Below are 112,132 nucleotides of genomic sequence, written 5' to 3' on the forward strand. Positions count from 1 at the left end.
TTCTGGATTCCGGGGCGGGGAAACCCGCTCAGCAGGCACTTCCAACCCTTTCACCGGCCACCTCCGTTGTATGGGCACGGGTATCGCGCCCGCTCCCGGCCTCACCGCCGGGATCCCCTTCACCGCAGAGGAAAACGCGTGAACCGAACCGACATCCGGCGGGGCCTTCTCCTGCTCGCCGCCACCGCGGCCGCCACCGGGCTGGCCGCCCTCAGCGGCACCGGCGCCTACGCCGCCGGCCCCCTGAACTGGACCCAGACCAAGACCCCCGACCCCGGGAACTGGTACGCCTTCGAAGACCTGGAGGTCCTGGCCGCCGACGACGTCTGGAGCGCCGGCAGCGGCCCCGACATGCCGATGATCGCCCACTGGGACGGCGCGGACTGGACCCAGCACGACCTCCCCGGTGGCGTCCTCAGCGTCCAGGACCTCGCCGTCGCCGGCGGCGACGACGTCTGGGGCGTCGGAGCCGGCGGAACCACCTGGTACGAAGGCCGGGTCGTGCACTACGACGGTGAGAAGTGGTCGGTCGTCGAGGTGCCCTACCCCGAAGTCGGCTCGGCCGGACAGATCACCATGAACAACGTCGTCACCACCGGCGACGACGTGTGGGCCACCGGGATCGCCAACCGCTCGATCGACGGCGAGCGCGTGCGCTCCGGCTTCACCCTCCACTTCGACGGCGCCGAGTGGACCCTGGCGGAGATCCCGATCCCCGACAAGGCCACCGACGTCGACTACGTCGGACTCGACGTGCTGGCCAACGGCGACATCGTCGCCAGTGGCGTCCAGTTCGTGCCGATCCCGGAGGACCCGGCCTTCTCCCGCGCCATGCCCTGGGTGACCGAGTTCGACGGAGCGCAGTGGACCGACATCGGCTACGCCGACTTCGGTGAGATCAGCAAGCACGGCGCCATCGCCGACACCGCCGTCGACAAGAAGGGCAAGGGAATCTGGTTCACCGGAACCCTGTGGCAGGAGGACCCGGAGACCGGCGCCAAGACACCCGAGCCCTACCTGGTCCACTACAACGGCAAGACCGGCGAGTGGTCGCGACCCAAGCTGCCGACCGCCGTCGGCGTCGCCGACGGTGCGCTCGCCGTCGACAAGCGCGGTGGCGTGGTCCTGGCCGTCTCCAACGGGTCCGGCGGGGGTGAAGGCGGCGGCTACCTGCTGCACTACGACGGCGAGACCGTCGAGCGCTGGGAGCAGCCGCAGCACGAAGGTTCGTGGAGCTACACCCAGGCGGCGTACGTGCCGGGCACGAACGTGCTGTGGCTGGCCGGCTGCACGCGCGAGGAGAGCGGCCGCCCCATCACCGGCGTCGCCGCCTACGGGAAGGTCTCGCTGAGGCACTGATCCGCTGAGGTTAGGCCCGACAAGGCGGGGCGGCGCCGCGCACGCAGGCGCCGCCCCGCCGGTCACGAGCCGACCGTTCGATCAGGGCGGCGCCGAGCAGCAGCTCCACGGTCGGATCGGCGGTGGAGGTCAAGGGAGGTGCGGAATCTGTGGGCATGGTCGGAGTCGGTGACCGTGAAGCGGGCCCGCGACTCACCCCCGCTCGCGACACCCGTCACCCCCTCCCCGTCGTAGGCAGCCCGTAGCGTCGGAGGCATGACGACCTCGGAGCCGCAAGGTTTGCTCGACGTCCTGACCGCGGCGGCGCGGACGGCGGCGGAAGCGCTGGACGGCCGCAACCTGCGCATCGGCCCGGGCGGGCGGGTGCACGCCGTCGGCACGGTGCGGTGGCTGGGCGGGGTGGAGGCGCCGGGGCCGCGCTGTCACATCGGGACGACGGCGGGGCCGGTCGCGGGAGTCATCCCGACCCGGGAGCCGGTCGACTGCGCACGCTGTTTGAAGGCGCTCGACGACGGTGCGGGCGGACCGGGGCTCGACGGGGCACCGACACTGCCGGGGCTCTAGCGGTCCGTTCCGTGGGGCGGCCGCCGGTCCGCACGCCTGAATCGGCCGACGTCGAGGGGCCTCGAACGGATGTTTCACGTGAAACATCGCCGACTGCCCGACTGCCCGCGTCGGCTTCCCGTCCATCCCGGTCGAGGGGCGCGTGGCGTGCTAAACCGTCACCATGACCGACGAGCAGCACATCCGGGCGCTGATCGAGTGCTGGGCGCACGCCGTCCACAGTGGTGACCTCGACGCCGTCGTCGCCGATCACGCCGAGGACATCGTCATGTTCGACGTTCCGCCGCCTCAGCAAGGTGTTCGCGGGCTCGACGCCTACCGCTCGGTGTGGCCGCCGTTCTTCGAGTGGCAGGCGCGGGGCGCGTCCTTCACGATCGAGTCGCTCGACGTCACGGTCGGCGGCGAGGTCGCCTACGCCTTCGCGCTCCTGCTCTGCGGCACGCCCGAGGAGTTCGCGGTCGCCCCGGACAGTCGGCTGCGACTGACGCTCGGCCTGCGCAAAGAGGGCGACCGGTGGGTCGTGGCGCACGAGCACCACTCGTTCACGCACTGAGGCCGCCCGACCGGACTCCCCGGCAGGGCGGCGCGTCACCGTGCCCACTGCCAGCTCTGCCGGCTCGGGTCCACCACCACCAGGTACCAGCCTGGGCCTACTCGGCGGCGAAGACCTCGACCGAGGTGCCCTCCAGCGCCAGCGCCGTCATGCCCGTCTCGCTGCCGGAGGCGTGCTCCTCACCCTGCTCCCACTGGACGCCCGTGCCGGCCGCGATCGGGACCCGTTCCCCGTCGGCTCCGGCGACCCAGCCCTCACCGGCGACGACGAGGAAGATCTGCCGCGCGGTGGCGGGATGCTCGCCGATGGTCCCGCCGGGGGCGACCGTGAGGCAGGTGAGCTGGATGCTTCCATCGCCTCTGGCGACGCGGGTGGCGGTGGCGTCGACGCTGTCGAAGCGGTCGATGACCTTTTCGGCGCGGTCGAACCGGAACAGCTGCATGGGTGCTCCCGTCGTGAAGGGCGTCCGATTCTACGGGCGACAAGGTCCCCGGGCCGTGGCCCACGAGCAACCGGCCGGGGCCCGGGCCGTGCTCCTCTCCCCATCTGCGGCCCAGGCGGACCCGGTCCTCGCCCTGCCCGAACCCTCGGGGCCCCTCCCCGTGGGCGTGTCGACGCTGCACCTCGTCGACGGCGACCGCGCCGACCCGTGGGTGCCCTCCGCGCGGCGGGAACTGATGGTGCCCCTCTGGTATCCGACGCTCAAGCCCTCGGCGGTCACCGCCGCGTACATGACGGCCGAGGAGTCTCGCGTCCACCTGGAGGCCTCCGGCGTGCCGGCGCCGCCCGACCTGATGGCGAACGTCGGCACACACGCGACGGTCGACCCTCGCCCCCTCCGGACGCACCGGGGCCTGCCGCTGGTGGTGCTCTCGCCCGGCTTCGGGATGCCCCGCGCGACCCTCACGGGCCTGGCCGAGGAGCTGGCGAGCCGCGGCTACGCCGTGGCCGCGATCGGCCACAACTACGAGGCCGACGGCATCTCCTTCCCCGACGGCCGCACCACCACCTGCATCGCCTGCGAGGGCGCCGAGGACGAGACGATCGGCGCGACCCGTGCCGCCGACGTGTCCTTCGTCCTCGACGAACTGGAGGATTCCCGCTTCGGGCGGCTCGTCGACAGCGGCGAGGTCGCCATGGTCGGCCACTCGGCGGGCGGGTTCAGCGTGATCCCCGCGATGCTCGGCGACCCGCGCGTCAAGGGTGGCCTGAACATGGACGGCAACTTCCGCTACCCCAACGACGTACCCGTCGACCGGCCCGTGCTCATGCTCGGCCAGCCGAGCCACTCGGCCGGCGGCCAGGACCCGAGCTGGGACGAGACCTGGAGCGAACTCACCGGCTGGAAGCGCTGGCTGACCGTCGACGACACCGCCCACGTCTCCTTCAGCGACCTCGCCGTCCTCGGCGACCAGGCCGGACTCCCGCAGCAGGAACTCGACGGCGCCACCGTCGACGGGATCCTCCGCGACTACGTGACGGCCTTCGTCGACGTGGTGCTGCGCGACTGCGAACCCGCGCTGCTCGACGGACCCTCGCCGGAGCACCCGCAGGTCCGCTTCCACTAGCGGCGGTGGCGGTGCCGACACCGGAGGCACCGCGGCCTGACGACCCAGTCCCCCTTCCACCCGGGAGGGGGACGCCGCGCCCATCACGGATCCCGTCGCACGACGACGAGCGCGAGGCCCGCCGCCACCACGACCCACACGGCGTACACGGCCCAAGCACCACCGAGGCTCAGCGCCGGCGGTTCGTGCCCGCCCGCCAACTCCGTCAGCCGCTGCCACGCCGTCAGGGGGAAGACGTTGTCGATCCGGATCACCCACTCCCGCGGCGAGTTCAGCAGGGCCGGGAGCAGCAACAGCAGCCCGACCACGCTCACGATCGCCGCCGCCGTGTGCCGCAGCAGCGCCGCCAGCCCTGTCGCCACGAGCGCCGCGACCGGCGCCAGCAAGGCGGAGGCGACCACGACCCGCAGCGCTCCCGGATGCCCGATCGGCACGCCCACATCCCGCAGCGACAGGATCGCCTGGCTCCCGAAGAAGGAGACGGCCCCGACCACCGCACCCCACCCCGCGAACAGCCCGAAGGCCACCGCGAGCTTGGCCGCCATCACCGCCCGCCTGGCCGGCACGGCCGCGAAGGTCGTGCGGATCATCCCCGTCTGGTACTCCGAGGACACCAGCACGGCCGCGATACTCCCCACGACCAGCAGTGTCACCATCGCCGCCGCTTGCGTGAACGCGGCCGTGATCGACCAGTCCGGGAAGAAGTCCGCCCGCACCGGCTCGCCGTAGTCCGCCCAGTTCAGGTGATCCGACAGCGCCGAACCGACGTTCATCGCGATCACGAGCAGCCCGCCGAGCACCACCGACCACGACACCGAACGCAGCGAGCGCAACTTGATCCACTCGGCGGCCAGGAGGTCACCGAAACGGGCACGGGGTTCTGGGCCACGACGGGCGGCGGACGGCTCGGCGGCGGACGGCTCGGCGGCGGACGGCTCGGCGGCACGGGAACGACGGGCGAGATCCTCGGTCCCAAGATCTTCGGTCTCAAGGCGTTCGGTGACAAGGTCTCGGCCGACAAGGTCTCGGATGACAAGGTCTTGGCCGACAAGGCGTTCGGTCATCGCGAGGCTCCAGCCTGGTATTCGACACTCTCGGCGGTCAGTTCCATGAAGGCCGCCTCAAGCGAGGCGCCGTGCCCGGTCAGCTCCCGCAGCAGGACCCGGTGCTCGAAGGCCAGCTCCCCGACACGCTCGACGCTCATGCCGGTGACGGTGAGGCCCTCGCCCGCGCGCTGGACTCCGGCGCCTTCGCCGCCGAGGACGGCGGCGAGGCGCTCGGCCTCGGGGGTGCGGACGGTGACTCCCCGGCCCCCGGCGCGCGCGGCGAACGCGGTGAGGCTCTCCTCGGCGATGAGGCGGCCCCGGCCGATGACGACGAGGTGTTCGGCGGTGTTGGCCATCTCGCTCATGAGGTGGCTGGACACGAAGACCGTGCGGCCTTCGGCGGCGAGGCGCTGGAAGAGGCCGCGCACCCAGGCGACGCCTTCGGGGTCGAGGCCGTTGAAGGGTTCGTCGAACAGGAGCACCGGTGGGTCGCCGAGCAGGGCGGTGGCGATGCCGAGCCGCTGTTTCATGCCCAGGGAGTAGCCGCCGATGCGCCGCCGGGCGGCCGAGGCCAGTCCGACTTCGGCGAGCACCGCCTCGACGCGTGCGCGGGGTATCCGGTTGCTCCGGGCGAGTGCTCGCAGGTGCCCGAGGGCGCTGCGGCCGCCGTGGACCTCGGCGGCGTCGAGGAGGGCGCCGACGTGCCGGAGCCCTCGCGAGAGGCCCGCGAAGGGTTTCCCGGCGACGGTGACGGTGCCCGCGGTGGGCGCGTTGAGGCCGAGGACCATGCGCAGTGTCGTCGACTTCCCGGCGCCGTTGGGGCCGAGGAAGCCGGTCACGCGGCCGGGTTCGACGGTGAAGGTGAGGCGGTCGACGGCGGTCTTGGGTCCGTAGCGTTTGGTCAGTGCGTCCAGTTCGATCACCGTTCCAACGGTCCGCAGCAGCGCGGGCCGCCGCATCGGTCTGGGGTCGAGAAAGATCTGCGGGAAACTGGTCTGGGGGCTTAAGCCCGCAGGCCGATGGCGGTGCCCGGATCAGCGCCTAGCCTGGCCGCATGACCGCCGTCCCCCGTTCTCCGCAGCGCAGCCGCCTCTCGCCCGCCGTGCGAGGGGTGCTGGTGTGGTGCGCCTCGGTGCTCGCGGTCTTCGCGCTCGTGCTGCTGCTGACGCTCGCGTGGCCGAGCGACATGATCGCGACGATGGCGCTGAAGGTCTTCGCGGTCGTCCTGCCGGCCGGGCTGCTGCGGCACTGGCCGCTGCCGGGGCTGGCGCTGGTGCTGGCGGGTTTCCTGCTCAGCGGGCCGAACGGCGACTGGGATCCGCTGACGCTCCAGCTCGTGGTGCTGCACGTGGTGGTCGGCTACATCGCGGCGACACGGCGGCCGGTCCTCTCGCTGCCGGCGGCGGCGCTGGTCTTCGCCGTGGAGATGACGGTCGGGCACCTTGGCCTCGCGCCGAACCGCTCGGTCGTGGACAGCGTGATCACGCCGGTGTTCCTGCTGTTGACGTGCGCCTCGGTGTGGGTCGTGGGCAACTCGGTCCGGCTGCGGCGCAAGTACGGGGAGGCGCTGCGGGAGCGCGCGGTGGCCGACGAGCGGCTGCGCATCGCCCGGGAGCTGCACGACATGATCTCGCACAGCATCGGTGTGATCGCGATTCAGGCGGGGGTCGGCGGCCGGGTCATCGAGACGCAGCCCGCCGAGGCCCGCAACGCCCTCGCCACGATCGAGGCGACCAGCCGGGAAACCCTCGCCCAGCTGCGGCGCACCCTCGGGTCGCTGCGCCGTTCGGGGGCGGTGCCGGCCGAGTTCGATCCCGCGCCGGGCCTGGCCGACCTCGGCGCCCTCGTCGACTCGACCCGCGCGGCGGGCGTGGACGTCGAGCTGCGGCTTGTCGGGAAACCCGCGCCGGTCCCGGCCGACATCGACCTGTCGGCGTACCGCATCATCCAGGAGGCGCTGACCAACGTGGTGCGCCACGCGGGCACCGGCCGCTGCCGGGTGACCGTCGAGCACGGGAACCGGGAGCTTCGCATCGAGATCACCGACGACGGCCGGGGCACGTCGACCGCGAGCGCGGGGGCCGGTTTCGGCATCGCGGGCATGCGCGAGCGGGTCGCGATGCTGCACGGCGAGTTCAGCGCGGGCCCGCGCCCCGAAGGCGGGTTCGGCGTGTCCGCGCGGCTGCTGCTGCCGTCATGACTCCCGTCCGGGTTCTGCTCGTCGACGACCAGCCGCTCATCCGCGCGGGCCTGCGGGTCTTGGCGGCCGACAGCCCCGACCTCCTCGTCGTCGGTGAGGCCGGCACCGGGGAGGAGGCGCTCGACCTCGTGCCGCGGGTGTCGCCGGACGTCGTCGTCATGGACATCCGCATGCCGGGCATGGACGGCATCCAGGCGACGGCCGCGTTGACCGCCGGCGCAAGCGGGGCACGCGTGCTGATCCTGACGACCTTCGACGACGATGACTACGTGTACGCGGCTCTGCGGGCGGGGGCGAGCGGTTTCCTCGTCAAGGACATGGCCCTTGAGGAGATCCTGGGCGCGATCCGGGTCGTCGCCTCCGGCGACGCGCTCATCGCCCCGGCGGTGACGCGCCGCCTGATCGCGGAGTTCGCGCGGCGCCCGGAGCCGCCGACGAAGAGGCGGGCCGTCGGCGGCCTCACCGAGCGCGAACGCGAGGTGCTGACCCTGGTCGGGCAGGGGCTGACCAACGCCGAGCTGGCCGCGCGGCTGCACATCAGCATGGGGACGGCGAAGGCGCATGTGGCGCGGCTGCTGGCGAAGCTGGAGGCCCGCGACCGGGTGCAGCTGGTGATCGTCGCCTACGAGGCCGGGCTGGTCGGCCGGACGGGCTGAGCACGCCTGCCGCCGTACTTGCGCATGATGTACCACTCGGCGACGAGCAGGTTGACCACGAGCGCGAGCCAGGCGCCGGCGCTGGCCATGTCGTGGATCATCGCGACCTCGTTTCCCTGGTAGACGCGGGAGTTCTCCTGCGAGAAGACGACGAAGTAGAGCGGGCCGGCCCACAGCCGCGAGAACAGGATGGACAGGGTGATCGCGTAGTTGCGGATCATCCACTTGCGATGGTCGCCGTAGCGGCGGCCGAGCGTCGCGCGCAGGCCGGCGACGCCCGTGACGACCCACAGGATCGTCGTCATCAGCAGCGCCGACTGGTTTCCCACGCCCTGTTCGGCCCACAGCGTGACCGGGACGGCGAGGAGTGCGGCCGGGAAGATGCCCAGGTAGAAGTAGGCGCGGCCGGTCCATCGGTGGAAGCGCGGGTGGCGGCTGCGCAGGACGGGCCAGAACTGGAGCAGCCCGGCGACCGTGGCGACCGTCCCGAACGCGATGTGGGCGACGAGGAACCCGTAGCGGACCTGGTCGCCGTGCATGTCGGCGCGGCTGGTCTCGATATCAGGGGGAACGTAGGCCCAGACCGAGAAGATCAGGAGCGCGAGGGTGACGAAGGCCAGGGTGAACAGCCCCCACGGGCGGCGTCTGCGCTTGCGGGCCGGGGGAGGCGCGGGACGGGCGGTTTGGACGTCGGCGGTCATGGCCGCTCCTTCGATCGGGGTAGGCATTAACGTACCATGGATACTATCCATAGGATATTAAGCGGCGGCGCTAGGATGCGACGGCAGCGTCGAACAATGAGGAGCCGCACCACATGACCGGTCCGAACGTGCCGCCCGAGCTGCGGCGGCTCTGGCGCATGCAGCCGTCTTCCCCGCTGGGCAGGCCGGCCGAACTCGACGTCGAACGCGTCCTGGGCGCCGCCCTCGACCTCGCCGACCGCCACGGCCTCCCCGGCGTGACCCTGCCCAAGGTCGCCGACGCGCTGGGCGTCACGAAGATGGCGCTCTACCGCTACGTCGGGTCGAAGGACGAGCTGTTCTCGCTCCTGGCCGACATGGCCCTCACGCCACCGCCGACGGCCGAGCCCGGCGAGGACTGGCGCACGGCCCTGCGCCGCTGGGCGCTGGCCAACCGCGAGGTCTACCGCACCCACCCGTGGCTCGCGCAGCTGCCGGTGACGGGACCCCCGAGCGGCCCCAACGCCATCGCGTGGATGGATGCGATGCTGCACATCCTGCGCGAGACCGCGCTGACCTGGCCGGAGAAGACCGGCGTCCTGCTGCTGGTCGGCGGCTGGGTACGGCAGACCGGGCTGATCAGCGAGGAGTTCGGCTCCGGCGGCCGCGACCAGCGCGAAGTCGAGCGCGACTACGGCCGCGCCCTCATCGAACTCGTCGAGCCCGAACGCTTCCCCGACGCGGCGAGGCTCTTCCAGTCGCAGATGTTCGAGGCGCCCGACCCCTACGACGGCGACCCCGACTTCGACTTCGGCCTGGAGACCATTCTCGACGGGGTGTCGGCCCGCATCGCCGCGGCGGCGAAACGCTGAGCCGAGTGGACAGCGGGGGCGTTGACCAGGCAGGCTTCATCCCGTGACCGATCCGCGCCTGCGCGAACTCGTCTCGCTGCGGCGTGTCCGCGACCGCATCGACCGCGAGTACGCCAAGCCCCTCGACGTCCCCGCGCTGGCGCGTGGCGTGCACATGTCGGCCGGCCACCTCAGCCGCGAGTTCCGCGCCGCCTTCGGCGAATCCCCCTACAGCTACCTGATGACCCGGCGCATCGAGCGCGCCATGACGCTGCTGCGCAGGGGAGACCTGACGGTGACGGAGGTGTGCTTCGAGGTCGGGTGCTCCTCGCTGGGGACCTTCAGCACGCGGTTCTCGGAGCTGGTCGGGATGTCGCCGAGCTCGTACCGGCGGCTGTCGGCCGAGGAGGCGGCGGGGATTCCCCTCTGCGTGGCCAAGCAGGTCATGCGGCCGATCAGGAATAAAGAAGCACCCGCCGCCCGCGCCGACTTATCGTGACGGCATGGACTTCACCATCCACCAGAGCTACCTGCCGACCGACGACCCGGACAAGGCGCTGGAGTTCTACCGCGACGCCCTCGGCTTCGAGGTCCGCGAGGACGTCTCCGACGAAGCCGGCCGCTGGGTCACCGTCGGGCCCGCCGGGCAGCCCGACACGTCGATCGTGCTGGAGCCGCCCGCGACCGACCCCGACATCACCGCCGAGGAGCGACGGACGATCGTCGAACTGATGGCGAAGGGCAGCCTCGGCTGCATCGTGCTGACGACGCCCGACGTGGACGCGACCTTCGAACGCGTCCGGGCGGCCGGGGCCGACGTCGTGCAGGAGCCGGCGGACCAGCCCTACGGGCTGCGGGACTGCGCGTTTCGGGACCCGGCGGGAAACCTGGTGAGGATCAACCAGGGGTAGGCCCCCGATCCCGGCCGAGGCGGGCGCAGCGGCCCACGCCCTCGACATCACCGATCAGGCCATCACCCTGGCGCCAGCACGCAGAGCTCGGCGCCCTCCGGGTCGGCGAGCACCGTCCAGGACACGTCTTCTCCCTGCCCGACGTCGGCGGGGGTGGCGCCGGCATCCCTCAAGCGCGCGATCAACTCCGCCTGGTGCGCGCGGGAGCTCGTCGCCAGGTCGAGGTGGACGCGGTTCCTCGCGCTCGTCGCGGGCTCCGTCGACGCACACGGGGGCGTCGGTCGCCGTCCAGTCGAAGCCTTCGGGGAACACGCCGGTGACCCCGTCCCCCGACCGCGCCTCCCGGCCGAGCGCCGTACCCGCCGCGAACGATCGCGCCGGGGGACGCGAGCCTCTTCCGCACCCCGCCCCGCGACGGGTACCTTCCCCACAACCCCGTCAGCCAGAGGGGCGCGGCGGAAGCGGAGTTCATTCCCGACGTCGGCGAGGCGACCAGTCCACACGGTGAACGTGCGGCCGGACGAGCCGGCAACTCCTACTCCGCCGTTAGGTCCGAAGAGGCGGCCGGAAAGGGGTCCCCTTTCCTTAAAACGCGCGTCATGCTGAACAGCGACGATCATGATTGTCCACATATGCGTGCTCCCGAGTACGCACCGGTAACCGAGAGCAGTGATGGCTGGAGCAAGCCGCCTGCGCGGCAGCGCCCGCTCACGTGCCGCCTGGACGCGCCCTGACGCGCGCGCCGGCATCGGCGCGGCCGTCGTGCTGCTCGCACTCGTCGCGGCGGTCGAACTCGCCGACGGCCCCGCCCCCCGCGTCGTGGGCCTCCTGGCCACCCCGCCGTTCGTGGCGGCGGCCTTCGCCGGCTGGCGCTCGGTGGGCCTGCTCGGCCTGGCGTGCACGATGTTCGGCCTCGGCGTCACCTCCTACGGCTCCAACAGCGTCGCCCTCGGCGAGGCGACCGACCTGGCCGCGATCGTCGTCGCGACGGGCATCGCCATGGCCACGGCGGTCGCCCGCCAGCGCCAGCTGGACCGGATGAACACGCTCACGCGCCTGGCCTCGGTCGCGCAGGAAGCCGTCCTGAGACCTCTCGGCCCGCAGATCGGGCACCTCAACCTCGCCGCGCGCTACGTCTCGGCCAGCGTCGCCGCCGACATCGGCGGTGACCTCTACGAGGTCGTCGACACCCCCTACGGCACGCGGATGATCATCGGCGACGTGCGCGGTAACGGTCTCGACGCCGTCCGCCTCGCCAGCACCGTCCTCGGCTCCTACCGCCACGTGGCCTTCGAGCGCGCCGACCTGCGCGCCATCGTCGCCGACCTCGACCGCGCCGTGGCGCGCTCCGTCGGCGACGAGGACTTCGTGACCGCCGCCCTCCTCGAAGAACGCGGCGGCTCCCTCACCATCGTCAACTGCGGCCACCCGCCGCCCATGCTCCTGCGCGACGGCCGCGTCCAGCTGCTCGAACCGCCCTCGGCGGCGCCGCCGCTGGGCTTCATGCCCGTGGTCTCCCTGCGCTCGCACCGCCTCGAACCGGGCGACCGCCTCCTGCTCTACACCGACGGCCTGACCGAGGCGCGCCGCGCCGGCGAGTTCTTCCCCATCTCCGAGCGCGCCTGGGGCCTGCTCGGGCACGGCTCCGTCGGCGACGGCCTGGCCTCGCTGGAGAGCGCGCTGCGCGAATGGGTCGGCGGGCCGCTGGACGACGACATCGCGCTCGTCCTGGTCGAGTACACCGGTCCGCGACCGGGCGTCGAGGAGGCCGCGCCGAGCTGGGCGGTCGCCGAGCGCGGCGGCAACGGCAACGGCGGGAACGCGATCGCGGGCCCGGCCGACGTCCCCACGTCGTCCGGGCCCGCATCCCCCGCTGGTGATCCCGCCCCGTCGGCCCTTCCCCCGGCCGACTCTCCCCGCGCTACCGCGCGCTGAGGTGCCTCAGCGCTCGGAGGTGAGAAGTTCCTCGACGGACACGTACGGGCTGTCGGTGAGCTCGAAGTACTGACGAGCCAGCGACGGGCGTGCCCGATGGCGTCCGGTGTATCCCATTCGGGACACGAGCCGTGCGATTAAGGTCCGTCCGACGGGTACGTCACTACCCGTGCCCGAGGTCGCGTCAGTGCTGAACATTCGGCACCTCCCACCTTGATGTCCGGTTCACTGTTTCAACGAAGAAGGACACGAACGGTGACGAACGTCGATGCGTCGGTAACCCGACAGGCGTGTGGCCGTTACCTGACCGGACGTATCTGGCCGACCCACTTGCCGTTGGTTACCCGTGAGTAATAAACTGGGGGCTACTGACGAGTAGGAGGCCGAGGATGTCCCACTACAAGAGCAACCTTCGCGACATCGAGTTCAACCTGTTCGAGGTTTTCGGTGCCGCCGAAATGATGGGCCGAGACCTTTACGCCGACGTCGACGCGGAGACCGCCCGGGACATCCTGCGCGAGATGGACCGCATGGCCCGCGAGGACCTCGCCGAGTCCTTCGCCGACGCCGACCGCAACCCCCCGGTGTTCGACACCAAGAACAACACCGTCGCCGTCTCGGACTCCTTCCGCAAGTCCTACGAGACCTTCATGGACGCCGAATACTGGCGCCTCGGCCTGCCCCCCGAGCTGGGCGGCACCTGGGCGCCCCGTTCGGTGATCTGGTCGCTCGCCGAACTCGTCCTGGGCTCCAACCCGGCCGTCTGGATCTACGCCAGCGGACCGAGCATGGCCCACACCCTCCACCACGAGGGCACCGACGAGCAGAAGCAGTGGGCGAAGATCTTCGCCGAGAAGCGCTGGGGCGCCACCATGGTCCTCACCGAACCCGACGCGGGCTCCGACGTCGGCGCCGGCCGCACCAAGGCCTACCTCCAGCCCGACGGCTCCTGGCACCTCGAAGGCGTCAAGCGCTTCATCACGTCCGGAGAGCACGACCTCTCCGACAACATCATCCACTACGTCCTCGCCCGCCCCGTCGGCGTCGAAGGACACGGCGGACCCGGCACCAAGGGCCTCAGCCTCTTCGTGGTCCCCAAGTACCACTTCGACGCCGAGACCGGCGAACTCGGCGAGCGCAACGGCGTCTACGCCACCAACATCGAGCACAAGATGGGCCTCAAGGTCTCGACCACCGCCGAACTCACCTTCGGCGAGAACGCCCCCGCCAAGGGCTGGCTCATGGGCGAGAAGCACGAGGGCATCCGCCAGATGTTCCTCATCATCGAGTACGCCCGCATGATGGTCGGCACCAAGGCCATCGCGACCCTCTCGACGGGCTACCTCAACGCCCTCGAATACGCCAAGCAGCGCGTACAGGGCGCCGACCTGCTCACCCCCTCGAAGGACGCCCCCCGCGTGACCATCACGCACCACCCGGACGTCCGCCGCTCCCTGCTCCTCCAGAAGGCGTACGCCGAAGGCCTCCGCGCCCTCGTCACCTACACCGCCACCTGGCAGGACCGGCAGCTCATGGCCGTCGACGCGGGCGACGAGAAGGCCGCCGACGAGGCCCAGCGCATCAACGACCTCCTGCTCCCCCTCGTCAAGGGCGTCGGATCCGAACGCGCCTACGAACTCATCGGCTCCGAATCGCTCCAGACCTTCGGCGGCTCCGGCTTCCTCCAGGACTACCCCCTGGAGCAGTACGTCCGCGACTCGAAGATCGACACGCTCTACGAAGGCACCACCGCCATCCAGAGCCTCGACTTCCTCTTCCGCAAGATCGTCAAGGACCAGGGCTTCGCGCTCATGAAGGTCGCCGGCGAGATCCAGGCCTTCACCGCCGCCGACGGACCGGAAGAACTCAAGCCCGTCCGCGAGGCACTCGGCAAGGCCCTGGAGAACGCGCAGGCCATGCTCGGAGCCCTCGGCGCCCACCTCGGCGCCTCCCAGGGCGAAGAACCCCGCGCCCTGTACAAGGTCGGCCTCCACTCCCGCCGACTCCTCCTCGCCATGGGCGACGTCATCGTCGGCTGGCTCCTCGCCCGCCAGGCACAGGTGGCCCTCGCCGCCATCGCCGAAGGCCGCGGAGACAACTTCTACCAGGGCAAGGTCGCCTCCGCGCGCTTCTTCGCCTCCGAAGTCCTCCCCCGACTGATCTCCGACCGCGCGATCGTCGAGAACGCGACCTACGACGCCATGGACCTCGACGAAGACGCCTTCTAACAGACACACGCACCAAGGGTGAAAGACCAGCACCCGCCTCGGATGGTGGACACCGAGGCGGGTGCTGCCGTGTTTCCGGCGGCTTCGCCGCGGTCCGCGACTTCGTCGCGCTTGCCGCTGGGCGGGGTGGGCGGTTCCGCCTGGGACCTTCGCATGGTCGGACTTCTTTGTCCGGCTTTGCGGGGGTCCGTTTGCCTCCCCCGGGTTTTGAGGGCGAGACGGGTGGGTAGTCAGGGGCAACCCCCGACACTGGAGGCTCGACAATGGACGCCGTGACCGCGATCACCGCCGATCACCGCCTGCTCGAAGATCTTGTTCGACAGGTCCGCAGCGCCAACGGCGACGAAACCGTGCTGCTCGCCGAAATCGAGGCGCGCCTCGCCGCGCACAGCCGAGCCGAGGAAGACCACGTCTACCCCGCCCTGATGCCCGGCGAACCCGTCTACCACGGCTCCCACGAACACGACGAGGTCGCCGTCAAACTCGCCGAAGCACAACGGCTCCTGGGCACCGAACGCTTCGCCGTCGCCTTCGAAGGCTTCGTCGAAGCCGTCCGCGACCACGTCGAGGAAGGACAGGAGATCCTGCCCGTCCTCGCCGACGCCGTATCGCCCGCGCGACTCGAAGACCTCGGCAACGCCTTCGAGGAGCGCCGCGTCGCCGAACTGCGCGGGGCGGGAATCGACGAACCGACACCCTGAGCCGCCCCGGCGCCCTTGCGTACCGTGAAGGCGTGAACTATCGGATGATCATCCTCAACGGCGGCTCCAGCTCCGGCAAGTCCTCGCTGGCCCGCGCGTTGCAGAACACGCTCCACGACCCCTGGCTCACCTTCGGCGTCGACGACCTCATCGAAGGAGTCCCGCCCCGCCTGCTCACCGGCGAGGCGGGACTCGCCTTCGGTGAGGACGGAAGCGTCAGCCCGGGAGCCGACTTCACCGCACTCAACCGCGCCTGGGACGCCGGGCTCGTCGCGATGGCCCGGGCAGGCGCCAGGGTCATCGTCGACGAGGTGTTCCTGCGCGGCGGCGAGTCGCAGCGCGAATGGCTGAAACTCCTCGCCGGGCTGCCCGTCCTGTGGGTCGGCGTGCACTGCGCACCCGAGGTCGCCGAACAGCGCGAAGCCGGTCGCGGCGACCGCACCCCCGGCATGGCCGCGATGCAGGCCACCGCCGTCCACAAGGGAATGACCTACGACGTCGTGGTCGACACCTCCACGACCTCCGTCGAGGAGGCCGCGAAGGCCGTCGCCGACGCGCTCACGTGACCGTCACGTCGCGAAACCGCGCGGTGAAGCCCTTCCCGTCGGGGGAGGCGCACATGACACCGGCGAGAACCGGGACGGCCGGCGGGAAGTAGGCCAGGCGCAGCATCTTCTCCGGGGCGGCCCCGTCGAGTCCATACCGGATGGTGACGGTGTCGCCTTCCCGCCGCACGTCGACCGTCACCGATTCGGGCGCCGACGGCAGCGCGACGACCGACCAGTCGGAGACCTCGCGGGTGACCACCGCGCTGAGCTGGTGGACACCGTCGACGAGCTCGATGCCCGTCTTGATCCAGTTGTCGGCGTCGGCGCGCACCATGGCGCCGGCCTGGTCGTACTGGTCGGTGTAGTCGCCGTCGAAGGTCGCCCGGAGCGTGAAGTCGCCCGCGGCCTCGCGGGCGAGCACGTGGCCGTTGTCGCGGACGAAGCCGTAGTGCGTCCGGCGCCAGAAGTCGGTGCCGGGCGAGGTGGTGGCCTCGACGGTCGCGTCCTGCGCCGACCACGCGGCCGGCTCGTGCAGCCAGCGCCAGCCGGGCGTGCCGAAAGCGGTGATGCTCATGAGGGGATCGTGCCACGCATCCCCAGCCGCTGCTCCTCGCGGACGCTCGGGTTGTGCATGAGGTGCAGGCCGAAGCGGTCCGACAGCATCCGCACCGCCGCGACTCCCCGCACCGACGCGCCGGTCGGGTCGAGCCTCGGTGAGAAGGCCGCGACACCGCAGCGCCCGGGGCTGGTGGCGATCACGCCGCCCGACACACCGCTCTTGGCGGGCAGCCCGACCCGCAGCAGCCAGTCGCCGGCCGCGTCGTACATCCCGCACGAGGCCATCACCGCCTGCACCAGCACCGCTACCGGTTCGGCGACCACCTCGGCGCCCGTGACCGGATTGCGGCCGCCGTTGGCCAGCGTCGCCGCCATGACCGCCAGATCGGTCGCCGTCACGCGGATCGAGCACTGCCGGAAATAGGAGTCGAGGAGCGGGCCCGGCTCGCCGGGGAGTGCGCCGGCCGAGCGCATGAGGTAGGCCAGGGCCCGGTTGCGGTCGCCGGTGGCGGCCTCCGACGCGTAGGCCGCCTCGTCGACGTCGAGCGCGCGCCCGGCGAAGGCCGACAGGAACGGCAGGATCTCGTCCGCCTCGACCAGGCCGCTGACCACGATCGCGCCCGCGTTGATCATCGGGTTGGCCGGGCGGCCGGTGCCCGCCTCAAGGCTGATGGCGTTGAACGCCTCGCCGCTGGGTTCGGCGCCGACCCAGCGCGAGACCGCGTCCAGACCGTGGTCGGCCAGGGCGAGCGCGTACACGAAGGGTTTGGAGATCGACTGGATCGTGAAGGGCGCGCGGGGATCGCCGGCGCCGCCGACCTCGCCGTCCATGCTCGCCATGGCGAGTCCGAAAACGGCCGGGTCGGCGAGGGCGAGCTGGGGGATGTAGTCGGCGACGTGTCCGTCCTCATGGGACTCGACCTCGCCGGCGATCTGGCGGAGGATCTCGGCGACGGCTTCGGCTGCGGTCATGTGATCCCCCAGATCAGTGGGACGAGGCCGACGCCGACGACGCCGAACCAGGCGAGACAGACCGCGCCGAGCGGCCAGTAGTCGCCGAAGCGGTAGCCGCCGGGTTCCTTGACCATGAGGTTGGCGGCGGTGGCGATGGGGGTGAGGAACGCGGCGGCGGAGGCGATCGCGACGCACATCAGGACCGGTGGGAGGGGCACGCCGACGTCGGCGGCGGCCGCGACGGCGATGGGGATGACGATCAGGGCGGTGGCCATGTTGCTGATGACCTGCCCGAGGAGCGCGGTGAGCAGGAAGAGGCCGAGGAGCAGCAGGATCGCGTTGCCGCCGAAGGGGCCGACGACGATGTCGGCGAGCCGGTCGGCGGCTCCGGATCGCTGCATGGCCAGGGACATGGGGAACATTCCGGCGACGATGACCAGGGTGGTCCAGGAGATTCCGGCGTAGGCCTGGCGCATGGTGATGACGCGGGTGACGACCATGGCGCCGGCGGCCAGGAGCGCGGCGACCGAGGGCGGGACGACGCCGGTGGCGAGGAGGACGACCATCGCGGCGAGGATCGTCACGGCGGTGCGGCTGCCCGGCCCGAGGGGGACGGCCTGCCGCCGCACGGACGCGGGCGCGTCGACGACGAGGAGGTCGCCGTCGCCGGCGGCGCGGTCGAGGGCGTTCCAGGAGCCGCGCAGGAGGAGCACGTCGCCGCTTTCGAGGACGGCCGCCTCGGTGTGCGGGAGGGTCTGGCCGCCGCGGGCGACGGCGAGGACGACGAGTTCGCCGCTGTCGGTGGCCATGCCGGGGTAGACGGTGTCGCCGGCCAAGGGTGAGCGCGGGCCGAGGACGAGTTCGGCGACGCCGTGGTCGCGGGTGAGGAGGGTCGCGGCGAGCCGGTCGGCTCCGGCGTCGGGGGTGGGGCGCAGGCCGTAGGCCTCGGCGAGTTCGGTGAGGGCGGCGGGGTCGCCCGAGGCGATGAGGATGTCGCCGGCTTTGAGGGGGGTTCCGGGGCGCAGTGCGGTGCGGTCGGGGCCGACGGCGCCGAGGATCGGCGGGGGGAGGCTTTCGGCGGGGCCGCCGACGGCGGGTGAGCCGGGCGGGACGGTCAGGGCGGTGGTGTGCGCGTCGAGGCGGTAGTGGGTGATGAGGGTGCGGGAGTGGCCCGACAGGTCCGGCGGCAGCGAGCGCGGGGTGCGGGCGGGCAGGAGCCGGTCGCCGAGCAGGACGCACACCGCGATGGTCCCGGCGACCAGGGGGATTCCGGCCAAGGCGAACTCGAAGAAGCCGAAGGGCCGGCCGCCGGCCTCGGCGGCGGCCTCGGAGACGAGGACGTTGATGGGCGAGGCGGTCAGCACCAGCAGCGACCCGGCGTGCCCGGCGAAGGCGAGCGGGATCGCCAGCCGGGAGGGGGCCATGCCCAGGCGCACGGCGAGCAGGACGACGACCGGCAGCAGCGCGGCCGTGGTCCCGTTGACGCTGATCAGGGCGGTGAGGGCGGCGGCGAGGACCATCATCACGACGACGAGGCGGACCTTCCCGCCGCCGGAGCGCGCGGCGAGCAGGCCGCCGATCCAGGCGGTCACCCCGGCCGCGCCGAGTCCTTCGCTGACGACGAACAGTGCCGCGACGAAGGGGATGACGGGGTCGCCGAAGCCGCTGAACAGGTCGGCGAAGGGCAGCACGCCGGTCAGGTAGAGCGCGAGGGCCGAGCCGAGGGCGACGATCTCGACGGGAAGCCTGTTCCACACGAACAGCGCGATCGTGACCGCGAGGATCAGCAGGCAGGTGTTCGCGTCGCCCATCGGGGGCTCACGGCAGCTCGACCGGGGCGCCCGGCCCCAGCGGGATGCCCAGCAGGTACCAGGCGACGAAGAACAGCGTCCAGGCGGCCGCGACGATCAGCGTGTACGGGATCATCAGCGACACGACCGTCCCGACGCCGGCCTCCTTCTTGTACTTCTGCGTGAGCAGCACGATGAACGGCAGGTACACCATCAGCGGCGTGATGACGTTGACCGGCGAGTCGCCGACGCGGTAGGCGGCCAGCACCGTCTGCGGTGCCACGCCCAGGCGCAGGAAGAGCGGCACGAAGATGGGCGCGAAGATCGCCCACTTCGGGATGACGCCGGGGATGATGATGTCGAGGATCAGGGTGACCAGGATGAAGCCGATCAGCAGCCACAGCGCGCCGACGTTGGCGCTCTCCAGCCAGTCGGCCATCTTCACCGCGGCGACGGTGGCCATGTTGGTGTAGTTGAAGTACGCGATGAACTGCGCGATGACCAGCAGCATGAAGATCAGCCCGCCGAGTCCGGCGAAGGTCTTGGTGATCGCGTCCATGGCCGCGGCGCTGCCCCGCATGGTCTTCGCGCCGGCGCCGTAGCAGAGGCCGGCGACCAGGAAGATCAGCATGATGATGAAGATCAGGCCGTCCATCAGCGGCGAGTTCTCGATCAGGCTGCCGGTCTCGGGGTTGCGCAGGATGCCGTTGGGCGGGGCGCTGAGCAGGACGATCAGGGCCAGGACGGCCAGGAAACCCCACAGCGCGAAGCGCAGGCCGCGCCCCTCGGCGGCGGCGTCCTCGTCGGCGGTCGCCGGGTCCTCCTCCTCGACGTGCCCGCCGGTGTACTTGCCGAGGCGCGGTTCGATGATGCGCTCGGTGACGAAGGTGATCACCAGCGCCAGGAAGAGCGTCGAGCCGATCCCGAAGAACAGGTTCGCGGTCAGGCTGATCTCGCGCGTCGGGTCGACCAGGGCCGCCGATTCGTTGGTGACCTCGGTGATGATCCCGTCGACCGGCGTGATGATCAGGTTGACGCCGAAGGTCGCGCCGACGGCCGCGAAGGCCGCCGCGATGCCCGCCAGCGGATGCCGCCCGACGGCTATGAACGCCACCGCGCCCAGCGGGATCAGCACCAGGTACCCGGCGTCGGAGGCGACCGAGGAGACGATGCCCAGCAGCACGATGATGAAGGTCAGCGACCACTTCGGGGCGACCTTGACGAGCTTGCGGATCAGCGCGCCGATCAGTCCGGCCCGCTCGGCGAGGCCGACGCCGATCATGGCCACCAGGATCACGCCGACGACGCCGAAGTTGGTGAAGTTGTCCACCGCCGAGGTGAAGATGAAGCGGATGCCGTCGGCGGTCAGCAGGCTCTCGATCTGCGTGGTCTCGGTGTGCGTCTCGACCGGGTGGTCGTAGAGGCTGTCGGGCGGGAAGACCTTCGAGGGCTCCTCGGTGCCGCCGGGGTAGGTCTCCATGCCGACGACCGGCGCGGGCTCGGAGACCTCGTAGGTGACGCTCACGTCGAGCGCGGACAGCACCGCCGAGAGCAGGATGATGATCAGGATCAGCCCGAGGAAGATCATCACCGGGTGCGGGACCTTGTTGCCGAGCTTCTCGACGCCGTCGAGCATGCGCTGGCTCAAGGTCCGCTTCGCCACGACCGCTTCGGCGCTCATCGCCACACCCCTTCTAGTCCTTCGGCTGCCGGAACCCGCAGGCCAGCTCGGCCAGCATCCGCGCGCCGAAACCGGTGCAGCCGGGCGTCCGCCAAGAGCCGGCGGTGTCGGTCTGCGCGGTGCCGGCGATGTCGACGTGCGCCCACGGGCGCCCGCCGGTGAACTCGTCGAGGAACAGGGCCGCGTGGATCGCCGCGGCGTTCGGGCCGCCCATGTTCTTGATGTCGGCGACGTCGGAGTCGAGCTCGTGGCGGTAGCGGCGGGCCAGCGGCAGCTGCCACGCCGGCTCGCCCGAGGACTCGGCGCAGGCCAGGACCTGGTCGACGAGGCCCTGGTGGTTGCCGAAGACGCCGGCGATCTGCGCGCCGAGCGCCCGCAGGCACGCGCCGGTGAGCGTTGCCATGTCGACGATCGCGTCGACGGCCTCCTCGCCGGCCAGGACGAGCGCGTCGGCCATCACCAGGCGGCCCTCGGCGTCGGTGTTGATGACCTCGACGGTCTTGCCGCCGCGCATGACGAGCACGTCGCCGAGCTTGGTCGCCGAACCCGAGGGCATGTTGTCGGTGCACATCAGGTAGGCCGTGACCGTGGTCGGGCAGTCGAGGGACTTCAGCACGGCCATCGCCGCCAGGATCGAACCCGCGCCCGACATGTCGTTCTTCATCGTCGCGTGGACGGCGTCGGCGGGCTTGAGGGCGATGCCGCCGGAGTCGTACATGATGCCCTTGCCGACCAGCGCCAGCTTGGGCGCGTCGGCCGGGCCCTCGTAGCGGATCTTGATCATGCGCGGTTCGTCGACGCTGCCGGCGTTGACGCCGAGCAGGCCACCGCAGCCGAGTTCGGCCAGCGCGGCCTTGTCGAAGGTCTCCACCGACCAGCCGCACTCGGCGGCCAGCCCCTCGGCGACCTCCGCGAGGCGCTCGGCGGTGAGCATCGACGGCGGGGAGTTCGCCAGGTCGCGCGACAGGGCCGTGGCGCGTGCGAGGATCGCGCCGCGCTGGGCGGCGGCCGCCCGGGCGTGGCCGGTCAGGATCGTGAGCTCGTCGAGCGGCGTGCCCGACGGCGTGGTCTGGAGCAGGCCCGGACGGTAGCGGGCCAGCAGGACGCCCTCGACGGCGGCGGTGACCGCCGCGTCGGTGTCGGCGCCCTCGGGAAATCCGAACGCGAGCCCGCGCGCCTCGGCGACCTTCGCGAAGTCGCCCGCCGCCTGGCGGATCGCGGCGGCGTCGAGCGATTCGGGGTCCCCGATGCCGTAGGCGATGACGGGCTTGCCGTCGCGGTCCCGAAGGGGAAGATGCTGTCCGCGCTCACCGTCGAAACCCAGCGCGGCCAAGGCGTCGCGGTCGACGCCCAGACGCTCGGGGACGGCCCCGGCGGACGCGACGGGTACGCCTGTCAGCGCGTCGGAGGCGTCCCCGACGCGCACGACCGCGGGTTCGTGCCAGGACGCGATCGGATCGAACTGCGGGCCCATGACTCGCCTCCCGTGGCTGGGTGTACCGCGGCACGGCCCGTGGGGGCCGTGCGGCTCAGTATCGCTCCAGGGACGGGAGAGATTTCGGCGAATCGGGATTTTACGGAGCAATGATCAGATAATGGTCGATGATCGTAGAGTCAGTGACACCCGACCACGGAGGTCCCCATGCGCGCGTTCTCGTGGCTGGTCGCGTTGAGCGGCGTCGTCGTCGGAGCGATCTTCATGTCGGCGATCTTCTGGGGCTGGGAGGAGAAGCGCAATCCCGCCGAGCCCCCCGCCGTCAGCACCCCCGCCAACCTCGACAAGCCCGAGACGCGCCTGTGCCTCGGGCTTGTGACCATGCTCGACGGCGCCGCCCGCACCCGCAGCGCCATCATCGTCAAGGACACCGCCGCCCTGCGCGTGGCCGTCTACTCCGTGGAACAGGGGTACGCCGACGCCCGCGAGGCGGCCGTCGAGCTGGGCCGTCCCTCGCTCGACCAGCTGTCGGGCGCCGTGCAGAACCTGTCCACCGCCTCGGCCGACCCCACCGTCATGAGGCAGGCCGCCGCACTCAACCCCGACCTCACCACGATCACCACCGAGGCGACCGGCCTCTCCCAGGGCGAGAGTTGCATCGACCGCCTCGCGGGGTGATGCACCCGGGCCCGTACATCTCCGGTTCATCCACCTGGCCGATACCGCCCAGCGTGCGGCCGTGATGGAATCGTCGGGCCCATTGCGCTCCGATCCCAAGGACGCGCCCTTTCACTTCTGAGGTGCCCTTTGCCTGGAACCCCCAGCGCCAAACGCATGCCCTTTTTCGCCGCCGCCGTCATCGCGGCGTCGGCGGGGCTCGTCGCCGTCGCACAACCCGCCGCCGCCGAGCCGGTCAACGTCGTCCCGGACGCGAAGGTCGTCATCGGCGACATCTTCCGCGACTTGGTCGCCGATCCGCTCCACCAGCAGGTCTTCGTCGCGACCTACTCCCCGCCGACGGTCGTCGCCATCGACGCCGGCGGCGTGGTCAAGCAGACCGTCGCGAACCTCGGCTACATCATGGACCTGACCATCAGCGGCGACGGCTCGACCGTCTACGCCCTCCAGGGCGGCGACACGCGCAGCATCGTCGCCATCGACACCCAGACCTACGCGACGACCACCGTCGCGCTCCCGGCCGTCGACTGCGCCCGCACGATCGCCTTCACCGGCGGGAAACTCTGGTACTCCTACGACTCCTGCGCGGACACCACCGTCGGAGGCGTGGGCGTCTTCGACCCGGCCACCGGTATCGCCACCACCGGCGTCTTCACCGCCAAGCCCGGCCGGCTCACCGCCCTGCCCGACCGTCCCGACCGGCTGTTCCTCGCCGAGAGCGGCGCCGGAGGCGTGTTCCGCGTCTACGACGTCTCCGGTGAAACGCCCGCCGAGGTCGCCACGGGCGGCCGCTCGTACTGCGACGACGCCGTCCTGACGCCCGACGGCGAGCGCGTCCTCGTCACCTGCGGCGACCTGGAGATCTACCGGACCTCCGACCTGTCGCGTGAGAAGACGATCACCACGCCCGGCCGGTCCGAGTCGGTCGCGTTGAGCGCCGACGGGCGCTTCGCCGCCGTGTCCGATAACGGCAGCCCCAGCGCCGATTCCTACCTGGTCCACGACCTGGCGTCCAGCGACACCAAAGTCGTGCGCAAGTTCGCGCTCGACTACTACTCGCCCGTGACCCCCCGCAGCGTCGCGTTCCTCGGCGACACTCTCGTGGGCGTGATCCGCGAGAACAGCCGCGAGTCGGTGTACTTCAAGCGCTACGCCACCAAGGCCGCCACGGCCCTGACGGTCAAGGCGCCCAAGGGCGTCCGCTTCAGCGACCGGATCCGGATCACCGGCACCCTGGCCAACGGTCCGGCCAACGCCACCGTCGCCGTGTCCCGCACCGATGCCACCGGCACGCACGACCTCGGCACGATCCCCGTGCCCGCCTCGGGCGCGTTCACCTTCACCGAGGCCCCCTCGGTCACCGGCGTCAACGAGTACACCTTCAGTTCGGCCGAGGGCGAAGGCCACCAGCCGGCCGTCGCGACCGCCTCGCTGATCGTCAGGCCTCGCGCCTTCGACTTCAACAACGACGGTTTCGCCGAGACCGTCGCCGGAGCCCCCGGCGAGAACCTCGGTGACGACACCGACACCGGCCAGCTCTACATCCTCCCGGGTACCCGCACGGGTGCGACCGGAGCGGGCAGCCGCGCCATCCACCAGGACGTCGCGGGCGTTCCCGGCAGCAACGAGGACGGCGACCTGCTCGGCGAGATCACCGCCAGCGGCGACTTCAACGGCGACGGATACGCCGACCTCGCGGCGTCCCTGACCGGTGAGGACCTCGGCTCGGCCAAGAACGCCGGCAGCGTGCTGGTCTTCTACGGCTCGGCGACGGGCCTGACGACGACCGGCGTCGACACCCTCTCCGTCAGCGGCGAGTACGGCGGCTTCGGCATCTCGATGGCCGCCGGCGACTTCAACGGTGACGGCGTCGACGACCTCGCCGTCGGCGAACCCGGTTCCTACAACGGTTCCGCCTACGTCTACCGGGGCATGGCCGGGGCCGGACTGTCGTCGAACGACCGCCTGCCCATCTACGACCCGCCGGGTGAGTACAACGAGAACGAACTCTTCGGCTACGCCATGTCGGCCGGCGACATCAACGGCGACGGCTTCGACGACCTCGCGGTCGGCTCCATGTACGACTGGGAGGTCAAGCAGTGGTCGACCGGCTCGGTGAGCGTCTTCTACGGAACGGCCTACGGCTTCACCTCGACCTCGCAGTTCTTCACCAAGGACACCTCCGGCGTCCCCGGCGGCTCGGGCTCCTTCAACCCTGACAAGGGCGACTCCTCCGACATGTTCGGCGCCCAGGTCGTGCTCGCCGACTTCAACGGCGACGGCAAGGCCGACCTCGCGGTCGGCGCGCCGGGCTCGCCGGTCACCGGCACCGACGGCAAACGCAAGGCCGACGCCGGAACGGTGACGGTCCTGTACTCCAGCGGGACGAAGATCGGCACGACCGGCGCGGTCCAGTTCACGCAGGACACCAGCGGACTGCCGGGCGGCGCGGGGTCGAACGACTTCTACGGTTCGACGCTGGCGGCCGGCGACAACAACCGCGACGGCTTCGCCGAGCTGGCGATCTACTCGTCCGGCGACGCGTTCGTGACGGTCATCCCGGGCGGCGCCTCGGGTCTGACGACGAGCAAGGCGAAGGCGTGGACGCAGGACTCCTCCGGCATCCCCGGCGGCAGCGAGACCGGTGACCACTGGGGCTCCAGCCTGCGCTTCCTCGACGTCAAGGGCAACGGCCACCTGGCGCTGGTCGTCGGAGCGAGCGGTGAGGACCAGGGCCGCGGCGCCCTGACCGTCATCTACTCGAATGCGGCCGGGCTGACCGGTACCGCCGCGAAGTTCCTCTCGCAGGACTCCGACGGTGTTCCCGGCAGCGGCGAGACCGGCGACGGTTTCGGCGTCTTCTGGTAGACGGAACGGCCCGCGACCCACGGTCGCGGGCCGTTTTCGCTAGGTGCGGCGGCGCCAGTTCTCCAGGACCGTCTCGATCTTCAGCGGCATCACCGTCACCGGCGGCCCCTCGACCGGCCCGCGCAGCCCCTTCATGATCCGGGTGTTGAGCTCCTCGACGGCCTCGCGCACCTCCGCCTCGGTCGGCAGGGCGGCGAGCTTGCCGGGAAGGTCCTGGATCTCGCGCTTGAGCGCCAGCGCCGGTGGCAGCACGCCGGTGATGTTCTCGCGGGCGACCAGGTCGCGCACCCACCAGTCCTCGGTGAGATGCTGACCGGCTCCCGGCAGGGGCTTGCCCATGCCGGGCAGGTTGTCGAACTCGCCGCGCTCCTGCGCCTGGCGGATGGCCTGGTCGGCCGCGGACTCGTATCGGTCCCTCATGGGGTCACCGCCTCACCGTCGTCGCTGGTCTCGATCCTAGGGATCGCGTCGATCCCGAAGGATTCACTGTGCTGTAAATCATTTGCCGCTCGGCCCGGGCGGTGCTTACCTGGCGCCATGCCCCTGATCGAGACCGCAGGCCTCGTCAAAGAGTTCAAGCGCGTCCGCCGCAAGCAGGGCGCCTTCGCGACCGTCCGGACCCTCTTCAGCCGCGACTACGAGGTCACCCGCGCCGTCGACGACATCTCCTTCACCGTCGAGGCGGGCGAACTCGTCGGCTACCTCGGCCCCAACGGTGCGGGGAAGTCCACGACGATCAAGATGCTCACCGGCATCCTCACCCCGACCTCCGGCCACCTCGAAGTCGCCGGGGTGGTGCCGTGGAAGCACCGGGAGCGCAACGCCCGCAACATCGGCGTCGTCTTCGGCCAGCGCAGCCAGCTGTGGTGGGACCTCCCGCTCATCGACTCCTTCCGCATGATCGGCCGCCTCTACGAGGTCCCGAAGACGCGCTACCGCGAGAACCTCGACCGCTTCGTCGAGATCCTGGGCATGTCGTCCTTTCTGGACACTCCGGTGCGGCAGCTCTCGCTGGGGCAGCGGATGCGCGGCGACCTGGCGGCGGCAATGATCTACGAGCCGTCGATCCTCTACCTCGACGAGCCGACCGTCGGCCTGGACGTGATCGCCAAGGAGCGCATCCGCGAGTTCGTCGCCGAACTCAACCGCGACACCGGGACGACGGTCCTGCTCACCACGCACGACATGGACGACGTCGAGCGCCTGTGCCGCCGCCTGGTCCTCATCGACCACGGCAAGGTCCTCTACGACGGCCCGGTGGGGCCGCTGAAGGAGACCTACGCGCCGCACCGGGAACTCGTCGTCCAGCTCGCCTCGCCCGCCGACGTCGCGGTGGCCGCCGCGGACGTGGTGCGCGCCGAGGAGGGGCGCGTGTGGCTGTCCTTCGATCCCCGCGTGACCCCGGCGGCGGCGCTGATCGCGGAGGTGTCGGCGAAGTACGAGGTCACCGACCTCTCGCTGAGCGAACCGGACCTGGAGGGCGTGATCCGCCGCATGTACCTGGAACGGGAGTCGCGGTGAGCCTCGCCGGCGGGCTCGGCGCGCGCTGGGCCTTCACCGAGAACCGCATCCGCTCGGTGTACGTCTACCGCACCGACATCCTCATCTGGCTGATCGCGCCCGCCATGCAGCTCGTCCTGATGGCCGCGCTGTGGCGCGCGATCTACAACGGACGGTCCACTCTGGACGGTGTCTCGCTGTCGGTGATGACGACCTACGTCTCCCTGGCGGCCATCCAGAACCTGATCAACTGGGACGACACCATCGACTGGCTCACCGCCCGCGTGCGCGACGGCAAGATCGGCGCCGACATGGCCCGCCCGGTCGGGATCGTCACGCAGCAGGTGTGCGGTCAGGTCGCCCAGCTCATCGTCAAGACGCCGATGATCGTGCTGATGCTGCCGGTCATCTTCCTGTTCAGCGACCTCTCCGCACCCGCCGAGGGAGCGCTGGGCTGGTACCTGCTGTCCACACTGGTCGGCTGGCTGCTGAACTGCTGCATCGGCCTGCTGGTCGCCTCGGTCGTGTTCTGGACCCTGGAGATGGGCGGCATGGAGTTCCTGTACTCGGTGCTCAGCGGCTTCCTCTCCGGCGTCCTGGTCCCGCTGTGGGTCATGCCCGACTGGCTGCGCACCATCCTGGAATGGCTCCCCTGGCAGGCGGTGGTCTACACGCCGCTGGCGATCTACGTCGGGCGCTTCGAGGGAACCCGCGTGTGGCAGGCGATCGGGGTGCAGTTCCTCTGGCTCGCCGTGATCGGCGGGCTGACCTGGCTGGTCTGGCGCCGCGCCGTGAACCGAGTGGTGGTGCAGGGCGGATGACGGTGCGCGCTTCGGTCGCCTGGCAGCTCAAGGCCGGCGGGATCCTCCTCGGCGGCGCCATCCGCGGCATGGCCCAGTACCGCGCCGACCTGTTCATGACCATGGCAGCCGGCGCGGTCTTCCAGTCGGTCGGCTTCTTCGCGCTGTGGGTCATGCTCGCGCGCTTCGGGGAGATCGGCGGCTGGAGCATCTCCGACGTCGCGCTGCTCTACGGGATCCGCCTGGTCGCGCACGCGGTCTGGGCGCTGCCCTTCAACCAGCTGCGCTTCGTCGAGGACTTCGTGCAGGAGGGCACCTTCGACCGCTTCCTCATCCGCCCGGTCAATCCCCTGGTGCAGCTCATGACCAGCCGCTTTCGGCTGCACCCTCTCGGCGACCTCCTCGCCGGCCTCGTCCTGCTGATCCCGGCGATGTCGCTCGTCGACGTCGACTGGAACGCCTGGCGCCTGGGTTTCCTCGCCCTGGCGATCCTCGGCGGCGGCATGGTCGAGGGCGCCTTCCAGCTGGGGATGTCGGCGATCGCCTTTCGCACCCTCGGCACGCGGCAGGCCCGCTTCACCGTCGACAGTGTCTTCAACCTCTACGGCAACTACCCCGGCAAGGTCTTCGGCCGCGCCGGGCAGCTGGCGCTGACGATCCTGCCCGTGGCCTTCGTCGCCTACCTGCCCACGACCGTCCTGTTGGGACGGACCGACGAGCTGGGCCTGCCGGCGTGGCTGGCGTACCTGTCGCCGGTAGTGGGCGCGCTGCTCTTCGCGGGGTCCTACGCCTTCTGGCACCGGCAGATCCGGCACTACCAGGGGGCGGGCAGCTAGCGGTCTCGTCGTGGAGGAACCGGCATACGGCGATGGGGCCGGCCCTCCTCTGTACCCGCAGGGGTAACGGCTGGGCCAACCCCGCTCCGTCGGTGGTCGGCGCGCCGCCTCGCCGGGGTCGGATGCCTTCTGGCGCAAACAGATCCGGCACCACAAGGCGGCGGGCGGCCGGAAGTGCGCAGCGACACTGTGGCGCTCGACCCATCTTCCTCACGAGACCACGTTCAGGCGGTGACCCGGCGTTACGCTCGACTCGTATCGCCCGGAACGGGAGCAAGATCGCCCAATTCGGGTTCTCGGCCATCCCCCGGCTTAACGAGGAGCTCGCAATGACCGACAACCGCATGGCGCTCGAACGGGCGACGTGGCGTGCCAGCACGCGCGGTGTCGCCGGCAGTGCTCGCTGCGTGCAGGTCGCCACGACCTCGGTCGCGCACGTCGCCATCCGCGACTCCAAGCTCGCCGGCCTCGACTGCCCGGTCCTCACCCTCGACCGCGGCAACTGGTCGGCCTTCCTCGCCGACATCGCCACCGGCGAGTTCGACGAGGCCTGAGGCTCAGCCGCCGAAGATCAGCCGCCGACCAGCAGCGCGACCGCCTCGTCGGTGTCGTCGGTCACGTGCACCAGCCCGGACTCGTCGCCCGTCCTGCTGCCGCGCAGCAGGGTCCGCAGCAGCTCCGGAGCGGGCAGCGCGGTCCAGTAGTCGACGCCCAGGAAGACCATCGGCCCGGTCGGCCCGTCGGAGTTGTAGAAGATCTTCGTGGCGGCCTGGAAGACCTCCTGGACGGTCCCGGCCCGGCCGGGCGCGAACACGATGCCGCCGCGCGCCAGCCGCAGGATCGTGTCCTCGCGGATGGCGTTGGAGAAGTACTTGGCGATCCGCGACGCGAACAGGTTCGCCGGCTCGTGCCCGTAGAGCCACGTCGGGATCGACAGCCCGCCCTGGCGTGACCAGGTCGTGTCGGCGATGCCGTCGTGGTCGTGGTCGCCGAGCTCCTTGCGCACGCGCAGGGCCACGGCGGTGAAGGGATCGTGGTCGTGGAAGTCGGGGTGGTCGGCCAGCAGGTCGACGGCCCGCGACAGCTCCGCCTCCGTCGTGTCGGCGGCATAGGCGCCGAGGTTGGCGGCCTCCATCGCCCCCGGTCCGCCGCCGGTGACGACCAGCGCCCCGGCGCGCGCGAGCTTGCGTCCCAGGCGGGCGACCTTGCGAAACTCCGGCGTGCCGCGCAGCTCGGCGTGGCCGCCCATGACGCCGACGACCGGCCCGCCCTGGTAGTGGGCCCAGCCGCGCATCAGGTCGAGCAGCGCGTTGTCGATCCCCGAGTCGTGCAGGCGCTGCGCGAGCGCCTCGCGCGTCTCGGGCATGGCCTCTCCGCGCTCGACGTAGTGCCGGTACACGCGGGTGTCGAACATGCCCTCGAAGCCGCCCTCGTCGAAGCCCGCGGCCAGTTCGCTCGCCGTGTAGAGGTGGCCGGGCTGGGTCGAGTAGGGCGTCTCGCCGAAGGTCGGGATCACGTGCGCGCCACGGGTGATCAGCTCGGCGGCGTTCTCCCCGGCCGGGAAGCGGCAGCCGATGAACATCGCGTCGGCGACGTCGACGGCGGCCAGGTCGGGGTAGTCCTGGCGCAGATCCAGGCCCTGGACGGTCAGGCCGGACAGGGTTCCCTCGGCGATGCGGAAGTCGAGTTCCTCGCGGGATTCGACGTCGGTCGCGGAATGGTCGAAACGCAGGGTCACCCGGCAATAGTGCACCGTGCGGGCAAGTCTCCCCGCTCGCCGACGGGCGTGTGGACGCCGAACGGCCCGGATCGCGGCGGATCCGGGCCGTTCGTACGAAGGGGTGTCAGGCGGCGAGGGCGCGGGCCGAAACGACCGTGAGGCGCTGGAGGTGGACGGCGCGGACGGCCAGGATGATGAGCATCCCGAGCATCGCGGCGGCCATGACGCGCTCGCTGAGGCCGATGAGCATCCGGTCGCCGAAGTAGGTCGCCCAGGTGACCGCGGCGGCCGAGAGGACCGCGACCGCGCTGAGCCCGGCGACGACGCCGCTCAGGTCGCGCCAGGCCGCACTGCGGCGAAGCCCGGCGGCAAGGGCGATCCCGGCGGCGACGAGCGCGGCGAAGGCCAGCGTCGAGGCGTAGCGGTGGACGTACCCGGCGGTGCTCACGGTGAGGTGGTCCAAGGGGTCGGTCGGCACGATCGCGGTGACGAGCAGGCCGCCGCTCCACAGTCCGAACAGGACGGTCACGGTCCGCGAGATCGGTGCCCCGACGGCCTTCATGACCCCGAGCAGCGGCAGCGCGGCCAGTCCGGCGAGGAAGATGCCGGTCTCGACGGCACCGGCGCGGTCGGCGGCGGCGTAGTCGGAGATCGTGTGCCCGAAGGGGCTCAGCACCGCGTCGGCCTCGAAGTGACCGAGGAGCGTCGCGATGACGGCGGTGACGAGGCCGAGCAGGGCGGAGTATCCGAGCCAGGTGAGGTGTCGGGGGTCCATGATGCGAGTCCTTCGAGGTGGGGCGGTTGATCGACTTCGTAAGACTGCGGTCGCGGGCCCCCTGCTCACATCGGTGCGCGGACGGGTCTTGCGGCTAGTCCCGGCGACCCACGGCGGCTAGGGGGCGTCTCGGGGTTCAGCCCTGGGGCCGCGAGGGTCTCCCCTGGTCGCGGGCCTCGGAGTCAGTCGTGAGAGTGAGTGCGGACGGGCTCGGTCACCCGCGCGGACCACGGCCGGAACCGCTCGGCACGGCGATGGCGGAGGGCGGTCGCGGCGACAGGCTTGGGCCCATACCCACGACGCATGGATCCGGAGCGCCCGACATGAAGAAGACAAGCCGCGCGGTACTGACCGCCGCCATCGCCGCGACCCTCCTGAGTGGATTCGCGAGCACCGCCACCGCCACCGCCGCAGCGCCGGCCTCGGCCGCCGGCGAACTGGGCCCGGTGAACAAGCAGGGCCTCGCCGCGGCCATCGCCGCACTGCCGAACGACGGCGCCACCGCCGCGCTGGTCCGCGTCGACGACGTCGACGACTCGCAGGACTGGGCGGGCGCCTCGGGTGTGCGCGACCGCCGGACCGGGGCGCCGGCCGACTCCGGCGCCCGGGTGCGGATCGGCAGTGTCAGCAAGGTCTTCAACACCGCGATCGTGCTCCAGCTGGTCGCCGAGGGCCGCGTCGATCTCGGGACCTCGGTCCAGTACTACCTGCCCGGTCTCCTCCCGGCCGACTACCCGCCGATCACCGTCGGGCGGCTGCTGAACTTCACCTCCGGCCTGCCGTCGATGGCCGTTCCCGGCTCCGACGAGTTCGCCTGGCAGTACGAGCACCGCTTCGACCGGTGGACGCCCGAGGAGTACGTGCGCGCCTCCCTCACCGGCAAGGAGCTCCTCTTCACGCCGGGCACGAAGCAGCAGTACGCGAACATCAACACCGTCCTGAGTGGACTGGTCATCGAGAAGGTCACCGGTTCGACCTGGGAGAAGCAGCTGCGCGAGCGGATCACCAGGCCGCTGGGCCTGCACGACACCTACGCCCCAGGCGACGCCGTCGGCGTCAAAGGTCTGCACCAGAGGGGATACCAGCTGGTGACCGAGCCCGGCGGCCGCGAGCGCTTCGTCGACGTGACCCGCTGGAACGTCTCCGACCGCTTCGCCTCCGGCGACATGATCTCCACGACGGGCGACCTGGAGCGCTTCACCGCCGCGCTGTTCGCCGGCGAGGTCGTGCCGGGTCCGCAGCTGGAGAACATGTTCACCCTCCCGCAGGTGCCCGTCTTCGACGGCGACACCGACCCGTCCGACGACGAGGCCGCCACCCGCAGCATGGGGCTCCAGCTGAGCCTCCTGCCCGACGGCACCGAGGTGTGGGGCAAGACCGGCGCCCGGCCCGGGTACGTCAACGGTGTCGGCGGGCTGCGCGACGGGTCGCGGATCCTGGTCTACTCGATCGGCTCGACCGACGCCAAGAGCGACGATCAGCATCCGCTGGTGATGCCGATCATCATCGCCGCCATGGGGTTGTGAGCAGGCGATGCTTCGACCGCGCGGGACATCCGTCCCGCGCGGTCTCGCCGTGTGCTCACGCTGGTACGCCCGAACGCTGAAGTCCGGCGTCACAATGCTTGACACTGTGACGTCTCATTGACATCATTGCCGGATGGAACTGGCCATCCGCGCCCGGGACGCCGACCTGCCCGCCACTCTCACCCTGCCCGAGGGCCCCATCCTCGGCGGACTCGTTCCCCTGCACGGATCCAACTGCGGGCAGCGCGACTTCCGCCTGTACCGCCATCTCGCCGAAACCCTGCCGCCGCAGGGAATCGCGGTCCTGCGCTACGACCGCCGGCCCAACGGCGGACACGACGTCCCGTTCCATGTCCAGGCCGACGACGCGCGCGAGGCCGCCTCGCTGCTGCGTCGCCACATCGGCGAAGCCCCGATCGGTTCGTGGGGTTTCAGCCAAGGCGGCGGCTGGGTCGCTCCCCTGGCCGCCGCCACTTGGCCCGACGAGTTCGCCTTCGTCGTCAACGTCTCCGGAAGCAGTGTCAGCCCCGGCGAGCAGATGCGCTACGGGCTCGCCGAACAGCTGCGCAAGCACGGCTTCGGCGACCGCGTCGGCGAACTGGCCGCCTTGCAGGACCTGTTCTACGGTTACCTGCGCGGCAAGGCCGACCTGGCGGCGCTGCACGCCCGCGTCGACGAGGTGAAGGACGAACCGTGGTGGCCGCTGCTCGGTTACCCCGAGCGCGTCCCCGCCGCCCTGCCCGGTGAACTGTGGCCCGACCTCGACTTCGACATCGCGCCCGCCTACGAGCGGCTCGCCGCGCCGGTCTTGTGCTTCTACGGTGAAACCGACGAGTGGACGCCCATCGACGACTCGGTGCGGGTGTGGGCCGAGACCCGGGCACGCGGAGGACACGAGCCGGCGACGGTGGTGCGGTTGCCGGGATGCGACCACGAGCCCTGGGTGGGCGACGGCGTGCACCCGGAGTACGAGCGGGTCCTGGGCGACTGGCTCGCCGAGCGGGTCCGGGGCTGAACCATCGGCTTCATCGCCGCCGCAGCCCGCTGACGCTCACGACCGCGCCCACCGCCGCGACGGCTCCCGCCACCGCGAAGGCCGTGCCCAGTCCCGCTCCCGCGGCGATCGCCGCCAGTGCCGCGACGCCGATGGCGCCGACGTTCTGCGGCATCTGGGCGAGGCTGCCGAGGACGCCCTGCTCATGGTCGCGGGCACCGGCGGTCATGGTGGTGATGAAGGCGACGACCGCCAGGACGTGGCCGAATCCCATGGCGCCGGAGGTGACCAGCAGCATGCCGAGGTCGCCGCCGTCGGGAAGCAGCGCCATGGCACCGGTTCCGGCCGCCTGGACCGCGAGTCCGGCGCCGATCACCGCGACGGCCCCGAAGCGGCCGATGAGGCGCCCGGCGAGCAGGCCGCCGGCGAGCGCGGCGAGTCCTTCGGCGAGGAAGCCGAGGCCGGTCTGGAGCGCGGTGTAGCCGAGCGCGTCTTGCATGTAGAGGCTCAGGAGCAGCGTCGCGCCGCCGCACATGCCGAAGGTGACCAGTCCCGCGACGCCCGACCAGGCGACGTCGCGGCGGCGCAGGAGGCCCAGCGGTACCAGCGGTGTGCGGTGCCGGGACTCGGCGCGGACGAATGCGCCCAGCAGCACCGCGGCCGCGAGCAGGCCGGCCACAGTGGACGGTGCGGTCCAGCCCGCTTCGCCGCCGGTGGCGATGGTGTAGACCAGTGCGAACAGTCCCGCGCTCGACAACAGCGCGCCCGGCACGTCGAGGACGGCGGTGCCGCGCGCGCCGTCGCGGGGGACCAGCGTCAGGGCCCCGGCGAGGATCAGCGCGCCCATACCCGCGAGCAGGGCCATCGTCCACCGCCAGTCGAGTCCGCTGGTGATGACGCCGCCGCCGATGGTGCCGACGACGAATCCGAGCGACAGCAGGGCGCCGTTGACGCCCAGGGCGCGGGCGCGGCGCGGCCCTTCCGGGAACACCGAGGTGAGCAGCGCCAGGGCGGTCGGGCCGATCATGGCCGCCGCGACTCCCTGCCCGACGCGCGCGCCGATCAGCATTCCCGGCGAGACCGCCAGGCCCGCCACGACCGACATCAGCGTGAACAGCGCGACCCCGGCGGCGAACAGGCGGCGGCGCCCGGCGATGTCGGACACCCGGCCGAACAGCGGGATCAGGCTCGCCGTCGGCAGCAGGCAGGCCGTCGCGACCCACTGGAGGCTCCCGGCACCGGTGAAGCCGAGGCTCTCGCCGATCGCGGGAAGCGCGACGGTGACGATCGAGTAGTCGAGGCCGACCATGAAGGTCGCCCCGCACAAGGTGAGCAGGGTCAGCCAGCCCACAGTGCCGAGCCGGCCGGCCTGTTTCGCGTCAATGGCGGTGGTTGTCATGGTTACTTGCCTTTCGAGGGGGATTCCTTGGTTCGCCACCACTCTGCGTCCGCCGCGACCGCCCAGCCAGAGCTCTGTCGTGGGTACATCCCGCAGGTGCAGGCAGACTGGGGATCATGAGCGAGATCGGCGAGTTCCTGCGCTCCCGCCGCGCCCGGATCAAGCCCGGTGAGGTCGGCCTCCCCGAAGGCGTCCGGCACAGGCGGGTCGCCGGCCTGCGGCGGGAGGAGCTGGCGCAGCTGGCGGGCGTGAGCATGGGCTACTACACGCGGCTCGAACAGGGGGCCGCCGAGGGCGCCTCCGACTCCGTCCTCGACGCGATCGCGCGGGTGCTGCGCCTCGACCACACGGAGACCGCGCACCTGTACCGGCTCGTGCGTCCGGCCCCGAAGCGCGAGGAGGGCCCCGAGCGACTGCGGCCGAGTCTGGCCTCGATGGTCGCGGCCGTCCACGACGTCCCGGTCATGGCCCTCGGCCGTCGTTTCGACGTGCTGGCCTGGAACCGGCTCGCGCAGCGGGTCGTGGCCCCGCACCTCGACTTCGGCGCGCCGCCGTTCAACGTGATCCGCATGCTCTTCCGCGACCCGTACGCGCGCGGCCTCTACGCCGACTGGGCCGGGAAGGCCCGCGACAACGTCGCGTTCCTGCGGGTGGCCGCCGCCCGCTATCCCGGCGACGCCGAGCTCACCGCCCTGGTCGAGGAACTGCTCGGCGCGTCGCCGGAGTTCGCCGGCATCTGGGCCGAGCAGCCGGTCGACATGTGCGCCACCTCGACCCGGACCTACCTGCTGGCCGGCGGCGGCGAGCTGGAGCTGACCTCGGAACTGCTGCGGCTGCCCGACGACGAGGGCCAGAGCGTGGCGATCTACCACGCCGCGCCGGGCTCGGCGGCCGAGGAGACACTGCGGCGACTGGCCGGCGCGGTCGTTCACCGGTGAGCGGCGTAACACCGCCACACTGGTGCCCGGCGCGGCCGGGCAGGTCAGCACGATCGACCCTCCCGCCGCCGACCGCGTCACCTTCGCAGGGCGATGGCAAGACCCTTGTGAGCCGCGAGCGGGCGCACGCATAATGAGCCTCCCACCCCATGGAGGAGGCGCATGCCCGGCGCTGAAGCACCAGATCCCAGGCGCGCCAGGACATCGGGCGAACTCGTCGAGATGCTCCGGGCGCTGAAGACCTCGGCCGGACTGAGCTACCGCGAGATCGAGCAGCGCGCCCGCGACGCCGGGGACTGGCTGCCCGCCTCGACCCTCGCGACGGTCCTCGGCCGCACCACCGCGCCGCGCGCCGAGGTCGTCGAGGCCCTCGTTCAGGCGTGCGGCGGCGACCCCGAGACGGTGAGCGTGTGGGTCGACGCCACGCGTCGCCTGTCCGGCGAGCCGGGCACCGACGGCGGCTTCGCCGACCACCGCGGCGATCCACCGCCCCCGGCGGTCGTCGTCCCGCGCCAGCTGCCCGGCGATCTCGGCACCTTCGTCGGCCGCACCAAGACCATCGAGACCCTCGACGGGCTTCTCGACCGGGCCGTCGCCGAGGCCGAACCGACCGCGCCACCGCCCATCATCGCGCTCGTCGGCCCCGGCGGCATCGGCAAGACGGCCCTGGCCGTGCGCTGGGCCCACGCGATCAGCGGACGCTTCCCCGACGGACAGCTCTTCGCCGACCTCAAGGGCTTCTCCGACACCGCGCCCGTCACGCCTTCCCTTGTGCTCCACCGCTTCCTGCGTGCGCTGGGCACCACCGCCGACGACATCCCCACCGACCTCGACGAGCGTGTGTCGCTCTACCGCTCACTGCTCGCCGGCCGCAAGGTCGCCATCGTCCTCGACAACGTCCGCGACGCCGCACAGGTCCGCCCCCTCCTGCCCGGCGCGGCGACCTGCCTCGTCGTGGTCACCAGCCGCGTCGAACTGCGCGGCCTCGCCGTCTCCCACGACTTGCACCCCGTCATGGTCGACGGACTCAGCCTCGACGAGGGCGTCCAGCTGCTCGTCCGACTCCTCGGCGCCCAGCGCGTCCGCGCGGAGGCCGGCGCCGCCGTCGACCTCGTCGAACTCTGCCGCACCCTGCCCCTCGCGCTGCGACTGGCGGCCGCGCAACTCGCCGTCGACGAGCGCCGGTCCATCGCCCACTTCGCCGCCCGCGTACGCGACGCCGGCCGACTGTCCACACTGTCCGTCCCGGACGACCCGGACACCGCGCTGCGCACCACCTTCGACCTCTCCTACGCCACCCTCGCCCCCGAGGCCCAGCGCCTCCTGCGGCTCACCGGCAGCCACCCCGGGCCCGACATGAGCCTGGGCTCCCTCGCCGCGCTCGCCGCCCGCGACGAGACGTCGACCCGCACCCACATGGAGGCACTCGCCACGCTGCACATGGTCGGGCGCGCCGGGAGCGACCGCTGGGAGTTCCACGACCTCGTCCGCGAGTACGTCACCGGGCACCTCGGCGCCACCGAGACCGGCGAGCAGAAGCGGCTCCTGCGCGGACTGCTCGACTGGTACACGGGCATGACGGGCTCGGCGATCTGGAAGATCGCGCCGCGCGGCCTGGCCACGGACGCGGCCGTGGACAAGACCGTCTTCCCCGACTACGCCGACGCGCTCGCCTGGCTCGACGAGGAGTCCACCGGAATCGTCGCGGCCGTCATCGCCGCCGAACGCGCCGACCTGTCCAGCTACGTCTTCACCCTCGCCGGGCTGCTGTGGCGGTACTTCCTTCTCCGCAGCCAGTACGAGCAGCTCAACGCCACCGCCGACCTCGCGCTCGACATGGCACACCGGCTCGGCGACGTCGCGGCCCAGACCCAGTTCTCGCTGCTCAAGGGCAACGCCTACTCCAGCCGGTGCGACCCCGCCCGCGCCATCGAGTACTACGAACGCGCCCACACCCTCGCCCGCCACGCCGGTGACCGCGACCAGGAGTCCTACGCGCTCGCCAACGGCGGGACCGCGCTCATCGACCTCGGCCGCTACGTCGAGGCCCGCGAGCGCATCACCGAGGCCATGGCGATCTTCACCGAGCACGGCGACGTGGTGAGCACGGCCGGAGCGCACAGCGACCTCGGCAAGATCGACCTCGCCGAAGGCGACCACAGCAGCGCCTTCGGGCGTTTCGAGCGTTCCCTCGAACTGTTCGAGGAGGCCGGGCAGCGTCATGGCGTCGCCGTCGCGCTCTTCTTCCTCGGCGCCACCCAGCTCGAACAGGGCGAGGTCATCTCGGCGACCCTGCGCCTTGAGCAGGCCCTCGCCGCGTCCACCGACGCCGGTTTCACCTTCGGCGAGGCGCTCGTGCACAGCAGGCTCGCGCTGGCGGCGGCGATGACCGGGGCCTTCGACACCGCCCGCGACCACCACACGCAGGCCGTCGAGTTCGCCCGCCGCATCCACGATCCCGTGCTGCTCGCCGAGATCTACATCGACGCCGGACGGGCCGGGATGATCGAGAACGAACCCGAACGCGCGGCCGGGTACTTCCGCAACGCGCTCACCAACGCCGAACGCTCGTCGGACGCAGGGTTGACCAAACGCTCGCAGGAGGGCGTGCGCGCGGCCGAGCGGGCGATCGGCTTCACGAGGCCGCTCGGTTCCCTGTGAAGGGTGGCGTCGACTGACGACCATGATCCGCATGACCGTTCTTCCCGCGCGCCTGGTCACCACCCTCCCCGGCTTCCATGACGGCCGCCGCATCGACGTCACCAAATACCCTGGCAAGACGCTGCTGAGCGTCCACGCCGTCGACGCTCTCACCGTTCACGACCTCGCCGCCCTCGTCGACGGCACGCCCGCCGTGTTCCCCGCCCCCTGGGCGGGTTGCCCGACGGCGGTCTCGCCATCGCTCGAACTCGCGGTCTTCTGCGGGACGCACGCCCTCCGTGCCGTGGACCGCTCCGGGCGGACGCGCTGGGAGCACCGGCACGCGTGCTGGGCGTGGCGCTGCCAGGAGTCGCACCGTGACGAGGCCGAGTACGCCGACGACGACGAGCACCGCGCCCCCGCTTGCGGGTCGGCCCACTTCTCCGCCGACGGTCGCCTGGTCTGGGCACACGTGCGCACGGGCATCACCATCGTCGACGCCCACAAGGCGTCGCCTGACCACGCGTGGCTCGTCCTGGACGCCGCCACCGGCAAGGTCCTCGCCCAAGCGGACGTGACGACCTACGCCCACGCGTCGGGGCACATCACCCACCCCGACTCCAGTCGGATGGGTCTGGACGGCGACTCCCTGCTGTGGGGCCGCTTCGACGGATCGGCGCTGCACGTCGAGCAGACCGGCGTCGGGAATGTCGTGACCGACGCCGGTGCGGTCGGTGGGCACTATCTCGCCCTCGACGACGGCCGGTCCTCCCTGGCCGTGCACCGGCTCGCCGACGGCGAGTTGCTCGGATCGCTCGCGCCGCCGATGTTCGAGGGCGTCAGCGAGGCCCGGATCGAGGAGGACTCCGACTACGAGTCCCGTTGGCAGTGGGCGCCCAGGTTCCTCACCGCGACAACGGTCTTCGCCTCCACGAACGAGAGCGACGTCCTCGCCGGGCCTGACCGCCACTGGCTCCTCGACCTGCCGTCGATGCGCATCCGGGGCCAGGTCACCTATCCCGAACCGACCGGATCCCGGTCGGCGGTGCTCGGGGACGGGCGCTGGATGACATACGGGCTCGATCCGTCGGCGTTCGGCCTCAGGCGCGCGCCCGCCTACGACCGCGAGGCCGGACACCCGCGGATCTGGGAGCCGGCCTGAACCGTGCGAGCCATGGGTCAGCCGACCAGGTCCCGCCAGAACTCCACGGTCGGCGTCCCGTCCGCCCGATGGTCGACGGTCACGCCGAACTCGCGGCCGACGTAGTCGACCAGGTCGTCGCCGTAGACGATGATGTCGGCCCCGTGGATCGAGAGCACGGGACGTCCACCGCCGCCCGGACCGGCGGGCAGGTAGCGATGCGAGAAGACAGGCACCATCCGGGGCACGTCGGCGAGGTGTTTCCGGGCGATCGCCAGGGCCTCGCGGTCCCGGTCGGGACGTTCGCCCCAGGTCGGATGCCAGACTCCGAGCGGACCGGAGGCGTCGGACAAGACGCCCTCCACCGGCCAGGCGAGTCGGTGCCGGATGGTCCCCTCGTCACCGTCGCGCCAGTCGACCCAGCCGCGTCCGACCGGCACCCGCGCCGCCAGGAACGCGCGGTGGTCGTCGGCGAACGCGAAGCCGTACCGCGCCTCGACCGCCGTGAACTCCGCGTCGGACAGCCCCGGCCGAACCTCGGCGCCCGACTCCGCCACCATCGCGGCGGCCTTCCTCCCCAGCGCGCCGGGCTCCATCCCCGCCCCCCCACCTTCCACGCCGTTTCGCCCTACCCGACCCTTCCCGACCCTTCTTCGCCCTCCCGCGCGAAAACTCCCGCCGAAGGCGGTTACCGCCGTTTCCGCCTGGGTACCCAGGCAACGATCCCCCGTTAGCGGGTGGGCGGGCCGTAACCCCCCTGCGGTCCGCCCACCGTCACCACTCCGCCGCCTTGGCCGCCAGGGCGGCGATCGTCTGCCATTCACCGTTTCGCAGCAGTTGCGGCGCCGTGAGCCAGCTCCCGCCGACACAGGCCACGTTGGGCAGCGCGAGGAAGTCGGCGGCGGTGTCGGGCGTGATCCCGCCGGTCGGGCAGAAGGTGAGCTGGGGAAGCGGCCCCTGCCAGGCCCGCAGCTGCGCGGTCCCGCCCGAGGTCTGGGCGGGGAAGAACTTCAGTTCGGTCAGCCCGCGCTCCAGCATCGCCATCGCCTCGGTGATGGTGGCGACGCCGGGCAGGACCGGGACGCGCTGGTCGAGCATCGCGTCGACGAGGTTGGGCGGCGAGCCCGGGGAGACCAGGAAGCGGGCGCCGGCGTTGACCGCGTCGCGGGCCTGCGCCGCCGACACCACCGTCCCGGCGCCGACCAGGATCTCGGGCACCGCGTTCGCGACGCGGCTGATCGCCTCAAGGGCGACGGGGGTCCGCAGGGTCAACTCGAGGGTGGAGACGCCACCGGCGAGGAGTGCCTTGGCGACCGGAACCGCGTCGTCGACCCGTTCGATGACCACAACGGGGATGACGCGGCCGAGCCGCAGGAGCTGAATCGGCTGCACGGCGGCAATCCTGCCAGGCAATTGCGAAGGCCGAAAGTGCCTGTTCTCGCAGATCACCGTGGGGGTGGGCGGCAGCCGCGACCGGCTCTCGTGTGATGATCGTGTCACCCGGGTATTTCCTCGCCTGACAAAAGGTAGAGTGACCAGGGAATACCCTCAAGTTAGGAAGGCCGATCATGGCCCAAGGCACAGTCAAGTGGTTCAACGCGGACAAGGGCTTTGGTTTCATCGCCCCGGACGACGGCGGCGCAGACCTCTTCGTCCACTTCTCCGCGATCCAGTCGAGCGGCTACCGTTCGCTGGATGAGGGCCAGAAGGTCGAGTTCGAGGTTACTCAGGGCCAGAAGGGCCCGCAGGCGGACAACGTCCGTCCTGTCTGATCAAGACGAGTGACCAATGTGCCGGGGGCCCGATTCGTCAGGATCGGGCCTTCGGCCTTTTTTCTCCCCTCTTTTCCCAGGTCAACCCGCCTGTCGCAGCCGTCCCGGTGGTCACACCCGCGGGTCGCCCCTCCTTATTGCAATCTCCTTGCAATAAGCCATACTCGGGCCATGAGCACCGACGGGCCCACCTGACATGCCTCTCGTACTGGGCATCGAATCCTCCTGCGACGAGACCGGCGTCGGCCTGGTCCGCGACGGCGTCCTGCTCGGCGACGCGCTCGCCTCCAGCGTCGACGAGCACGCCCGCTTCGGCGGCGTGGTCCCCGAGATCGCCGCCCGCGCCCACCTCGAAGCGCTCGTCCCCATGGTCAAGTCCGCGCTCACGACCGCCGGCGTCGCCATGTCCGACGTGGACGCCGTCGCCGTCACCGCCGGGCCCGGCCTGGCCTCCGCGCTCAACGTCGGCCTCGCGGCCGGCAAGGCCTACGCGACCTCGCTGGGCGTCCCTCTCTACGGCGTGCACCACCTCGCCGGCCACGCCGCCGCCGACGTCCTCGGCCACGGCCCGCTGCCGTCCCCCTCGGTCGTCCTCATCGTCTCCGGCGGGCACACCTCGCTCCTGCTCGTCGAGGACCTGGTGCGCCGGCCGATCGCGCACATCGGCGACACCGCCGACGACGCCGCCGGGGAGGCCTTCGACAAGGTCGCCCGCCTGCTCGGCCTGCCCTACCCCGGTGGGCCCGCCATCGGCCGGATCGCCGTGCAGGGCGACCCGCAGGCCATCGCCTTCCCGCGGGCGCGCGTCGGCGACTTCGGCTTCTCCTTCTCCGGACTCAAGACCGCCGTGGCGCGGTGGGTCGAGCGCCACGACGGCCCGATTCCGGTCGCCGACGTGGCCGCGTCCTTCCAGGAGGCCGTCGCCGACGTGCTCACCGCCCGCGCGATCGCCGCGTGCCGCGCGCACGCCGTCGGCACGCTCGTCATCGTCGGCGGGGTGGCCGCCAACGGCCGCCTGCGCGACCTGGCCGCGTCGCGGTGCAAGGAGGCCGGCATCGAGCTGCGGATCCCCCCTCCGCGCCTGTGCACCGACAACGGCGCGATGATCGCCGCCGTCGGCGACCTCCTCGTCGCCGCCGGCGCGCCGCCCTCGCGCCCGAACCTGTCGGCCGACCCGTCGGCCGTGCTCGTCAACGCTCAACTAGGGGGACACGATGTCGATCACGCTTGAGGAACTTCACGGCGCCCACAACTACCACCCCTTGCCGGTGGTCCTCACCCACGGCGAGGGCGCCTGGGTCACCGACGTCTCCGGCCGCCGCCTTCTCGACCTGCTCGCCGGCTACTCGGCCCTCAACTTCGGCCACCGCCACCCGCGCCTGGTCGAGGCCGCCAAGCGCCAGCTCGACCGGCTCACCCTCACCAGCCGCGCCTTCCACTCCGACCAGCTCGGCGAGTTCTGCGCCGAGCTTGCCGCGCTGGCCGGCAAGGAGGCCGTGCTGCCGATGAACACCGGCGCCGAGGCGGTCGAGACGGGCGTCAAGCTCGCCCGCCGCTGGGGCTACCGGATCAAGGGCGTGCCCGCCGACACGGCCCGCGTGATCGTCTTCGACGGCAACTTCCACGGCCGCACGACCACGATCGTCAGCTTCTCCACCGACCCGGTCGCCCGCGAGGACTACGGCCCCTACACGCCCGGCTTCGACGTCGTGAAGTACGGCGACCTCGACGCCCTGCGCGCGGCGGTCACGCCGGAGACGGTCGCGGTCCTGCTGGAGCCCGTCCAGGGCGAGGCGGGAGTGGTCGTGCCGCCCGACGGCTGGCTGCGCGGGGTCCGGGAGCTGTGCGACGAGCACGGGATGCTCATGGTCGCCGACGAGATCCAGTCCGGCCTCGCCCGCACCGGACGCACCTTCGCGTGCGACCACGAGGACGTCGTGCCCGACGTGTACCTGCTCGGCAAGGCGCTGGGCGGGGGGATCCTGCCGCTGTCGGCCGTCGTCGCCGACCGCGCGGTGATGGACGTGTTCACCCCCGGCAGCCACGGCTCGACCTTCGGGGGAAACCCCCTCGCGGCGGCGGTCGGGCGCGAGGTCGTCGCGATGCTCTCCACGGGCGAGTGGCAGGAGCGGGCGACCGAGCTCGGCGCCCACCTCGACACGGCCCTGCGCGGGCTGGGAAACCGGCACATCGCCGAGGTCCGCACGCGCGGCCCGTGGGCCGGGGTCACGCTGACCGCCGACGCGCCGGACGCGCGCGTGATCTGCGAGCGCATGGCCGCCTACGGGGTGCTGTGCAAAGAGGCTCACGGTGACACGTTGAGGCTGGCGCCACCACTGGTGGTCACTCCCGAGGAGCTCACATGGGCCGTGGACATGCTGGGCAAGGCTCTTGGGTAGTCAGTAGGGCATGCGGACGGACTTTCACGAACGCGTCAACGCGATGATCACCGGGCTCGACGACTGGGACGACACGGTCGTCGAGGCCCGCTCCGAGAAGTCCTGGGCGGGAGACCCGCCGGTCCTCGTCGAGTCCAAGCGCTCCTTCGCCGACGGCGTCGAGCCCTACTGGCTGGGCGCGCGGGAGGTCCAGGCGCGCTGGCGGAGCGCCGACCAGCGCCTCGGCGGCGAGTTCCGGATCCCCGACGTGCGGGCCTGCCTGGACGGCGGGCCGTTCTTGCACGACGACCCGATGCTGCCCGACGGGCAGGCCGAGACCATGGCGAGCATGCGGATCATCGAGGCGACAGAGTCGGGTCGGCTGACCGGGCTGCGCCATGAGACCGAGAACCGGCCGGAGCTGTGGTTCTACGACACGAACCATCACCGGCTGGACTCTCTGGAACTCGACTACTCCACATACATGGAGATGCTGCTGCTGACCCGTGGCGTGTCGGGCTGGCAGTACCTGTTCGCCGACATCGACCTGAGCGCGCCGGAGTTCAACGGGGTCGTCGGGTGGCTCGACCGCGCCCTGGTCCTGCTGCCGCCGAGATTCCCCGATGAGCGCTGGCCCGAGCTGGAGCGCCGTCTCGACGCCCGCGCCGGGACCTCCCATGGTCGCGGGCACGGCCGCGCGAGGTGAGTGCGAACCCACCCCGCGTCCGCGGCTAGAAACGGTGGGCGTTCTCCTCGGCCCACTGGGCGAAGGTGCGCGGCGGCCGGCCCAGGACGCGCTGGAGCGTGCCGTCGGGGGTGTAGGCCTCCGGCGGCGGGTCGGCGTGCCAGCCGACGACATAGTCCGCGTCTGCCTGGGAGACCCCCTGGTCGAGCAGCTTCTGGACGGCCTGTTCGTGGCTGGTCTCGACGTAGCGCAGCTCGCGGCCGAGGGCCTTCGACAGGATCGACACGCGTTCGGGCGCGGTCAGCGCCTCGTCCCCGTTGATGGTGTAGGCCTTCTCGTGGTGCCCCTCCTCGGTGAGCGCGACCGCCGCGACCTCGCCGATGTCGCCCTCGTGGACGACGGCGCCGCGCACGTCGGGGAAGGGCGCGCGGACGACGCCCTCGGCCCTGATGTCCTCGCGCCAGTCGAGGGCGTTGGCCATGAACTCCTGCGGCTCTAGGCGCGTCCAGGTCACGCCGGACTCGGCGACGGCCTGCTCGGCGGGACCGACGTAGCCGCCCCACAGGATCGTGAAGCGCTCGACGCCCGCGGCGAGGGCCTTCTTCACGAACTCAGGCCCCGACTCGGCGACCCCGGAGGTCACCGTGATGTGCACGGCGGTGACGCCGTCGAAGACCGAGCCGAGCGTCGCGGGCTCGTTGTGGTTGCCGGCGACCACCTCGGCGCCCTCGGGAAGCTTTGCCTTCGCGGGGTCGCGGGTCAGTGCCCGCACTCGCGCACCCCGCTTGAGCAGATGGTCGACAACGTGGCGGCCGGTGTTGCCGGTGGCGCCGGTGACCAGGATGGTCATGATGGATCTCCTCTCGTCACGGCCGAAGCTAGGTCCCCAACCGAAGTTGAGGTCAACGGCGAGTGATGGGTGACACTTGACGTGCAACCATTTGGCTGCCTATGCTGAAAAGGCAGCCGAATGGTTGCCTGATTCCGCAGGGAAGCCGAAGATGGACGCGGTATTCAAAGCTCTCGCCGACCCGACCCGCCGGGCGCTCCTGGACGGACTCAACCGGCGAAACGGCCAGACCCTGCGCGAGTTGTGCACTGAACTGGACATGACCCGGCAGGCCGTCACCAAGCACCTCGCGATCCTGGAGGACGCCGGCCTGGTCGTCACCTTCCGCAAGGGGCGCGAGAAGCTCCACCACCTCAACGCCGCCCCCGTCAACGACATCGCCGACCGCTGGATCAGCCGCTACGACCAAGGGCGGGCGCGTGCGCTCGCCGGCCTCAAGCAGGCACTGGAGGGCAACGCCATGGGCGACACGAGCTTCGTCTACGTCACCTACATCAAGACCACCCCGGAGAAGCTGTACCGGGCCCTGACCGAGCCGGAGTTCATCCGGCGGTACTTCGACGGCGCCGGGCCCGAGTCCGACTTCCAGGTCGGCTCGAAGGTGCTGTGGAAGATCGAGTCGGGCGGGCAGACCCACGACTGGGGCCAGCGGGTCCTTGAGGCCGAGCCGGGCAAGCGGCTGGTCTACACCTGGCACACCTACGAGCCGGAGATGGAGCAGTACTTCCCGCACCTCACCCACGAGGAGTTCGCCGCCCTGAAGGACGAGCAGGTCTCGAAGGTCAGCTTCGACATCGAGCCCTCCGGCGAGGGCGCCAAGCTCACGGTCGTCCACGACGGCTTCGCGCCGGGCGCCGAGATGCTCAAGGGCATCAGCCAGGGCTGGCCGGAGATCCTGTCCAACCTCAAGACGGTCCTGGAGACCGGGGAGCGGGCCGCCTTCACCTTGTGAGAGGGGCGGTCGTTCCGGCGGGGCGGCCACGCGAAAATTAGACACCGTCCAATTTTCGGGCTAGTCTCGGCACATGACCCAGCGCGGGGAGGGCAAGAAGCGGGCGACGCGCCGCGCCATCCAGGAGGCGGCCGTCCGGCTCGCCGTCCAGCACGGCGTCGACGGCGTGTCAGTCGAGGCGATCAGCGCCGCCGCCGGCATCGCCCGCAGCACCTTCTTCACCCACTTCAAGTCCAAAGAGGACGCCCTCACCCCCGAGGCCCCCTGGAGCGCCGCCGAACTCGCCGAGGCCGTCGCCGCCCGGCCCTCGCGGGAGTCGGCGCCCGCCGCCGTCGCCGAAGTCCTCGCGGGAGCGGCCCGGCGCCTCGACGCGGACCCTGCGGCGAACCGCTCGTGGCCGGAGTTCTTCGCCCGCAACCCCGGCTTCGTCCCGCCGCACAACGCCGAACTCACCGAAGTCCTGGTCGAGGCCGTCACCCCCCGCGCCGGCGACCGCGACGAGGCCGAACTCGCCGTCGCCGTTGCCATGGCGGTCTTCTGGACAGTCCGGCGGCAGGCCGCGCGCGACGGCGCGGCGCTCGAACCCCGGCTGCGACGGGCACTGGCCCGCCGCCTTCCGTCCACGAAGGAGAAGTCGTGAGAGACTTCCTGCTCGTCCACGGTTCCTTCCACGGAAGCTGGTGCTGGGACGAACTCATGCCGCACCTGGCCGCCGCGGGGCACACCGTCGAGGCGCCCGACCTCGACGGCGGACGCCGCGGGCCCGAGGAGCTGCTGCCCGCGCTGGAGGCCATGGGCGGCCCGGTGATCCTGGTCGGGCACAGCTCCGGCGGCATGGCGATCTCGGCGCTGGCCCGCCTCCGTCCCCAGCTGGTCGGCGCCATGGTCTACGTCGCCGGCTTCATGCTCAGGGAGGGCGAGACGCCGCACCATCTCGGCGGGGATCGCGGCGGCCTCTTCGAAAGCGCGCTGGTCTTCGACCGCGAGGCCGGGACCATGTCGATCCGCCCCGAACTCGCCGGCGAGTTGTTCTACCACGACTGCGATCCGGCCATCGCCGAGCGCGCGACCGCTCGGCTGGTCCCGGAGGTCCTGAAGCGCCCGGTCGCCACCGGTTCCGCCGCCGAGACGGCCGACGAGGGCCTGCGGCGCTTCTACGTCGAGTGCGCCGACGACCGCGCCCTCGACCCCGCCAAGCAGCGCCTGATGTACACCCGGGAGCCGCGCCCGGTACTGCACACCCTCGACAGTGGACACTCGCCGTTCCTTTCGCGGCCGGCCGAACTGGCGGCGATCCTCGACGAGATCGCCGCGACCTAGAACCTCCCGAACAGCCAGCCCGCCGCCGCGTCCTCGCCCCGGCAGGTCGCGCGGACGGCGTCGACGATCTCCTCGGCCGTCACGCGCCCGTCACCGTCGCCGTCGAGCTGCTGGGCCGCCCACTCGGCCTCGGCGGGCTCCAGCCGGCACGCGCTGAGCAGCGCGGTGAGCTCATCGCGGTCGAGCACGCCGTCGCCGTCGGTGTCGACGAGGCCGATCACCGCCTTCGCCAGCGGTGAGACCGCGTCGGCGAAGCCCTTCCCCTCGGCCTCGCGGGCGATCCAGGCCGCGTACTCGGCCTTGCTCACCCCCGTGTCGCCGTCGGTGTCGGCGCCGCCCCTGATGGCCCGCCACAGTTTCCGGTAGCCCTGGCGCACCTCGCGGGCCGCCGGCGCGTCGGGAGCCTGCCCCAGGGCCTGTACGAGGCGCAGCCCGAAGGCCTCGTAGTCGTCGCGGCGCAAGACGCCGTCGCCGGTGCGGTCCATGAGATCGAAGCCGTCGCCCGGCGGGGGCGGCACCACCACGGCCGCCAGGTGCTCGCCGGCCCACGACAGCGCGCCGGGATGTCCGTCGGTGAGCATCCCGGCGTGGTCGGGGCCGTCGTAGTCGCGGTGGTGAACGGCGGTGTTGGTCTCGCGCAGCAGCGAAACGAAGTCGGCGGCGGCCAGGTAGGGGACCACGGCGTCGGTGCGGCTGGCCGAGACCAGCACGGGCCGGTCGAGGAAGCTGACCGGCACGCTGGCCGCCCGCAGGGTCGCCTCGACGATCGGGTCGGCGGCGATGCCGGTGATCCCGGCGTCGTCGTTGGTGACGCCCCGCACGGCGATGAACATGTCCCGCAAGGTGGCGTTGGCGGCCTGCCCGACGAGGCGCCGGCCGGTGGCGGTCAGCCCGATCGAGGCCGTGAAACCGGGGTGGGTCACCGACATCCCGGCCAGGATCAACGGCAGCAGCGGTGACAGCGGGCCCTCGCCGTCGGCGGTGGCGGTCGCGACGAGCCGGTTCAGCGACACCGCCGGAGCCAGCGCGACCGTCCCCTTGAAGGCGAGCTCGGGCGCGTAGGCGGTGGCGATGTGCGCGCAGTACAGGGCGGCGTGGCCGCCCTGGGAGAAGCCGACGGCGAGCCAGTCGCGGGCCAGTGAATGGCCGAGCTGGTGGGCGGCGCGGACGGCGTCGACGATGTCGTCGGCGACGGCCTCGCCGTTGAAGTAGGGGTGCGGGCCGGGCGTGGCGAGGCCCTCGTAGTCGGTGGCGGCGACGGCGTACCCGGCCGCGAGCCATTTCGCGACGTGGTCGCGCTCCAGGCGCGGCAGGCCCGAGCGGGAGGGCGCGGCGGAGTCGGACAGGCCGGTGGTGCCGTGCGCGAAGCCGATCACGGGGAAACCGTGGTCGGGCTCGCCGCCGGCGGGAATGAACACCGAGCCGGTGACGAGCCGGCCGCCGCCGTGGTATCCCATGCCCTGGTAGGAGATGCGATGCGCGGCCGAGGCCCCGGTGGGCCACAGCCTCTGCGGTAGAGGTCGGGACTGGAGGAGGGTGCCGGGACGGCGGGGCATGCGGGCTCCGATGATCGGGCGAAGATTACCCGAAACATCCTAAATAGTGCCGTATGCGGGCATGTGCGGAGGGCGACGCGAAAGGAATGGCGCCGATCGGTCCACAGTGGTTGAATCCCGGCGGTGTTCATGATGCAGTTCCTGCGCGAGTTCGGTTCCTGGTACTGGGACGGCGAGCTCGACGAGGTCGAGGCCACCGCGTTCGAGGCGACCGGCGAGGCCAGGACCCCCGAGGAGTTCCGGCGCCTGCACCTGATCCTGCTGCGCAGCGGCAATCCGGCCGCGCGCGGCATCGCGCTCGACTTCTACGACCGGGCGGCCGCCACCTCCCGCTTCGGTGAGGCCAACCCCTTCGAACCGCACCTCGACGAGATCCTGGAAGTGGCCAGGGAACTGCTGCGCCGGCCGCCGGTCGCGAGCGCGAAGACGCCCGGCGCCAGCCACGCCTCGGCGCTGCTGGCGCTCAAGAACGACGCCGACGAGCAGGACGCGCCGCTGGTCGCCGACGTGCTGGAGCACTCGCCCGAGGGCGCGCTGCTGGACAACGCGCTGACCACGGCGGGCACCGTGCTCGCCCGCTCCGGCGAGCCCGACGCGCGGCTGGTCGGGCTGCTCCGGGCGATCGCGACCGACGCCGAGGCCGACGTCCACGACCGCACGGAGGCCGTGCGGGCGCTGGAGGAGGTCGAGGATCCCGCTCTCACCGAGCTGTTCGCGGCCTTGGCCGAGGGCGAAGGCGAGCAGGCCGTCCGCGACCAGGCGGCCCTGGCGCTGCTCGGCCACCGTCGCTTCTACGAGCATCGCGAACTGCTGGAACGGCTCGAACGCCAGGCGCCGGCGGAGGGGCGGGCCTGGCCCGAGACGCTCATCCGCGAGGCCTTCGCGGCCGGCGAGCACAGCCTCTACTGGACCGGTGACGAGCCCCGGCTCGACGCCGGACTCGCCGCGGCGCTGGACGAGATGCGCGCCCCGACCGGCGAAGCGGCGCACGTCGCGGCCTGCCGGGCGATGCTCCACAGTGGAGTACCCGCGGCGGTCGGCATCGCCCTCGACCACTTCCACATGGACGAGGGCCTCGGCCGCTTCGGCATCGACGTCGAGGAGTACGCCGAAGAGACCCGCGCCGCCGCCCGTGCCCTCCTCGACGGCGAGACCGAGGAGCGGGCACGGATCTCCGCCCTGAGACTGCTGGAGGAGCTGGCCGAGCCGGCCGACACCGACCTCGCCGTCCGCGTCCTGCGCGCCCGCGACATCACACCGCCGGTCCGCGAACGCGCGGCCCGCCTCGCGGGCGAACTCCTTGAAGGCGCCGAGCTCGCCGCGCCGGATCTGCTCGCCGCCTTGGAGGAGCTGATCGCCGACGAGTCCGTCGAGATCCAGGGCCGCCGCCTCGCGGTCATCGCGCTGTTCGGAAGTGCCGACCCGGCCGCCACCGAGCTGCTGCTGCGCGCGGCCGCCTCGTCCGAAGTGGACATCCAGGTCGAGGCCGCGATCGGGCTGAACAAGGAGAGGCAGGGCGGACGGCACCTCGAACTGCTCCGCGAGCTGACCGCCTCCTGGCCCACGGACGACCCGCCGGATCGGGCGTGGCTGGTGAATCTGCCGGACTAGGCCGTGTCCTGGGGCAGGTCCGGCCGCAGCGCGTCGAGGATGAGCGTCAGGCCGAAGTCGAACTCCTCGGTGTAGTCGTAGTCGGGGCGCAGGGCGTAGTCGGCCATCAGCTCCGTCAGGTGCGGGTAGGCGTCGGCGGGCATCGCGTCGCGGATGCCGCCGGCGACCTCGTCGAGTTCGCTGCGGTCGGAGAACGGCATGCTCAGCTCCTGGAGCACGAAGCCGTAGAGGTAGCTGTCGATCAGCGAGAAGGCGTGCGCGGCCATGACGACGGAGAAGCCGCCCGCGCGCAGGGCGCCCAGGACGGCGTCGTGGTGGCGAAGGGTCGCCGGGCCGGGCTGCGTGCGCGAGTCGAGCAGGCCGACGGCCCAGGGGTGGCGCCGCAGGGACGCGCGGGCCGAGACCGCCCGGTCGCGCATGGCCGTCTTCCAATCTCCGGACGGGGCGGGCAGCGCGATCGTGGCGAACACCGCGTCGACCATGCCGTCGAGGATGTCCTCGCGGCCGGCGACGTGGTTGTAGAGCGACATCGCCTCGACGCCGAGCCGCCCGGCGATCGCCCGCATGGAGGCGCCGGTCTCGCCCTTCTCGTCGGCGAGCGCCACGGCCGCGGCGACCACCCGCTCCCGGCTCAGCGGCTCCCGCTTCGACCTTGAGCGTCCCGCCATGCCACTTCCCCTCGCCGCCCTTGACGTACTTACGGCGTAAGTGTAACTTTTACTTACAGCGTAAGTTTCCGCGGGATGCCAGAGACGGGACAGGGGACATGAACGCAGGTCGGGGACGCAAGGTGTGCATCGTCGGGGCCTCGGGGAAACTCGGGCGGTACATGGTCCGGCACGCGCTGGACCGCGGTTTCGAGGTCGTCGGCGTGTGCCGGGCGCGCAGCGTGGCGAAGCTGGCGGACTTCGCCGACCGGATCACGATCGTGCCGGGGCAGACCGACGACCGGGAGGTGATCGCCGAGGCGGTCGCCGGATGCGACGGGGTGCTGACCGTCCTGGTGCCTTGGGGGGTGCGGCAGTACTCGTCGGGGACGGCGCAGGCGGTGCTCGATCACGCCGAGCCCGGCGCGCGGCTGGTGTTCTCCTGCGGGTGGCACATCACCCGCGACGGCAAGGACAAGTACTCGTGGGTGTTCAAGACGGTCCTCAAAGCCGCCGCGTGGGTGGGGCGGGCGGTGCGGGCCGTCGAGATCGATGACCAGGTCGAGGCGTGCCGGCGGATCTTCGCCAGTGGGCGGCGCTGGACGGTCGTGCGCGGCAGTGACCTCGAAGAGGGCGAGAGCCAGGGACTGCCGGTGTGGAGCCGTCACGTCGGCGACCCGGTGCTGGCGAGCAACCTGACGCGGCGCGTCGACTTCGCGCTGTTCATGGTCGCCGCGCTCGACGACGACACCCTCGTCCAGGAGGCGCCGGCGATCGTCGGGAGCCGTTCGGCGAGCGCGCTGGCACACGCCGGCTGATTTCTGCCGTCCCGCCGCGCGCGAGGCCCTGAGCGGCGACAATGCCGACATGACCGGATCGGCGGGAAAGACCCGAAACGTGTTCCTGGTGTGGTTCGTGTGGCCGCTGATCACGCTCGGGATCTACCACTTCGTGTGGTGGTACAAGATCAACTGCGAGGCCCGCGACTTCGACGCGCGCATCCGTGTCTCACCCGGCGTGTCGCTGCTGGCGATCCTGCTCGGCTGGATCATCATCATCCCGCCCTTCGTGTCGGTGTTCAACACGGGCGCGCGGATCGCGCGGATGCAGCGCGCGGCCGGGATCGAGGCGAGCTGCAACCCGTGGATCGGACTGATCCTGACCTTCGTGTTCAGCCTGCACTCGCTGTACTACCAGATGGAGCTGAACAAGATCTGGGCCAAGTACGGCGACCCGGGCGAGGGGACGACGGTGCGGCTGGAGGCCTAGACGGCCTCCGAGGGCGTGTCGACGACGTAGACCGGGCGCATGGGCAGTAGGCGCTTGTACTCCGCGCTGAACTTCTCGTAGTGCTCGAAGACCAGGTCGACGAGTTCCCGGCCGTTGACGAGCCGCAGATCCCGCCGCGCCCGGCTCTCGTACTGCGCGTCCTTCGAGTACGCCCCGAGCGTCACGAACAGGCCCAACTCGCCCCCGTGCGAGGACAGGGTCCCGATCAGCCCGCGCACGTCCGGTCCGCCGATGGTGCCGGCGGTCCGCTTGCACTGGACCTTGATGATCGGCGGCTCCAAGCCCAGTGGGTCGCGGTGGGCGATGATGTCCACCCCGCCGTCGCCGGAGGCCGTCGTGACCTGCGTTCGGTAGCCCATCGCGTTGAGGAGATGGGCGACGAAGTGCTCGAAGTCGACGCCTTCGAGGCGGGTCATCAGGGTCTCGATGACGAAGTCTCGCGTGTAGGTCTCGATGCGCTCGGCGTCGGGGATGACGGCGGCGGCCTCGGTGAGCGCCTCGTCCGAGGCGGGCGCGGGCGGGGATGCCGACGCGGACGGCGCGACGGTGCCGTCGAGGTGGCGGAGGAACTCGGCCTTGTGCTTCTTGACCTCGAAGAGCGTCAGCGACGAGCCGATCTCGTAACGGGCGGCCTGCGAGAACGCCGTGCGCGGCACTCCGCCGCCGGGCAGCCAGTCGACGGTGCGGCGGTTGGGGTGCACCGCCTCGCCCGGAAGATGCGCGTAGTCGCCGGCGATGCGGCCGAAGTACAGCGTGCTGTCCGGCTTGTGCGGGTAGACGACCAGGTCACCGGGCTGTAAAACGCGCACGAAGCGCCACAGCATCCCGGCGATCAGCGCGGTCTTGTTGGGATGCCAGTCCGGGAAGGCCTCGGCGACCCGCGCCTTCACCGCTTCGCGGGTGCCGCCCAGCGCGGCCAGGTCGCCGAGGACCGGCCACCCGATCGAGATGAATCGGTTGTCGACCAGATTCAGCTGCGGCTGGTCATTGTGGACGCCCCACATCGTCGTCATCTCCGGAAGCTACCAGCGCCTGCCCCCACCACCCCACCCCGCGTTCCGGCACCATCCCCATCCCCAGCCCTTCACCCGGCGGGCTCCCGATACTTCGCCGCGTCGGCCTCGAACCGCGCCCCCGCGCCGAGGTCGATCAGCACCGACGAGGGATCGCCGGGCGCGTGGACCACGACGACCGGGCTCCCGGCGAGCGGAACGCGGTCGCTCCAGGTGATCATGTGCGCCCGCAGCACACCGAGCGGGCAGGCCACGTCCACCACGAACTCCGGCCGTCCCTGCTGCCAGCGGTTGCGAAACCGCACGGAGGTCAGCCGGCCCGGCGAACGCCGCCCGTAGCGCCGCAGGTGCGCGATCGCCGCCTGCCGCGACCGCGCGTAGCGCAGCGCGCCGCGCGCCCCCGCGGCGGCGAACGGCGCCCGGATCAGGCACAGCGCACCCACGACCCCCGGCAGGACGCTGAAGACGCCGGCGCCGAGCCCCGGCCCGAAGTGGGCGGCCAGCGCGGCCGTCGCCGCCACCCCGCCCGCGCCGATGCCCAGGTACGCCGAGACCCCGGCGACCCGCAAGGCGGCCTCGTCCTGCCCGTAGCGCTTCTCGACCCCCGCGGCGATCCCGGCGGTCAGGACCCCCGCCGCCATGAACAGCGCGATGATGACCGCGACGTACCAGCCGGAGAACGGCCGGTCACCGAGAGCCACATAGGGCCAGAAGGCCGCGAGCAGGCACCACACCGTCGCGGCGATCACCGACGCGCGCACCGTCCCGCGCGGCAACCGCTCCGGGGGCGGCGTCGGGGTCTCCACGACCATCGCGTCGCCCTCTTCGGCGACCGAGAAGACCGGCAGGTTCTCGCTCACGGGTCCCTCCTCTCCTGGAGGTGCCAGCGTGCGGCGGGGGACGCGGCTACCGGTCCCAGGTTCGGCGCCGCGGCGGGCGTCGGCGGTACCATCCCCCCAGACCACCGACCCGAGGAGCACGAGCGGCGCCCATGCCCACCGACCCGCGCGACGAGATCACCAGCGTCACCAACCCCCGCGTGAAGGCCCTCGTCGCCCTGCGCCGCCGCCGCATCCGCCAGGACCAGGGCGTCACCCTCGTCGAGGGCTACGAGGAACTCGACCTCGCCCTCACCGCCGGCGTCCGGCCCACCGAGCTCTACGTCTGCCCCGACCTGTCGGCCGGTGATCCCCGCGCGGTCGAGGCCCGCGCCGCCGAACTCGGCGCCGCCGTCTTCCGCCTCAGCCGTCCCGCTTTCGAGAAGGCCGCCTACCGCGAGGGCCCCGACGGCTGGCTAGCCGTCGTCCCCGACGTCGAGACCGACCTCGCCGATCTCCCGACGACGGGAAACCCCCTGTTCGTGGTGTGCGGCGGCGTCGAGAAGCCGGGAAACCTCGGCTCGATCCTGCGCACCGCCGACGCGGCCGGCGTCACCGCCGTCATCTCCGTCGACCCGGTCACCGACTGGGGAAACCCCAACGTCGTCCGCGCGAGCAAGGGCGCGGTCTTCTCCGTGCCGGTCGCCTCCTGCGACACCGCCGCCTTCCTCGACTGGCTCACCGGGCGCGGCCTCACCGTCGTCGCCACGACCCCCGACACCGAGACCTACGTCACCGGCCTCGACCTGTCGGGCCCGACCGCCGTCCTGGTCGGCTCGGAGAAGTACGGACTGTCCGCCGACCTGCTCACACACGCCGACGCCCGCGCGAAACTGCCCATGTTCGGCCGCGTCGACTCCCTCAACGTCGCGGTCACCGCGGCCGTCGTCACCTACGAATGCGTCCGCCAGCGCATGGCGGCCGATAGCTGACGACAGTGCGCCAGGCCTCCCAACGGCCCGACTCGCCCGGATGGTATTTGCGGTGCGCGTAGGCTTGACCGTTGTGACCAGCCATGACCTGACCACCGAACTTCGTGATCTGGACTCGACGCTCCAGACGGTCGAGACGGTGCTCGACCTCGACTCGCTGAACAAGGAGAAGAGCGAGCTCGAATCGATCGCCGCCGAGCCCGGCCTCTGGGACGACCCCGAGAAGGCCCAGCAGGTCACCTCCCGCCTGTCGCACGTCCAGGGCGAGCTCAACCGCGTCACCGGCCTGCGCAGCCGCATCGACGACGCCGGGGTCCTCCTCGAACTCGCCGCCGAGGAGACCGACGAGGGCACCCTCACCGAGGCGCGCGAGGAGATCGCCAGCCTGCGCAAGCTCGTCGACGAGCTGGAGGTCCGCACCCTTCTGTCCGGTCCCTACGACGAGCGCGAGGCGCTGGTCACCGTCCGGTCGGGTGCCGGTGGTGCCGACGCCAGCGACTTCGCCGAGCAGCTGATGCGCATGTACCTGCGCTGGGCCGAGCGGCACAAGTACGCCACCGAGGTCTACGACGTGTCTTACGCGGAGGAGGCGGGCATCAAGTCGGCGACCTTCGCCGTGAAGGCGCCCTACGTCTACGGCACCCTGTCGGTCGAGCAGGGGACGCACCGGATGGTGCGCATCTCGAAGTACGACAACCAGGGCCGCCGGCAGACGGCGTTCGCGGCCGTCGAGGTCGTCCCGGTCGTCGAGCAGACCGACCAGATCGAGGTCCCCGACGACGAGATCCGCGTGGACGTCTACCGCGCCTCCGGGCCGGGCGGCCAGGGCGTCAACACCACCGACTCCGCCGTCCGCCTGACCCACATCCCCACCGGCCTCGTCGTGACCTGCCAGAACGAGCGCAGCCAGCTCCAGAACAAGGCCAGCGCGATGAACGTGCTGATGGCCAAGCTCCTCCAGCGCAAGCGCGCCGAGGAGGAGGCCGAGATCAACGAGCTTCGCGGGGACGTGACCGCGTCGTGGGGCGACCAGATGCGCACCTACGTCCAGCACCCGTACCAGATGGTGAAGGATCTGCGGACCGGCTGGGAGACCAACCAGCCCGACGTGGTCCTCGACGGTGACATCGACGGCCTCATCGAGGCGGGCATCCGCTGGCGCAAGCAGCGCCAGGCCGAGCGCGCCGCCGCCGAGGCCGCCGTCTAGACGTCGGAGGGTGGGGCGCGAGTCCCACCCGTCCACTGTTGACAGTCGCTTGTGGACATTTTCACAGCGTCCGGTGACAACCCGCCCGTCTAGCTGCTCATTCGCCGACATACCAAGACATCCGCCCCAGGCCCGCCGCGTCCGATCGCCCGCCCGCACCCATCTACTCGGTGACAGCGAACGATCAACCGAAGGGCATCACCCGTGCGATCGACGATCACCCGCAAGTCTCTCGGCCGGATCGCGGCGACGGCTCTGGCCGCCGCCGCGCTCGTCACCGCGACCGCCGGCATCGCGCAGGCCGCCGCGCCCGCCGAGGCGCCCGCCGCGCCGGCGAGCGGCACCGCCGCCGTCCAGGAGGTCGGCGGAACCCTCTACTACGTCGCCGGAAGCAGCGTCCGCGCGTGGACGCCCGGACAGGCGCCGACCGTGCTGTTCACGGCGACCGGCAACATCGCCGGCAGCGCCAGCGTCTCGCCCGACGGCCGCTACCTCTCCTACTTCGTGCGCGGCGACGCCTACCCGAAGCAGAACCTGGTGGTCCGCGACCTGACCACCGGCACCGAGAAGGTCGTCTACAAGGGAATCGTGCAGGGCGGCGAGATCTGCGCCGACACCCAGTGGGCTCCCGACGGCAGCGCCCGGGTCATGACCCTCACCGGCTACGTCGAGGGCAAGGGCTACGCCGCCCGCTGGTTCGACGCCAAGACCGGCAAGGTCACCTCGACCGTGCACGTGCGCAACTGCAACGAGCCGCGCGCGGCCCTGCGCGCCGACGGCGGCTTCGACATCTACCAGATCGAGGAGGGGGAGCTGGTCCGCACCGCTCCGAACGGATCCCGCACGATCCTGTCGGCGGTCAACGCCGGTCTCCAGGCCACGCTCGGCGAGGCGCTGGACAACCTCAGCTCCGTGAGCCGCGACGGCACCCGCGCCTGCGTGACCGTCGGGTGGAGCAACTTCATCCGCCCGCTGGAGTGCGACGTCGTCGTCGACACCGGCACCGGCGAGGTCCTGCACCAGCGCACCGGTGACGAGCCCGGCACCGTCAAACTCCTCGACGACGGCACCATGCTCGTCGACGACGGGGCGACCGTGACGCACCTTTCGGCCGACGGCGCCGTCCTCGCCCAGTCGGCGGAGCCCGCGACGCTGAGCTCCGCGAACCTGCTGAGCCACCGGGGTTAGGGATGGCGGGCCGCCCCGGACCCCGGTCCGGGGCGGCCCGTGGAACCCATAGGCGGCAAGGTTTCCGGTCAGCCGAGAGTGCGGGTTCGACTACGGTGTCCACAGTGGCCTGCCCCGCCGCGTCCGTGATGAACCTCGGCGTGCGGCTGTCGGAACCGTTGGAGGTCTTCGCGTGGCTGGCCGCCGCCGGAGTCGCCGCCGCCGTCGTCCAGTTCTTCGCCGTCTACCTCCCGCCGGCCCCGATCCTCACCGAGAACTCCGCGGAGATCGCCGCCACGGCATACGAACACGCCGCCGACTCCGCCGTCGTCGTCGAGACGCTCGCCGCGGCCGTCGCCGGTGCTCATCGCGTTCTGAACCGCAAGCGGAACCACTTCGCCGCCGGGCTGGTGACCCTCGCGGCCTCGGGTGCCGTCGCCGCCGTCGTGGTGGTCATCGCGTCGCTGATCGGGAGCGCGCCCTGAGGACGCGCCCCCTTCCAGGTCACAACGCCCGACCGAGCCACGCCTCGACCGCCGGATACCAGTTTGCGGCCGTGCGGTGCAGGTTGAGCACATGCCCCGTGTCGGCGACGACCAGCGCGTCCAGCGCGGTGCCCGCCGGATAGTAGGCGCGCTCGCTCGCCAGCAGCGCCGCCGACGAGGAGCAGTCCGTGGCGCCCGGCCCGCACAGGAAGCGGTCGAACTCGCCGACGATCACGTAGACCGGGACGTGGATGTCACCGCCGACGCCGACGTCGCCGAGCGCGAACACGTCCGGCTCACCGGTCAGCTCGTCGAGGGCCATGACCAGGGGCGAGGCCGTCGGGCGGTGGTACATCCAGGAACTCTTGCCGCCGAGGGGCAGCGACGTGTAGCCCTCGTCGAGCCCGCGGCCGGCCAGGCGCGGATCCCGTGCGGCGGGGATGTAGGAGGCGCCCATCTCGGCGAAGGCGTCCCAGTTCGGGGTGCTCGACTCGCCGGTGAGGACGATCCCGTCGACGTCGGCGGGCCACCGCTGCGCCACCGCCCGCGAGAGCGTCGACCCCAGCGAGTTGCCGACCAGGACGACCCTGTCGAAGGTGCGCCGCAGTTCCTCCACCACCTGGTGGACCGAGTCGCGATGCGTGTCGGGCGCGAAGAGCGAACTGTGCGGCGCCGAACTCGCCCCCGTCCCGAGCCGGTCCATCGCGAAGGTCGCGTGCCCGGCCCGGCTCATGTACTCCACATAGGACGATCCGCGCGGGTCGCCCCGCATCGTCCAGTAGGAGCGATCGTAGGTGCCGCCGGGGATCAGGACCTGGATCGTGTCGGCCCCACGCGGTGCGCAGAGCGTCCCGGCGACGACCTGATCGCCGGCCGCGCCGGGTGTGAGCGCGACCCCGACGGTCTTCTCCCGGCAGACGACGGGGCGAGCGGAAGCGGCGGCGGGCGCCGCCGAGATCGGAAGTGCGGCGGCCACCACGAGCAGGGCGGCCAGAGCGGTGCGGGTACGGATCATGCGACTCCTTGTTCGTACGGTGTACGGACATGGTAGTCGACGACGTACGCCGTACGGAGTGGTGGGGTGCGGGGAAGCCGTGCTGCGCTCGAAACGAGGGCGTCAAGACCGGCGGGGCCCACGGCAGAAGGGCTCGGCCGGCGCGTGGGGGTGGGGCCGGTGGGCGCCTAGGCCGGAGGCGCGGCGTCGAGCGGAAACGGCCGGCCCGGCCGGATCGCGTCCCAGAACAGCCGCAGGTCGTTCTCCACGACCTCGCCGTGTGCGTCCGCGCACGTGGCGACGAAAGTCCGGGCCGAAGACGCGTGCGGCCGGGACCTTCGCCACGGCGTTGAGCTCGCCGGTGGCCTCCGCGTCGGCGATCGCGCCTCTGCCCTCCGGGGAGTTCCACACTGCCGCCTCCGCGAACACCAGGTCCACGTCCGACACGAACGCGGTCGCGTTCCGCACGGCCGTATGCGGCCGCCCGGTCTCCCAGTCGACGTCACTGCCGTTGACCCGGATCCCTCCCGTGCGTCGCCCGCTCCGTCAGCTTCTCCTCGCCGACCGCGCCGCCGTGCCGCAACCTGGCGTGCCCGCCCGCGTCCATCCATCGCGACCGCAACGCGACGATCCCGTCGTCCCGCAAGGTCAAGTCCGCCAGCCCTTTCGGCCCCTGCTCGGGAAAGGCGTGGCACCGCACCGCGACACGTCCGACACCGCCGCTCGCGCCGCCGGCGACCCGGCCGGACCGTGACCGCCCTTCAGCGGCCCGACCACCGCCGGCGGGCCCAGCCCCGCCACCGAACCGGCCGCCCCGTCGGGGTCCACCACCGCCAGGTAATCCCGGCACAGCCCGGCCGCGGCCAGATACCCCTCCGCGGCCTCGGAAGCGCGGTCCGCCGCCGACGCCGTGTGGTCCCTCGCGGACTCCGGCAGCCGATGGTTCGAGCCCGCGTAGACGGTCGCGATCCGGCTGCCGACCTCGTCGGCATCGCGCGCGTGGTCGGTGATCCGCGCCGCCAGCGCCTCGAACTCCTCGACGGCCGCGTCGATGCCCGCCCGCACCTCGAACCAGCTCATCGGTACACCTGGTCCACATAGGACCGCAGGGCTTCGGCGGCCTCGTCCAGGCCACCGCTCGCCGTCCGGACCTCATGCCCGCCCAGTGGCCGGAGCACCGTCCAACACCGCCTCACCCCAGCCCGATCGCCATCCCGCCCAAGCGTTCCCCGTCGGCCACCACGTCGAAGGCCGCGATCCGATCCCCCTCGAACGTCACCTCCAGCACCATCCGCAACCTCCCCCTCGGCGCCACCAGCACACCGGCCACCCCGCCCACCAGCGCCGAAACGGCACCGTGCGCGCGCCCGGAGAACAGCTCGGCGACCGCCGCGGCGCCGCGCACACCGTCGCGCGACCCGAGTCGGACGGCGGCGAGGTCGGCGCGGAAGACGACATCGGGGTCCAGCATCTCCAGCAGTGCGGCGAAGTCGCCTTCCCTTGCGGCCGTGAGGAAGGCGTCGATCGCGGCCCGTCGCTTGCGCACGACCGCCTCGCCGACGCCCACGCCGACCCCGACGCCCCCGCCCTCGGCTCCACCCCGGACCCGGCGGCGGGCGCGGCTCGCCAGCTTCTGCGTGGTCGCGGTGCTCCGGTCGACGATCGGCGCGATCTCCTCGAAGGGCACCGAGAACATGTCGTGCAGCACGAAGGCGAGCCTCTCGGCGGGCGACAGCGTGTCCAGCACGACCAGCATCGCCAGCCCCACCGAGTCGGCCAGCATCGCCTCCTGCTCGGGATCGCCGCGCCCGACGAGCGTCACCCCGGCCTCGCCGTCGAGCGGCACCTCGCGCCGGGATCGCCGTGTCCGCAGCATGTCCAGGCACACGCGGCCGATGACCGTGGTCAGCCAGCCGGCCAGGTTCTCGACCTTCGCCAAGTCGGCGCGCGAGGCCTTCAGCCAGGTCTCCTGGAGCGCGTCCTCGGCCTCGGCGAGAGAGCCGAGCATGCGGTAGGCCACCGCGCGCAGGTGATCGCGGTGCGGCGCGAAGGCAAAAAGAATTCCGTCGTCCATGGTCTGGTTCTCCCGCCGGGTTCCGTCAATGCAGTGACAGCCGATCGCGAAGCGCCCCGCCAGGCGCCTGACCGTCCCCGGGCGGCCGAGCAACAGGAGCAAGCTAACCATGAACGCACGCACGAGCAACCCCGGCGCCCTGCCGCGCCTTCGCGCCCTCGCCTACTGGATCCCCACGCTCATCATCGTCACGGAGTCCCTTGTGGGCGGTACCTGGGACATCCTGCGCACCGACTACGTCCGCGACGTCCTGGAGACCCAGCTCGGTCTGCCGACCTACGTCGCCGTCGTGCTCGGCGTCTGGAAGATTCCCGGCGCGGTCGTCCTGCTGCTGCCGCGCCTGCCCCGCCTCAAGGAATGGGCCTACGCGGGCATCTTCTTCGTCTACACCGGCGCCTTCGCGTCGCACCTGTTCATCGGCGACACCGCCGGAGCCTTCGGACCGCTGGGCTTCGCCGCGATCACGATGATCTCCTGGGCACTGCGACCGGCCTCCCGCCGCGACCCGGCGCCGTACTCGCCGCGCTTCGCCCGCTTCGTCCCGCCCGCCCCGCCCCGCGGCAAGGTGACCACGATCGCCTACTGGGCACTGGCCCTCACCGTCGCCGTGGTGCTGTTCAGCGGCGGCATCGCCGACGTCGCCCACGTCGACGACACCCTCGCGGGCATGGTCGCGCTGGGCTACCCGGCGTACTTCCTCTACATCATCGGCACCTGGAAACTCCTCGGCGCCGTCGCCATCCTCGCGCCGCGCTTCACCCGCCTCAAGGAGTGGGCCTTCGCGGGCGCGTTCTTCAACTTCTCCGGCGCGGTCATCTCACACCTGGCCTCGGGCTCGTCCGGCGACCACGTGGCGGTGACCTCGCTGTTCGCCCTCTGCACGCTGGGCGCGTGGGCCCTGCGGCCGGGCAGTCAGGTGCTCGGCGACCTCTACACGGGAGGAGACGCGAGCACCGAGCCCGCCGACAGGCGAGCGCTCGCGACCGTCGCGAGCTGAGCCCGCTGAACCCGTCAGCGCAGGCGCGACGCCAGCACGCCGACGCCCGGCCCGCTCAGGTCTTCCAGTGCCTGGGCGCGGCCGCTGATGGCCATGAGGATCGCCTCGCCCGGCCCGGCGACCTCGGGTCCGGTGCCGGTCACCATGCGCACGTCGGTGGCGTCGAAGCGCAGGCCGCGCATGTTCCGCGTCGCGCCCAGCGGCCCCATCGCCGTCCCGAGCTTCAGTGCCGCGCGCACCCGCTCGGTGGGGATCTCGCGCGGCTCGCCGAGGCCCCGGCGGATGTCCTGGTGGTGGATGAAGGTCTCGACGAAGGCGATGCGGCCCCCGAACGCGGCGGCCAGGCCCTGCGGCTCGATGCGCTCGCGGAAGAGTTCGAGCAGCAGCGGCGGCGAGTAGCCGCTGTACTCCTCGACCCCGGCGGCGTTGGCGCCGTCCAGGGTGAAGCGCCCGCGCGCGAAGCGGCGGATCATGCTCTCGGGGTCGAGTTCGTCGCGGCTGAGCATGTGCGCGACCACGTCCCGCACGCTCCATCCCGCGCACAGCGAGGGCTCGTCCCATCGCGGCGGGGTGAGCGTGGCCAGGAGGTCGGCGAGTTCGGTGCGCTCGGTGCGGGTGAACTCCATGAAGTCCGGTTCGGTTCGGGTGATCGCCTGGGTCATGGCTCTCCTGCTCGGGTCGCCGGCCGATGGCCGGTATTCCCATGCGTGATGCCCCCGCCGACGGCGGGGTAAACCGGGTCGGCGCGGAAAAGGCCCGCCCGCGGAGCGGACGGGCCTTTTCGCACGGTCTAGGTCCGGGCGGGCCGGTTGTACAGCTTCCTCGACCACAGGTAGCCGCCGAGGGCGATCACGGCACACCAGGCGAGGCCGACGATCACGTTGTTGCCGACCGGCGCCCCGGTCATCAGGGCGCGCAGCGCCTCGATCATGGGCGTGAAGGGCTGGTACTCGGCGAACCAGCGCAGGCCCGCGGGCATGGACTCGGTCGGCACGAAACCGCTGCTGAGGAAGGGGAGCAGGGTCAGCGGCATGGGGAGGTTGCTGGCGGTCTCGACCGAGCTGCTGGCCAGGCCGAGCGCGACCGACAGCCACACCAGGGCGAAGGAGATCGCCAGGAGGAAGCCGGCCGTGGCCAGCCACCCGCCGAGCCCCGCGTCGGGCCGAAAGCCCACGGCGATGGCGACGCCGACGACGATGGTCACGCCGATCATGATCTGGATGATGCTGCCGATGACGTGGCCGGTGAGCACCGAGACGCGGGCGATGGCCATGGTGCGGAAGCGGGCGACGATGCCCTCGGTCATGTCCATCGCGACCGAGATCGCGGTGCCCTGGACGGCGGCGGTGACCGTCATGAGGATGATCCCCGGGGCCAGGTAGTTGACGTAGGCCTCGCGACCGCCTGTCGGGGCGCCGAGTCCGTCGCCGAGCGTGCCGCCGAAGACGTAGACGAACAGCAGCAGGAAGATGATCGGCATCCCGACCAGCAGCAGCGTCAGGGAGGGGTAGCGCAGCATGCGCTTGAGGTTGCGGCGAAGCATCGTCGCCGAGTCGGTCAGCGCGTAGGTGGCGGTGCTCATCGGGTGGCCTGCTTTCCGGGTCGGCCCTGGCCGGTAAGGGTGAGGAAGACGTCGTCGAGGTCGGGGGTGTGCACGGTCAGCTCGGCGACCTCCACCGACTCGAGGTCGAGGCGGTCGAGCAGTGCCCGCAGCGCGCGGCCGCTGCCTTCGCCCGGCACGCGCAGGGCGAGCGCCTCGCCGTCGGGTACCGCGCCGGGGAGGGCGCGGGTGGCGGCTTCCAGTTCGCGGGCGGTGGCGAAGCGCAGGCGGAGGTGCCCGCCGGGGACGCGGCGCTTGAGCTCGTCGGGGGTGCCTTCGGCGATGAGGCGGCCGTGGTCGAGGACCGCGACGCGGTCGGCGAGCTCGTCGGCCTCTTCGAGGTACTGGGTGGTGAGCAGGACGGTGACGCCGTCGGCGACGAGGTCGCGGACGATCTGCCACATGTCGCGGCGGCTGCGGGGGTCGAGGCCGGTGGTCGGCTCGTCGAGGAAGATCACCGAGGGGTCGCCCATGAGGGTCATGGCGAGGTCGAGCCGGCGGCGCATGCCGCCGGAGTAGGTCGCGACCGGTTTGCCGGCGGCCTCGACGAGGTCGAAGCGTTCCAGCAGGCCGGCCGCGCGCTCCCGGCTCCGGGTGCGGCCCAGGTGGTGCAGGTCGCCCATGAGCTTGAGGTTCTCCATGCCGGTGAACAGGTTGTCGACGGCCGAGAACTGCCCGGTGACGCCGATCGAGGCGCGGACGGCGTCGGGGTCGGCGGCGAGGTCGTGGCCGTTGATGCGGGCGTCGCCGGCGTCGGGGGCCAGCAGCGTCGACAGGATGTTGACGGTGGTGGTCTTGCCGGCGCCGTTGGGGCCGAGCAGTGCGAACACCGTGCCGCGGGCGACGGTCAGGTCGACGCCGTCGAGCACGACCTTGTCGCCGAAGGACTTGCGCAGCCCGGTGACCGCGATCGCGGGTGGGAGCGTGGAGGTCATGAGGGGTTTCCTTCTACTCAGGCGCGGTTGACGGTGATGTCGCCGTAGCCGCTGTGGGCGCGGATGTCGACGGTCTTCGCGGAGGGTCCGGGCTGCCCGGGGAGGCCGTCGAGGTGCTTGTTGACGCGGCCGAAGCCGGTGCTGGCGTCGAGGAGGGCGGCGACGCCTTCGGCGACCGCGATCTCGATCTCGCCCATGCCGGTCTTGAGATTGAAGAGGCCGGACGTGGCCGCGCCGACCCGGATGGCGCCGTTGGAGGACTTGGCCTCGACGCCCGCGCCGGGCCGTTCGACGAAGACCGAGCCGTTGCCGGTGCGGGTCCGCGTCTCGCCGGTGACCGAGCCGAGCTCGATGTCGCCGTTGGAGCTCTTGACGACGGCGTCGCCGTTGACCTGGTCGATGTTGACCCGCCCCGAGCCGGTGGACACGTCGACGTCGCCGGTGGCGGCGACCGTGACGCGCCCGGCGCCGGTGTCGACGTGCAGCGGACCGGTCCGGTCGAGCCAGACGTCGCCGGCGCCGGTCTTGACGCGGGTCTCGCCGAGCACGCCGGTGCCGCGCAGGCCGCCGGCCTGGGAGTCGGCACGCAGCCGTGAACCGGCGGGGACCTCGACGGTTACCTCGACCGAGCGGGTCTTGCGGGAGGGGTCGAAGAACTTGGCGCGGGGCGAGTCGATCCGCAGTGTCCCGTTGCTGAAATCGACGACGGTCCGCTCGGCGGCCTTGCGGTCCGACTCGTTGTTGGGGTCGGTGGGGCGCACGTCGACGACGGTCTCGGTGCGGTCGCCGGCGGTGATGTGGACGTTGCCGACGCCCAGTTCGATCGAGACGTTGATGGGGGCGGGAGTGGCGAAAGAAGGCATGGCGATTCTCCAGAGAAGTTCGGGTGAGTGTTCTTGCCGGTGAAAGTGGGTGTGCGGTTCAGCCGATCCAGCCGCGGTACCGGTCGGATCCGACGATGCCCTGCACCGGCGGTGGCTGGTGCCGGTCGGGGCGCCGAAGCGCGGCCGAGGAGACGCGGACGAGCCAGGCGTTGACCGACCGGCCCTCCTGCGCGGCGTCGGCCTCGATGGCGACCTTGAGCTGCTCGGGCAGCCGGAAGTTGATGCGGGCGGTGGGGCCTTCGTGCGTGCCCGACAGGTCCTCCTCGCTCGCGGGAGCGTGGCCGGCCGACTCGGCGGGTGCGGGCGCGGGCGCCGCCTGGTTCACCACGAAGCTGGGCTCGCGGCCGCGAAGCCGCAACTCGACCGAACCGGGTGCGAGCTCGCGGCTAATCTCGTCGGTGGCGTCCGACAGCGCTTCGAGCAGCGTCAGGCGGATCGCCGGCTCCAGGGATCCGGCCAGGCGCTCGAACAGCACCCGAGCCTCGTCGCCTCCCGTCTCGGCGAGGGCCGCGAACTCCCGGCCCAGCCGCTGTACGTACGAATTCACATCCATGACGTCATCATGGCACCGTGCTGGCGCATCGTCAAGGGTTATGGCGCCATTTTCGGTGTTGGATGGCGCCAGCTTGGCTCAATCGTTGGCTCAGATGGCCTCTGAGCTGGGAATACGAGTGGCGCCACTATTTCGCGCAGGGGACGGATTCCGGCGACCGCGCCCGTGGTGACCGCGCCGACCTTGCGCCCCGCTCGAAGGTGGGCTGAACGCCGGGCAGATCGCCGATATGGACGAGCGGGCGATGGTCGCCGGCGGAACGGAACGTGAACAATCTCTGTGGCCCAAAGACAAGTACACAGGAGATCTCAGTGCCCGAAGAGAAGCAGGACAAGCCCACCGTCGACCGTCGTCGCATGCTGCGCCGTGCCGGAGCCGTGGTGGCGGGTGTGGCCGGTGCGACCGTCGCCGCCGCGCCGGCCCACGCGGCTGAAGGCGACGCCGTCGTCCAGGGCGCCGCCAACGACGCGGGCAAGACCGTCACGTCGCTGACCACGGCCAAGGCCGACGGTGCCGCCCTGACCTTGCAGAACACCGGCCTCAACGGCGCCGGCGGCGGGGCGTCGCTCGCGCTCGCGCCCAGTGAGGCGCTCGCCCTGTCGGAGAGCACGCCCGCCGGCAGCGTGATGCTGGCCGCCAACGGCATGACGATGATCGCCCCGCCCGACGGCAACGGCGGCGCCCTCCACAACCAGTACCTCTACGACTCGCTCAACTCGACCTTCACCGTGCCCGTCAACGTCTTCCGCGCGGCCGACAGCCGTCACGAGAAGAACAACCGCCGGCGTCTGTTCGGCGCCTCCTCCAGTTCCTTCGACTCGGACGGGCGGCTGCGGGCGGGCAAGACCGTCCACCTCGACATCAGCGACCTGGTGTCGTTCTCGCTGGGCGCGTTCGTCAACGTGGTCACCTTCGGGCAGCTCGCCGGGGGCTTCATCACCGTCTGGCCCTACGGCACGCCCCGGCCCGGACCCGCCACCGTCCAGTACTACAAGGGCGTCAGCATCCGCAACACCGGCCTGACCCCGGTCGGCTACGACGACGTCCGCACCGACGCGCTGAGCATCTTCGTCACGGCGACCACCCACTTCACCCTCGACATCCTCGGCGTGGTCATCAGCCACTGGGCCTCGCTGAGCGGGTCGCCGTTGTCGACCGCCTCCCCGATGACCGCCGCGAAGAACGGCGGCGAGGCGCTGGCCGCGCGCCGGCAGGCGGCCTTCGGCGAGAAGATCGCCGCGTGGACCGGGCACAACGGCTGAGCCGCCCACTTTCCCCAGCCCGAGGAGAAATCATGCCCATCCGCATGCGCTGGTGCGCCGCGATCACCTGCGCCGCAGCGCTTGTCAGTGCCCTGCCCACGACGGCCGCAGCGGCGGCCCCAGCCGCTGACGACACCGTGACCGTCGAGAGGGTCGCCACCCCCGGCACGGTCGCGCCGAAGCTCCGCGCCGACGCGGTGTCGTCGCGCCTCGACCTCGACCGCGACGGCAAGGACGAGATGGTCGTCGGCGTCTGGCGCGAGAACGGCGGCTACAGCGTCGCCGTGACCTATTCCGGTCTGCCGCAACGCGACTACATCACCGCGCCGATCGGTTCGCCCACCCGGCCGAACTTCGGCGACGCCCTGACCTCCGGAGACTTCAACGGCGACGGCTACGCCGACCTCGCGGTCGCCAACCCCGGCGAGCGTGACGCGGCCGGAGTCGCCTTCGGCGGCGCGGTCTGGATCTTCCACGGCGGCCCGGGCGGTCTCGACATCAAGGCGCCGCAGCACTTCAACCAGGACACCGAAGGCGTCCCGGGGACCATGACCGGGCACGACATGTTCGGCGACGACCTCGCCGCCGGCGACCTCAACGGCGACGGCTGGGACGATCTGGCCGTCGGCGCTCCGGGAGAGAAGGTCGACGGATTCGGATACGCCGGTTCGGTCACCGTGCTCTATGGGAGTCCGTCGGGTCTGGCCGCGGACGGCGCGCAACTGTTCACCCAGGCCACCGAGGGCGTGCCCAGCGCGCCCGAGGCGAGCGACGCCTTCGGGCGTGCCGTCGCCGTGGGAGACATGACCGGTGACGGCTACGACGACCTCGCCATCAGCTCCCCGTCGGAAGGCGAGTGGAGCGAACCGCGCGAGTTCGGCCTCATCATGCTGCTGAAAGGCGGCCCGAGCGGTGTCACCGCCAGTGGCGTGACGTCCTTCTTCGGCATCAGCCTCAACGTGGGCGCCATGGGCGACAGCATGTCGATCGCCGACATCGACGGCGACGGGGACGGGGACCTGGTCGCCGGCGCTCCGCGCAGTTGGATCGGACACATCGTCTACGTCCCCGGCGTGCCGGCGGGACTCGACGTGGCCCATGCCAGGGTGATCGACACGCAGACTCCCGGCGTTCCCGGCGAAGTGGCCGACGGGGAGGGTGAGGACTCGATCTCCCAGGGCTTCGGGCACTCCATCTCCACCGGTGACGTGACCGGTGACGGACGCGCCGACGTCCTCGTCGGCGCCATCGGATACGACGTTCAGGGTGTGCTCGACGCCGGGGCGGTGTTCCTGATCCCCGGAACCGCCGAGGGACTGACGGGTGCGGGCTCGGTCATGATCAGCCAGCCCGCGACCGCCGCTGCGTCGAACAGTCCGCTGAAGCTCCTCGGCGTCGCCCAGCGCGGCGACTACTTCGGCGTATCGACGACGATCCTCAACCTCGACGGCGCGGGTTCGCTGGACATGCTGGCCGGCAGTACCGAGCGGTCCGTCGACGGCCTGGTCGTCGAACTGGATCCCGCCTACGTGGTCGTGCGTCCGAGGGGCACCAAACTCGTCGGCCTGACGCCGGTCCGCGCGTGGACCGGCCGCGACATCGGCGCCTACTCGGCCGGGCACACCCTCCTGCACCGCTGAGCGCCTGACCGCCGCCCGCCCCCACCGCGCCGACGGTGGGGGCGGGTTTTCGCCGTGCGCGGACGGGCGCGCCCCCCGCCTCCTGCGGTCACGCCCTGGTCAAATCGATCCGCCCGCTCTCTTGACGGCCATGATCTCCCGGCCTACGATCACCGATACGTATTACCAACTGATACGTATAACCAACCTCTACGTATCACCGTCGAAACGAAACGAGGTCCGCGTGCCCGCCGATCCGGCCACGAACCCCGCCCCCGCCGAAGACGGCGCGGACGCGGCGACCTCCGCCGTCCCGCCGCAGCCGGCCCGGCGAGGGAAGCGCCCCCGGCGGCAGCCGACGCAGATCGACCTCGCCCGCCACGCGGGCGTCTCGCAGGCCACGGTCTCGCAGGTCGTCAACGAGACCCCCGAGCGCCCGGCGCGGCTGACGCCGGAGACCCGGCAGCGCGTCCTCGACGCCATCGAGGACCTCGGCTACCGCGCCAACCCCGCCGCGCGCAGCCTCAAGGGCAAGCAGAACCGCCTCCTCGGCCTGCACACCTTCGAGGCCGTCTTCCCCGTCGACCAGCGCGACTTCTACTTCCCCTTCCTCCTCGGCGTCGAGGAGGAGGTCGCCCGCCAGGGCTACGACCTGATCCTGTTCGCCTCGGCGGTCGCGGGGGCGCGGCGGCCGATATTCGTCGACGGCGTCAACCGCCTCCGCCTCGCCGACGGCGCGGTCCTGCTGGGCCGCCACATGCGGCGCGACGACCTCGCCGAACTCGTCAAGGAGGACTACCCCTTCGTCTTCATCGGCCGCCGCGAACTCGGCGCCACACCCCTGTCGTACGTCGGCGCCGACTACATCACCGCGACCCGCGACCTCGTCGGCCGCTTCGCCGAACTCGGCCACCGCCGCATCGCCTTCCTGCGTCAGCCCGGCCGCAGCGAGCCGACCGTCGACCGCGAGCGCGGCTACCGCGAGGGCCTGGCCGCCGCGGATGCCGGCGAGCCGATCGAGCACGAGGGCGCCTTCACCGCCGTCGAGCTGCGGTCGCTGCTCGACGCCGGTGTGACGGCGATCCTGGCCGAGCCGACCGAGGACGACCGGATCGCCGCCGACGTCGAGGCCGCCGCCGCCGAACTGGGCGTCTCGATCCCCGAGGACCTGTCGGTCGGCCTGCTCGGCGACCCGACCTGGTCGCAGAGCGCCAACGACTGGACCCGCTTCGCCGTCCCGCGCCCGGAGATGGGCCGACGGGCCGTGCGGCTGCTCATCGAGCTGCTGGAGACCGGCCACGACACCGCCCGCCAGGACCTCGTCGCCTGCGACTACATCGCCGGCGAGACCCTGTCGCGGCCCCGCCGGGAAGGCGGACGCCCATGACCGGCCTGGTGATCCGGCGGCTGGCCGTCGGCGTGTTCGTCCTGTGGGGCGCGGTGACGCTCATGTTCGCGCTGCTGCGCCTGGCGCCCGGCGACCCCGCGACGCTCATGCTCGGCCCCGACGCCACCGGCGCCGAGGTCGACGCGCTGCGCACCGAACTCGGCCTCGACGAGGGCCTCCTCAGCCAGTACCTGACCTACCTGGGCCACCTCGCGCGCCTCGACTTCGGCGACTCCTACCGCTTCGGCCTGCCCGCGATGGAGGTCGTCCTCGACCGCCTCCAGGCCACCGTCGAGCTGACCGTCACCGCGACCGTCATCGCCGCCGTCGCCGGCCTGACCCTCGGCATGCTCGCCGGGTACCGGCCCAACGGCCGCCTCGACCGGGTCGTGTCCGGCGTGACGATCCTGCTCCAGGGCATGCCCACGTTCTGGGTGGGAATCATGCTCGTCCTGCTGCTCTCGGCGACCGTCCACCTGCTGCCCAGCTCCGGCGTCGGCACCCCGCAGCACATGATCATGCCCGCGGTGACCCTCTCGCTGCCGTTCACCGCGATCGTCGCCCGCATCGCCCGCACCAGCGTCGTCGACGCGATGCAGGAGCCCTACGTCCAGACCGCCTACTCCAAGGGGCTCAGCCGCTTCCAGGTGCTCACCGGGCACGTCCTGCGCAACTCGCTGACGCCCGTCGTGACGATCATCGGCCTCCAGATGGGCGCGCTGCTGGGCGGCGCGGTCATCGTCGAGAACGTCTTCGCCTGGCCCGGCCTCGGCTCGCTCATCGTCGAGTCGGTCGCCAACCGCGACTACGCCGTCGTGCAGGCCGCGGTGCTGCTCATCGCCGCCGTGGTCGTCGTGCTGAACCTCCTCGCGGACCTGTCCTACTCCCTGCTCGACCCGCGCATCCGCACCGGAGGCCCCCGATGACCGTGGCCGAAGAGCTCGCCGTGACGGCGCCGCGCGTGCGCCGCCCCCGCCTCCTGCGCTGGATCCCCATGGGGGTCATCGCCCTCTACGTCCTCGTCGCCGTGTTCGGGCCGGTCTTCGTCGACTACGACCCGGTCGCCACGCCCCTGGCCGACCGCCTCCTGCCGCCCGGTTCGGCGACGTCGAGCGGCACGGCCCTGCTGGGCACCGACGCCCTCGGCCGCGACGTGTTCGCGCAGGTCGTCTACGGCGCCCGCACCTCCATCACCATCGCCGTGCTCACCGTCTCGGTCGCCGCGCTGGTCGGGCTGACCGTCGGCATCGTCGCCGGATACACCGGCGGCCTCGTCGACGCCTTCCTCAGCCGCTCCGTCGACGTCCTGCTCGCCTTCCCCGGCATCGTCTTGGCCATCGTCGTCGCCGGCCTGTTCGACCGCAGCCTCGCCGTGGTCGTCCTCGCCCTGGCGCTGACCGGCTGGATCGCCTTCGCGCGGCTGACCCGCGGCTCGGCGCTGTCGCTGCGCGAACGCGACTGGGTCGCCGCCGCCCGCGTCATGGGCGTGTCCTGGCGGCGGATCATGACCCGCCACATCCTGCCCTTCGTGGCCGGGCCGGTCGTGGCCCTGGCGACCATCGAGTTCGGCCTCGTCGTCTTGTCGGAGGCGGGCCTGAGCTTCCTCGGCATCGGCCTGCCCCCCTCGACGGTGTCGTGGGGCAAGACCATCGCCGGGGGCCGCGACTACCTCGCCACCGCCTGGTGGATCTCCACGTTCCCCGGGATCGCGCTGGCGCTCCTCGTGGTGAGCGTCGGGCTCCTCGGCGACCAGTTCAACGCCCTGTTCCGCGGCCGCGGCCGCGCGGGCGCAGCCAACACCCGCCGCGGCTGAACAAGGAGACCGACATGCCGCACCGCCGAACGACAAGACACCGCCTCGCCGCGGTCGCCGCCGTCCTCCCCATCGCCGGGCTCGCCGTCGGCTGCTCGACGACCTCGGGCGGCGACGGGGACTCCTCGGCCTTCACCGTCGCCAGTCCCTACGCCGTGCAGAGCCTCGACCCCTACGGCTCGGCCGGGGCCGCCATCGGCACCCAGCTCGCCGACCAGGCGATCTTCAACCGCCTGGTCAAGGCCGACGCGAACGGGCAGCTCGGACCCGACCTCGCCGAGAGCTGGACGCCCGACGCCGACGCCACCACCTGGACCTTCACCCTGCGCCAGGGCGTGAAGTTCTCCGACGGCTCGGCCTTCGACGCCGCCGACGTGGTCAGCTCCTTCGAGCGCTTCACCGGCGGCAAGAACCCCAACGCCGGCAGCTTCACCGGCATCACCGCCACGGCCGCCGCCGACGGAACGGTCGCCTTCGACGCCCCCGCGCCCGACCCGGCGCTGCCCGGCAAGCTCACCCTCTTCTTCGTCACCGCCTCGGAGACGCCCGCGGAGTTCCCCGCCAAGCCGGTCGGCACCGGACCCTTCACGGTCGCGAACTTCACGCCCGGCGAGGTGCTGGAGATGACGCCGAACGCGTCCCACTTCGACGGCGCCCCGAAGCTGGAGCGCCTGGTGTTCCGGCAGATCCCGGAGATCTCCTCGCGGATGACCGCGCTGGCCAACAACGAGATCCAGGCGACCTGGGGCGTCCCCGACGACCAGGTGGCCGGGCTGTCGGGCAACGCCGACGTGCACGTGGAGACCGTCGCGTCGACCTCGGTCTACACGATGTGGTTCAACTCCGGCCGCGAGTCGCTGGCCGACGCGGCAGTCCGCAAGGCGCTGTGGCAGGCCGTCGACTTCGGCACCATCATCTCCTCGCTCTACCCGCAGACCGGCCAGCTGTCCGACTCGGTGCTCGCGCCGGCCGTCTTCGGGCACGCCCCGCAGCCGCCCGTCGCCTACGACCCCGACGCGGCCAAGAAGGCCCTGGAAGAGGCCGGTTTCGACTTCTCCAAGCCGCTGGAGATCCAGTTCAGCGGCGCCGAGTACCGCCAGTTCGTGGAGGCCGTCGCGGCCGACCTCAACAAGGTCGGCGTCAAGGCCGAACCGGCCGAGAAGGAGTCGGCGGTCTTCCTCGAAGACCTGCTCGGCATGAAGTGGGACATCAACTTCCAGTCGCTGTCGACGCCCAGCTTCGACGCCGCGACCAACCTCGGCCGGCTCTACCCCTGCTCGGCCAAGCGGACCGGCTACTGCAACCCCGAGCTCGACGAGCTGCTCACCAAGGCCGGATCGACCGCCGACACGGCCGAGCGCGAGACCCTCTACGCGCAGGCGTCGCAGATCATCTGGGACGACGCGGTCGGCATGTACCCGATGCAGGTCAAGATCGCCTACGCCTGGCGGTCGAACGTCCAGGGACTGGCGGCCAGCCCGACCTACCTCCCCGACTTCTCCAAGGTGACCTTGTCATGACCGCTTCCGGACCGCTGATCGAGGCACGGGACCTCAGCGTCCACCTGCCCGGTGCCACCGCGATGACCCCGGTCATCGACAAGGTGAGCTTCACCGTCGCCGAAGGCCGCACCACCGGCCTCATCGGCGAGTCCGGCAGCGGCAAGACCATGATCGCCTCCGCCGTCATCGGCCTCCTCCCGGAGACCGCGACCACCTCCGGTGAGCTGCGGCTGCGGGAGGAGGAGCTGCTGACGGCGGGCGAGAAGAGGCGGCGCAAGCTGCGCGGCCACGAGATCGCGATGGTGTTCCAGGACCCCCTGTCCGCGCTCAACCCGACCCAGCGCGTCGGCCGCCAGGTCGGCGAGATCCTGCGCCGCGACGGCGTGGCGCGCGGTGAGGTCGACAAGGCCGTCGTCGGCCTGCTCGACCAGGCCGGGATCCCCGACCCGAAGCGCCGCATGCGCGCCTACCCCCACCAGTTCTCCGGCGGCATGCGGCAGCGGGCGATGATCGCCCTCGCCCTGGCCGGCAACCCCTCCCTGGTCCTCGCCGACGAGCCGACGACCGCCCTCGACGTCACCGTCCAGGCCCGGATCCTGCGGCTGCTGTCGGCCATCCAGGCCGAGCGCGGCATGTCGATGCTGCTGGTCAGCCACGACCTGCGGGTCATGTCGCACGTCTCGCACGACCTGGTCGTCCTCTACGCCGGCCGGGTCTGCGAACGCGGCCCGACCAAGCGCGTCCTGGGCCGCCCGCGCCACCCGTACACCAAGGCGCTGCTGGCCAGCGTGCCCGCCGTGCACACCGCGTCGGTCCCCGCCGACCCCTTGCCCGGCGCCCCGGCCAACCCGATGGCGCGGCCGGCCGGGTGCGCGTTCCACCCGCGCTGCCCCCTGGCCCGCGAGCGCTGCCGCGTCGAGGTCCCGCTCGCCCGCGAGATCGAACCCGGGCGCTTCAGCGCCTGCCACTTCGCCGAGGAGGTCACGCCGTGAGCGAGACGCCACTGGTCGGACTCGACGGGCTGACCGTCCGCTTCGGCCGCCCCCGGCGGCCCTGGCGCCCCAACGGTTCGGTGACGACGGCCGTCGACGGCGTGGACCTGCGCGTCGAGCGGGGCGAGACCCTCGCGCTGGTCGGCGAGTCCGGTTCGGGCAAGACGACCCTCGCGCGCTGCGTCGCCGGGCTCATCGGCGACTACTCCGGGACCTTCCGCTTCGACGGCGAGCCCGTCGGCGCGCGCTCGCGCCGCCGTCCGGAGTTGCGCCGCTCGATCCAGATGGTCTTCCAGGACCCGCGCTCCTCGCTCAACCCGCGCATGACCGTCGGCCGGATCGTCGCCGAGGGCTGGGAGGCGCACCCCTCGGCCGCGCCTGCCGACGAGAAGGCCGCGCTGGCCGAACTCCTCGACCAGGTCGGCCTCGACGAGACCCTCGCCGGGCGGCGTCCCGGGGAGCTGTCGGGCGGGCAGTGCCAGCGGGTCAGCATCGCCCGCGCGCTGGCGCTGCGGCCCCGCCTGCTGGTCTGCGACGAGGCGGTCTCGGCGCTCGACGTCTCGGTGCAGGCCCAGATCCTGCGGCTGCTGATCGACCTGCGCGGCGCCTACGACCTGACGATCCTGTTCATCACCCACGACCTGGGCGTGGTCCGGCAGATCGCCGACCGGGTCGCGGTCATGCGGCGCGGCGAGATCGTGGAGACCGGCGCGACCGCCGCGCTCTACGCCGAACCGGCCCACCCGTACACCCGGGAGCTGCTCGACGCGGCCCTCGACATCGAGAGCGAGGCCGCGAACTGATGCCGTCCACCCCGCCGCCCACCGGCTGGAACACCTGGGACGTCCGCTTCCACACGGGCTGGCTGCACCTGCCCTCGGGGCTGCGGGCGCGCCTGGCGCTGCGCTCGGCGTCGGGAGAGCTGTTCGACGGGTTCACCTGGCGGCACGGGTTCGGGCGCCTTGGGCACCACACCGTCGACGGGTCCTACGCGGCCCTGCGCGCCGAGGCCTTCGACTCCACCGTGGACTTCGAGGCGGCCGGCGGCGAGCGGCTCGGGCTGCGGGCCCGGGTCGAGGGCGGGGCCGGGGTGACCGTGCTGGTCGACCGCAAGCCCGGCTACGGCGAGGGCGCGCCGGTGTTCACCGGCGGCGGCGAGGCGTGGACCGTCGAGGCCGGCGGCCGGACTTGGGCGCTGAGCGCGGCGGGCGCCTCGGAGTCAACTGTGGACGGTGACGTCCTGCGGCTCGACTTCGGCGCCGAAGCCCTGGTGGGATTGTCGGCCGAGCCGTCCACCGGCGCCGAGATCTCCGCCCGCGTCGACGCCGCCCGCGAGTCGGCCGACGCCGCCCGCCCCCGCAGCGGCGGCTGGCTCGGCGACGCAGCCGACGCCATGACCCGCGCGCTGACCTGGAACACGATCCACGCGCCCGACACCGGCAAGGTCCTCACCCCCACCTCCCGCGACTTCGTCTCCCGCGAACGCGACGGCTTCTACGGCTCCTGGGCGCTGCACACCTGGGACACCTTCTTCACCGGCCTGGTCGCCTCCTGGCTCGACCCCGCCTACGGCGCCGGGGTCTTCGCCCAGATCGCCGACCACGTCTGCGACGGCGGCATGCTCCCCAACCGCGTCAGCGACGACGGAGGGACCACCCGCGACCGCTCGCAACCCCCCGTCGGCGCCTACACCGTCCTCAAAGCACACCTCGGCGGCGGCCTGTCGGAGGAAACCCGCGACCGCACCGCCCTGGAGCGCATGTACCCCGTCCTGCGCGACTGGCACGCCTGGTGGACCACCGCCCGCGTCGGCCCGCACGGCCTGCTCACCTGGGGCTCCGACCCCGTCCCCGGCGATCCCGACTCGGCGACCGTCGACCGCGCCCGCCGCGAGTCGGGCCTGGACGACTCGCCCATGTACGACCACGCCACCCTCGACCCGGCCACCCACACCATGGACCTCGCCGACGTCGGCCTCAACGCCCTCCACATCGCCGACGCCCGCGCCCTGGCCGAGATCGCCGCCATCCTCGGCCACCACGACGAGGCCGAGACCCTCACGAAAGCCGCCGCGACCGCCACCACCGCACTCGACGCCCTCCTCTGGGACGCCGAGCACGCCCAGTACCGCAACCGCCTCGCCGACGGCCGCTTCTCCCCGCACCTGTCCCCGACGATGCTCTACCCCCTCCTCGCCGGCGCCCCCGACGCCGAGACCGCCGCCGCACTCGCCGAGGACCTGCTGGCCCCCGACCGCCTCGGGGGCGACCCGCCCCTGCCGTCCACCTCGCGCGACGACCCCGGCTTCAGCGCCCGCTACTGGCGCGGCCGGGTGTGGGCGCCGATGGTGTTCCTCGCCGTCGAAGGACTGCGGCGCTACGACCTCACCGCCCACTCGCGGTCCATCGTGGACTCCCTGCTCGCGCTCTTCCTGCGCGAGTGGGCCGAACACGGCCACGTCCGCGAGAACTACCCCGTCGTGCCCGGCGAGGACGTGCGGCCGCTGGCCGCGCGCTCCGACGGCCTCATGGGCTGGGGCGGACTGCTCGGCTACCTGGCCGTCCAGGAACTCGCCGACCCCCGTGAGGACGGCTGGCGCTTCGCGCACCCCGGACGACCCGCCTCGGTGACGGCCACCGGCCTCGCCGAAGGCCCCGTCACGGTCGAGGCGCAGGAGCCGGCCCTGCGGGTGCGGCTCGGCGATCGCGTGCTGCTGGAGATCCCGGCCGACGCGATCGTCACCGGATACACGCGCGAGCGCGGCGAGGTCCGCGGCGTGCTGACCGGATCCGGCGGGACGGCCTTGGTCGCCGTCCCCGACGCGGCGGGCCACGACGACGTGGAGCTGCGCATCGGTGGAGCGCGAACGCGCGTCCGCCCCGACGCCCGCGGACTGGTCGCAGTGACCGTCGCGGGCACCGGCCCCGTGGAGTTCGGCGTGAGCGCGCCGGAGCGGGGCGAGAAATGAAACGAGGTAACGGAGTGGCAGGCATCAAGGCCGGGGAGTTCGACGTCGTCGTCGCGGGCGGCGGACTCGGCGGGGTCGCCGCCGCGCTGGCGGCACTGCGGCGAGGAGCGCGCGTCCTCGTCACCGAGGAGACCGACTGGCTCGGCGGGCAGCTCACCGCCCAGGGCGTCCCGCCCGACGAGCACGCCTGGATCGAGCGCTTCGGCGCCACCCGCTCCTACCGCGCGCTGCGCGACGGGATCCGCGACCACTACCGGCGCTGGTACCCCCTCACCGACGCCGCCCGGCGCGCGCCGGACCTCAACCCGGGCCTCGGCCGCGTCAGCCGCCTGTGCCACGAACCGCGTGTCGCCGCCGACGTCCTCGCCGGCTTCCTCGCGCCGCACATCGCCTCGGGCCGCCTGACCGTCTGGTACCGGCACCGCCCGGTCGCCACCGAGGTCGACGGCGACCGGATCAGCTCGGTGGCCTTCGAGGGCCCCGACGGGACCATCCGCGTCGTGTCGGCGCCCTACGTCCTCGACGCCACCGAACTCGGCGACCTGCTGCCGCTGGCCGGCGTCGAGCACGTCACCGGCTTCGAGTCGGGCGCCGAGACCGGCGAGCCCAGCGCCCCCGCCGAGGCCCAGCCGTCGAACATGCAGGCCGTCAGCTGGGTCTTCGCCGTCGAGCACCGTGACGGCGAGGACCACACGATCGACAAGCCCGAGCGCTACGCCTTCTGGCGCGAATACCGCCCCGACTACTGGCCCGGCCCGCTCCTCGGCCTCACCGCGCCAGACCCCCGCACCCTCGAACCCGTCACGCGCTCCTTCGTCCCCCACGCCGCCACCGGCCCCGTCGTCGCCGACCAGAGCCTCGACCCCGGCGACAAGGACCTGTGGCTCTTCCGCCGCGTCCTCGCCCGCGAGAACTTCACCCCCGGCTTCCTCGACAGCGACGTCACCATCGTCAACTGGCCGATGATCGACTACCTGGAGGGCCCGATCATCGGCGTCTCCGAGGAGGAGAAGAAGCGCCACCTCGACGGCGCCCGGGAACTCGCGATGAGCATGATGTACTGGCTCCAGACCGAGGCCCCCCGCCCCGACGGCGGCACCGGCTGGCCCGGCCTGCGCCTGCGCGGCGACATCTTCGGCACCGACGACGGCCTGGCCAAGGCGCCCTACATCCGCGAGTCGCGCCGCATCAAGGCCCGCCGGACCGTCCTCGAACAGGACCTGTCCCTCGCCGTTCGCGGCGAGCACGGCGCGCTGGCCTACCCCGACAGCGTCGGCGTGGGCATGTACCGCATCGACCTGCACCCCTCGACCGGTGGCGACAACTACATCGACGTGGCCTCCTGCCCGTTCCAGATCCCGCTGGGCGCGCTGCTCCCGCAGCGCGTGGAGAACGTCCTGGCCGCCGGGAAGAACATCGGCACCACGCACATCACCAACGGCTGCTACCGCCTCCACCCCGTCGAGTGGAACATCGGCGAGGCGGCCGGCGCGCTGGCCGCGCACTGCGTCGCCAACGGGCGCACCCCGGCCCAGGTCCACGAGGACCCGGCGCTGCTGGCGGAGTTCCAGCGCGAACTCGCCGCCGACGGCGTCGAACTGGCCTGGCCCGTGGTGCGGGGCTACTGATGGGCCTCCTCGACGGCTTGACCGTCCCGATGGTGACGCCGATGTCGGCGCCCGGCGAGCCCTCGGCGGAGGCGGCCGAGCCGCTCCTGCGTGCGCTGGCCGCCGCCGGGGTGACCCGGCTGATGCTGCTGGGCAGCAACGGCGAGGGCCCGCTCATCCGCGCCGACCGCACCGGCGCGTTCGTGCGCGGTGTGACCCGGCGGTGGCGTGCGCTGGTCGCCGGCGGTCAGATCATGGCCAACGTGACCGCGCCCGGGACCGCCGAGGCGCTGTGGCGCGCGGAGGAGGCCGGCGAGGTCGACGCCTACGTGCTCAGCCCGCCGACCTACTTCTCCCACCGCGAGGACGAGGTCGTCGGGCACTACCGGGCGCTGGCCGCGCTCGGCGTGCCGGTGATCGCCTACAACGCCCCGAAGTACGCGACGCCGCTCACGCCGTCGTCGGCCGAGGCCGTCGCCGACGTGCCCGGGGTCGCCGGCGTCAAGGACTCCTCGGGCGATCCGGCGCTGCTGGCGCACCTGGTGGCGCTGTCGCGGACCCGGCCCGGTTTCGAGGTCAGCCAGGGTGCGGAGGGCGCGCTGGCCGAGGGTCTGCGGGCCGGCGCGCACGGGATCGTCCCGGGCACCGCCAATCTCGCGCCGGGGCTCGCGCTCGACATGCTCGCCGCCCACCGTCTCGGAGACGGCGCCGCCCTCGACCGGCTTCAGGGGCTCACCGACCGGCTCACCCGCATCCACGCGGTGCGGCCGGGCGTGCCGTCGGTCAAGGCGATCCTCGCCGCCCGCGGACTGTGCCCCGTCCACGCCGCCCCACCTCTCGTGCCCTGCACCGGCGCGCAGACCCGCGAACTCAACGGCGTCATCGAACCCCTCGGCGACGCGATCCTTCCCAAGGAGGACGCAGATGATAGACCCGAAGCTGCCACGTAGGACCCTGCTCGGCGCCGCCGTGGCGGCCACCGCCACCGTTGCCCTCGCGCGGCCCGCGCAGGCGTCCGCAGCGGGCCGCGCCCGTCCGTTCTTCGACGAGAAGACCCTGTGGGACGCCGAAGTGGACCCGCTGGTCAACTACCACGTGCACGGCTTGTGCGTGCTGGCCGACGACACGATCCTCGTGGCGACCGAGGGCCGCCACGAGGTGTGCGACGCCGGCCCGCGCGACCTGGTCCTGCGCCGCAGCCCCGACGGCGGCGAGACCTGGCTGCCGACGCAGACGATCGTGGAGTCGGTCGACGGGCAGTCGTGGGGCAACCCCGCGTTCGTCGTCGACGCCGTGACCGGCGAGGTCTTCTTGTTCTACATGCTCTCCGTGCAGCTGCCGGAGAACACCACCTGCTCGGGCGACTCCGGTGACCTCTTCGTAGTCTCCAGCACCGACGCCGGCGCCACCTGGGGCGAACCGCGCTCGCTGGCCGGCATGTTCGACCACTTCGGGTACGAGTGGGCGCTGCACAACCCCGGTCCCGGGCACGGCCTCCAGCTCGACTCCGGCCGCCTGCTCCTCAACGTGTCTCACCGGCGGATCATCGTCGGCACGCCGGTCGACGAGCGCTACTACGGGCTGGCGTCGATCTACTCCGACGACCACGGCGCGACCTGGCACACCACCGCCGAGGTGCCGGTGTCGGTGGACTACCCGGCCAACGAGGCGCGGATGTTCCGTCGCGCCGACGGGACGATCGCGGTCAACGCCCGCGCCGCCTCCGGCGGCAACCGCCAGCGCATCGTCGCCGTCAGCGGCGACGACGGGCTGACCTGGTCGGCGCCGGTCCTCGACGGTGCCACCGGTGTCTTCAACGCCGTCGACGCCGGACTGCTGCGCTACAGCGGTGTCGGCGACGGCGAACCCGACCGGGTGCTGTTCAGCAGGCCGGACGCGCCGATGCGGTGGAACATGACCGTCTCGGTGAGCTACGACGGCGGGCACTCCTTCCGCTACCGCCGTGTGGTCAACGAGAACCGTTCGTACTACTCGGATCTGGCGCGGCTGTCGGACGGCACGGTGGTGCTCGTCTACGGCTGCGAGGGCGACATCCCGTCCTTCCCGCGCAAGGTGAACGTGGCCCGCTTCAACCTGGAGTGGCTCACCGCGGGACGCGACGGCTCGCGGCACGGCCCGCGGCTGTCGGAGCGCGTGTACCCGCTGGCGGAGCTGTCGAAGGCCGCGACCGTCGTCGGCGGCACACTGGAGACCGTCGAGGAGGCCACCGCCCGAGGCAGGTCGCGGCTCGTGCTGCGGCCGTCGGCGGCGGAGGCCTATGTGGACATTCCGTTCACGGTCCACTCGCGCACCCGCGCCGAGGCGATCCTGCGCTACTTCCGGCCCGTCGACGGAGGAGTGCTCACCGCGACGATCGACGGTCGCCGCCTCCACAACACCACCGCCGACACCACCGCCGAGAGTTCGGGCGGCTACGACCTGCTGCACCTCGGCGAGACCGACCTGCGTCCCGGCCGCCACGTGCTGCGGCTGGCGCTGACCGGCCCCGGCCGCGGCGGCGGGACGGTCATCTCGGCCGACACCCTCAGCCTCGTCACCGCGCCCCACCCCGCCGACCTGCGCGAGGAGGCCACTGTGGACAACTCCGAGCAGGGATTCCAGGTCCTGTCGGGAACCTGGGCCACCGCCACCGGGACCCCCGGCTACTACGGCGGCAACTACCGCTCGGCAGCGGCCGGGACCGGTGCCTCGGTCGTCCGCTTCCGCCCCAGCCTCCCCGCCGACGGGGAGTACGAGGTGCGCGTTTCCTATACGGCGCACGCCAACCGCGCCACCAACGCCCCCTACACGGTGCACCACGCCAACGGCTCCCACCTGATCCTCGTCGACCAGACCGAACAGGGCGAGGCCGACGTCCGCACCGGCCAGTGGACCTCCCTGGGCGTGTTCACCTTCAAGGCCGGCGTCGACTCCGTCGTCGAGCTGTCCGACCTCGCCAACGGCGTCGTCATCGCCGACGCCGTCCGCTTCCTGCGGGTGGCCTAGAGACCGGCCCGGACCGCCGTTCCCCCGCGGTGGTTCGGGCCTTCCGCTCAGGGCGGGATGGGCAGCCAGTTCGTGAAGAAGGAGCCGCTCGGGTAGACGTAGAAGGACTCGCGCTCCTCGATCGTCACCGGGGTCGCCGACAGGTCGGGAAGCAGGCCGCACTCAAGGGTCCCGGTGGCCAGCTCGAAGAGGAAGCGATCGAAGCCGCCGCCGTAGAGCCACCACTCCCGACAGTCGGTGGCGACGACCCGCCAGTCGCCGGCCGCCGACGCGGGTGGGAGCAGGTAGACCTTCTGGTTGTCGTCGCCCAGCCCGATCCGCAGCAGGCCGCCCTCCGCCGGGTACACGCCGATCTCATCGGCCCGGTAGCGAAAGTCGCCGCCCGTCACGTCGTACAGGCGCGCCGACGACCGGAGGGTCAGCACGTGGGCGAGCGCTTTGTCGCCGAGCCGTGCGGACAGCCCGTCGAGGCCCAGCAGCTCCACGAAGTCGCGGACGTTGTCGATCTGCAGGTATTCGCCGATGCGCAGGCTCCGGTACCGGTCGGCCCACGCCTTGTACTCGTCGGGCAGCGTAACGCCCAGCGCCCCCTCGATCTCGTCCCAGCTCACGCCGGCCACCGGCAGGCTCGGCTCACCGAGCATCGCCGCGAAACCGTACGGGTCCTCGGTCGCCACGGGCGCTCCCTCCGTCGAAGATCAGGAACGTACCGCGCCCGCCCGCCGCCCCCACGCCCGCACACCCGCGCGAAGCAGCAGCACCCCGGCCCACACGCACGCCACCGCCAGGACCCCGTCCCACGCCGCCCAGCCCAGCCCCTCGTCGCTGAACACGTACGCGGCGGTGCCGTCGTACTTCGGCCCGTGCGCGCGGAAGTAGTAGTGGTAAGCCTCGGCCGGCACGACGGCCCCCGCGGCCATGACGAGCCCGGCCACGCCCAGCACCACGCCAGCCACCCGCCCCCGCCACACCGGCAGCGGCGGCGTCGCGGCGTCCCCGGCCCGCGCGGCCCGCACCCGGTCGACCGCACCGAGCACCAGCCAGCACGCCAGACCCAGGCACGCCGCCACCAGCACGCCCTGACGCGCGTGCCACTCGTGGAAGTAGAGGCCACGCAGCGCGAATACGTACGGGTCGGCCCGCCCGTTGAGCGCGCCGGTCCCGTTCATGTGCACCAGGAACGCCGTCGCCGGCAAGGTCGCGCCCGCCACGGCGAACACCACCGCGACGGCCAGCCGCCACCCCGCCGAGACATATCCCCGCACCGCGATCACGGGTGCCGGCTCGCTCATCGTGTCCATACCCGGCACAACGACCCGCCCGCCCGGCACGACCCGCCGCCCTCCCCGCAACGGGTGTCCACGACCTCGCATTCGGCCTCACCCGAAGCCCATCGGCGACCGCCGGTGCCTCCCGACTCCCGCCGACGTCCCCTACGCCCAGCGGCCGTGCGGACCGCCCCGCCCGCGGTTCGCCGCGTAGCGGAAACCCCGCTCTCGGTTAGCATTCACCGATGACCGGGACGCGCCTGGCCGTCGACTACGGCACCTCGAACACCGTCGCGATGCTCGCCTTCGCCGACGGTCGCGCACGGCCCCTGTTGTTCGACGGTTCCCCGCTGCTCCCCTCCGCGGTCTACGCCCAGCCCGACGGTCTCGTGCTCACCGGCCGCGACGCGCAGAACAGCGCCCGCCTCGATCCCTCCCGCTACGAGCCGAACCCCAAGCGCCGCATCGACGACCGGGAACTGTTACTCGGCGACCGCTCCTGGCCCCTGGCCGACCTCATCGCGCGCACCCTCGCCCACGTCGCCGCCGAGGCCGCCCGCACCGCCGGCGGCCCCGTCGGCAGCCTGGTCATGACGTGCCCGGTGGCGTGGGGCCCGATGCGCAGGCGCACGCTCCAGGACGCCGCCCAGCGCGCCCGGCTTCCTCGGCCGACGCTGGTGACCGAGCCCGTGGCCGCCGCCTCCTACTTCGCCGCCAAGCTCGACCGTCAGGTCACCGGTGGCCGCAGCGTCGTCGTCTACGACCTCGGCGGTGGCACCTTCGACGTGTGCGTCGTCCGCCGCGAGGCCGGCGGTTTCCAGCCCCTCGCCTACCGGGGCATGGACGACTTCGGCGGCGTCGACCTCGACGCCCTGGTCATCGCCCAGGTCGGCGCCTCCGTTCGGGACGCGGACCCGCAGGCGTGGCGGCGGCTCACCGTGCCGGAAACGACGGCGGACAAGCGGTGCCTCCAGGCGTTCTGGGACCACGCGCGCGGCGCGAAGGAGAGCCTGTCGCGGCGATCCCACGTGCAGATCCTCGTCCCGATCACCGACAAGGACACCACCGTCTCCCGCGAGGCCTTCGAGCACGACGCGCGGGCCACGCTGCAACGCACGGTCGACACCACCCGCGCCGTGATGCGGGAGGCGCACGTCGAGGCCGGCGACGTCGCGGGCGTGTTCCTGGTCGGCGGCTCGACACGCGTGCCGATGGTCGCGACCCTGCTGCACCAAGGCCTCGGCATCGCTCCGACCATCATCGAACAGCCCGAGACGGTCGTCGCGGAAGGCGCGCTGGTCGCCACGGCGGCGCCGGCCGCCAGGCCCGCCCCACTAGCGCGTCCTGTGCCGGCCGGTCCGACCCTGCGACCGCAAGTCGGTACACGCGACACCGCGACCGAACCGCCGCCCCCGGCCTCGGCGCTCCTCGGTGTCGTCCTGATCGGCGTCGGCCTGCTCATGCTCCTGGGCGCGCCATGGACCGCGATCAATACGGGCGACGACTATCCCATGTCCCTGGTGGCCAGCGTGGGGGCGTTCCTGCTGCTCGGTGGCAACGTGACCACGTGGTTCTGGGCACGGCTGCCGAGAACCACCCGCTTCGCCCTTCCGGGCGCGTACCTGGCCTTGTCTCCGTACTGGTTCCTCATCGAAGGCGTCGACTCCAGCCTGGAGCACGCGGAGGTGGGCTTCGGTGGCTGGGTCCTACTCGGCTTCTGCGCCGCCACCGCCCTGCTCACCGCCGCGACCTACCGCCTCGGCAAGCGGTAGCCGCCTACCGGTTGGCGGCCAGCACCTCGTCGGCCTCGGCCCGCAGTCCGCGCCACTCCTCGGCGGCCGCCGCGATCTCTTCGGCGCGGTCGGCCTCGAACGCGGCCAAGGCCTCGGCACCGTCGGCGAGAACGTGCTCGTGCAGCGGCCGACGGCATGCGGCGTCGGCCCGCGCGCCGGCGATCTCGCGGCCCTCGGTGTCCAGGCGGAACCCCGGCCACAGCTCGGTTCCGTCGTAGCCGCCGTGCTTGGTGTGGACGTCGAAACCATGGTCGTCCATGCAGGACGCCCACTCGCCGATGAGCGACTGCGCCCTCGGCGTGGACTGGATGTCGGTGAGCAGCGCGGTGAAGTCGGCGCCGATCGTCTGGGTGACGCCGGTCGGGTAGGTCCCGTCCGTCATCGCGGTCCCCGCGCTGGAGCATCCGCCGTTCATCGCGGCGATCCATCCCGCCTCGTCGGCCGCCGACAGCCCTTCGTTGCCGAGCGGATGAACACGGCCGTCGGCGATGAAGCCCTCGGACGCCGCGAGGGCCGCCATCTCGGCGATCCCGAAGTCGTCGGACGGCTCCGCCCACGCCGTGAGGTCACCGGGCGGTCCGGGCCGGGTGAGGCGGCCGCCGACGACATAAGGCATGACGTGGTAGTCCCAGCCCTGCTCGGCCATGCAGTCGGAGATGGCGTTCCACATGCGGTAGTTGGCCACCGCGTTGGCACGCAGGTGGTCGCGCGGTGTGCCTCCGAGGAGGGTCCGCAGGCGCGTGTAGACCTCACGCCCGGCTTGCACCCGCTCCGCCGGCGGCCCCCCGCCTTCGCCTCCACAGCCGACGAGCACCGCGGCAGCCGCGAGCACCACGACGACTGCGGCCCACCGCCCGAACCGCACACGCCTCACAACCCCGCCGCAGCGTGGTCGGCGCGCAGCCGCTCCCACTGCTCCGCCAGCGCGGCCAGCTCACCGGCGTGCGCCACCTTGAACCCGGCCAGCTTCCCGGCGACGGCACCCAGGACCTCGTAGTGCAAAGCGGCGCGACACCCAACATCCGCCTTCGCCGCCGAGGCCTCGTACGCGACCGCCGCCACGAAGCGCGGGTCCGCCCGCAAGGTCTCCGGGTCGTCGGGGATCCCACGGGGATACCGGTCGAGGATCGCGCCCTGCAAGTTCGCCCACGGCTCGTGCCCCTCGTAACCGTCCGCCTGCACGGTCACGTCGAACCCGGCGTCCACCATGCACCCGACGTACTCCGGCAACCTCGACTGCACCGACTCGGCGCCGTTCAGTTCCTCGATGAGCCCATGGAAGACGTTGCCCAGCTCTCCGTCCCCCGGGTACTCGCTGTCGGTGCCGGCGAAGCCCCGCTCAGCGCACTCGAACGACATCGCCGCACGCCAGGCCTTCTGATCGGCCTCACTGAGCGCGGCGAAGACGGCGGCTCCGTCGACGTCGGTGGCCGGCCTGGCGGCGGCGAGTTTCCCGGCGCCCCAACCGAAGTCGTCGCCCACCGGCGCGAAGGCCGTCGAGTCGCCGGGATTGACCTCCCTGGCGACGCCGCCGCGGTAGGGAATGGGCCGGTAGTCGAAGCCGTGCTCGGCCATGCAGTCCGATATGCGCCGCTGCTGCCGGAGGTTCAGCAACTCCTCGGCCTTGTAGCGATCGGCGGCGGTACCGAACACCGCGTGGTTGAGATCGAGGTAGAGCGCCTCGGCCCGCGACTGCGCGGCAGTCGGCACGAACCCGGACCCGGCCCAGCTGCTTCCGGTAGTCGTCGTGAGCACCAGAGCCGCGACGGCGGCAAGGGCGAGTTGGCGTTTCACGTGGGTTCCCCTCCCGAGCCCCGCTGTCGGGCACGGGCGGGACTCTCTCCTCCGGTAACGCTGTGGATCTCGTTTCGGTGACGGAAGAGAGGGGAGCCCCTGCGACATGGGGCTGGGGGACCGGTCACTACCGCGCCGCAGGTCCCTCCGGCCGGCCGAAGGCCTCCTCGAAGATCGCGGCCATTCCCGGATCCGGAATCCGTGGCGGCGGCGGGTCCTCGTAACTACGAAAACGAAGCTCGACAGGATCCCCGACCCCCGTGACCGCGTACACGGCCAGCCGCCGACCGTCCGCCTCCCCGGTCCCGACTTCCATACGCCGTCCCAGCCTTCGCGGCGCGTGTCCCGCCTGCCCGGCCAGCGGGCCGTCGAGGTACACGGCGGGCCGGTGCTGCGGCGCGACCTCGACGTGGTCCAGTTCGTGCTCGCGCATGAGATCGCTGTGATCGGCGTCGGCGTCGACGAGGACCCACGTGTCGTCCGGCAGCACCAGCATGCGTTTCCCGGGTTCGACCATCCGCTCACTGAGGTGTCCGCGGCGATCGCTCACCCTCCACCGGGCGTCGCTCACCGGTGACCTCACCCGCGCCTTCCTGCTCCTCGCCCGATCGACTCCCCGCCCGGGGAGAGGCCGCCCGGCCGGCTACTGGCCCACGCTGGTCACCGCCGGCGAACTCCTCGCCCGCCGCGACGACCAGAACCACGACCTCGCGACGGCGCTACAGGCGTGCCGCCGCGCCGCCGCGCCTAAAGCGCCTATACCGCCACAGCCTTCGTCCGGTCCGTCGCCAGCTTGATCGCCATCCCCGCCAGCACCGTCCCCATCAGGTACCGCTGCACGCGCATCCACACCGGCCGACGTCCGAGGAAGCCCGCGATCGAGCCGGCGCCCACCGCGATGAGCCCGTTCACCGTGACCGCGATGAGCACCTGGATCATCCCGAGCTGAATGCTCTGCAACGCGACCGATCCCCCTGCCGGGTCGATGAACTGCGGAAGCAGCGACAGGTACAGGATCGCGACCTTCGGGTTCAGCAGACTGGTGACCAGCCCCATCGTGAAGAGCTTGCGGTTGCTGTCGGCCGGCAGCTCCGTCGGCGCGAACACCGCCGGCCCCTTCGGCCGAAACGCACTCCACGCCAGCCAGAGCAGGTAGCACGCCCCCGCGATCTTCAACGCCGTGTACACCACCGGCACCAGCGCGAACACCGCGGCGAGTCCGGCGGCGGTGGCCAGCACGTAGGCGACCAAGCCGAGCCCGACGCCGGCCAGCGACACCAGCCCGGCCCGGCGGCCCTGCGTGATCGAGCGCGACACCAGGTAGATCATGTTCGGCCCGGGTATGAGGACCATCCCCAGTTCGATGGCGGTGATGCCGAGGGCTGCGTGGGCACTGATCACGAGCGTTCCTCCGGGTGCGCGGGCGGGCTCGGGGGAAGCGTAAGGACAGGGGGCCGACGGCGGGGCGCGTCGTGGCGGAGGTCACCGGCCCGCGATCACGCCCGACGCGGCGGCCAGATCGGATACCCGGCGCCCCATGTAGCCTGAAGCCAGTTTGCCCTTTATAAGACTTTTGTCGCTTTCGAAGGAACAGGGAGCCCCATGGACCACACCCCGGCGGACCGCGCCTCCGACGCGTCCGGCGCCTACGACTACATCGTCATCGGCTCGGGCCCCGGCGGCGGCCCCGTCGCCGCCAACCTCGCCGAGGCCGGCTTCTCGGTCCTCGTCCTGGAGGCCGGCCCGCCCAGCGGCGACGCGACCTTCCGCGACGTCCCGTTGTTCTTCCCGAAGGCCACCGACGATCCCGAGGTCGCCTGGGAGTTCTGGGTCCAGCACTACGACGGCGGCAAGGCCACCCACGGCGACTCCTGGATCGACGACAAGGGCGGCGTCCTCTACCCGCGCTCGGCCACGATCGGCGGCTGCGCGGTCCACAACGCCAGCATCGTCATGTACCCGGCGCACGGCGACTGGGACGAGATCATGGAACTGACCGGCGACGAGGGCTGGCACCACGAGGCCATGTGGCGCCACTGGCAGAAGGTCCTCGCATGGCAGGCCCTGTCCTCCAACGACCCCTTCGCCGACCTGGAGTCCGGCCGCGCCCACCCCGACCGCCTGGTCGACTCCCTCGACGGCCCCGCCTGGTACCTGGAGTCGAAGCAGGGCGTCAAGAACTCCGGAAAGCTCAACGACCGCGAGAACGTCGGCACCGCGGGCTTCTGGAACCTGGAGAACGGGATCAAGGACGGCGTCCGCCAAGGAGTCCGCGACCGCCTCCTCTCGGCCGCGAGCAGCTGCCCTCGGCTGGAGATCCGGTGTGACGCCCTGGTCGAGAAGATCCTCTTCGAGCCCGGCGACAGCGGCCCGCGCGCGGTCGGCGTCCGGTTCCTCAATGGACGCCACCTCTACGACGCGTCGCCGAAACACCGCCGGACCACCGAGGCCGAGCGCGCCGACATGCGCCGCACCGTCCGCGCCCGCCGGGAGATCATCGTCGCCGGTGGCGCCTACAACAGCCCGCAGATCCTCATGCTCAGCGGGATCGGCCCCGCCGAACACCTTCGCTCGCACGGCATCGAGGTCCTCGTCGACTCGCCGCGCGTCGGCGGGAACCTCCAGGACCGCCGGGAGATCTCGGTGGTCGACGAGTACCACCTGCCGGAGCTGGCGGACAACCGGCACGTCACCGACCTGGCCGAGTCCTTGGCGTCGAAGGACTCTCCCGGCCCCAGCGCCTGCCTCGACGCGTGGCGCGCCGACCCGGCGAGCTCCCCGCTCGGCATGTACGGCAACCCTTGCGTCAACTACACCACCGAGGGCTCTGACCGGCCGACCACCAACGTCTGCACGACCGGCGCTCCGTTCCAGTTCCGCAACCACCACCCCGACTGGGTCGACGAGGCGCGCGCGACGATCGGCCGCACCTGGACGTGGCTGTCGCTCATGGGCTACACCGAGGACCGCGATGGCTACGTGCGCCTGCGATCGGCCGATCCGACCCGCAGCCCCGAGATCAACTTCCGCGCCTTCGGCAACGGCACGGGCGGGGACGCCGACCTCGACGCGCTGGTCGCGGCCATCGAGGTCTGCCGGTCGATCAACCGCGCCGAAGGCGGCGGTGGTGCCGAGATCTTCCCCGGTTCCGAGGTCGAGGACCTGCGCGACTTCATCCGCAAGGAGCATTACGGCCACCATCCCGCCTGCTCCAACCCGATCGGCCGGACGCGCGCGGACTCGGCCGTCGACAGCACCTTCAAGGTCCACGGCACCGAAGGGCTGCGTGTCGTCGACGCCTCGGTCTTCCCGAAGATGCCGGGGCTGTTCCTGATCGCCGCCGTGGAAACGCTCTCCCAGAAGGCGAGCGTCGACATCCTCCGCGACGCGCGGGCCCGAGGCTGAACCGCTCGCCGGGGGCCGCCCTGAGCGGCCCCCGGCGAGCGGGTTCGAAGCGATGTCAGCCGGTCGTCGAAGGCAGCATCCGCCGGCCGATCCGGCGGCGCGCGAGGTCCCGCTGCCATTTGCCGCTGGACGTCTGCGGGATCCATCCCGGGTTCACCGCGTGCACGTCGACCTCGGCGAGTCCCAGGCGCTGGGCGACGGTCAGCCGAAGGTCGGCGGTCACGGCGCCGGCGTCGAGGCCGCGCGGGACTTCGGCCACCACCACGATGGTCTCGGTGTCGGTGTCGGCGAAAGCCACGCAGCGGCCGCGATGCACTCCGGGATGCGTTCGGGCGAGTTCCTCGACGTCCTCCGGGAAGTGGTTCTGCCCGCGCAGGACGATCATCTCCTTGCGGCGTCCGGCGATGAACAGGTCGCCGTCGAGCCGGAACCCCAGATCCCCGGTGCGAAGCCATGCGCCGTCGAAGGCGCGGGCCGTGGCCTGCGGGTCGTGCAGGTATCCGGTGGTCACCGAGGGCCCGGCGATCTGGATTTCGCCGACCGTCCCTTCAGGACAGTACGCGCCGGAGTCGTCGACCAGCCGCACGTTCATGCCCTCGACCGGCCGTCCGACGCCGACCAGTGCCTTGGCGTTCTCGTGCCCTTCGGGCAGCAGGTGCGCCCGGCCGTGGTCGGCGAGCAGCGCGCGGTCGACGTGGACGACGCGGGGCACCTCGCCGAGTCCGGGGAAGGTGATCGCCAGTGTCGCCTCGGCCATGCCGTACACCGGGTACATCACCGAAGGCGCGACGCCGGCCGGCGCGAGACCGCGTCGGAAGTCCGCGACGGTGTCGGCACGCACCGGCTCGGCGCCGTTGTAGGCCAGCCGCCACCGCGAGAGGTCGAGGTCGGCCGTCGCCGCGGCGGTCAGTTTCGAGACGATGCGCCGGTAGGAGAAGTCCGGCCCGGTCAGCAGCGTCCCGGCGTTGTCCGACAGCAGCCGCAGGGCCGTCAGCGGCCGGAACAGGAACGCCAGCGGCGACATCACCTGGGCGCTTCCGCCGGCGAGCAGGACGGCCAGCACGCCGAACAGGCCCAGGTCGTGGAAGTGCGGCGCCCAGCTCACCATCACGTCGCGTTCGGTGAAGTCGCTCGTCACGACGATCGCGCGCAACCCGGCCATGACGACGGAGTGCGTCAGCATCACGCCTTTGGGGTTGCCGGTGCTTCCCGACGTGAACTGGACGACGGCCAGGTCGTCGGGCTCGATCCTCGGCAGGGCACCGGTTCCCGGGGCGTCCAGGTCGGTGCCGAGTACCGTGAGCCCGGGGCAGAGCGCCGCCAGCGCGTCGGCGAGGTCGGCGTGCTCGGCGTGCGTGACGAGGAATCGCATCCGCGCCCTGCGAACCGTCGGCGCGAGCAGTTCGGCTCCCCGCTCCGGAGCCAGTGACGGCGGTGCCAGCATCGCCGCGGCGGCGCCGGAGCGCACCACACCGAACAGTCCAATGAGGACCTCGGGCGAGGCGGGCAGCAGCAGCCCGACCACGTCGCCGGTCGCGACTCCGTGGCCGAGCAGTCCGTGGGCGAAGCGTGCCGAGGCCTCTTCCAGTTCGGCGCCGGTCAGCCGGTGTCCCGTTCCGGGGTAGGTGACCGAAACGCGCGGCCCGAACGCCGATGCCGCGTCGGCGAGCGTCGGGCAGGCCAGTGTGTCCATTGTGGTCATGACAGCTCGTGGAATCGGACGAGGAGTTCGGCGGCCGGGGTGACCGTCGAACCGTTGTGGGAGACGTCGCCGACGTGGTCGCCGGGCTCGGCGCTCAGGCGGAATCGCCGCAGGACCATCGTGGTGATGAGCTTGACCTCCATCGTCGCGACGTGGACACCGGGGCACAGCCGCCGTCCCGCGCTGAAAGGCGTGAGCGCGAACCGGTCGGGTTCGGCAGCGCGATGCCGTTCGGGGCGGAATTCGTGGGGGGCGTCGAAGAGCTCGGGGTCGCGGTGGGACTCCGCGACCGCGTAGAACACCGCGCTGCCGGCCGGGATCAGCGTCTCGCCGAAGCGCAGGTCGGTCTCGGCCCGGCGCGGCAGCCACGCCAGCGGCGGGTGCAGTCGCATGGTCTCGACGAAGGCCGACTCCAGAAGCGCTTCGGTCGCGTCCTCGCGGATCGCGTCCTGGTGGCCCGGGTGATGCGCCAGCAGCCACAGAAGCCGGGCGGTGACGAAGCTCGTGGTGTCGAACCCGGCGAGGATGACGATCCCGAGGTTCTCGGCGATCGCCGCGTCGGCCGGGCCGTCGGGGAGTTCGCGCAGGCGGCGTACCGGCCCGTCTTCGGCTCCCATCCGGTCGACGGCTCGCATCAGCGTCTCGCGCATGCGCCTTCGCGCCTTGACGATCCGCCGTGCGACCCGGTCGCCGTTGGGATCGCCCAAGGGTGCGCCCGGGTCCTGCAGGTCGGTGTAGGCCGCCAACAGGTCCATCGCCTCGGCTGCGTGGATGCCGGCGAACAACGCGGCCGACACCTCGAACACCGCCTTGCGGGTCAGCGCGTGCACGTCGATGGGCCGGTCCGGCTCCACCAGCGCCAGTGCCCGGCCGAAGACCTCGCGCACCAGGGCCCGGTAGTCGTCGGCGGCGCGCTTGGTGAGCACGGGCATCAGCGCCTTGCGCAGCTCACGGTGCCGTGCTCCGTCCACATTGAGCACTCCGCGGCCGAAGCGGTCGCCGAACACCAGATCCCAGCCGCCGGCGTGGGAGAGCTGCTCGTCGGAGGCCCGGAAGAAGTCCTCGGCCATCCGCCGCCCGCGCAGGAAGACGCGGTCGGGCGGGATCTCCTGGCAGACCTCGACGTTCATGCCGGGGCGGTCTCGGTCACCGCGATCCGGGCGGCCAGCTCGTTGATCGTCGGCGGGAGCATGAAGAGCCGCGGATCGACCTCGTCTTCGACCCCGAAGGCCTCCTCGACGGCGATCAGCATCTCCATCCGGTCCACCGAGTCCACGCCCAGCTCCGCCGCCAGGTGCTCGTCGCCGCTGAGCGGGGCCGCGGCCAGGTCCGGCTTGATCGCCCGGACCGCCGTCAGCAACACGGAGCGCACGGAGTCGTACTGCGCCTTCGGGTGATCGCTCACTTGGCCTCCATCCGGTTTCTCGTAAAATGATACGTTACGTCACCATATGACTGCTATCAGTGGGGACGTCATGAGTCCGCTAGTGGGAAAGACGGCGCTGGTGACCGGCGGGTCGCGCGGCATAGGCCGGGCCATCGTCGAGCGGCTCACCGACGACGGCGTGCGAGTCGCCTTCGGGTACCACAGGGACGACGACGCGGCCGGGGAAGTCGCCGCGGCCACCGGTGCCCACCCGATCCGCTCCGACATCGCCACCCGGGCCGGCGTCGGCGAGCTCGTCGAGAGGGCCGACGAACTGCTCGGCGGCCTGGACGCGCTGGTCAACAACGCCGCCGTCTGGCTGCCGCGCAGTCGCTTCGACGAGGCCGACGAGGCGACCTACGACCGGGCCATGTCGGTCAACGCCAAGAGCGTCTTCTTCGCCATTCAGCAGGCCGCGCCGCGCCTGCGCGACGGCTCGCGCATCGTGAACCTGTCGTCCATCGCCACGCGGCGGCCGACGCCGGGCAACGCGATCTACGCGGCCGGCAAGGCCGCCGTCGAGCAGTTCACCGCCATCGCCGCCCAGGAGCTCGGGGATCGCGGCATCACCGTCAACTGCGTCGCGCCGGGGGCCACCGACACGGCGCTGCTCCAGCAGTCGCTCCCACCGCAGCTGTTGGCCCGCGCGGCCCGCAACACGCTCTTCGCGCGCCTGGGGACCGGCCGCGACATCGCGGGCGTGGTCGCCTTCCTGCTCGGCCCGGACTCCGCGTGGATCACCGGGCAGACCATCGGCGCCAACGGCGGGCTCCTGTGACCGTCGGGGGCCGGGCGGCCCCCGTCGTAGGTGAAGTTCTTTTTGTCCTCAACACGACATGTGGATGTTGACAGGAGTGCCCTATTTGCGCACTAGGTCCGTATTGTCAGGACGGCAATGTCCGGTAGAGCTGAGAGGAACCACGTGAACAAGCTGCTGAAAGCCAAGGCCAAGCGGTACTTCGAGTCCCTGGACACCACCGGGGACGGCCGGATCACCGAGGCCGACATGCACAACATCGCGGAGCGTCACGCGACGGCCAACGGTTTCGCGCAGAACTCCCCCGACGCGCGGAGCCTGCGCGACGCGACCGTGGCCTTCTGGGACAAGAACCTCAAGCAGATGGACACCAGCGGCAACGGCGAGATCAGCCTCGCGGAGTTCACCACCGCCGTCGAGCAGCTCGCGGCCGCGGGTGTGGGGCAGTACGAGACCCTCGTATGGCCGACCGCCGACGCGTACTTCGACCTGTGCGACCACGACGGCAGCGGGGAACTCAACCAGGAGGAGTTCCTGCGGATCTTCGGTGGCGCGGCCAGCGTCCCGGCCGACGAGAGCATCGCGACCTTCCGTCAGCTCGACAAGGACAACAGCGGTGTCCTGTCCCGCGCCGAGTACCACGCCGCGCTCAAGGAGTTCTACTACAGCACCGACCCGAGCGCCGTGGGCATCCACCTGTTCGGCCGCGTCGACGCCTGAGGCCGCCGACGGGGGACCTGACCTCGGCGGTCGCGGCCGCCGAGCGTCCTGAGGGGACAGCGTGAGGCATTCGGGCCGTCCCGCCGCTCGCCGGTGGGACGGCCTCGGGCGTGCCGTGCCTTGCGGTGAGAACGCGGTGATCGTGGCAGTGGCGCACCTGAGTTGGCAGTGCATGCGGTAGTGCGGCGGAGACATCTGGCAGCCCGCGCGGTGGAAAGCGGCCTCAAGCGCCTCGGACGCGACGTCCAACATGGAGTCCAGCCCGGATCGGTAGCCGGCGTGGACGCTAGTCGTACTCGTCGACGTCGAGGAAGGCACCCGTGGCCGCAAGGAACTCGATGACCCGCCGATCGAGGACCCAGCCCAGCAGGTGCTGGTCGGGGATGCGGACCAGGTTCTCCTCGGCGGGCTGCGGCTTTGGGTCCTCCCCGTCCTCGTCTTCGAAGAAGCGAACGACCTCCAGCACGGCGGCCACTTCGTCAGGCTCACGGCAGAGTTCGGCGATCTTCGCGGTGACCGGTGTCAGCCTTGCGAGCACGCGGTCGATCTGCTCGTCTACCCGCAGGCCACGCTCATCGCAGCGGACCTGCCAGGAGTGGCAGACCGGCACGGGAGGGTCGGCCCGGCGTGAGCCCCGCACGGAGAAGCGGTCGGGCTCCACGCCCAGCCGGGCGGTGATCTCGGTGGCGGGCATCGTCTCGGACTTGATCGCGAAGTACACGTACTGGCTCATCCTCATCGCGGCCAGTACAGCCACCCGAGCGCCCGCGAGCAAGCGGTTAACCCACCACCCGAACCTTCCGGAGCACTGCCGACAAGTCGCGCTGAACCTGCGTGCGCGATCCGGGGCAGACTTTACAAACCGCAGGTCAGGGGCAGCGGCCGCTGCCATGACACTGCGTTCTCGCTCTTGCCGGCACGCCATCACCGCCGAGCATGCCGAACCGGCGCATTCCAGTCCGAACTCCCCGCCGATGACGGACGATCAAGCCATGAGCGACAACGCCGACCTCACGGCCAGCCTGCGAACGATCGACGAGGCCCTGCGCAGGCTGGATCGGCCGATCAAACCGAACGACATCGTCGGCCCGGGCCTCGGCGCCCACGAGGCGCGCTCGGCCTTCGTCGACGTCGTGCGCCACCGCCTGGTCGAGTTCACCGAAGGCACCTACGACGGCCCGGGCAAGCAGGAGTCGGAGGTCGTCATCAAACGGCTGACCGCGAAGGGCCACGAGCTCCTCGGCACCGAGGACACCGCGCCCACGGCCTGAGCGCCGCCCTACAGGCTCGCCAGGTCGATCGCGTCGGCCATCGCGGCCAAACCGGCGTCGTTGGGGTGGAGCCCGTCGTTCGTGGCGTACTCCTCGCGCATGTGGTCCTTGTCCGGTTCGGCGAGGACGGCGTCGAAGTCCACCACCGCGTCGTACTCGCCGCTGTGCCGGATCCAGTCGTTGACGGCGTCGCGGGTCTCCTCGCCCTTCTCGGTGTAGTAGAAGGAACCGGCGATCGGGGTGATGGTCGCCCCGACGACCCGCACGCCCGCGGCGTGGGCCGCGGCGATGAGCGCCCGGTGGCCGGCGATGACCGTCTCGGGCTCCAGCGGGAGATCGAACATGCCCGCCAGGCCGATGTCGTTGACGCCCTCGCAGATCACGACGGTCCGCACGCCCGGCAGGTCGAGCACGTCGCGCTGGAAGCGGTGCAGCGCCGACTCTCCGCCGGTGAGGTTGTCGTTGAGCAGCTCGTTCCCACCGATCCCGGTGTTGAGCACCCCGTAGGGAAGGCCCGCGTCGACCAGGCGCTCGGCGAGGCGGTCGGGATAGCGGCGGTCGGCGCCGACGGTCGAGCCGTACCCGTCGGTGATGGAATCCCCGAGGGTCACCACCGAGGCCGAGGAGCGGCCGGAAACGTCGACGCGCGTGAGGAAGTAGGACGCGTGATTCGTGGCGGTGAAGGCGGTCGCGCGCGGGTCGAAACGGCGGTCGCCCCCGGCCAGATACGAGGTGTCGCCGGAGAACTCGTGGTAGGTCGCCGGACCGGTCGGGCCACTGAAGTAGAGCGTGACACTGAGTCGTTCGAGCGCCCCGACGCGCAGGAAGGCCGCGTCACTGGTGTGCTCGGCGCCGGCCGGCACCGTCGTGGACAGACGGTGCCCGAAAGTCAACGGCCGCAACGATCCGGGACGGACCTCACCGGGCGCGGCGGGCTTCCCGACGGTCGCGCCGCTCAACCGCAGCGGACCCGTGCCGTAGAGGTTCGACACGGTGATCCGCAGCGAGTCGCCACCCCGGCTGACCCGCAACTCCTGCCGCAGCGACTGTCCGTCGAAGCCCGCCAGGGACCAGTTGGGATCCTGCCACGGCTCACCCGAGGGCTCCTGCATCGCCCGCGCCCACGTCGCCGACCACGAGCGGCCGTGCGCCGAAGCCGGTGCCGCGGTGAGCACGAACGAGATGGTGACGAGAAGTGCGAACAGCGACCGAAACAGGGTTTTCGTCGTCATAGCAGGAGGTTAGGGCCTCCCGCCGACATTCGCTGTCCCGTGCGCTCGGGGCGGGGCGCCGAAAACCGTCCACGCCAGGAACACGACGGCTCCCGCCTCGCACCCACGAGACCCACAAGACAAGCCCTGGTCGCCCGCCCAAACCCACCCGACCAGCCGAGCCCGCACCGACGCCCACGCGGCTAGAGTTACGCCGCTGTTCACTTTCATTGCCCGTGAAAGGTGCCCGAATTGCGCTCGCCCGCGCGCGCCCTCGGCGTGTTCATCGCCGCAGCGGCCGTCCTCGTCATCCCCGCCCAGTCCGCTCACGCCGGTGAGCACCGGCCCGACGCGATCCACGACTTCGACTGCGACGGCATCACCGACACCGTCTACGACAGCGCCTTCGCCGACGTCGGCGACGTGCCCGAGGCCGGCAGCGTCTACATCGACTACAGCGACGGAGGCTCGGTCGACATCGACCAGGCCAGCCCCGGCATCCCCGGCACACCGGAGAAGTGGGACATGTTCGGCTGGACCCACACGTCCTTCGACGACGACGGCGACGGCTGCGACGAACTCGTCGTCGGCGCACCCGGCGAGAACGACCACGCCGGCATGGTCTTCGTCATCCCCGGATCCCCGACCGGCCTGCGCACCGCCGGAACCGTCGCCTACAACAAGAACTCGCCCGGAGTCCCCCGCACCGCCAAGGCCGGCGACGACTTCGCCTGGACCCTCTCGGCGGGCCGCACGGTCTCCAGCGGCTCCTACCTGATCGTCGGCGCCCCGAACGAAACCGTGCGCGGCCGCACCGAGGCCGGAGCCGTCTACTACCTGCGCGGCGGCACATGGCGCGTCGTCGACCAGGACACGCCCGGCGTCACCGGTGCACCCGAGATCTTCGGGAACTACGGCCTCGCGCTCGCCTCGTCGGACCGCCACTTCGCCGTCGGCGCCTGGCAAAGCGGCGAAGGCGGCACCGTCACCGTCTTCAACCACACCATTGTGGACGGCGCCCCCGACCCCCTGACCACCGTCACCCAGGACACCGCCGGGATCTCCGGAACCGCCGAATACGACGACAAGTTCGGCTTCGCGGTCTCCGTCATCTCCTACCGCCCGAGCGCCTCGGCGCCCATCGGCGCGCTCGTCGCCGTCGGCGTCCCCGGCGAAGACCTCGACGGCCGCGAAGACGCCGGCATGGCCCACATCCTCGCCGTCACACCGGCCGGGAAGGTCACCGAGGTCGCCGACGTCCAGCAGAACACCGCCGGCGTCACAGGCACCGCCGAGACCGGCGACGAGTTCGGCGGCGACGTGGTCCTCGGCGTCCGCGACGGCGCCGCCACCGCCACGCCCACCACCGCGATCCTCGCCACCACCGCCTACCGGGAGATCACCGACGGAGAGCACCTGGGCGCCGTTCAGGTCTTCGGCTCGATCCGCTCACCCGGCGACGGCGACGCGTGGCTCCCCAACGGCAGCGGCCCCTGGAGCAGCCTCGCGACCACCGGAACCGGTCTCGTCCTCGGCATGTGGGGCCAGTTCAACGACCGGGAACTCCCCTGGCACTCGATCCTCGCCTGAGTCCACCTCCCTCTAGGAAACCCATGAAACGCAAGGCATCCGCCGTCGCGGCCACCCTCCTGACCGCCGGCGCACTCGCCCTCGTTCCGGCCGCTCCGGCCGTCGCCGGGGACTTCCACGTGGACGTCGCCGACGACTTCGACTGCGACGGGATCCGCGACAGCGTCCACGGCCGTGACTACGAGACCGCCGGCGGCGCCAAATGGGCCGGCGCGGTCTACGTCACCTACAGCACCACCGGCGTCGAGAAGAAGTACACCCAGGCCAGTGCCGGGATCCCCGGCACCGCCGAGGAATACGACCGCTTCGGCACGACCACCGCCTCCTACGACCGCAACGGCGACGGCTGCGACGACCTCGTCGTCTCCGCGCCCGGAGAGGCCATCGGCGGCGACGACGACGCCGGATCGATCGTGATCATCCCGGGTTCCCGCGGCGGCCTGAACACCGCCAAGACCGCGTCGTACACACAGGACTCGCCCGGTGTGCCCGGCTCACCGGAGGAGTACGACGCCTTCGGCTCGACGCTCGCCGCCGGCACCACCTCCTCCGGCAAGCCCTACCTGCTCGTCGGCGCGCCCAACGAGAGCCTCGACGACGCCGAGGAAGGCGTCGTCTACTACTTCCGCGACAACGTCTGGCGCACCATCAGCCAGGACTCGGCGGGCGTCCCCGGATCGGCGGAGAACTACGACCGCTTCGGCGAGACCCTCGCCGTCTCCGACCGCTACTTCGTGATCGGCGTGCCGATGGAGAGGCTCGGCGACGACGTGGACGCCGGAACGGTCCACGTCTTCAGCCACACCATCGTCAACGGCGTCCCCGAGCACCTCGCCGCCGTCAACCAGGACACCGCCGGGATCTCCGGCTCCGCCGAGGAAGGCGACCGCTTCGGCACCGCGGTATCGGTGACCTCGTACCGATCCAGCTCCACGGCCGCGATCAGCGCGCTCGTCGCCGTCGGCGTCCCCGACGAGGCGCTCGTCGACAACACCCGCGAGCGCGCCGGAACCGCCCACCTCGTCAACGTCACCGAGTCGGGGAAGGTCACCCAGCTCGCCGAGCTGAACCAGGGCACCGCCGGCATCCCCGGAAGTCCCGGCTACGCCGACGAACTCGGCGACGAGGTGCTGGTCGCCAACCGCGGCAGCGGTTCGGTGGCCACGCCGTCGACGGCCGTATGGGCCGTCGTCGTCCCGTGGGAGCCGAACCCGGGCGGTGAACCCGGCGACGGCGTTCCCGTCATCCACCTCACCCGCGCCGACAACTCCCCCGGTGAGGGCGATGTCCTGCTCACCGAGGCCGACTTCCACGGCGCCGCCTACCTCGCCGGCGGACGCCTCGACGCGTCGGCGAAGAACCTCTACGTCGACTACTGGGGCTCGCTCGCCGAGCGCCCCTGGGCCGAACTCCCCGCGACCTGATCGGACGAGACACTTGCCACGCAGCACATCCGCGATCGCTGCGGCCCTCATGGCCGCCGGGTTCCTCTTCCTTCCCTCGTCACCGGCCGCCGCCGGGCAGTTCCACGGCGCCGGAGCCGTCGACGACTTCAACTGCGACGGCGTCCGCGACGAGGTCTTCCTCGCCGCCCACTACGACGTGGGCTCCGTCGAGCGGGCCGGTGTGATCATCATCGGCTTCGGCACCGATAGCGAGCTGGTCATCAGCCAGAACACGCCGGGCATCCCCGGAAGCGCCGAGACCGACGACGGATTCGGCCGGACCTACGCCAGCGCCGACTTCAACGGCGACGGCTGCGACGAGCTGATCGTCGGCTCACCCGGCGAGGACAAGCAGGCCGGGATGGTCACCATCATCGAGGGCTCGCCCGCCGGTCCGGTGCCGTCGCGATCGGTCGCCTACACCCAGAACACCGCCGGTGTACCCGGTGATTCGGAGCCTTCCGACGGGTTCGGCGCGACACTGTCCGCGGGCGCCATCAGTTCCGGGCAGGCCTACCTGCTCGTCGGCGCCCCCGGTGAGTCGCTCGGCGCGAAGAAGTACGCCGGATCGGTGTACTACCTGCGCGGCGGCAAGTGGCGCGCCTTCCACCAGGACACCCCCGGCATCGCCGGCACGGCCGAGCACATGGACCACTTCGGAGAGTCGCTCTCGGGCTCCGACCGCTTCTTCGCCGTCGGCGCACCGGGCGAGACCATCTCCGGTGAGGACCACGCCGGTCAGGTCCACGTGTTCAGTCACACCATTGTGGACGGTGTGCCGCGCCCGCTGGCCGCGATCACGCAGGACTCCACGGGCATCTCCGGCTCCGCGGAGTACGGGGACGGGTTCGGCATCGACGTGTCCGTCGTGTCCTACCAGCCGACCGCGAGCGCCCCGATCGGCGCGCTCGTCGCCGTCGGCGTTCCCAACGAGGTCCTGGGATCCGACGACGCCGCCGGCATGGCGCACGTCCTCGCCGTCACGCCGACCGGGAAGGTCACCGAGGTGTCGGACATCAACCAGGACACCTCCGGCGTCGCCGACTCCACACAGGACGACGACCACTTCGGCTACGCCGTCGCGCTGGCGGTCAACGGATCCGGCGCCACCGCCACGCCGTCGACCGCGCTGCTCGCGGTCGGCGTTCCCACCGAGGCCCTGGCCGATGACATCACCGGTGCGCTGCACGTCTTCCGGGACATGGTCTCGCCTGGCAACGGCGACATCTGGGCGCCGAACGACACCAACTGGTTCGACGGGTACTGGCAGCTGAACACGACGTCGACCAGCCTGATCCACGGCGAATACGACGGCAACCCGAGCTGGGAGATTCCCTGGTCGCAGATCCTCGGGGGACAGGTCTCTTGAGACGCACCACTTCCACGATCGCGGCGACGCGCGCGGAGCCGGGGCGGTCATCGTCTACCCCAGTTCCAACGGCGAGCAGGTCCTCAGCCAGAACACCCCCGGCGTCCCGGGATCGGCCGAGACCGGCGACTTCTTCGGCAGGACCTACGCCAGCGCCGACTTCAACGGCGACGGCTGCGATGAGCTGATCGTGGGCTCGCCCGGCGAGGACGACGAGGCCGGGATGGTCACGATCATCAACGGCTCCCCGGCCGGTCTCGTTCCGTCCCAGTCGGTGGCCTACACCCAGAACACGCCGGGCGTGCCCGGCGGATCGGAGCGCCTGGACCGGTTCGGCGACTCCCTCGCCGCCGGCGCGACCGCGTCGGGCCAGGCCTACCTGCTCGTCGGCTCGCCCGGCGAGGCTCTCGGTTCCCGCGCCGGCGCCGGTTCGGTCCACTACCTGCGCGGCGACAAGTGGCGGACCTTCCACCAGGACACCCCCGGTGTCGCGGGCGCGGCCGAGAGGTCGGACGGCTTCGGCGGCGCCCTTGCCTCCTCCGAGCGCTACTTCGTCGTCGGCGCCTCGCGCGAGACGCTGTCGGGCGACTGGGCGGCCGGTCAGGTGCACGTCTTCAGCCACACCATTGTGGACGGTGTCCCCGACCCGCTCGCGACGATCAGCCAGGACAGCGCGGGCGTGTCCGGCACCGCCGAGTTCAACGACTACTTCGGCGAGTCGGTGTCGATCGTGTCCTACCGCCCGTCGGCGACCGCCGCCATCGGCGCGCTGGTGGCCGTCGGATCGCCCGGTGAGGCCCTCGGCGCCGACGAGGAGGCCGGGATGGCGCACGTCCTCGCGGTGACCCCGAGCGGAAAGTTCAGCGAGGTCGCCGACATCAACCAGGACACCACCGACGTCGCCGACTCCACTCAGGAAGACGACGCCTTCGGCACCGAACTGGTCTTCGGCGTCGCCGACGGCGGGCCCGTCGCGACCCCGTCGACGGCCGTCCTCGTGGTCTCCGCGCTCTGGGAGGACTCCACCGACGACGACTGGGGCGGCGCGATCCACGTGTTCACCGACGTCCGCAAGCCGGGCCGCGGCGACCTGCTGTTCAAGGGCGACGGCGACGGCCCGTTCCAGGGTTCCACCTTCGTCGACACCCTCGGCGCCACCGCGGGTCACCTGCACGTCGGGTACGACGGCGACTACACCACGACGATCCCCTGGCCGGCCGTCCTCGGCGGCTGACCGAATCCGCACGGCAAGCGGCCCGCTGACCGGTCAGCGGGCCGCTTTCCCTTGTCGGGAAGTCTTTCGGGCGCCGCGTCCGGCGGTCGCGGAACTACCCGCCGCCCACGGTCCGGTAGCGCCCGCGCACGTAGGCGAGCAGGTCATCGGTGTCCGACGACGCGGTGACCTCGTCGATGACGGCCGTCACCAGGTCGTTCCAGCCCACCCGGCGGCGGTCCACCACGGTCACCACCGCGACCCCGGCCGCGCCGGCCAGAACCGGCCCCACCGGTCCCTCGGTCCACTCGCCGGTGCGGAACACGCCGCCCGGTGAGGGATGCAGCCCCGCGAACACGTCCGCGACCGTCCGGTGCTCCCAGCGCAGCACGTTGACCACCGCCCGGCCGTCGTCCCCGAGCGCCTCCGCCAGGTCGCTGTCCGGGTCGAGCAGCGCGCACACCGAGGACGGTTCCCCGGCCGCCACGACCATCGAGGAGACCGTCAGCCCGGTGGTGCCCGAGGTCCACACCGTCACCGGCGCGACGAGGCGGCCGCGCAGCCGCCGGGCGGGATCGCGGGCGCCCTCCGGCGCGGCGAACGGATGGTCCGGGTGAATCGCCGCCCCCGGCTCAGGTGTAGTGCTCACGGCACCACCGTACGGTGGTGCCGAGACGTGGGGGACCTGTACCGGCAGGGCACGACTCAGCCGGCGACGGTGACCGTCGACCACCATGCCGTCCACCGGCGTTCGAGGTCGGCGAAGCCGGTCTCGTCGAAGCCGTAGGCGTTGAGCAGGACCATCGAGCCGCCGGCGGGCCGCTCGGCGGTGAGCGGCTGGGAGGCGAGCACGAGGAGGCTGTCGTCGTGCTCGGCGACGGTGAGGAAGACCTGATGGTCGGTGCGGTCCCAGATGGTTCCGGACCATTCGTCGCCGGTGGTCAGGGCCGCCTTGTAGGCGCTACCTGCGGGCTGCGTCGCGGCCTCGCCGAGGCCGAGGAGTTCGGCGGCGGGCCGGTCGGTGGCGCCGGCCATGAAGAGCGTGCGGCGCTCGGCGAGGTCGTGGCGCTCGATGCCGAAGCGCAACTGCCGCAGGAAGGTGTGCCAGCCCTCGGTGATGTCGTCGTAGTAGGCGTCCCACTCCGGCTGGGCGCCGCGCGGCGAGCGGGTCAGCCGCACGATCGTGCTGTCGCCGGCGGGGTGGAGGCTGAAGGTCTCCAGCCCGAGCCGCAGGGTGTGGCGCTCGGCGTCCTCGGTGAAGTCCGAGGCGTAGATGTGGGCGACCTCCTCGTCGAGGCCGTCGTAGTGCCAGCCGTGCCAGCGTTTGATCAGTTCCGGGTCCCGCAGGGCCGGCCAGATCGTCGCCGGCGGCGCGGCGACGGTGACCTCCACGACGGGCGGTTCAGGTTCGCTGTCCATCGTCTTCTCCCGTTCGCGGCGCGGGGTGGCCGGCGCCGATCAGCCGGTACGGTCGCCCGCCCGGGGTGTGGAAGGTCGCGGTGACCTCGGCGACGGCTTCGGCGAGGGCCTCGGCGAAGCGGTGGACGTCGTCGGGGGAGGCGAAGGCGAGCTCGGTTTCGAGCGTGAAGGTCAGCAGCCGCTTCCCCTGCCGCTGGCTTGCCGTCTGCATGCGGGCGACCTCGCGGACCGTGCGCGAGGCGATCGCCAAGAGGTGCTCGGAGGCGTGCCGATGGCTCTCGTCGGCCGACGAGAGCACTTCCCCGCCGGCGGTTTCGAGGACGCCCGGGTCCACCACGAAGGCGTCGGCGACGGTGCGCAAGACCCGTTCGAGCCGCCCCCGCCGGGGTCGCTCCTCGACCAGCTCCAGCAGCCCGAGGTCTTCGAGCTGGCGCAGGTGGTAGCCCAGACGCTGTCGCGGCATGTCCAGCTCGGCGGCGAGCTCAGGCGCCGACGCGGGAGTGCGCAGGCGGGCCAGGAGCGTCCGCCGCAGCGGGCTGAGCGCGCGCCGCAGGCGGTCGGGTTCGTCGACGAGATCGTGGGTCGGCACCGCATCAGGTTGCACTGGACAAGAAAAGTTGTCAAGTCGCCCCCGCGACCTAGGCGCCCTCGGCCGCCGTCGCCCGCCGCGGCACGGCGAGCATGAAGACGACGGTGCCCACCACGGACCAGGCGACCAGTACCAGCAGCGACATCGTGACGGCGTTGCCGTCGAAGTACGCGATCGACCGCGAGGTCCACGTCCCCGCGCCCGGCGGGAGGAAGGGGCCGATGGCCCGCCACAGCGGCGGCAGCATCGGCAGCGGGAAGGCCCCGCCGGCGCTGGGATTGCCGGCGATCACGATGAGCAGCACCGCCAAGCCGATGCCGACGACGCCGGTCAGGGCCTCAAGCGCCAGGGTGATCATCCCGACGGCGAAGACCGTCAGCGCGCCCAGTCCCCAAAAGGACATGAACGAGCCGGGAAGCGCGCCCAGAAGCGGCCCCACGACGAGGGTCCCGAGCAACCCGCCGGCGATGGAGTAGGCCGCCATCGCGCCGGTCCGGATCACGGCACGCCGCCGGTTGGCGGGCTTCGAGCCGGCACTGATCGCCAGGATCGAGGCGCACAGATAGCCGCCGACGCACCACCCCACGGCCAGGTAGAACGAGGACAGCCCGTCGAAGTCCTTGTCCTGAGGCGCCGGAGCCACGTCCTCCACCACCAGCCGTCGCCCCTCCTGCTCGGCCACTCCGCCGACGATCCGCTCAAGCGCCGCCGCCAGCGCGGTCCCGCTCCCGGTGGCGACGAGCAGGGTGTCCTCATCCCCCGAGGAGTCGACGATCAGCGCGCCATAGGTCCGGCGATGCATGATGTCGGCCCGAACCCCCTCCTCGCTGTCGCCGACCCGCACATCGAGGGGGTCGCCGGGCAGGGCGTCAAGGGTCGCCGCCAGTTCCCCGCTCCCGGCGGCGAAGAGCCCGAACGGCACCCTCGACGGCTTCGGGGCGTGCAGCGCCCCCACGTAAGAAGCGATGAAGAGGACCTGCAGAACCAGCACGCCCACCACCAGGAGCACGGCCCGCACCGTGACCGCGTCCTTCACCTCAGCACCGAAGCTCATACGACCGAACGTAGTGTCCCGATCACTCTGCGGGCCGGTTATGGGGAGTAGAGGCGACCGGAACGTGAGGCCGTGCCGGTCGCGCCAGGCCCGGTCGGTGTTGTGAGCCGTGTGCCGCCTTGGCTCTTCACCGGCCATCTATCATCGCGCTGACTACTCTGAGTGGCGGGAAACTCGCCATGTGAAGGTTCGGGGTGTCATGCCCGAAGGGTGCTGGTCGCCGTGCGCGCCGCCCCGCTCGTCAACGCCGCCCTCGCCGGCCAGGCCATGCCGCGTCCGCCCCGCGATCGACACCGTGCTCGACTTCGGCGAGTCGGTCCGGGCCGCCGAGCGCCTGCGCGACCACCGCACCGAAGGCGAGATCGTGCTGCGCGTCGTGTGACCGGCGAGCGCCCATCGACCGCGTAACGGCCCGTGCCCGCTGGCGTCGAGAGGAGTGACATGCTCGGTCTGGAACTCGTGGTGGTCCTGAGCGTGGCACTGCTGGTGTGCCACACGCTGGGCGACAGGCTGCGCGTCGCCCCGCCCGTCCTGCTCCTGGCGTTCGGCGTCGGCCTCGGTTTCATTCCCGCCTTCGCGTCGGTGGACCTCCCGCCCGAGACGATGCTGCTGCTGTTCCTGCCCGCCCTGCTCTACTGGGAGAGCCTGACCACGTCACTGCGGGAAATCCGCCGAGACCTGCGCGGCATCATCCTGATGAGCACCGTCCTGGTCATCCTCACCGCCGCCGCTGTCGCCGCCATCGCGCACGCATTCGGCATCCCCTGGGGACCGGCATGGGTGCTGGGAGCGGCCGTCGCGCCCACCGACGCCACCGCCGTCGGCGTCCTCGCGCGATCCCTGCCTCGCCGCAACGTCACCCTCCTGCGCGCCGAGAGCCTCATCAACGACGGCACCGCCCTGGTCGTCTACGGCCTGGCCGTGGGCATCACCGTCGGCGAGGAGAAGTTCGACCTTCCCCACGTCAGCTGGCTGTTCGTCCTCTCCTACGTCGGCGGCGCGCTCGCCGGAGCCCTCACCGCCTGGGTCGGCACGCTGGTTCGCAGGCGCATCGACGCGCCGATCCCGGGCAACGTCGCGATGATCGCCATCCCCTTCGCCGCCTACCTCCTCGCCGAGACCGTCGAGGCCTCCGGGGTGCTCGCGGTCGTGGTGTGCGGTCTCATCATCAGCCAGGTCGGCCCGCGCGCCGGGCGCGCCGACACCCGTCTGCAGACCAACGCGTTCTGGTCACTGGCGACGTTCATGCTCAACGGCGCCCTGTTCGTCCTCGTCGGCCTGGAACTTCCGCCGGCGGTCGAGGGCCTGGCCAGTGTCGGCCTGGCCGACGCGCTCATCGCGGTGGTGGCCGTCTACGCCGCCGTCATCGCCTTGCGCTTCGTCTTCCAGTTCACCGCCGCCTACGCCATCCGCCTCATCGACCGCCGCCCGAAGCAGCGGGAGCTGCGCGTCGGCAACCGGGCCCGCGCGGTCAGCGCCGTCGCCGGATTCCGCGGCGCGGTGTCCCTCGCCGCCGCACTCGGTGTCCCGGTCGTCCTCACCTCCGGCGAGGCTTTCCCCGACCGTGACTTCATCATCTTCGTGACCGCCGGCGTCATCGTCTTGACCCTGGTGATCAACGGCCTCGCCCTTCCCCGCGTGCTGCGCTGGGCGAACCTCCCGCCCGATACCGCTCTGGACGAGGAACACGCCCTCGCCGAGGCCACCGCCGCCGAGGAGGCCATGGCGGCCCTGCCCGACGTCGCCGCCGAACTCGACACCGACCCGCGGGTGATCGAACAGACGCGCCGCGAATACCAGCAGCACCTCGAAGCCCTCCACGCCGATGACCCCGAAGGAAGCGACCCCGTTCGCCGCAGGGACGACTACAACGCGCTGCGCCTGGCGCTCATCGCCCGCAAACGCGCCACCGTCTTGCGCCTACGCGACGAACGCACCATCGACGACACCGTCCTGCGGCAAATCCAGACACAGCTCGACATCGAAGAGGCCAGGCTGTCGCGCCGCGACATCGTCGACTGAGGCCCCGCGAGCAGATCGCACGCGTCCTCGTCGCCGCTCTCGCCTCGCCCGCGGCCGACCACAAGACACTCCAACTCGTCGCCGAAACCGGCCCGGCCCAGGACGACCTCGAACCGCTGTTCGCCGCCCTCCAAGCCGATCTCGACGGCTCCTACGACGGCGTCCTGGACACCGACACCCTCCCCTCCCCGACGAGCCCGCCGAAGTCATGGCCGAGATCAACGCCGCGACCCACGACCGGCCAGGGGCGACCACGGTAGGCGAGGGAAGTGTCGAGGATCCGATGGCGCAATCTCTCGACGAGGCCAAGCGCCTGCGGGCCCGTCGGCGTTTCCACGGCTGCGGGCTCGAAGACGGCTCGTTGAGCCGTATCGACTCGCGGTGCGCGGCACCGCCCCAAGGGCGGTGCCGCTGGGGAGCCGAGCCGGAGTCGGGTCAGAGGGTGCAGTGCGCGGGATTCTGTGGGGAGGTGAGGTAGGTGTTGGAGATGAAGCCGACGTGGTTGTTGGCGTGGTTGAGAACCAGGTCCCAGACGCCGCCCCACGGTGTCGTCGACCCGGGCAGGTAGCAGAGGTCGGCCACGTCATCGCCGGGGTCGGCCACACCCTGGTTGCAGGTGGCGGCCGGACACTGGAACAGCGACGCCGTCGGGATCGTGACCTGCACGCCCCTTCCCGCGTTCGCACAGGACTGCGTCGTTAGCGGGCCGGCGAGGTAGAGGTTGGAGATGAACCCGACGTGGCCGTTGGCGTGGTTGAGAACCAGGTTCCACTGGCCGCCCCACGGTGTGGTCGAACCGGGGAAGCGGTGTCAGGCTCAGCGGCGCCGGGGTCGAGCTATGCCGTCTGACGCCGCCGCACACGCTCGACGAGCTGGTCGCCGCCGACACGGTCATCGTGCCCGGCGGCTCAACGGAGCTGAGAGTGTCGCCGGAAGTCGCCGACGCGCTCCGCGCCGCGCACGACCGGGGAGCCAGGATCGCCTCGATCTGCAGTGGCGCGTTCGTTCTCGCTGCCGCCGGTCTTCTCGACGGCCGGAGGGCGACGACGCACTGGGCCGCGGCCGAGTTGCTCGCCGACTGGTTCCCGCAGGTCGAGGTGGACCCGAACGTGCTGTTCGTCGACCACGGCGACGTGCTCACTTCGGCCGGCGCGGCGACCGGGCTCGACATGTGCCTGCACATGGTGCGAACCGACTTCGGCTCGGCCGTGGCCGCCGACACCGCACGGCACATCGTGATCGCACCCCAACGCGAAGGCGATCAGGCGCAGTTCATCGTCCACCCCGAGCCGCGTGGCGGCGGATCGGTGGCTGCTGCGGCAGCGCGTCCACCGTGCGCAAGAGCTACTCGAGACCACCGTCCTGTCGATCGAGGAGATCGCCGCACAGTGCGGCTTCGGTACCTCGACCAACCTGCGGCAGCACTTCGCGAGCCTTGTGCACACCTCACCGCAGGCTTACCGACGTGCGTTCCGGGTCCCGGACGGTCGAGGTTCGGCGCCTCGGTTCCCCGCCGAATCGGACTAGGCGGGCTCCACGCCGACGCCGCTGAGACCCGACGGCCGGGTCGACCTCGCCGATGGGAACCGGCCCTGGTCAAGATTGGCTCAAGATTTTCGTGCCGTCTCCATCCGATAGTGGTGGCTGTTCCGGAAACCGCGCGTTCGGCCTCATCCGAGGGCGTCGCCACCTCGCAAGGAGACACATGATTCGCCAACGCCTCATCGCCATGGCCGCCCTCCTGCTCGCGTCCGTCGGCCTGATCCTCGCGGGAGCCTCCCCCGCTCAAGCGGCGGACACCTGGGAGGTGGACTACGCGGTCGATGTCAACTGGTCGGACACTCCCAAGGAGTGCCAGTCCAACACCTACGTCAGCGGATGCGTCCAGGCGTACGGCGACATGCTGTGGGTCAAGGACAACGAGAAGGACGGACACCGCGTCACGCTCGAGTGGTCTGACCCGTCCGGTGACCGCGCCGGCCAGTGCGTCAACACTCTCGGTGCCGACCGGGCCTGGACGGCCTGCAACAAGGACTTCACCGAAGGCCACATCATCTACTGGTCGCTGAAGTACACCGACAGTGCCGGCGTCAGCCGAACCCTGGGGGGCTTCAGCACTTACGTCTAGTGCGGTGACGCCGATAGGTTCGCCGGTGGGGTCAGGCTGCGGCGGGGTGTGTTCGTGGTCGTGGTCCGCCCCGCTTCGGTCCACACCGGCCGCGCGTTTGAGGCGGCGGCACTCCTCGCCCCACAGCCCCGCCGGCAGATCATGGTCTCCTATGGCGCACGGAATCCCAGGCCTAAATCGGATACTAACTACCAAACCAGTACTAAACGATACTCGATACCGCCCGCAAGACCACCCCAGGTATGCTCATCCGCGCGCGTGCCTCGGCATGCGCGGGCCTCTAGCTCAATGGCAGAGCTGCGGACTTTTAAGTGCGACGCAGGCCGCGGGGTTGCCGGCAACCTTTGCGAAAGCACGCGGCACAGAACCATTTGCACATCACTTGACCTGCTGTTGCGCTGAGTTCGCAGGTCGCGGTTTCGTTGATACAGCGTCCGGCTCAGTTTGGGCCTGCTCGCGAATCGCTCGACAGTTCCAGCTGGGCTGAGATCGTTGGATGCGCTGTGGGCACGAACCAGCCGCGACCCGCCCCTTTGCCGAAGGCACTTCGGAACCCCAAGTGGACACGCGACACGCGGAGGGTTCTCAACCTTCGAAGGTTGTGAAACTAGTCAATATGGACAGTGGTGCAGACTTGTCATGCACTTGAACTGAGCTCCGGCCCAGTTCAGCAACCGCTGCGCCCGTGCTTCGCCACGGGCGAGGATCGCAACGTCATCTGCGCCGTCATCGCCCTCGCCGCATGGCCGCTGCGCCCGTGCTTCGCCACGGGCGAGGATCGCAACCAGAATTGCGAGAATACCCAACTCTTAGCCGTCCAGCTGCGCCCGTGCTTCGCCACGGGCGAGGATCGCAACTGTTCCCAGAGAATAGGTGCGGCCCCCCGGTCGAGCTGCGCCCGTGCTTCGCCACGGGCGAGGATCGCAACTACGGACCGCCCCCACAACAAGGAGACACAAGTGAGCTGCGCCCGTGCTTCGCCACGGG

The 112,132-nt window shown here is 71.5% G+C and carries 109 protein-coding genes, 2 pseudogenes and 1 CRISPR repeat array (1 of these 112 running past the window's edge); of the genes and pseudogenes, 65 read left to right on the forward strand and 46 right to left on the reverse strand.

The genetic code is table 11. From position 1 onward, the window contains the following. The first annotated feature begins 138 nt into the window (after positions 1–138). The 3 genes and pseudogenes from AB0I28_RS23245 to AB0I28_RS23255 all read left to right on the forward strand — a co-directional run. Positions 139–1,359, forward strand: coding sequence for a hypothetical protein (locus AB0I28_RS23245; protein ID WP_357496476.1), 1,221 nt, complete (start codon positions 139–141; stop codon positions 1,357–1,359). A gap of 255 nt (positions 1,360–1,614) precedes the next feature. Beyond that, positions 1,615–1,923: a hypothetical protein gene (locus AB0I28_RS23250; protein WP_357496478.1), complete on the forward strand. Its 309-nt coding sequence runs from the start codon at positions 1,615–1,617 to the stop codon at positions 1,921–1,923. 163 nt (positions 1,924–2,086) lie between these two features. Then, positions 2,087–2,467, forward strand: a pseudogene (locus AB0I28_RS23255) (SgcJ/EcaC family oxidoreductase); the annotation flags it as partial. A 106-nt stretch (positions 2,468–2,573) separates the two neighbouring features. Here AB0I28_RS23255 and AB0I28_RS23260 read toward each other — a convergent pair. Further along, positions 2,574–2,918 (reverse strand): cupin domain-containing protein, encoded by a 345-nt coding sequence (locus tag AB0I28_RS23260; RefSeq protein WP_357496480.1) that lies wholly within the window; start codon positions 2,916–2,918, stop codon positions 2,574–2,576. Between the two features lie 55 nt (positions 2,919–2,973). On the opposite strand from AB0I28_RS23260, the gene AB0I28_RS23265 reads away from it, so the two are divergent. After that, complete coding sequence (locus AB0I28_RS23265; protein ID WP_357496482.1) at positions 2,974–4,044, forward strand: hypothetical protein; 1,071 nt, start codon at positions 2,974–2,976, stop codon at positions 4,042–4,044. Between the two features lie 83 nt (positions 4,045–4,127). Here the strand turns inward: AB0I28_RS23265 and AB0I28_RS23270 are convergent, their stop codons facing one another. Together AB0I28_RS23270 and AB0I28_RS23275 are read right to left on the reverse strand one after the other, a co-directional pair. Next, entirely contained in the window at positions 4,128–5,108 is a 981-nt protein-coding gene (locus AB0I28_RS23270; protein ID WP_357496483.1) for an ABC transporter permease, read from the reverse strand. Further along, positions 5,105–6,013, reverse strand: coding sequence for an ATP-binding cassette domain-containing protein (locus tag AB0I28_RS23275; protein WP_357496485.1), 909 nt, complete (start codon positions 6,011–6,013; stop codon positions 5,105–5,107). The genes AB0I28_RS23270 and AB0I28_RS23275 overlap by 4 nt, the downstream gene beginning before the upstream one ends. Positions 6,014–6,144: 131 nt before the next feature. Here AB0I28_RS23275 and AB0I28_RS23280 point away from each other — a divergent pair, with 131 nt between their 5' ends. Both AB0I28_RS23280 and AB0I28_RS23285 read left to right on the forward strand, forming a co-directional pair. After that, the gene (locus AB0I28_RS23280) at positions 6,145–7,290 is read left to right on the forward strand and encodes a sensor histidine kinase (RefSeq protein WP_357496487.1); all 1,146 of its coding nucleotides are present in this window, start codon (positions 6,145–6,147) and stop codon (positions 7,288–7,290) included. Next, complete coding sequence (locus AB0I28_RS23285) at positions 7,287–7,946, forward strand: response regulator transcription factor (RefSeq protein ID WP_357496489.1); 660 nt, start codon at positions 7,287–7,289, stop codon at positions 7,944–7,946. Before AB0I28_RS23280 ends, AB0I28_RS23285 begins: the two co-directional genes overlap by 4 nt. Here the strand turns inward: AB0I28_RS23285 and AB0I28_RS23290 are convergent. Continuing rightward, the gene (locus AB0I28_RS23290) at positions 7,913–8,647 is read right to left on the reverse strand and encodes a DUF2306 domain-containing protein (protein ID WP_357496491.1); all 735 of its coding nucleotides are present in this window, start codon (positions 8,645–8,647) and stop codon (positions 7,913–7,915) included. The two genes, AB0I28_RS23285 and AB0I28_RS23290, sit on opposite strands and share 34 nt — an antisense overlap. Before the next feature lie 113 nt (positions 8,648–8,760). Between AB0I28_RS23290 and AB0I28_RS23295 the strand changes: the two genes are divergently transcribed. The 3 genes from AB0I28_RS23295 to AB0I28_RS23305 are packed head-to-tail and all read left to right on the forward strand — an operon-like array spanning position 8,761 to position 10,388. After that, on the forward strand, positions 8,761–9,498 hold the full coding sequence (locus tag AB0I28_RS23295; RefSeq protein WP_357496493.1) for a TetR/AcrR family transcriptional regulator: 738 nt from the start codon (positions 8,761–8,763) through the stop codon (positions 9,496–9,498). Between the two features lie 43 nt (positions 9,499–9,541). After that, the gene (locus AB0I28_RS23300; RefSeq protein ID WP_357496495.1) at positions 9,542–9,976 is read left to right on the forward strand and encodes a helix-turn-helix transcriptional regulator; all 435 of its coding nucleotides are present in this window, start codon (positions 9,542–9,544) and stop codon (positions 9,974–9,976) included. Between the two features lie 4 nt (positions 9,977–9,980). After that, positions 9,981–10,388: a VOC family protein gene (locus tag AB0I28_RS23305; protein ID WP_357496497.1), complete on the forward strand. Its 408-nt coding sequence runs from the start codon at positions 9,981–9,983 to the stop codon at positions 10,386–10,388. Between the two features lie 62 nt (positions 10,389–10,450). Here AB0I28_RS23305 and AB0I28_RS23310 read toward each other — a convergent pair whose 3' ends face one another. After that, on the reverse strand, positions 10,451–11,137 hold the full coding sequence (locus tag AB0I28_RS23310; RefSeq protein WP_357496499.1) for a VOC family protein: 687 nt from the start codon (positions 11,135–11,137) through the stop codon (positions 10,451–10,453). On the opposite strand from AB0I28_RS23310, the gene AB0I28_RS23315 reads away from it, so the two are divergent. The 4 genes from AB0I28_RS23315 (at position 11,061) to AB0I28_RS23330 (ending at position 15,818) form a co-directional block, all read left to right on the forward strand. After that, positions 11,061–12,323, forward strand: coding sequence for a PP2C family protein-serine/threonine phosphatase (locus AB0I28_RS23315; protein WP_357496501.1), 1,263 nt, complete (start codon positions 11,061–11,063; stop codon positions 12,321–12,323). The genes AB0I28_RS23310 and AB0I28_RS23315 overlap by 77 nt on opposite strands. 389 nt (positions 12,324–12,712) lie before the next feature. Next, positions 12,713–14,551, forward strand: a complete 1,839-nt coding sequence (locus AB0I28_RS23320) for an acyl-CoA dehydrogenase (protein ID WP_357496503.1) — start codon at positions 12,713–12,715, stop codon at positions 14,549–14,551. A gap of 263 nt (positions 14,552–14,814) precedes the next feature. Then, a complete protein-coding gene (locus tag AB0I28_RS23325; protein ID WP_357496505.1) occupies positions 14,815–15,252 on the forward strand; it encodes a hemerythrin domain-containing protein in 438 nt (145 codons plus the stop codon). Positions 15,253–15,284: 32 nt separating this feature from the next. Beyond that, positions 15,285–15,818 (forward strand): AAA family ATPase, encoded by a 534-nt coding sequence (locus tag AB0I28_RS23330; RefSeq protein ID WP_357496507.1) that lies wholly within the window; start codon positions 15,285–15,287, stop codon positions 15,816–15,818. Here the strand turns inward: AB0I28_RS23330 and AB0I28_RS23335 are convergent. From AB0I28_RS23335 to AB0I28_RS23355, 5 genes are read right to left on the reverse strand one after another with little or no spacing between them, the layout of a single operon-like run. Continuing rightward, positions 15,811–16,374, reverse strand: a complete 564-nt coding sequence (locus AB0I28_RS23335; protein WP_357496509.1) for a DUF1349 domain-containing protein — start codon at positions 16,372–16,374, stop codon at positions 15,811–15,813. The genes AB0I28_RS23330 and AB0I28_RS23335 overlap by 8 nt on opposite strands. Continuing rightward, entirely contained in the window at positions 16,371–17,330 is a 960-nt protein-coding gene (glsA, locus tag AB0I28_RS23340; protein ID WP_357496511.1) for a glutaminase A, read from the reverse strand. Before glsA ends, AB0I28_RS23335 begins: the two co-directional genes overlap by 4 nt. Beyond that, positions 17,327–19,123, reverse strand: a complete 1,797-nt coding sequence (locus AB0I28_RS23345) for an SLC13 family permease (protein ID WP_357496513.1) — start codon at positions 19,121–19,123, stop codon at positions 17,327–17,329. Before AB0I28_RS23345 ends, glsA begins: the two co-directional genes overlap by 4 nt. Before the next feature lie 7 nt (positions 19,124–19,130). After that, positions 19,131–20,783, reverse strand: a complete 1,653-nt coding sequence (locus AB0I28_RS23350; RefSeq protein ID WP_357496515.1) for an AbgT family transporter — start codon at positions 20,781–20,783, stop codon at positions 19,131–19,133. A gap of 13 nt (positions 20,784–20,796) precedes the next feature. Then, positions 20,797–22,257 carry a leucyl aminopeptidase gene (locus AB0I28_RS23355; RefSeq protein WP_357496517.1) on the reverse strand — a complete coding sequence of 487 codons (1,461 nt, stop codon included), beginning with the start codon at positions 22,255–22,257 and terminating at the stop codon, positions 20,797–20,799. A gap of 168 nt (positions 22,258–22,425) precedes the next feature. On the opposite strand from AB0I28_RS23355, the gene AB0I28_RS23360 reads away from it, so the two are divergent. Both AB0I28_RS23360 and AB0I28_RS23365 read left to right on the forward strand, forming a co-directional pair. Beyond that, positions 22,426–22,896, forward strand: a complete 471-nt coding sequence (locus AB0I28_RS23360; RefSeq protein ID WP_357496519.1) for a hypothetical protein — start codon at positions 22,426–22,428, stop codon at positions 22,894–22,896. 156 nt (positions 22,897–23,052) lie between these two features. Continuing rightward, the gene (locus AB0I28_RS23365; protein WP_357496521.1) at positions 23,053–25,764 is read left to right on the forward strand and encodes a hypothetical protein; all 2,712 of its coding nucleotides are present in this window, start codon (positions 23,053–23,055) and stop codon (positions 25,762–25,764) included. Between the two features lie 39 nt (positions 25,765–25,803). Here the strand turns inward: AB0I28_RS23365 and AB0I28_RS23370 are convergent, their stop codons facing one another. Next, positions 25,804–26,184 carry a DUF1992 domain-containing protein gene (locus AB0I28_RS23370; protein WP_357496523.1) on the reverse strand — a complete coding sequence of 127 codons (381 nt, stop codon included), beginning with the start codon at positions 26,182–26,184 and terminating at the stop codon, positions 25,804–25,806. A gap of 117 nt (positions 26,185–26,301) precedes the next feature. On the opposite strand from AB0I28_RS23370, the gene AB0I28_RS23375 reads away from it, so the two are divergent. The 4 genes from AB0I28_RS23375 to AB0I28_RS23390 all read left to right on the forward strand — a co-directional run bounded on the left by AB0I28_RS23375 (position 26,302) and on the right by AB0I28_RS23390 (position 29,454). Next, a complete protein-coding gene (locus AB0I28_RS23375; protein ID WP_357496525.1) occupies positions 26,302–27,285 on the forward strand; it encodes an ATP-binding cassette domain-containing protein in 984 nt (327 codons plus the stop codon). Next, positions 27,282–28,085: an ABC-2 family transporter protein gene (locus AB0I28_RS23380; RefSeq protein WP_357496527.1), complete on the forward strand. Its 804-nt coding sequence runs from the start codon at positions 27,282–27,284 to the stop codon at positions 28,083–28,085. Before AB0I28_RS23375 ends, AB0I28_RS23380 begins: the two co-directional genes overlap by 4 nt. Beyond that, positions 28,082–28,900, forward strand: coding sequence for an ABC-2 family transporter protein (locus AB0I28_RS23385; RefSeq protein WP_357496529.1), 819 nt, complete (start codon positions 28,082–28,084; stop codon positions 28,898–28,900). Before AB0I28_RS23380 ends, AB0I28_RS23385 begins: the two co-directional genes overlap by 4 nt. Positions 28,901–29,229: 329 nt before the next feature. Continuing rightward, entirely contained in the window at positions 29,230–29,454 is a 225-nt protein-coding gene (locus AB0I28_RS23390) for a DUF397 domain-containing protein (protein WP_357496531.1), read from the forward strand. 17 nt (positions 29,455–29,471) lie between these two features. Here the strand turns inward: AB0I28_RS23390 and AB0I28_RS23395 are convergent, their stop codons facing one another. Together AB0I28_RS23395 and AB0I28_RS23400 are read right to left on the reverse strand one after the other, a co-directional pair. Then, positions 29,472–30,638, reverse strand: a complete 1,167-nt coding sequence (locus AB0I28_RS23395; protein ID WP_357496533.1) for a hypothetical protein — start codon at positions 30,636–30,638, stop codon at positions 29,472–29,474. A 106-nt stretch (positions 30,639–30,744) separates the two neighbouring features. Beyond that, positions 30,745–31,395: a DUF998 domain-containing protein gene (locus tag AB0I28_RS23400; protein WP_357496535.1), complete on the reverse strand. Its 651-nt coding sequence runs from the start codon at positions 31,393–31,395 to the stop codon at positions 30,745–30,747. A gap of 323 nt (positions 31,396–31,718) precedes the next feature. On the opposite strand from AB0I28_RS23400, the gene AB0I28_RS23405 reads away from it, so the two are divergent. Next, positions 31,719–32,921, forward strand: coding sequence for a serine hydrolase domain-containing protein (locus tag AB0I28_RS23405; protein WP_357496537.1), 1,203 nt, complete (start codon positions 31,719–31,721; stop codon positions 32,919–32,921). Between the two features lie 133 nt (positions 32,922–33,054). Continuing rightward, positions 33,055–33,936: an alpha/beta hydrolase gene (locus AB0I28_RS23410; protein ID WP_357496539.1), complete on the forward strand. Its 882-nt coding sequence runs from the start codon at positions 33,055–33,057 to the stop codon at positions 33,934–33,936. 10 nt (positions 33,937–33,946) lie between these two features. On the opposite strand, the gene AB0I28_RS23415 is transcribed toward AB0I28_RS23410, so the two are convergent. Then, positions 33,947–35,314 carry an MFS transporter gene (locus AB0I28_RS23415; protein WP_357496541.1) on the reverse strand — a complete coding sequence of 456 codons (1,368 nt, stop codon included), beginning with the start codon at positions 35,312–35,314 and terminating at the stop codon, positions 33,947–33,949. A 116-nt stretch (positions 35,315–35,430) separates the two neighbouring features. Here AB0I28_RS23415 and AB0I28_RS23420 point away from each other — a divergent pair, with 116 nt between their 5' ends. From AB0I28_RS23420 to AB0I28_RS23430, 3 genes are all read left to right on the forward strand, one after another. After that, on the forward strand, positions 35,431–36,252 hold the full coding sequence (locus tag AB0I28_RS23420) for a helix-turn-helix transcriptional regulator (RefSeq protein ID WP_357496543.1): 822 nt from the start codon (positions 35,431–35,433) through the stop codon (positions 36,250–36,252). Positions 36,253–36,414: 162 nt separating this feature from the next. Continuing rightward, on the forward strand, positions 36,415–38,913 hold the full coding sequence (locus AB0I28_RS23425; protein ID WP_357496545.1) for a tetratricopeptide repeat protein: 2,499 nt from the start codon (positions 36,415–36,417) through the stop codon (positions 38,911–38,913). A gap of 31 nt (positions 38,914–38,944) precedes the next feature. Continuing rightward, positions 38,945–40,054, forward strand: a complete 1,110-nt coding sequence (locus AB0I28_RS23430) for a hypothetical protein (RefSeq protein ID WP_357496547.1) — start codon at positions 38,945–38,947, stop codon at positions 40,052–40,054. 17 nt (positions 40,055–40,071) lie between these two features. On the opposite strand, the gene AB0I28_RS23435 is transcribed toward AB0I28_RS23430, so the two are convergent. Beyond that, entirely contained in the window at positions 40,072–40,629 is a 558-nt protein-coding gene (locus AB0I28_RS23435; RefSeq protein WP_357496549.1) for a hypothetical protein, read from the reverse strand. Positions 40,630–40,807: 178 nt separating this feature from the next. Further along, positions 40,808–41,425, reverse strand: coding sequence for a bifunctional 4-hydroxy-2-oxoglutarate aldolase/2-dehydro-3-deoxy-phosphogluconate aldolase (gene eda / locus AB0I28_RS23440; protein ID WP_357496550.1), 618 nt, complete (start codon positions 41,423–41,425; stop codon positions 40,808–40,810). A gap of 176 nt (positions 41,426–41,601) precedes the next feature. Here eda and AB0I28_RS23445 point away from each other — a divergent pair, with 176 nt between their 5' ends. From AB0I28_RS23445 to AB0I28_RS23460, 4 genes are all read left to right on the forward strand, one after another. Beyond that, positions 41,602–41,805, forward strand: a complete 204-nt coding sequence (locus AB0I28_RS23445; RefSeq protein ID WP_184788963.1) for a cold-shock protein — start codon at positions 41,602–41,604, stop codon at positions 41,803–41,805. 196 nt (positions 41,806–42,001) lie between these two features. Further along, positions 42,002–43,036, forward strand: coding sequence for a tRNA (adenosine(37)-N6)-threonylcarbamoyltransferase complex transferase subunit TsaD (tsaD, locus tag AB0I28_RS23450; protein WP_357496553.1), 1,035 nt, complete (start codon positions 42,002–42,004; stop codon positions 43,034–43,036). Further along, on the forward strand, positions 43,020–44,204 hold the full coding sequence (gene rocD / locus AB0I28_RS23455; protein WP_357496554.1) for an ornithine--oxo-acid transaminase: 1,185 nt from the start codon (positions 43,020–43,022) through the stop codon (positions 44,202–44,204). Before tsaD ends, rocD begins: the two co-directional genes overlap by 17 nt. Before the next feature lie 10 nt (positions 44,205–44,214). Next, entirely contained in the window at positions 44,215–44,889 is a 675-nt protein-coding gene (locus AB0I28_RS23460; RefSeq protein WP_357496556.1) for a hypothetical protein, read from the forward strand. A gap of 25 nt (positions 44,890–44,914) precedes the next feature. Here AB0I28_RS23460 and AB0I28_RS23465 read toward each other — a convergent pair whose 3' ends face one another. Then, on the reverse strand, positions 44,915–45,718 hold the full coding sequence (locus AB0I28_RS23465; protein WP_357496558.1) for an NmrA family NAD(P)-binding protein: 804 nt from the start codon (positions 45,716–45,718) through the stop codon (positions 44,915–44,917). A gap of 151 nt (positions 45,719–45,869) precedes the next feature. Here AB0I28_RS23465 and AB0I28_RS23470 point away from each other — a divergent pair, with 151 nt between their 5' ends. The 3 genes from AB0I28_RS23470 to AB0I28_RS23480 all read left to right on the forward strand — a co-directional run bounded on the left by AB0I28_RS23470 (position 45,870) and on the right by AB0I28_RS23480 (position 47,990). Next, on the forward strand, positions 45,870–46,670 hold the full coding sequence (locus AB0I28_RS23470) for a metalloregulator ArsR/SmtB family transcription factor (protein WP_357496560.1): 801 nt from the start codon (positions 45,870–45,872) through the stop codon (positions 46,668–46,670). A gap of 73 nt (positions 46,671–46,743) precedes the next feature. Beyond that, positions 46,744–47,310: a helix-turn-helix domain-containing protein gene (locus tag AB0I28_RS23475; protein ID WP_357496562.1), complete on the forward strand. Its 567-nt coding sequence runs from the start codon at positions 46,744–46,746 to the stop codon at positions 47,308–47,310. After that, a complete protein-coding gene (locus AB0I28_RS23480) occupies positions 47,307–47,990 on the forward strand; it encodes an alpha/beta fold hydrolase (protein ID WP_357496564.1) in 684 nt (227 codons plus the stop codon). Before AB0I28_RS23475 ends, AB0I28_RS23480 begins: the two co-directional genes overlap by 4 nt. Here AB0I28_RS23480 and AB0I28_RS23485 read toward each other — a convergent pair. Then, complete coding sequence (locus tag AB0I28_RS23485; protein ID WP_357496566.1) at positions 47,987–49,546, reverse strand: lipase family protein; 1,560 nt, start codon at positions 49,544–49,546, stop codon at positions 47,987–47,989. The genes AB0I28_RS23480 and AB0I28_RS23485 overlap by 4 nt on opposite strands. Positions 49,547–49,669: 123 nt before the next feature. On the opposite strand from AB0I28_RS23485, the gene AB0I28_RS23490 reads away from it, so the two are divergent. Beyond that, entirely contained in the window at positions 49,670–51,157 is a 1,488-nt protein-coding gene (locus tag AB0I28_RS23490) for a hypothetical protein (RefSeq protein WP_357496568.1), read from the forward strand. Here AB0I28_RS23490 and AB0I28_RS23495 read toward each other — a convergent pair. Then, positions 51,154–51,825, reverse strand: a complete 672-nt coding sequence (locus AB0I28_RS23495) for a TetR/AcrR family transcriptional regulator C-terminal domain-containing protein (protein WP_357496570.1) — start codon at positions 51,823–51,825, stop codon at positions 51,154–51,156. The two genes, AB0I28_RS23490 and AB0I28_RS23495, sit on opposite strands and share 4 nt — an antisense overlap. Before the next feature lie 98 nt (positions 51,826–51,923). Between AB0I28_RS23495 and AB0I28_RS23500 the strand changes: the two genes are divergently transcribed. Then, positions 51,924–52,622, forward strand: coding sequence for an NAD(P)H-binding protein (locus AB0I28_RS23500; RefSeq protein ID WP_357496572.1), 699 nt, complete (start codon positions 51,924–51,926; stop codon positions 52,620–52,622). Between the two features lie 49 nt (positions 52,623–52,671). Continuing rightward, the gene (locus AB0I28_RS23505; protein WP_357496574.1) at positions 52,672–53,073 is read left to right on the forward strand and encodes a DUF4234 domain-containing protein; all 402 of its coding nucleotides are present in this window, start codon (positions 52,672–52,674) and stop codon (positions 53,071–53,073) included. Here AB0I28_RS23505 and AB0I28_RS23510 read toward each other — a convergent pair. Beyond that, the gene (locus AB0I28_RS23510; protein ID WP_357496576.1) at positions 53,070–54,107 is read right to left on the reverse strand and encodes a restriction endonuclease; all 1,038 of its coding nucleotides are present in this window, start codon (positions 54,105–54,107) and stop codon (positions 53,070–53,072) included. The genes AB0I28_RS23505 and AB0I28_RS23510 overlap by 4 nt on opposite strands. A gap of 71 nt (positions 54,108–54,178) precedes the next feature. After that, positions 54,179–54,967 carry a hypothetical protein gene (locus AB0I28_RS23515; RefSeq protein WP_357496578.1) on the reverse strand — a complete coding sequence of 263 codons (789 nt, stop codon included), beginning with the start codon at positions 54,965–54,967 and terminating at the stop codon, positions 54,179–54,181. 131 nt (positions 54,968–55,098) lie between these two features. Here AB0I28_RS23515 and AB0I28_RS23520 point away from each other — a divergent pair, with 131 nt between their 5' ends. The 4 genes from AB0I28_RS23520 (at position 55,099) to AB0I28_RS23535 (ending at position 58,776) form a co-directional block, all read left to right on the forward strand. Further along, positions 55,099–55,917 (forward strand): RNA methyltransferase, encoded by an 819-nt coding sequence (locus tag AB0I28_RS23520; protein WP_357496580.1) that lies wholly within the window; start codon positions 55,099–55,101, stop codon positions 55,915–55,917. 73 nt (positions 55,918–55,990) lie between these two features. Continuing rightward, a complete protein-coding gene (gene prfB / locus AB0I28_RS23525; RefSeq protein WP_357496582.1) occupies positions 55,991–57,124 on the forward strand; it encodes a peptide chain release factor 2 in 1,134 nt (377 codons plus the stop codon). Between the two features lie 204 nt (positions 57,125–57,328). After that, positions 57,329–58,312 carry a hypothetical protein gene (locus tag AB0I28_RS23530; RefSeq protein WP_357496584.1) on the forward strand — a complete coding sequence of 328 codons (984 nt, stop codon included), beginning with the start codon at positions 57,329–57,331 and terminating at the stop codon, positions 58,310–58,312. A 104-nt stretch (positions 58,313–58,416) separates the two neighbouring features. Continuing rightward, positions 58,417–58,776: a hypothetical protein gene (locus AB0I28_RS23535; RefSeq protein ID WP_357496586.1), complete on the forward strand. Its 360-nt coding sequence runs from the start codon at positions 58,417–58,419 to the stop codon at positions 58,774–58,776. A 19-nt stretch (positions 58,777–58,795) separates the two neighbouring features. On the opposite strand, the gene AB0I28_RS23540 is transcribed toward AB0I28_RS23535, so the two are convergent. The 4 genes from AB0I28_RS23540 to AB0I28_RS23555 all read right to left on the reverse strand — a co-directional run bounded on the left by AB0I28_RS23540 (position 58,796) and on the right by AB0I28_RS23555 (position 61,844). Further along, positions 58,796–59,791 carry an alpha/beta fold hydrolase gene (locus AB0I28_RS23540; protein ID WP_357496588.1) on the reverse strand — a complete coding sequence of 332 codons (996 nt, stop codon included), beginning with the start codon at positions 59,789–59,791 and terminating at the stop codon, positions 58,796–58,798. A 481-nt stretch (positions 59,792–60,272) separates the two neighbouring features. Beyond that, the gene (locus tag AB0I28_RS23545; RefSeq protein ID WP_357496590.1) at positions 60,273–60,422 is read right to left on the reverse strand and encodes a hypothetical protein; all 150 of its coding nucleotides are present in this window, start codon (positions 60,420–60,422) and stop codon (positions 60,273–60,275) included. Then, positions 60,419–60,850, reverse strand: coding sequence for a hypothetical protein (locus AB0I28_RS23550; protein ID WP_357496592.1), 432 nt, complete (start codon positions 60,848–60,850; stop codon positions 60,419–60,421). Before AB0I28_RS23550 ends, AB0I28_RS23545 begins: the two co-directional genes overlap by 4 nt. 112 nt (positions 60,851–60,962) lie before the next feature. Next, the gene (locus AB0I28_RS23555) at positions 60,963–61,844 is read right to left on the reverse strand and encodes a sigma-70 family RNA polymerase sigma factor (protein WP_357496594.1); all 882 of its coding nucleotides are present in this window, start codon (positions 61,842–61,844) and stop codon (positions 60,963–60,965) included. A gap of 109 nt (positions 61,845–61,953) precedes the next feature. Here AB0I28_RS23555 and AB0I28_RS23560 point away from each other — a divergent pair, with 109 nt between their 5' ends. Next, on the forward strand, positions 61,954–62,841 hold the full coding sequence (locus AB0I28_RS23560) for a DoxX family protein (RefSeq protein ID WP_357496596.1): 888 nt from the start codon (positions 61,954–61,956) through the stop codon (positions 62,839–62,841). A gap of 14 nt (positions 62,842–62,855) precedes the next feature. Here AB0I28_RS23560 and AB0I28_RS23565 read toward each other — a convergent pair whose 3' ends face one another. The 5 genes from AB0I28_RS23565 to AB0I28_RS23585 all read right to left on the reverse strand — a co-directional run bounded on the left by AB0I28_RS23565 (position 62,856) and on the right by AB0I28_RS23585 (position 66,813). Further along, positions 62,856–63,503: a maleylpyruvate isomerase family mycothiol-dependent enzyme gene (locus AB0I28_RS23565; protein WP_357496598.1), complete on the reverse strand. Its 648-nt coding sequence runs from the start codon at positions 63,501–63,503 to the stop codon at positions 62,856–62,858. A gap of 128 nt (positions 63,504–63,631) precedes the next feature. After that, positions 63,632–64,423: an ABC transporter permease gene (locus AB0I28_RS23570; RefSeq protein WP_357496600.1), complete on the reverse strand. Its 792-nt coding sequence runs from the start codon at positions 64,421–64,423 to the stop codon at positions 63,632–63,634. Next, positions 64,420–65,376 carry an ATP-binding cassette domain-containing protein gene (locus AB0I28_RS23575; RefSeq protein WP_357496602.1) on the reverse strand — a complete coding sequence of 319 codons (957 nt, stop codon included), beginning with the start codon at positions 65,374–65,376 and terminating at the stop codon, positions 64,420–64,422. The genes AB0I28_RS23570 and AB0I28_RS23575 overlap by 4 nt, the downstream gene beginning before the upstream one ends. A 17-nt stretch (positions 65,377–65,393) precedes the next feature. Further along, a complete protein-coding gene (locus AB0I28_RS23580) occupies positions 65,394–66,239 on the reverse strand; it encodes a DUF4097 family beta strand repeat-containing protein (protein WP_357496604.1) in 846 nt (281 codons plus the stop codon). Between the two features lie 58 nt (positions 66,240–66,297). Next, on the reverse strand, positions 66,298–66,813 hold the full coding sequence (locus AB0I28_RS23585; RefSeq protein ID WP_357496606.1) for a hypothetical protein: 516 nt from the start codon (positions 66,811–66,813) through the stop codon (positions 66,298–66,300). Positions 66,814–67,124: 311 nt separating this feature from the next. Between AB0I28_RS23585 and AB0I28_RS23590 the strand changes: the two genes are divergently transcribed. The 12 genes from AB0I28_RS23590 (at position 67,125) to AB0I28_RS23645 (ending at position 82,969) form a co-directional block, all read left to right on the forward strand. After that, positions 67,125–68,075: a hypothetical protein gene (locus tag AB0I28_RS23590; protein WP_357496608.1), complete on the forward strand. Its 951-nt coding sequence runs from the start codon at positions 67,125–67,127 to the stop codon at positions 68,073–68,075. Between the two features lie 32 nt (positions 68,076–68,107). Continuing rightward, positions 68,108–69,715 (forward strand): FG-GAP-like repeat-containing protein, encoded by a 1,608-nt coding sequence (locus AB0I28_RS23595; RefSeq protein WP_357496610.1) that lies wholly within the window; start codon positions 68,108–68,110, stop codon positions 69,713–69,715. A gap of 223 nt (positions 69,716–69,938) precedes the next feature. After that, positions 69,939–71,081, forward strand: coding sequence for a LacI family DNA-binding transcriptional regulator (locus tag AB0I28_RS23600; protein ID WP_357496612.1), 1,143 nt, complete (start codon positions 69,939–69,941; stop codon positions 71,079–71,081). Beyond that, positions 71,078–72,007 (forward strand): ABC transporter permease, encoded by a 930-nt coding sequence (locus AB0I28_RS23605; protein ID WP_357496613.1) that lies wholly within the window; start codon positions 71,078–71,080, stop codon positions 72,005–72,007. Before AB0I28_RS23600 ends, AB0I28_RS23605 begins: the two co-directional genes overlap by 4 nt. Further along, positions 72,004–72,894: an ABC transporter permease gene (locus AB0I28_RS23610; RefSeq protein ID WP_357496615.1), complete on the forward strand. Its 891-nt coding sequence runs from the start codon at positions 72,004–72,006 to the stop codon at positions 72,892–72,894. Before AB0I28_RS23605 ends, AB0I28_RS23610 begins: the two co-directional genes overlap by 4 nt. Before the next feature lie 14 nt (positions 72,895–72,908). Then, complete coding sequence (locus AB0I28_RS23615) at positions 72,909–74,414, forward strand: ABC transporter substrate-binding protein (RefSeq protein ID WP_357496617.1); 1,506 nt, start codon at positions 72,909–72,911, stop codon at positions 74,412–74,414. After that, the gene (locus AB0I28_RS23620) at positions 74,411–75,388 is read left to right on the forward strand and encodes an ABC transporter ATP-binding protein (RefSeq protein ID WP_357496619.1); all 978 of its coding nucleotides are present in this window, start codon (positions 74,411–74,413) and stop codon (positions 75,386–75,388) included. Before AB0I28_RS23615 ends, AB0I28_RS23620 begins: the two co-directional genes overlap by 4 nt. Next, positions 75,385–76,191, forward strand: coding sequence for an ATP-binding cassette domain-containing protein (locus tag AB0I28_RS23625; protein WP_357496621.1), 807 nt, complete (start codon positions 75,385–75,387; stop codon positions 76,189–76,191). Before AB0I28_RS23620 ends, AB0I28_RS23625 begins: the two co-directional genes overlap by 4 nt. Further along, positions 76,191–78,356, forward strand: a complete 2,166-nt coding sequence (locus tag AB0I28_RS23630; protein WP_357496623.1) for a trehalase family glycosidase — start codon at positions 76,191–76,193, stop codon at positions 78,354–78,356. The genes AB0I28_RS23625 and AB0I28_RS23630 overlap by 1 nt, the downstream gene beginning before the upstream one ends. Positions 78,357–78,370: 14 nt before the next feature. Next, positions 78,371–79,984, forward strand: a complete 1,614-nt coding sequence (locus AB0I28_RS23635) for an FAD-dependent oxidoreductase (protein ID WP_357496625.1) — start codon at positions 78,371–78,373, stop codon at positions 79,982–79,984. Beyond that, the gene (locus tag AB0I28_RS23640; RefSeq protein WP_357496627.1) at positions 79,984–80,913 is read left to right on the forward strand and encodes a dihydrodipicolinate synthase family protein; all 930 of its coding nucleotides are present in this window, start codon (positions 79,984–79,986) and stop codon (positions 80,911–80,913) included. Before AB0I28_RS23635 ends, AB0I28_RS23640 begins: the two co-directional genes overlap by 1 nt. Further along, positions 80,888–82,969: an exo-alpha-sialidase gene (locus AB0I28_RS23645; protein ID WP_357496629.1), complete on the forward strand. Its 2,082-nt coding sequence runs from the start codon at positions 80,888–80,890 to the stop codon at positions 82,967–82,969. Before AB0I28_RS23640 ends, AB0I28_RS23645 begins: the two co-directional genes overlap by 26 nt. A 47-nt stretch (positions 82,970–83,016) precedes the next feature. Here the strand turns inward: AB0I28_RS23645 and AB0I28_RS23650 are convergent, their stop codons facing one another. Both AB0I28_RS23650 and AB0I28_RS23655 read right to left on the reverse strand, forming a co-directional pair. Beyond that, positions 83,017–83,646: a hypothetical protein gene (locus AB0I28_RS23650; protein ID WP_357496631.1), complete on the reverse strand. Its 630-nt coding sequence runs from the start codon at positions 83,644–83,646 to the stop codon at positions 83,017–83,019. 21 nt (positions 83,647–83,667) lie between these two features. Further along, positions 83,668–84,261 carry a hypothetical protein gene (locus AB0I28_RS23655; protein WP_357496633.1) on the reverse strand — a complete coding sequence of 198 codons (594 nt, stop codon included), beginning with the start codon at positions 84,259–84,261 and terminating at the stop codon, positions 83,668–83,670. 221 nt (positions 84,262–84,482) lie between these two features. Between AB0I28_RS23655 and AB0I28_RS23660 the strand changes: the two genes are divergently transcribed. Then, positions 84,483–86,009 (forward strand): Hsp70 family protein, encoded by a 1,527-nt coding sequence (locus AB0I28_RS23660; protein ID WP_357496635.1) that lies wholly within the window; start codon positions 84,483–84,485, stop codon positions 86,007–86,009. Between the two features lie 4 nt (positions 86,010–86,013). On the opposite strand, the gene AB0I28_RS23665 is transcribed toward AB0I28_RS23660, so the two are convergent. The 4 genes from AB0I28_RS23665 to AB0I28_RS23680 form a co-directional block, all read right to left on the reverse strand. Next, the gene (locus tag AB0I28_RS23665; protein ID WP_357496637.1) at positions 86,014–86,796 is read right to left on the reverse strand and encodes a hypothetical protein; all 783 of its coding nucleotides are present in this window, start codon (positions 86,794–86,796) and stop codon (positions 86,014–86,016) included. 104 nt (positions 86,797–86,900) lie between these two features. Further along, positions 86,901–87,824 (reverse strand): hypothetical protein, encoded by a 924-nt coding sequence (locus tag AB0I28_RS23670; RefSeq protein ID WP_357496639.1) that lies wholly within the window; start codon positions 87,822–87,824, stop codon positions 86,901–86,903. Positions 87,825–87,951: 127 nt separating this feature from the next. Continuing rightward, positions 87,952–88,374, reverse strand: a complete 423-nt coding sequence (locus AB0I28_RS23675) for a hypothetical protein (RefSeq protein ID WP_357496641.1) — start codon at positions 88,372–88,374, stop codon at positions 87,952–87,954. Between the two features lie 206 nt (positions 88,375–88,580). After that, positions 88,581–89,225 carry a LysE family translocator gene (locus AB0I28_RS23680; RefSeq protein ID WP_357496643.1) on the reverse strand — a complete coding sequence of 215 codons (645 nt, stop codon included), beginning with the start codon at positions 89,223–89,225 and terminating at the stop codon, positions 88,581–88,583. Between the two features lie 201 nt (positions 89,226–89,426). Between AB0I28_RS23680 and AB0I28_RS23685 the strand changes: the two genes are divergently transcribed. Beyond that, positions 89,427–91,229, forward strand: a complete 1,803-nt coding sequence (locus tag AB0I28_RS23685) for a GMC family oxidoreductase (protein WP_357496644.1) — start codon at positions 89,427–89,429, stop codon at positions 91,227–91,229. A 55-nt stretch (positions 91,230–91,284) separates the two neighbouring features. On the opposite strand, the gene AB0I28_RS23690 is transcribed toward AB0I28_RS23685, so the two are convergent. From AB0I28_RS23690 to AB0I28_RS23700, 3 genes are read right to left on the reverse strand one after another with little or no spacing between them, the layout of a single operon-like run. Continuing rightward, the gene (locus AB0I28_RS23690; RefSeq protein ID WP_357496646.1) at positions 91,285–92,931 is read right to left on the reverse strand and encodes an AMP-binding protein; all 1,647 of its coding nucleotides are present in this window, start codon (positions 92,929–92,931) and stop codon (positions 91,285–91,287) included. After that, positions 92,928–94,061 carry a cytochrome P450 gene (locus AB0I28_RS23695; RefSeq protein WP_357496648.1) on the reverse strand — a complete coding sequence of 378 codons (1,134 nt, stop codon included), beginning with the start codon at positions 94,059–94,061 and terminating at the stop codon, positions 92,928–92,930. The genes AB0I28_RS23690 and AB0I28_RS23695 overlap by 4 nt, the downstream gene beginning before the upstream one ends. After that, positions 94,058–94,336: an acyl carrier protein gene (locus AB0I28_RS23700; protein ID WP_357496650.1), complete on the reverse strand. Its 279-nt coding sequence runs from the start codon at positions 94,334–94,336 to the stop codon at positions 94,058–94,060. Before AB0I28_RS23700 ends, AB0I28_RS23695 begins: the two co-directional genes overlap by 4 nt. A gap of 70 nt (positions 94,337–94,406) precedes the next feature. Here AB0I28_RS23700 and AB0I28_RS23705 point away from each other — a divergent pair, with 70 nt between their 5' ends. Together AB0I28_RS23705 and AB0I28_RS23710 are read left to right on the forward strand one after the other, a co-directional pair. Beyond that, on the forward strand, positions 94,407–95,135 hold the full coding sequence (locus AB0I28_RS23705) for an SDR family oxidoreductase (RefSeq protein ID WP_357496652.1): 729 nt from the start codon (positions 94,407–94,409) through the stop codon (positions 95,133–95,135). 144 nt (positions 95,136–95,279) lie between these two features. Continuing rightward, positions 95,280–95,834 carry an EF-hand domain-containing protein gene (locus AB0I28_RS23710; RefSeq protein WP_357496654.1) on the forward strand — a complete coding sequence of 185 codons (555 nt, stop codon included), beginning with the start codon at positions 95,280–95,282 and terminating at the stop codon, positions 95,832–95,834. Positions 95,835–96,120: 286 nt separating this feature from the next. On the opposite strand, the gene AB0I28_RS23715 is transcribed toward AB0I28_RS23710, so the two are convergent. Continuing rightward, complete coding sequence (locus tag AB0I28_RS23715) at positions 96,121–96,573, reverse strand: DUF4279 domain-containing protein (RefSeq protein WP_357496656.1); 453 nt, start codon at positions 96,571–96,573, stop codon at positions 96,121–96,123. Positions 96,574–96,826: 253 nt separating this feature from the next. Between AB0I28_RS23715 and AB0I28_RS23720 the strand changes: the two genes are divergently transcribed. Next, complete coding sequence (locus AB0I28_RS23720) at positions 96,827–97,105, forward strand: hypothetical protein (RefSeq protein WP_357496658.1); 279 nt, start codon at positions 96,827–96,829, stop codon at positions 97,103–97,105. An 8-nt stretch (positions 97,106–97,113) separates the two neighbouring features. Here the strand turns inward: AB0I28_RS23720 and AB0I28_RS23725 are convergent, their stop codons facing one another. After that, a complete protein-coding gene (locus tag AB0I28_RS23725) occupies positions 97,114–98,337 on the reverse strand; it encodes an SGNH/GDSL hydrolase family protein (RefSeq protein ID WP_357496660.1) in 1,224 nt (407 codons plus the stop codon). Positions 98,338–98,568: 231 nt separating this feature from the next. On the opposite strand from AB0I28_RS23725, the gene AB0I28_RS23730 reads away from it, so the two are divergent. From AB0I28_RS23730 to AB0I28_RS23745, 4 genes are read left to right on the forward strand one after another with little or no spacing between them, the layout of a single operon-like run. Next, positions 98,569–99,906 carry an integrin alpha gene (locus AB0I28_RS23730; RefSeq protein ID WP_357496661.1) on the forward strand — a complete coding sequence of 446 codons (1,338 nt, stop codon included), beginning with the start codon at positions 98,569–98,571 and terminating at the stop codon, positions 99,904–99,906. Between the two features lie 23 nt (positions 99,907–99,929). Next, positions 99,930–101,330, forward strand: a complete 1,401-nt coding sequence (locus AB0I28_RS23735) for an integrin alpha (RefSeq protein WP_357496663.1) — start codon at positions 99,930–99,932, stop codon at positions 101,328–101,330. A gap of 13 nt (positions 101,331–101,343) precedes the next feature. After that, on the forward strand, positions 101,344–102,720 hold the full coding sequence (locus tag AB0I28_RS23740) for an FG-GAP repeat protein (RefSeq protein ID WP_357496665.1): 1,377 nt from the start codon (positions 101,344–101,346) through the stop codon (positions 102,718–102,720). Positions 102,721–102,769: 49 nt separating this feature from the next. After that, the gene (locus tag AB0I28_RS23745; RefSeq protein ID WP_357496709.1) at positions 102,770–103,954 is read left to right on the forward strand and encodes an FG-GAP repeat protein; all 1,185 of its coding nucleotides are present in this window, start codon (positions 102,770–102,772) and stop codon (positions 103,952–103,954) included. Between the two features lie 94 nt (positions 103,955–104,048). On the opposite strand, the gene AB0I28_RS23750 is transcribed toward AB0I28_RS23745, so the two are convergent. Genes AB0I28_RS23750 through AB0I28_RS23765 form a run of 4 tightly spaced genes read right to left on the reverse strand, consistent with a single transcriptional unit; the run spans position 104,049 to position 106,995 of the window. Continuing rightward, complete coding sequence (locus tag AB0I28_RS23750) at positions 104,049–104,582, reverse strand: flavin reductase (protein ID WP_357496667.1); 534 nt, start codon at positions 104,580–104,582, stop codon at positions 104,049–104,051. A gap of 56 nt (positions 104,583–104,638) precedes the next feature. Beyond that, positions 104,639–105,352, reverse strand: coding sequence for a hypothetical protein (locus AB0I28_RS23755; RefSeq protein WP_357496669.1), 714 nt, complete (start codon positions 105,350–105,352; stop codon positions 104,639–104,641). Continuing rightward, entirely contained in the window at positions 105,336–105,941 is a 606-nt protein-coding gene (locus AB0I28_RS23760) for a helix-turn-helix domain-containing protein (protein WP_357496671.1), read from the reverse strand. Before AB0I28_RS23760 ends, AB0I28_RS23755 begins: the two co-directional genes overlap by 17 nt. A 49-nt stretch (positions 105,942–105,990) precedes the next feature. After that, on the reverse strand, positions 105,991–106,995 hold the full coding sequence (locus tag AB0I28_RS23765; RefSeq protein WP_357496673.1) for a hypothetical protein: 1,005 nt from the start codon (positions 106,993–106,995) through the stop codon (positions 105,991–105,993). A gap of 199 nt (positions 106,996–107,194) precedes the next feature. Here AB0I28_RS23765 and AB0I28_RS23770 point away from each other — a divergent pair, with 199 nt between their 5' ends. Both AB0I28_RS23770 and AB0I28_RS23775 read left to right on the forward strand, forming a co-directional pair. Continuing rightward, complete coding sequence (locus tag AB0I28_RS23770; RefSeq protein WP_357496675.1) at positions 107,195–107,377, forward strand: hypothetical protein; 183 nt, start codon at positions 107,195–107,197, stop codon at positions 107,375–107,377. A gap of 59 nt (positions 107,378–107,436) precedes the next feature. Next, positions 107,437–109,017, forward strand: a complete 1,581-nt coding sequence (locus AB0I28_RS23775) for a Na+/H+ antiporter (RefSeq protein WP_357496677.1) — start codon at positions 107,437–107,439, stop codon at positions 109,015–109,017. Between the two features lie 435 nt (positions 109,018–109,452). Here the strand turns inward: AB0I28_RS23775 and AB0I28_RS23780 are convergent, their stop codons facing one another. Continuing rightward, the gene (locus AB0I28_RS23780; RefSeq protein WP_357496679.1) at positions 109,453–109,683 is read right to left on the reverse strand and encodes a hypothetical protein; all 231 of its coding nucleotides are present in this window, start codon (positions 109,681–109,683) and stop codon (positions 109,453–109,455) included. A 230-nt stretch (positions 109,684–109,913) separates the two neighbouring features. Between AB0I28_RS23780 and AB0I28_RS23785 the strand changes: the two are divergent. From AB0I28_RS23785 to AB0I28_RS23795, 3 genes and pseudogenes are all read left to right on the forward strand, one after another. After that, positions 109,914–110,147, forward strand: a pseudogene (locus AB0I28_RS23785) (DJ-1/PfpI family protein); the annotation flags it as partial. A gap of 163 nt (positions 110,148–110,310) precedes the next feature. Continuing rightward, complete coding sequence (locus tag AB0I28_RS23790) at positions 110,311–110,544, forward strand: helix-turn-helix domain-containing protein (RefSeq protein WP_357496711.1); 234 nt, start codon at positions 110,311–110,313, stop codon at positions 110,542–110,544. 178 nt (positions 110,545–110,722) lie between these two features. Further along, entirely contained in the window at positions 110,723–111,145 is a 423-nt protein-coding gene (locus tag AB0I28_RS23795) for a hypothetical protein (RefSeq protein ID WP_357496681.1), read from the forward strand. Between the two features lie 676 nt (positions 111,146–111,821). Continuing rightward, positions 111,822–112,132: a CRISPR direct-repeat array (repeat unit 37 nt; unit sequence GCTGCGCCCGTGCTTCGCCACGGGCGAGGATCGCAAC) (it continues 1,391 nt past the right edge of the window).

Source organism: Phytomonospora sp. NPDC050363 (assembly GCF_040655735.1).
Classification (GTDB): domain Bacteria; phylum Actinomycetota; class Actinomycetes; order Mycobacteriales; family Micromonosporaceae; genus Phytomonospora.

Bases quoted from the DNA above. Each gene is read 5' to 3' on its own strand.
- AB0I28_RS23540 (WP_357496588.1), bottom strand. From the start codon at position 59,791: ATGATCCGTACCCGCACCGCTCTGGCCGCCCTGCTCGTGGTGGCCGCC.
- AB0I28_RS23425 (WP_357496545.1), top strand. From the start codon at position 36,415: ATGCCCGGCGCTGAAGCACCAGATCCCAGGCGCGCCAGGACATCGGGC.
- AB0I28_RS23550 (WP_357496592.1), bottom strand. From the start codon at position 60,850: ATGAGCTGGTTCGAGGTGCGGGCGGGCATCGACGCGGCCGTCGAGGAG.
- AB0I28_RS23260 (WP_357496480.1), bottom strand. From the start codon at position 2,918: ATGCAGCTGTTCCGGTTCGACCGCGCCGAAAAGGTCATCGACCGCTTC.
- AB0I28_RS23435 (WP_357496549.1), bottom strand. From the start codon at position 40,629: ATGGAGCCCGGCGCGCTGGGGAGGAAGGCCGCCGCGATGGTGGCGGAG.
- AB0I28_RS23585 (WP_357496606.1), bottom strand. From the start codon at position 66,813: ATGGATGTGAATTCGTACGTACAGCGGCTGGGCCGGGAGTTCGCGGCC.
- AB0I28_RS23420 (WP_357496543.1), top strand. From the start codon at position 35,431: ATGAGCGAGATCGGCGAGTTCCTGCGCTCCCGCCGCGCCCGGATCAAG.
- AB0I28_RS23725 (WP_357496660.1), bottom strand. From the start codon at position 98,337: ATGACGACGAAAACCCTGTTTCGGTCGCTGTTCGCACTTCTCGTCACC.
- AB0I28_RS23690 (WP_357496646.1), bottom strand. From the start codon at position 92,931: ATGACCACAATGGACACACTGGCCTGCCCGACGCTCGCCGACGCGGCA.
- AB0I28_RS23285 (WP_357496489.1), top strand. From the start codon at position 7,287: ATGACTCCCGTCCGGGTTCTGCTCGTCGACGACCAGCCGCTCATCCGC.
- AB0I28_RS23305 (WP_357496497.1), top strand. From the start codon at position 9,981: ATGGACTTCACCATCCACCAGAGCTACCTGCCGACCGACGACCCGGAC.
- AB0I28_RS23465 (WP_357496558.1), bottom strand. From the start codon at position 45,718: ATGACCATCCTGGTCACCGGCGCCACCGGCAACACCGGCCGCCACGTT.
- AB0I28_RS23555 (WP_357496594.1), bottom strand. From the start codon at position 61,844: ATGGACGACGGAATTCTTTTTGCCTTCGCGCCGCACCGCGATCACCTG.
- AB0I28_RS23795 (WP_357496681.1), top strand. From the start codon at position 110,723: ATGATTCGCCAACGCCTCATCGCCATGGCCGCCCTCCTGCTCGCGTCC.
- AB0I28_RS23430 (WP_357496547.1), top strand. From the start codon at position 38,945: ATGACCGTTCTTCCCGCGCGCCTGGTCACCACCCTCCCCGGCTTCCAT.
- AB0I28_RS23320 (WP_357496503.1), top strand. From the start codon at position 12,713: ATGTCCCACTACAAGAGCAACCTTCGCGACATCGAGTTCAACCTGTTC.
- AB0I28_RS23620 (WP_357496619.1), top strand. From the start codon at position 74,411: ATGACCGCTTCCGGACCGCTGATCGAGGCACGGGACCTCAGCGTCCAC.
- AB0I28_RS23345 (WP_357496513.1), bottom strand. From the start codon at position 19,123: ATGGGCGACGCGAACACCTGCCTGCTGATCCTCGCGGTCACGATCGCG.
- AB0I28_RS23770 (WP_357496675.1), top strand. From the start codon at position 107,195: ATGCCCGAAGGGTGCTGGTCGCCGTGCGCGCCGCCCCGCTCGTCAACG.
- AB0I28_RS23290 (WP_357496491.1), bottom strand. From the start codon at position 8,647: ATGACCGCCGACGTCCAAACCGCCCGTCCCGCGCCTCCCCCGGCCCGC.
- AB0I28_RS23705 (WP_357496652.1), top strand. From the start codon at position 94,407: ATGAGTCCGCTAGTGGGAAAGACGGCGCTGGTGACCGGCGGGTCGCGC.
- tsaD (WP_357496553.1), top strand. From the start codon at position 42,002: ATGCCTCTCGTACTGGGCATCGAATCCTCCTGCGACGAGACCGGCGTC.
- AB0I28_RS23755 (WP_357496669.1), bottom strand. From the start codon at position 105,352: ATGGACAGCGAACCTGAACCGCCCGTCGTGGAGGTCACCGTCGCCGCG.
- AB0I28_RS23565 (WP_357496598.1), bottom strand. From the start codon at position 63,503: ATGACCCAGGCGATCACCCGAACCGAACCGGACTTCATGGAGTTCACC.
- AB0I28_RS23400 (WP_357496535.1), bottom strand. From the start codon at position 31,395: ATGGACCCCCGACACCTCACCTGGCTCGGATACTCCGCCCTGCTCGGC.
- AB0I28_RS23460 (WP_357496556.1), top strand. From the start codon at position 44,215: ATGCGGACGGACTTTCACGAACGCGTCAACGCGATGATCACCGGGCTC.
- AB0I28_RS23640 (WP_357496627.1), top strand. From the start codon at position 79,984: ATGGGCCTCCTCGACGGCTTGACCGTCCCGATGGTGACGCCGATGTCG.
- AB0I28_RS23325 (WP_357496505.1), top strand. From the start codon at position 14,815: ATGGACGCCGTGACCGCGATCACCGCCGATCACCGCCTGCTCGAAGAT.
- AB0I28_RS23415 (WP_357496541.1), bottom strand. From the start codon at position 35,314: ATGACAACCACCGCCATTGACGCGAAACAGGCCGGCCGGCTCGGCACT.
- AB0I28_RS23390 (WP_357496531.1), top strand. From the start codon at position 29,230: ATGACCGACAACCGCATGGCGCTCGAACGGGCGACGTGGCGTGCCAGC.
- AB0I28_RS23280 (WP_357496487.1), top strand. From the start codon at position 6,145: ATGACCGCCGTCCCCCGTTCTCCGCAGCGCAGCCGCCTCTCGCCCGCC.
- AB0I28_RS23475 (WP_357496562.1), top strand. From the start codon at position 46,744: ATGACCCAGCGCGGGGAGGGCAAGAAGCGGGCGACGCGCCGCGCCATC.
- AB0I28_RS23375 (WP_357496525.1), top strand. From the start codon at position 26,302: ATGCCCCTGATCGAGACCGCAGGCCTCGTCAAAGAGTTCAAGCGCGTC.
- AB0I28_RS23595 (WP_357496610.1), top strand. From the start codon at position 68,108: ATGCCCATCCGCATGCGCTGGTGCGCCGCGATCACCTGCGCCGCAGCG.
- AB0I28_RS23580 (WP_357496604.1), bottom strand. From the start codon at position 66,239: ATGCCTTCTTTCGCCACTCCCGCCCCCATCAACGTCTCGATCGAACTG.
- AB0I28_RS23410 (WP_357496539.1), top strand. From the start codon at position 33,055: ATGGAACTGGCCATCCGCGCCCGGGACGCCGACCTGCCCGCCACTCTC.
- AB0I28_RS23520 (WP_357496580.1), top strand. From the start codon at position 55,099: ATGCCCACCGACCCGCGCGACGAGATCACCAGCGTCACCAACCCCCGC.
- AB0I28_RS23350 (WP_357496515.1), bottom strand. From the start codon at position 20,783: ATGAGCGCCGAAGCGGTCGTGGCGAAGCGGACCTTGAGCCAGCGCATG.
- AB0I28_RS23575 (WP_357496602.1), bottom strand. From the start codon at position 65,376: ATGACCTCCACGCTCCCACCCGCGATCGCGGTCACCGGGCTGCGCAAG.
- AB0I28_RS23720 (WP_357496658.1), top strand. From the start codon at position 96,827: ATGAGCGACAACGCCGACCTCACGGCCAGCCTGCGAACGATCGACGAG.
- AB0I28_RS23775 (WP_357496677.1), top strand. From the start codon at position 107,437: ATGCTCGGTCTGGAACTCGTGGTGGTCCTGAGCGTGGCACTGCTGGTG.
- glsA (WP_357496511.1), bottom strand. From the start codon at position 17,330: ATGACCGCAGCCGAAGCCGTCGCCGAGATCCTCCGCCAGATCGCCGGC.
- rocD (WP_357496554.1), top strand. From the start codon at position 43,020: ATGTCGATCACGCTTGAGGAACTTCACGGCGCCCACAACTACCACCCC.
- AB0I28_RS23645 (WP_357496629.1), top strand. From the start codon at position 80,888: ATGATAGACCCGAAGCTGCCACGTAGGACCCTGCTCGGCGCCGCCGTG.
- AB0I28_RS23655 (WP_357496633.1), bottom strand. From the start codon at position 84,261: ATGAGCGAGCCGGCACCCGTGATCGCGGTGCGGGGATATGTCTCGGCG.
- AB0I28_RS23295 (WP_357496493.1), top strand. From the start codon at position 8,761: ATGACCGGTCCGAACGTGCCGCCCGAGCTGCGGCGGCTCTGGCGCATG.
- AB0I28_RS23735 (WP_357496663.1), top strand. From the start codon at position 99,930: ATGAAACGCAAGGCATCCGCCGTCGCGGCCACCCTCCTGACCGCCGGC.
- AB0I28_RS23660 (WP_357496635.1), top strand. From the start codon at position 84,483: ATGACCGGGACGCGCCTGGCCGTCGACTACGGCACCTCGAACACCGTC.
- AB0I28_RS23610 (WP_357496615.1), top strand. From the start codon at position 72,004: ATGACCGTGGCCGAAGAGCTCGCCGTGACGGCGCCGCGCGTGCGCCGC.
- AB0I28_RS23615 (WP_357496617.1), top strand. From the start codon at position 72,909: ATGCCGCACCGCCGAACGACAAGACACCGCCTCGCCGCGGTCGCCGCC.
- AB0I28_RS23470 (WP_357496560.1), top strand. From the start codon at position 45,870: ATGGACGCGGTATTCAAAGCTCTCGCCGACCCGACCCGCCGGGCGCTC.
- AB0I28_RS23685 (WP_357496644.1), top strand. From the start codon at position 89,427: ATGGACCACACCCCGGCGGACCGCGCCTCCGACGCGTCCGGCGCCTAC.
- AB0I28_RS23505 (WP_357496574.1), top strand. From the start codon at position 52,672: ATGACCGGATCGGCGGGAAAGACCCGAAACGTGTTCCTGGTGTGGTTC.
- AB0I28_RS23315 (WP_357496501.1), top strand. From the start codon at position 11,061: ATGGCTGGAGCAAGCCGCCTGCGCGGCAGCGCCCGCTCACGTGCCGCC.
- AB0I28_RS23405 (WP_357496537.1), top strand. From the start codon at position 31,719: ATGAAGAAGACAAGCCGCGCGGTACTGACCGCCGCCATCGCCGCGACC.
- AB0I28_RS23560 (WP_357496596.1), top strand. From the start codon at position 61,954: ATGAACGCACGCACGAGCAACCCCGGCGCCCTGCCGCGCCTTCGCGCC.
- AB0I28_RS23570 (WP_357496600.1), bottom strand. From the start codon at position 64,423: ATGAGCACCGCCACCTACGCGCTGACCGACTCGGCGACGATGCTTCGC.
- AB0I28_RS23365 (WP_357496521.1), top strand. From the start codon at position 23,053: ATGCCCTTTTTCGCCGCCGCCGTCATCGCGGCGTCGGCGGGGCTCGTC.
- AB0I28_RS23715 (WP_357496656.1), bottom strand. From the start codon at position 96,573: ATGAGGATGAGCCAGTACGTGTACTTCGCGATCAAGTCCGAGACGATG.
- AB0I28_RS23630 (WP_357496623.1), top strand. From the start codon at position 76,191: ATGCCGTCCACCCCGCCGCCCACCGGCTGGAACACCTGGGACGTCCGC.
- AB0I28_RS23495 (WP_357496570.1), bottom strand. From the start codon at position 51,825: ATGGCGGGACGCTCAAGGTCGAAGCGGGAGCCGCTGAGCCGGGAGCGG.
- AB0I28_RS23500 (WP_357496572.1), top strand. From the start codon at position 51,924: ATGAACGCAGGTCGGGGACGCAAGGTGTGCATCGTCGGGGCCTCGGGG.
- AB0I28_RS23510 (WP_357496576.1), bottom strand. From the start codon at position 54,107: ATGACGACGATGTGGGGCGTCCACAATGACCAGCCGCAGCTGAATCTG.
- AB0I28_RS23310 (WP_357496499.1), bottom strand. From the start codon at position 11,137: ATGCCGGCGCGCGCGTCAGGGCGCGTCCAGGCGGCACGTGAGCGGGCG.
- AB0I28_RS23445 (WP_184788963.1), top strand. From the start codon at position 41,602: ATGGCCCAAGGCACAGTCAAGTGGTTCAACGCGGACAAGGGCTTTGGT.
- AB0I28_RS23765 (WP_357496673.1), bottom strand. From the start codon at position 106,995: ATGAGCTTCGGTGCTGAGGTGAAGGACGCGGTCACGGTGCGGGCCGTG.
- AB0I28_RS23270 (WP_357496483.1), bottom strand. From the start codon at position 5,108: ATGACCGAACGCCTTGTCGGCCAAGACCTTGTCATCCGAGACCTTGTC.
- AB0I28_RS23695 (WP_357496648.1), bottom strand. From the start codon at position 94,061: ATGAACGTCGAGGTCTGCCAGGAGATCCCGCCCGACCGCGTCTTCCTG.
- AB0I28_RS23250 (WP_357496478.1), top strand. From the start codon at position 1,615: ATGACGACCTCGGAGCCGCAAGGTTTGCTCGACGTCCTGACCGCGGCG.
- AB0I28_RS23370 (WP_357496523.1), bottom strand. From the start codon at position 26,184: ATGAGGGACCGATACGAGTCCGCGGCCGACCAGGCCATCCGCCAGGCG.
- AB0I28_RS23355 (WP_357496517.1), bottom strand. From the start codon at position 22,257: ATGGGCCCGCAGTTCGATCCGATCGCGTCCTGGCACGAACCCGCGGTC.
- AB0I28_RS23605 (WP_357496613.1), top strand. From the start codon at position 71,078: ATGACCGGCCTGGTGATCCGGCGGCTGGCCGTCGGCGTGTTCGTCCTG.
- AB0I28_RS23335 (WP_357496509.1), bottom strand. From the start codon at position 16,374: ATGAGCATCACCGCTTTCGGCACGCCCGGCTGGCGCTGGCTGCACGAG.
- AB0I28_RS23485 (WP_357496566.1), bottom strand. From the start codon at position 49,546: ATGCCCCGCCGTCCCGGCACCCTCCTCCAGTCCCGACCTCTACCGCAG.
- AB0I28_RS23360 (WP_357496519.1), top strand. From the start codon at position 22,426: ATGCGCGCGTTCTCGTGGCTGGTCGCGTTGAGCGGCGTCGTCGTCGGA.
- AB0I28_RS23385 (WP_357496529.1), top strand. From the start codon at position 28,082: ATGACGGTGCGCGCTTCGGTCGCCTGGCAGCTCAAGGCCGGCGGGATC.